This window comes from Sulfolobus tengchongensis, from assembly GCF_036967215.1.
GTDB lineage: Archaea > Thermoproteota > Thermoprotei_A > Sulfolobales > Sulfolobaceae > Saccharolobus > Saccharolobus tengchongensis_A.
Map to the genome: position 1 here is coordinate 1,766,467 of NZ_CP146016.1, position 115,343 is coordinate 1,881,809.

97 protein-coding genes and 3 pseudogenes (2 of these 100 only partly in view) are annotated in these 115,343 nt (G+C 34.5%); 41 read left to right on the forward strand and 59 right to left on the reverse strand.

Features of this window, described 5'->3' with window-relative positions:
- A protein-coding gene (locus V6M85_RS08435) for an MFS transporter (RefSeq protein ID WP_338598730.1) crosses the window boundary here: on the forward strand, positions 1-824 show its 3' portion. It extends 457 nt beyond the left edge of the window; 824 of the gene's 1,281 nt are visible here — the last part of the coding sequence; its start codon lies beyond the left edge, outside the window; the stop codon is at positions 822-824.
- Between the two features lie 657 nt (positions 825-1,481).
- On the opposite strand, the gene V6M85_RS08440 is transcribed toward V6M85_RS08435, so the two are convergent.
- Together V6M85_RS08440 and V6M85_RS08445 are read right to left on the reverse strand one after the other, a co-directional pair.
- Positions 1,482-1,946, reverse strand: coding sequence for an Lrp/AsnC family transcriptional regulator (locus V6M85_RS08440; protein WP_338598732.1), 465 nt, complete (start codon positions 1,944-1,946; stop codon positions 1,482-1,484).
- A 212-nt stretch (positions 1,947-2,158) separates the two neighbouring features.
- Positions 2,159-2,479, reverse strand: a complete 321-nt coding sequence (locus tag V6M85_RS08445) for a hypothetical protein (RefSeq protein ID WP_338598733.1) — start codon at positions 2,477-2,479, stop codon at positions 2,159-2,161.
- 67 nt (positions 2,480-2,546) lie between these two features.
- On the opposite strand from V6M85_RS08445, the gene V6M85_RS08450 reads away from it, so the two are divergent.
- Positions 2,547-3,599: an MFS transporter gene (locus V6M85_RS08450; RefSeq protein ID WP_338604692.1), complete on the forward strand. Its 1,053-nt coding sequence runs from the start codon at positions 2,547-2,549 to the stop codon at positions 3,597-3,599.
- A gap of 288 nt (positions 3,600-3,887) precedes the next feature.
- Here the strand turns inward: V6M85_RS08450 and V6M85_RS08455 are convergent, their stop codons facing one another.
- Together V6M85_RS08455 and V6M85_RS08460 are read right to left on the reverse strand one after the other, a co-directional pair.
- Positions 3,888-4,820 carry a mechanosensitive ion channel family protein gene (locus V6M85_RS08455; RefSeq protein ID WP_338598736.1) on the reverse strand — a complete coding sequence of 311 codons (933 nt, stop codon included), beginning with the start codon at positions 4,818-4,820 and terminating at the stop codon, positions 3,888-3,890.
- A 232-nt stretch (positions 4,821-5,052) separates the two neighbouring features.
- A complete protein-coding gene (locus V6M85_RS08460) occupies positions 5,053-7,110 on the reverse strand; it encodes a xanthine dehydrogenase family protein molybdopterin-binding subunit (RefSeq protein WP_338598739.1) in 2,058 nt (685 codons plus the stop codon).
- 101 nt (positions 7,111-7,211) lie between these two features.
- Here V6M85_RS08460 and V6M85_RS08465 point away from each other — a divergent pair, with 101 nt between their 5' ends.
- The 3 genes from V6M85_RS08465 to V6M85_RS08475 are packed head-to-tail and all read left to right on the forward strand — an operon-like array spanning position 7,212 to position 9,647.
- On the forward strand, positions 7,212-8,078 hold the full coding sequence (locus tag V6M85_RS08465; protein WP_338598741.1) for a fumarylacetoacetate hydrolase family protein: 867 nt from the start codon (positions 7,212-7,214) through the stop codon (positions 8,076-8,078).
- Positions 8,079-8,100: 22 nt separating this feature from the next.
- Positions 8,101-9,318, forward strand: a complete 1,218-nt coding sequence (locus V6M85_RS08470) for a hypothetical protein (RefSeq protein WP_338598743.1) — start codon at positions 8,101-8,103, stop codon at positions 9,316-9,318.
- Entirely contained in the window at positions 9,303-9,647 is a 345-nt protein-coding gene (locus V6M85_RS08475; protein ID WP_338598746.1) for a hypothetical protein, read from the forward strand. Before V6M85_RS08470 ends, V6M85_RS08475 begins: the two co-directional genes overlap by 16 nt.
- A gap of 175 nt (positions 9,648-9,822) precedes the next feature.
- Here the strand turns inward: V6M85_RS08475 and V6M85_RS08480 are convergent, their stop codons facing one another.
- Positions 9,823-11,319: a thiamine pyrophosphate-binding protein gene (locus V6M85_RS08480; protein ID WP_338598748.1), complete on the reverse strand. Its 1,497-nt coding sequence runs from the start codon at positions 11,317-11,319 to the stop codon at positions 9,823-9,825.
- 515 nt (positions 11,320-11,834) lie between these two features.
- Between V6M85_RS08480 and V6M85_RS08485 the strand changes: the two genes are divergently transcribed.
- A complete protein-coding gene (locus tag V6M85_RS08485; RefSeq protein WP_338598750.1) occupies positions 11,835-12,314 on the forward strand; it encodes a dCTP deaminase in 480 nt (159 codons plus the stop codon).
- A 124-nt stretch (positions 12,315-12,438) separates the two neighbouring features.
- Here V6M85_RS08485 and V6M85_RS08490 read toward each other — a convergent pair whose 3' ends face one another.
- A complete protein-coding gene (locus V6M85_RS08490) occupies positions 12,439-13,005 on the reverse strand; it encodes a hypothetical protein (RefSeq protein ID WP_338598752.1) in 567 nt (188 codons plus the stop codon).
- Positions 13,006-13,201: 196 nt separating this feature from the next.
- Between V6M85_RS08490 and V6M85_RS08495 the strand changes: the two genes are divergently transcribed.
- Positions 13,202-13,669 carry a PaREP1 family protein gene (locus V6M85_RS08495; protein WP_338598754.1) on the forward strand — a complete coding sequence of 156 codons (468 nt, stop codon included), beginning with the start codon at positions 13,202-13,204 and terminating at the stop codon, positions 13,667-13,669.
- A 216-nt stretch (positions 13,670-13,885) separates the two neighbouring features.
- Here V6M85_RS08495 and V6M85_RS08500 read toward each other — a convergent pair whose 3' ends face one another.
- Positions 13,886-14,473: a class I SAM-dependent methyltransferase gene (locus V6M85_RS08500; protein WP_338598757.1), complete on the reverse strand. Its 588-nt coding sequence runs from the start codon at positions 14,471-14,473 to the stop codon at positions 13,886-13,888.
- Positions 14,474-14,611: 138 nt separating this feature from the next.
- Positions 14,612-15,769, reverse strand: a complete 1,158-nt coding sequence (locus tag V6M85_RS08505; protein WP_338598759.1) for an RNA-guided endonuclease TnpB family protein — start codon at positions 15,767-15,769, stop codon at positions 14,612-14,614.
- Between the two features lie 290 nt (positions 15,770-16,059).
- On the opposite strand from V6M85_RS08505, the gene V6M85_RS08510 reads away from it, so the two are divergent.
- Positions 16,060-16,833 (forward strand): DUF929 domain-containing protein, encoded by a 774-nt coding sequence (locus V6M85_RS08510; RefSeq protein WP_338598762.1) that lies wholly within the window; start codon positions 16,060-16,062, stop codon positions 16,831-16,833.
- Between the two features lie 409 nt (positions 16,834-17,242).
- Here V6M85_RS08510 and V6M85_RS08515 read toward each other — a convergent pair whose 3' ends face one another.
- A complete protein-coding gene (locus V6M85_RS08515; protein ID WP_338598765.1) occupies positions 17,243-17,464 on the reverse strand; it encodes a hypothetical protein in 222 nt (73 codons plus the stop codon).
- A gap of 65 nt (positions 17,465-17,529) precedes the next feature.
- On the opposite strand from V6M85_RS08515, the gene V6M85_RS08520 reads away from it, so the two are divergent.
- Positions 17,530-19,329, forward strand: coding sequence for a cation:proton antiporter (locus V6M85_RS08520; RefSeq protein ID WP_338598767.1), 1,800 nt, complete (start codon positions 17,530-17,532; stop codon positions 19,327-19,329).
- Between the two features lie 654 nt (positions 19,330-19,983).
- On the opposite strand, the gene V6M85_RS08525 is transcribed toward V6M85_RS08520, so the two are convergent.
- The 6 genes from V6M85_RS08525 to V6M85_RS08550 all read right to left on the reverse strand — a co-directional run bounded on the left by V6M85_RS08525 (position 19,984) and on the right by V6M85_RS08550 (position 24,536).
- Positions 19,984-20,712 carry a hypothetical protein gene (locus tag V6M85_RS08525; protein WP_338598769.1) on the reverse strand — a complete coding sequence of 243 codons (729 nt, stop codon included), beginning with the start codon at positions 20,710-20,712 and terminating at the stop codon, positions 19,984-19,986.
- Between the two features lie 30 nt (positions 20,713-20,742).
- Positions 20,743-21,183 carry a hypothetical protein gene (locus tag V6M85_RS08530; protein ID WP_338598771.1) on the reverse strand — a complete coding sequence of 147 codons (441 nt, stop codon included), beginning with the start codon at positions 21,181-21,183 and terminating at the stop codon, positions 20,743-20,745.
- 196 nt (positions 21,184-21,379) lie between these two features.
- Positions 21,380-21,823, reverse strand: a complete 444-nt coding sequence (locus tag V6M85_RS08535) for a quinol oxidase subunit 2 (protein WP_338598774.1) — start codon at positions 21,821-21,823, stop codon at positions 21,380-21,382.
- Positions 21,824-22,264, reverse strand: coding sequence for a cytochrome c oxidase subunit II (locus V6M85_RS08540; RefSeq protein WP_338598777.1), 441 nt, complete (start codon positions 22,262-22,264; stop codon positions 21,824-21,826).
- On the reverse strand, positions 22,251-23,774 hold the full coding sequence (locus tag V6M85_RS08545; protein ID WP_338598778.1) for a cytochrome bc complex cytochrome b subunit: 1,524 nt from the start codon (positions 23,772-23,774) through the stop codon (positions 22,251-22,253). Before V6M85_RS08545 ends, V6M85_RS08540 begins: the two co-directional genes overlap by 14 nt.
- 3 nt (positions 23,775-23,777) lie before the next feature.
- The gene (locus tag V6M85_RS08550) at positions 23,778-24,536 is read right to left on the reverse strand and encodes a Rieske 2Fe-2S domain-containing protein (RefSeq protein WP_338598780.1); all 759 of its coding nucleotides are present in this window, start codon (positions 24,534-24,536) and stop codon (positions 23,778-23,780) included.
- A gap of 140 nt (positions 24,537-24,676) precedes the next feature.
- Here V6M85_RS08550 and V6M85_RS08555 point away from each other — a divergent pair, with 140 nt between their 5' ends.
- The 3 genes from V6M85_RS08555 to V6M85_RS08565 all read left to right on the forward strand — a co-directional run bounded on the left by V6M85_RS08555 (position 24,677) and on the right by V6M85_RS08565 (position 28,379).
- On the forward strand, positions 24,677-25,273 hold the full coding sequence (locus V6M85_RS08555) for a sulfocyanin (RefSeq protein WP_338598781.1): 597 nt from the start codon (positions 24,677-24,679) through the stop codon (positions 25,271-25,273).
- Between the two features lie 114 nt (positions 25,274-25,387).
- The gene (locus V6M85_RS08560; RefSeq protein WP_338598782.1) at positions 25,388-27,757 is read left to right on the forward strand and encodes a cbb3-type cytochrome c oxidase subunit I; all 2,370 of its coding nucleotides are present in this window, start codon (positions 25,388-25,390) and stop codon (positions 27,755-27,757) included.
- A 10-nt stretch (positions 27,758-27,767) separates the two neighbouring features.
- Positions 27,768-28,379, forward strand: coding sequence for a DUF1404 domain-containing protein (locus tag V6M85_RS08565; RefSeq protein WP_338598785.1), 612 nt, complete (start codon positions 27,768-27,770; stop codon positions 28,377-28,379).
- Here the strand turns inward: V6M85_RS08565 and V6M85_RS08570 are convergent.
- Positions 28,305-28,586, reverse strand: coding sequence for a DUF5658 family protein (locus tag V6M85_RS08570; protein ID WP_338598788.1), 282 nt, complete (start codon positions 28,584-28,586; stop codon positions 28,305-28,307). The two genes, V6M85_RS08565 and V6M85_RS08570, sit on opposite strands and share 75 nt — an antisense overlap.
- A gap of 121 nt (positions 28,587-28,707) precedes the next feature.
- Between V6M85_RS08570 and V6M85_RS08575 the strand changes: the two genes are divergently transcribed.
- The gene (locus tag V6M85_RS08575; RefSeq protein WP_338598791.1) at positions 28,708-29,115 is read left to right on the forward strand and encodes a hypothetical protein; all 408 of its coding nucleotides are present in this window, start codon (positions 28,708-28,710) and stop codon (positions 29,113-29,115) included.
- Here V6M85_RS08575 and V6M85_RS08580 read toward each other — a convergent pair.
- Positions 29,112-30,086, reverse strand: coding sequence for a stage II sporulation protein M (locus V6M85_RS08580; protein ID WP_338598794.1), 975 nt, complete (start codon positions 30,084-30,086; stop codon positions 29,112-29,114). The genes V6M85_RS08575 and V6M85_RS08580 overlap by 4 nt on opposite strands.
- 43 nt (positions 30,087-30,129) lie before the next feature.
- Complete coding sequence (locus V6M85_RS08585; protein WP_338598796.1) at positions 30,130-31,227, reverse strand: S-methyl-5-thioribose-1-phosphate isomerase; 1,098 nt, start codon at positions 31,225-31,227, stop codon at positions 30,130-30,132.
- 52 nt (positions 31,228-31,279) lie between these two features.
- Between V6M85_RS08585 and V6M85_RS08590 the strand changes: the two genes are divergently transcribed.
- Together V6M85_RS08590 and V6M85_RS08595 are read left to right on the forward strand one after the other, a co-directional pair.
- Positions 31,280-32,242, forward strand: coding sequence for an alpha/beta hydrolase (locus V6M85_RS08590; protein ID WP_338598798.1), 963 nt, complete (start codon positions 31,280-31,282; stop codon positions 32,240-32,242).
- Between the two features lie 197 nt (positions 32,243-32,439).
- The gene (locus tag V6M85_RS08595; RefSeq protein ID WP_338604694.1) at positions 32,440-33,354 is read left to right on the forward strand and encodes an NAD(P)-dependent oxidoreductase; all 915 of its coding nucleotides are present in this window, start codon (positions 32,440-32,442) and stop codon (positions 33,352-33,354) included.
- A gap of 267 nt (positions 33,355-33,621) precedes the next feature.
- Here V6M85_RS08595 and V6M85_RS08600 read toward each other — a convergent pair whose 3' ends face one another.
- From V6M85_RS08600 to V6M85_RS08610, 3 genes are read right to left on the reverse strand one after another with little or no spacing between them, the layout of a single operon-like run.
- Positions 33,622-33,792: a hypothetical protein gene (locus tag V6M85_RS08600; protein WP_338598801.1), complete on the reverse strand. Its 171-nt coding sequence runs from the start codon at positions 33,790-33,792 to the stop codon at positions 33,622-33,624.
- An 11-nt stretch (positions 33,793-33,803) separates the two neighbouring features.
- Positions 33,804-34,184: a type II toxin-antitoxin system VapC family toxin gene (locus V6M85_RS08605; protein ID WP_338598803.1), complete on the reverse strand. Its 381-nt coding sequence runs from the start codon at positions 34,182-34,184 to the stop codon at positions 33,804-33,806.
- Positions 34,160-34,420, reverse strand: a complete 261-nt coding sequence (locus V6M85_RS08610) for an AbrB/MazE/SpoVT family DNA-binding domain-containing protein (RefSeq protein WP_338598806.1) — start codon at positions 34,418-34,420, stop codon at positions 34,160-34,162. Before V6M85_RS08610 ends, V6M85_RS08605 begins: the two co-directional genes overlap by 25 nt.
- A 195-nt stretch (positions 34,421-34,615) precedes the next feature.
- Between V6M85_RS08610 and V6M85_RS08615 the strand changes: the two genes are divergently transcribed.
- Together V6M85_RS08615 and V6M85_RS08620 are read left to right on the forward strand one after the other, a co-directional pair.
- Positions 34,616-34,834, forward strand: coding sequence for a hypothetical protein (locus V6M85_RS08615; RefSeq protein WP_338598809.1), 219 nt, complete (start codon positions 34,616-34,618; stop codon positions 34,832-34,834).
- A 45-nt stretch (positions 34,835-34,879) separates the two neighbouring features.
- Complete coding sequence (locus V6M85_RS08620; RefSeq protein WP_338598812.1) at positions 34,880-35,839, forward strand: hypothetical protein; 960 nt, start codon at positions 34,880-34,882, stop codon at positions 35,837-35,839.
- Here the strand turns inward: V6M85_RS08620 and V6M85_RS08625 are convergent.
- Both V6M85_RS08625 and V6M85_RS08630 read right to left on the reverse strand, forming a co-directional pair.
- Complete coding sequence (locus V6M85_RS08625) at positions 35,802-37,022, reverse strand: glycosyltransferase (RefSeq protein WP_338598815.1); 1,221 nt, start codon at positions 37,020-37,022, stop codon at positions 35,802-35,804. The genes V6M85_RS08620 and V6M85_RS08625 overlap by 38 nt on opposite strands.
- Positions 36,991-37,599, reverse strand: a complete 609-nt coding sequence (locus tag V6M85_RS08630) for a hypothetical protein (RefSeq protein ID WP_338598818.1) — start codon at positions 37,597-37,599, stop codon at positions 36,991-36,993. Before V6M85_RS08630 ends, V6M85_RS08625 begins: the two co-directional genes overlap by 32 nt.
- Before the next feature lie 92 nt (positions 37,600-37,691).
- On the opposite strand from V6M85_RS08630, the gene V6M85_RS08635 reads away from it, so the two are divergent.
- A complete protein-coding gene (locus V6M85_RS08635; protein ID WP_338598820.1) occupies positions 37,692-38,225 on the forward strand; it encodes a hypothetical protein in 534 nt (177 codons plus the stop codon).
- Here the strand turns inward: V6M85_RS08635 and V6M85_RS08640 are convergent.
- Entirely contained in the window at positions 38,205-38,495 is a 291-nt protein-coding gene (locus V6M85_RS08640) for a winged helix-turn-helix domain-containing protein (protein ID WP_338598823.1), read from the reverse strand. The two genes, V6M85_RS08635 and V6M85_RS08640, sit on opposite strands and share 21 nt — an antisense overlap.
- A gap of 59 nt (positions 38,496-38,554) precedes the next feature.
- Positions 38,555-39,157: a hypothetical protein gene (locus V6M85_RS08645; protein ID WP_338598826.1), complete on the reverse strand. Its 603-nt coding sequence runs from the start codon at positions 39,155-39,157 to the stop codon at positions 38,555-38,557.
- 51 nt (positions 39,158-39,208) lie between these two features.
- Between V6M85_RS08645 and V6M85_RS08650 the strand changes: the two genes are divergently transcribed.
- A complete protein-coding gene (locus V6M85_RS08650) occupies positions 39,209-40,180 on the forward strand; it encodes a phosphomevalonate kinase (RefSeq protein WP_338598829.1) in 972 nt (323 codons plus the stop codon).
- Here the strand turns inward: V6M85_RS08650 and mvaD are convergent.
- Both mvaD and V6M85_RS08660 read right to left on the reverse strand, forming a co-directional pair.
- Positions 40,166-41,143: a diphosphomevalonate decarboxylase gene (mvaD, locus tag V6M85_RS08655; protein ID WP_338598832.1), complete on the reverse strand. Its 978-nt coding sequence runs from the start codon at positions 41,141-41,143 to the stop codon at positions 40,166-40,168. The two genes, V6M85_RS08650 and mvaD, sit on opposite strands and share 15 nt — an antisense overlap.
- Positions 41,144-41,160: 17 nt before the next feature.
- Complete coding sequence (locus V6M85_RS08660) at positions 41,161-41,841, reverse strand: hypothetical protein (protein ID WP_338598834.1); 681 nt, start codon at positions 41,839-41,841, stop codon at positions 41,161-41,163.
- A 166-nt stretch (positions 41,842-42,007) separates the two neighbouring features.
- On the opposite strand from V6M85_RS08660, the gene V6M85_RS08665 reads away from it, so the two are divergent.
- The gene (locus tag V6M85_RS08665) at positions 42,008-42,583 is read left to right on the forward strand and encodes a hypothetical protein (RefSeq protein ID WP_338598836.1); all 576 of its coding nucleotides are present in this window, start codon (positions 42,008-42,010) and stop codon (positions 42,581-42,583) included.
- Positions 42,584-42,630: 47 nt separating this feature from the next.
- Positions 42,631-43,503, forward strand: a complete 873-nt coding sequence (locus V6M85_RS08670) for a hypothetical protein (RefSeq protein WP_338598840.1) — start codon at positions 42,631-42,633, stop codon at positions 43,501-43,503.
- On the opposite strand, the gene V6M85_RS08675 is transcribed toward V6M85_RS08670, so the two are convergent.
- Complete coding sequence (locus V6M85_RS08675) at positions 43,500-44,684, reverse strand: NRAMP family divalent metal transporter (RefSeq protein WP_338598843.1); 1,185 nt, start codon at positions 44,682-44,684, stop codon at positions 43,500-43,502. The genes V6M85_RS08670 and V6M85_RS08675 overlap by 4 nt on opposite strands.
- A gap of 442 nt (positions 44,685-45,126) precedes the next feature.
- Between V6M85_RS08675 and V6M85_RS08680 the strand changes: the two genes are divergently transcribed.
- A complete protein-coding gene (locus V6M85_RS08680) occupies positions 45,127-46,284 on the forward strand; it encodes a 3-hydroxyacyl-CoA dehydrogenase (RefSeq protein WP_338598845.1) in 1,158 nt (385 codons plus the stop codon).
- Here the strand turns inward: V6M85_RS08680 and V6M85_RS08685 are convergent.
- Together V6M85_RS08685 and thsA are read right to left on the reverse strand one after the other, a co-directional pair.
- Positions 46,272-47,531 carry a mandelate racemase/muconate lactonizing enzyme family protein gene (locus tag V6M85_RS08685; protein WP_338598847.1) on the reverse strand — a complete coding sequence of 420 codons (1,260 nt, stop codon included), beginning with the start codon at positions 47,529-47,531 and terminating at the stop codon, positions 46,272-46,274. The genes V6M85_RS08680 and V6M85_RS08685 overlap by 13 nt on opposite strands.
- 46 nt (positions 47,532-47,577) lie before the next feature.
- Entirely contained in the window at positions 47,578-49,188 is a 1,611-nt protein-coding gene (thsA, locus tag V6M85_RS08690) for a thermosome subunit alpha (RefSeq protein WP_338604697.1), read from the reverse strand.
- A 99-nt stretch (positions 49,189-49,287) separates the two neighbouring features.
- Here thsA and V6M85_RS08695 point away from each other — a divergent pair, with 99 nt between their 5' ends.
- Positions 49,288-50,463, forward strand: coding sequence for a cation:proton antiporter (locus V6M85_RS08695; protein ID WP_338598849.1), 1,176 nt, complete (start codon positions 49,288-49,290; stop codon positions 50,461-50,463).
- Between the two features lie 273 nt (positions 50,464-50,736).
- On the opposite strand, the gene V6M85_RS08700 is transcribed toward V6M85_RS08695, so the two are convergent.
- The 4 genes from V6M85_RS08700 to V6M85_RS08715 form a co-directional block, all read right to left on the reverse strand.
- Complete coding sequence (locus tag V6M85_RS08700) at positions 50,737-52,116, reverse strand: glycosyltransferase (RefSeq protein WP_338598852.1); 1,380 nt, start codon at positions 52,114-52,116, stop codon at positions 50,737-50,739.
- A 248-nt stretch (positions 52,117-52,364) separates the two neighbouring features.
- Positions 52,365-53,462 (reverse strand): glucose 1-dehydrogenase, encoded by a 1,098-nt coding sequence (locus V6M85_RS08705; protein ID WP_338598855.1) that lies wholly within the window; start codon positions 53,460-53,462, stop codon positions 52,365-52,367.
- 318 nt (positions 53,463-53,780) lie between these two features.
- Positions 53,781-54,665 (reverse strand): SDR family oxidoreductase, encoded by an 885-nt coding sequence (locus V6M85_RS08710; RefSeq protein WP_338598857.1) that lies wholly within the window; start codon positions 54,663-54,665, stop codon positions 53,781-53,783.
- Positions 54,666-57,644 (reverse strand): alpha-mannosidase, encoded by a 2,979-nt coding sequence (locus V6M85_RS08715; RefSeq protein WP_338604699.1) that lies wholly within the window; start codon positions 57,642-57,644, stop codon positions 54,666-54,668.
- Here V6M85_RS08715 and V6M85_RS08720 point away from each other — a divergent pair.
- From V6M85_RS08720 to V6M85_RS08745, 6 genes are all read left to right on the forward strand, one after another.
- Positions 57,631-59,433 (forward strand): DUF4434 domain-containing protein, encoded by a 1,803-nt coding sequence (locus V6M85_RS08720; protein WP_338598860.1) that lies wholly within the window; start codon positions 57,631-57,633, stop codon positions 59,431-59,433. The genes V6M85_RS08715 and V6M85_RS08720 overlap by 14 nt on opposite strands.
- Before the next feature lie 91 nt (positions 59,434-59,524).
- Positions 59,525-60,754, forward strand: a complete 1,230-nt coding sequence (locus V6M85_RS08725; protein WP_338598862.1) for a Gfo/Idh/MocA family oxidoreductase — start codon at positions 59,525-59,527, stop codon at positions 60,752-60,754.
- A gap of 746 nt (positions 60,755-61,500) precedes the next feature.
- Positions 61,501-62,073, forward strand: a complete 573-nt coding sequence (locus V6M85_RS08730; protein ID WP_338598864.1) for a magnesium transporter CorA family protein — start codon at positions 61,501-61,503, stop codon at positions 62,071-62,073.
- Positions 62,074-62,344: 271 nt separating this feature from the next.
- A complete protein-coding gene (locus tag V6M85_RS08735) occupies positions 62,345-64,519 on the forward strand; it encodes a xanthine dehydrogenase family protein molybdopterin-binding subunit (RefSeq protein WP_338598866.1) in 2,175 nt (724 codons plus the stop codon).
- 105 nt (positions 64,520-64,624) lie between these two features.
- The gene (locus V6M85_RS08740; RefSeq protein ID WP_338598869.1) at positions 64,625-65,758 is read left to right on the forward strand and encodes an MFS transporter; all 1,134 of its coding nucleotides are present in this window, start codon (positions 64,625-64,627) and stop codon (positions 65,756-65,758) included.
- 543 nt (positions 65,759-66,301) lie between these two features.
- Positions 66,302-67,393, forward strand: coding sequence for a Gfo/Idh/MocA family oxidoreductase (locus V6M85_RS08745; protein WP_338604703.1), 1,092 nt, complete (start codon positions 66,302-66,304; stop codon positions 67,391-67,393).
- Here the strand turns inward: V6M85_RS08745 and V6M85_RS08750 are convergent.
- Entirely contained in the window at positions 67,368-69,959 is a 2,592-nt protein-coding gene (locus V6M85_RS08750) for a DUF1854 domain-containing protein (protein ID WP_338598871.1), read from the reverse strand. The two genes, V6M85_RS08745 and V6M85_RS08750, sit on opposite strands and share 26 nt — an antisense overlap.
- Positions 69,960-70,054: 95 nt before the next feature.
- Between V6M85_RS08750 and V6M85_RS08755 the strand changes: the two genes are divergently transcribed.
- On the forward strand, positions 70,055-71,014 hold the full coding sequence (locus V6M85_RS08755) for a Gfo/Idh/MocA family oxidoreductase (RefSeq protein WP_338598874.1): 960 nt from the start codon (positions 70,055-70,057) through the stop codon (positions 71,012-71,014).
- Here V6M85_RS08755 and V6M85_RS08760 read toward each other — a convergent pair.
- On the reverse strand, positions 70,997-72,022 hold the full coding sequence (locus tag V6M85_RS08760; RefSeq protein ID WP_338598876.1) for an aldo/keto reductase: 1,026 nt from the start codon (positions 72,020-72,022) through the stop codon (positions 70,997-70,999). The two genes, V6M85_RS08755 and V6M85_RS08760, sit on opposite strands and share 18 nt — an antisense overlap.
- A 68-nt stretch (positions 72,023-72,090) precedes the next feature.
- Positions 72,091-72,261 (reverse strand): hypothetical protein, encoded by a 171-nt coding sequence (locus tag V6M85_RS08765; protein WP_338598878.1) that lies wholly within the window; start codon positions 72,259-72,261, stop codon positions 72,091-72,093.
- A 458-nt stretch (positions 72,262-72,719) separates the two neighbouring features.
- Between V6M85_RS08765 and V6M85_RS08770 the strand changes: the two genes are divergently transcribed.
- Entirely contained in the window at positions 72,720-73,799 is a 1,080-nt protein-coding gene (locus V6M85_RS08770) for a Gfo/Idh/MocA family oxidoreductase (protein ID WP_338598881.1), read from the forward strand.
- A 215-nt stretch (positions 73,800-74,014) separates the two neighbouring features.
- Here V6M85_RS08770 and V6M85_RS08775 read toward each other — a convergent pair whose 3' ends face one another.
- The 3 genes from V6M85_RS08775 to V6M85_RS08785 all read right to left on the reverse strand — a co-directional run bounded on the left by V6M85_RS08775 (position 74,015) and on the right by V6M85_RS08785 (position 76,486).
- Complete coding sequence (locus tag V6M85_RS08775; RefSeq protein WP_338598883.1) at positions 74,015-74,869, reverse strand: amidohydrolase family protein; 855 nt, start codon at positions 74,867-74,869, stop codon at positions 74,015-74,017.
- Positions 74,870-75,050: 181 nt separating this feature from the next.
- Positions 75,051-76,268 (reverse strand): transposase, encoded by a 1,218-nt coding sequence (locus V6M85_RS08780; RefSeq protein WP_338598886.1) that lies wholly within the window; start codon positions 76,266-76,268, stop codon positions 75,051-75,053.
- Positions 76,269-76,378: 110 nt separating this feature from the next.
- A complete protein-coding gene (locus V6M85_RS08785; RefSeq protein WP_338604706.1) occupies positions 76,379-76,486 on the reverse strand; it encodes a transposase in 108 nt (35 codons plus the stop codon).
- A 372-nt stretch (positions 76,487-76,858) separates the two neighbouring features.
- On the opposite strand from V6M85_RS08785, the gene V6M85_RS08790 reads away from it, so the two are divergent.
- Together V6M85_RS08790 and bgaS are read left to right on the forward strand one after the other, a co-directional pair.
- Positions 76,859-78,016 carry an MFS transporter gene (locus V6M85_RS08790; RefSeq protein WP_338598888.1) on the forward strand — a complete coding sequence of 386 codons (1,158 nt, stop codon included), beginning with the start codon at positions 76,859-76,861 and terminating at the stop codon, positions 78,014-78,016.
- Between the two features lie 304 nt (positions 78,017-78,320).
- Positions 78,321-79,790, forward strand: a complete 1,470-nt coding sequence (bgaS, locus tag V6M85_RS08795; RefSeq protein WP_338598891.1) for a beta-galactosidase BgaS — start codon at positions 78,321-78,323, stop codon at positions 79,788-79,790.
- 289 nt (positions 79,791-80,079) lie between these two features.
- Here the strand turns inward: bgaS and V6M85_RS08800 are convergent, their stop codons facing one another.
- Together V6M85_RS08800 and V6M85_RS08805 are read right to left on the reverse strand one after the other, a co-directional pair.
- Positions 80,080-81,891, reverse strand: a complete 1,812-nt coding sequence (locus V6M85_RS08800; protein ID WP_338598893.1) for a hypothetical protein — start codon at positions 81,889-81,891, stop codon at positions 80,080-80,082.
- 132 nt (positions 81,892-82,023) lie between these two features.
- Entirely contained in the window at positions 82,024-84,216 is a 2,193-nt protein-coding gene (locus V6M85_RS08805; RefSeq protein ID WP_338598896.1) for a glycoside hydrolase family 31 protein, read from the reverse strand.
- Between the two features lie 367 nt (positions 84,217-84,583).
- Between V6M85_RS08805 and V6M85_RS08810 the strand changes: the two genes are divergently transcribed.
- Both V6M85_RS08810 and V6M85_RS08815 read left to right on the forward strand, forming a co-directional pair.
- A complete protein-coding gene (locus tag V6M85_RS08810; RefSeq protein ID WP_338598898.1) occupies positions 84,584-85,789 on the forward strand; it encodes an enolase C-terminal domain-like protein in 1,206 nt (401 codons plus the stop codon).
- A 286-nt stretch (positions 85,790-86,075) separates the two neighbouring features.
- Positions 86,076-86,813: an alpha/beta hydrolase gene (locus V6M85_RS08815; protein WP_338598901.1), complete on the forward strand. Its 738-nt coding sequence runs from the start codon at positions 86,076-86,078 to the stop codon at positions 86,811-86,813.
- 61 nt (positions 86,814-86,874) lie between these two features.
- On the opposite strand, the gene V6M85_RS08820 is transcribed toward V6M85_RS08815, so the two are convergent.
- Positions 86,875-89,031, reverse strand: a complete 2,157-nt coding sequence (locus tag V6M85_RS08820) for an ABC transporter substrate-binding protein (RefSeq protein WP_422398138.1) — start codon at positions 89,029-89,031, stop codon at positions 86,875-86,877.
- 277 nt (positions 89,032-89,308) lie between these two features.
- On the opposite strand from V6M85_RS08820, the gene V6M85_RS08825 reads away from it, so the two are divergent.
- On the forward strand, positions 89,309-90,415 hold the full coding sequence (locus tag V6M85_RS08825) for a glucose 1-dehydrogenase (RefSeq protein ID WP_338598904.1): 1,107 nt from the start codon (positions 89,309-89,311) through the stop codon (positions 90,413-90,415).
- 491 nt (positions 90,416-90,906) lie between these two features.
- On the opposite strand, the gene V6M85_RS14195 is transcribed toward V6M85_RS08825, so the two are convergent.
- From V6M85_RS14195 to V6M85_RS08840, 4 genes and pseudogenes are all read right to left on the reverse strand, one after another.
- Positions 90,907-91,455, reverse strand: coding sequence for a DUF4143 domain-containing protein (locus V6M85_RS14195; RefSeq protein ID WP_422398139.1), 549 nt, complete (start codon positions 91,453-91,455; stop codon positions 90,907-90,909).
- A 114-nt stretch (positions 91,456-91,569) separates the two neighbouring features.
- Positions 91,570-91,917, reverse strand: a pseudogene (locus V6M85_RS14200) (AAA family ATPase); the annotation flags it as partial.
- Positions 91,918-91,929: 12 nt separating this feature from the next.
- Positions 91,930-92,097: a hypothetical protein gene (locus V6M85_RS08835; RefSeq protein WP_338598907.1), complete on the reverse strand. Its 168-nt coding sequence runs from the start codon at positions 92,095-92,097 to the stop codon at positions 91,930-91,932.
- Positions 92,098-92,342: 245 nt separating this feature from the next.
- Positions 92,343-92,579, reverse strand: a pseudogene (locus V6M85_RS08840) (hypothetical protein); the annotation flags it as partial.
- Positions 92,580-92,703: 124 nt separating this feature from the next.
- On the opposite strand from V6M85_RS08840, the gene V6M85_RS08845 reads away from it, so the two are divergent.
- Positions 92,704-93,510, forward strand: coding sequence for a sugar phosphate isomerase/epimerase family protein (locus tag V6M85_RS08845; RefSeq protein WP_338598910.1), 807 nt, complete (start codon positions 92,704-92,706; stop codon positions 93,508-93,510).
- A 70-nt stretch (positions 93,511-93,580) separates the two neighbouring features.
- Here V6M85_RS08845 and V6M85_RS08850 read toward each other — a convergent pair whose 3' ends face one another.
- Positions 93,581-94,339, reverse strand: coding sequence for an alpha/beta hydrolase (locus V6M85_RS08850; RefSeq protein WP_338598913.1), 759 nt, complete (start codon positions 94,337-94,339; stop codon positions 93,581-93,583).
- 432 nt (positions 94,340-94,771) lie between these two features.
- Between V6M85_RS08850 and V6M85_RS08855 the strand changes: the two genes are divergently transcribed.
- Entirely contained in the window at positions 94,772-96,892 is a 2,121-nt protein-coding gene (locus V6M85_RS08855; RefSeq protein WP_338598916.1) for an ABC transporter substrate-binding protein, read from the forward strand.
- A 61-nt stretch (positions 96,893-96,953) separates the two neighbouring features.
- On the opposite strand, the gene V6M85_RS08860 is transcribed toward V6M85_RS08855, so the two are convergent.
- The 3 genes from V6M85_RS08860 to V6M85_RS08870 form a co-directional block, all read right to left on the reverse strand.
- Entirely contained in the window at positions 96,954-99,179 is a 2,226-nt protein-coding gene (locus V6M85_RS08860) for a glycoside hydrolase family 3 N-terminal domain-containing protein (protein WP_422398140.1), read from the reverse strand.
- 134 nt (positions 99,180-99,313) lie between these two features.
- Positions 99,314-99,694, reverse strand: a complete 381-nt coding sequence (locus V6M85_RS08865) for a hypothetical protein (protein WP_338598920.1) — start codon at positions 99,692-99,694, stop codon at positions 99,314-99,316.
- A gap of 42 nt (positions 99,695-99,736) precedes the next feature.
- Positions 99,737-100,522 (reverse strand): sugar phosphate isomerase/epimerase, encoded by a 786-nt coding sequence (locus V6M85_RS08870; RefSeq protein ID WP_338598922.1) that lies wholly within the window; start codon positions 100,520-100,522, stop codon positions 99,737-99,739.
- 51 nt (positions 100,523-100,573) lie between these two features.
- Between V6M85_RS08870 and V6M85_RS08875 the strand changes: the two genes are divergently transcribed.
- Positions 100,574-101,470: a dihydrodipicolinate synthase family protein gene (locus tag V6M85_RS08875; RefSeq protein WP_338598924.1), complete on the forward strand. Its 897-nt coding sequence runs from the start codon at positions 100,574-100,576 to the stop codon at positions 101,468-101,470.
- Between the two features lie 96 nt (positions 101,471-101,566).
- Here V6M85_RS08875 and V6M85_RS08880 read toward each other — a convergent pair whose 3' ends face one another.
- Positions 101,567-102,676 carry a mandelate racemase/muconate lactonizing enzyme family protein gene (locus tag V6M85_RS08880; RefSeq protein WP_338598927.1) on the reverse strand — a complete coding sequence of 370 codons (1,110 nt, stop codon included), beginning with the start codon at positions 102,674-102,676 and terminating at the stop codon, positions 101,567-101,569.
- Between the two features lie 149 nt (positions 102,677-102,825).
- The gene (locus V6M85_RS08885; RefSeq protein WP_338598930.1) at positions 102,826-104,565 is read right to left on the reverse strand and encodes a glycoside hydrolase family 2 TIM barrel-domain containing protein; all 1,740 of its coding nucleotides are present in this window, start codon (positions 104,563-104,565) and stop codon (positions 102,826-102,828) included.
- A gap of 512 nt (positions 104,566-105,077) precedes the next feature.
- Here V6M85_RS08885 and V6M85_RS08890 point away from each other — a divergent pair.
- Positions 105,078-106,547, forward strand: coding sequence for a DUF2139 domain-containing protein (locus V6M85_RS08890; RefSeq protein ID WP_338598932.1), 1,470 nt, complete (start codon positions 105,078-105,080; stop codon positions 106,545-106,547).
- A gap of 23 nt (positions 106,548-106,570) precedes the next feature.
- Here the strand turns inward: V6M85_RS08890 and V6M85_RS08895 are convergent, their stop codons facing one another.
- Positions 106,571-108,991, reverse strand: a complete 2,421-nt coding sequence (locus V6M85_RS08895) for a GH116 family glycosyl hydrolase (RefSeq protein ID WP_338598935.1) — start codon at positions 108,989-108,991, stop codon at positions 106,571-106,573.
- Positions 108,992-109,053: 62 nt separating this feature from the next.
- On the opposite strand from V6M85_RS08895, the gene V6M85_RS08900 reads away from it, so the two are divergent.
- On the forward strand, positions 109,054-109,911 hold the full coding sequence (locus V6M85_RS08900; protein ID WP_338598937.1) for an SMP-30/gluconolactonase/LRE family protein: 858 nt from the start codon (positions 109,054-109,056) through the stop codon (positions 109,909-109,911).
- A gap of 72 nt (positions 109,912-109,983) precedes the next feature.
- Here V6M85_RS08900 and V6M85_RS08905 read toward each other — a convergent pair whose 3' ends face one another.
- The 5 genes and pseudogenes from V6M85_RS08905 to V6M85_RS08925 all read right to left on the reverse strand — a co-directional run.
- Positions 109,984-112,137, reverse strand: coding sequence for an ABC transporter substrate-binding protein (locus V6M85_RS08905; protein WP_338598940.1), 2,154 nt, complete (start codon positions 112,135-112,137; stop codon positions 109,984-109,986).
- 164 nt (positions 112,138-112,301) lie between these two features.
- Positions 112,302-113,105, reverse strand: coding sequence for an ABC transporter ATP-binding protein (locus V6M85_RS08910; protein ID WP_338598943.1), 804 nt, complete (start codon positions 113,103-113,105; stop codon positions 112,302-112,304).
- Positions 113,098-114,093 carry an ABC transporter ATP-binding protein gene (locus V6M85_RS08915; protein WP_338598945.1) on the reverse strand — a complete coding sequence of 332 codons (996 nt, stop codon included), beginning with the start codon at positions 114,091-114,093 and terminating at the stop codon, positions 113,098-113,100. The genes V6M85_RS08910 and V6M85_RS08915 overlap by 8 nt, the downstream gene beginning before the upstream one ends.
- Entirely contained in the window at positions 114,090-115,061 is a 972-nt protein-coding gene (locus tag V6M85_RS08920) for an ABC transporter permease (RefSeq protein WP_338598948.1), read from the reverse strand. Before V6M85_RS08920 ends, V6M85_RS08915 begins: the two co-directional genes overlap by 4 nt.
- Before the next feature lies 1 nt (position 115,062).
- Positions 115,063-115,343 (reverse strand): annotated as a pseudogene (locus V6M85_RS08925) (ABC transporter permease) (its annotated part continues 751 nt past the right edge of the window); the annotation flags it as partial.

Sequence of the window (115,343 nt, forward strand, 5' to 3'; positions counted from 1 at the left end):
AGGGAATTGGTCCATTAATGGCTACTGGGCTAATATTCATCTTTAGTAATATAATGACACCTCACGCATTTTCCTCAATAGGATGGAGGCTTCTCTTCGTTATAGGTGCCTTTATAGCTGTAATTGGAGTAATAATCAGACTTAAGATAACAGAGTCTCCAGTATTTAAGAGAGTTAAAGACAAAGGCGAGATCTCCAGAGTTCCATTAGTTGAGGCATTTAAAACTCATTGGAAGAAAATACTGTTAGGTTTAGGATTTATAGTTGGAGGAACTACACTAACATATGCTACTAGTGTTTTCGCTACTTCATATCTAGAGACAATCATTGGCGTTCCGGCTAAGGAGGTATCCTTAGCGTTAACAATAGGTTATGTAGTTGAGGCAATATCTATATTTATTTTCGCCATGGTTGCTGATAAGGTAGGGAGAAAGCCAATGATGATTGCTACCGCAGTGGGTCTATTAATTCTCGTTTATCCATATTTCTATCTAATATCCACTGGTCAATTCCCGTTAATAGTATTAGCACAGACATTAATTGCTATAGTTGGTTCATTTGGAACTGGAGCATACGCTGCTGCATTAACTGAGCTATTTCCCACAAAGGTGAGGTACACCGCTCTGTCATTTGATTACCATGTAGGCGTTGCAGTATTTGGAGGCACTACGCCGTTTATTGCAACTTACTTAATTTATGCAACTGGTTATAGATTGGCTCCAGTGTTTTGGGGAATTGCAGGAATGATTGTGACTCTGATTGCATATTCACTTTACAAGGAAACTAAAGGAGTAACCTTTGAAGGACAAGAAAGAGTAGCTTAAATATGTAATAGTTTCTATATTTTATTTTTTATCTAAGATATTAATTTTTATTTTTAAAATTAATTTAACGCAACAACTTGATAGAAGAAATTACTAGATGTATTGTCATATCTCTTCCTACTTTGTGTGTTTTCAAACCTTACTTTACTTTTTCATATTCTCCTCATAGTAAAAATAACGTACTAAACCAGATAGTTTACAATACCCCACAAAGCGTCTCTTCCTAAAAATTTTCAATTCTTGAAATTCTGAGGCTAAGCAGTAAAAACTTTAGCAAGTTAGAGGTCAATAGTTACTATGACGATAAGATGAGAATAAAATTGATTTTCAAGTTTCTCCGATAAATTTTTCATTATAAAAGGAACCTGATATTGTGTGTATCATTTGAAAACTAGACGATAATTCTATGAATAATCTTGATATAGAGAATAGCCTCAATTTTCAGAAAATCCACAAACTAGGAACCTGAACTTAATTTTGCTTTTCTCTATATTTGCTCCATTATAATGAAAAATTAGCAATTCTTTTTTTAAAAATGCAATAAATTAGACTATCATATTGTTTTGCGGAATATTTATAAACTATCGTATTTTAACATATTATGCTGTATATAGACAATTTAAAAAGTAATTGAGAATTTGAAAACTTCACAAACTGTTACCATATAACCAAATTTGGAGACTCCTTAATTATCTTTACTACAACTTGAGTGCTAGATCTTTCAATTTCTGGCATGCTCATTAATTTTTCTAGGAAATTTTCCATAAACTCTTCCCTATTCTTATATCTTGCCATAACTATGAAATCAATTTCACCTAAAACGAAGTATACTCCCCAAACACCTGGTAATTCACCTAGCTTTGATCCCAATCTGATATGATAATCTTTCCCGTATTTAGCCTTTATTAGACTAATCACTACATAATCAAGGTTTAACGCCGTGGGATCTATTTGCGTGTAATAACCCTTTATAATCCCTAGATTTTCTAATCTTTTTATTCTATAGGCCAGAGTAGATTTTGGAATTTTTAACTCCTTAGCCATATCGTTTAGAGAATATTTAGCATTTTTCTGTAACAATTTAAGAATTCTTAGATCCACGTTATCTATTATCTCACTCATATATATCGGATATTGTATGATTTACAACAATATAAGGCTGACTTTAGAATGTTGTATAAGATATGGCGATAAAGAAGCGTATTAATGTATAGGAAAGATAGAGAGACAAGTGCTAGCGTTAGATTTAACCCTATCTTCAGCTTCTGAGCAAGTTGTAAAAATAGTTGAATTTCTAGAGGCGATAGTGTGTAGCACCTAACAATTGAACTGATTTACGTTGTAAATTCGTATAACTGAAAATTATGAATTGAGGTTAATCGCCTCATCGCGGTTAACTGATTACAATTAGCAACAGAGGGTTGGTTCTCATTGAATCTCGTATACTTTGTATTCAACTTGAAGTTCATCGAAGTCATATTACCCATCATAACATTAGCGGGAAACCCACTCATGGTGAGGAAACTGAATATTTTTGACTTTCTTTCCACACTACCGTTCAAGAATTTATTATCTACATCTAGGGTGGTACCTAAAAATAAATTGTACTCGGAGTATTCAAATTCCACGCCTTTACGTAAATTATTTTCAACCACTCATAATTAGAAGACTTTATTTAGACCCAAATTACCTTTATCTTATGCGGGAAGATTTTTTCTCGTTATCTCCTCTTCATTGCCCGGTGTAATATGGGGAGCTAATACCATTATAATTCCTTTATATTTCAAATCTCTTGGTTTATCAACACTTCTTATAGGAGAGATTTTGGGTAGTGCTATTGTACTTAATACTCTTCTTTCATTATTTTTCGCCACATTAGGTGACGCATTTGGTAGGAAAAGATATATTATAATATCTCGAAGTGTATCTATTCTCTCATATTTTCTAATTCTATTTACTCCTTTTGCTTATCTTTTTGCTAACCAAGGTTACGGTCTCATTTCTTCTCTCATTGCTGAAAAGACCCAGGACTTGGACAAGATATTTGCATATAGAACGTCATTGAATATCATTTTCTCAATTATGGGTTCTCTACTACCTCTCTTCCTTTCATATATAGAGATTATTGTAATGGATGCTGGGATATTGATAGTATCACTGCTTCTTATCCTTCCAGTTAAAGAAAAATATAAGGGAACGAAGAAACTTTCATTACATCTCTCATCATTTAGGATAATAGGGAAACTTTCCACAGAAGCAATAATAGGTCTAGGTGCAGGATTCCTATTACCTATGTTATCACTATGGTTTAACTTGAAGTTTGGTGTTACTGCATCTTCTCTTTCTCCCATATATGCGATTTCAGAGGCTACTTTAGCATTGGGCACTCTTTTCTCACCTTATTTAGGGAGGAGACTTGGAAGAATAAGAACTATCTTCTTTACTCATTTATTAGCTATAATCATACTTTTCTTCATGCCATTTTCGCCTTCTCTTTTTATTGCGGGTGTTTTGTACGTTAGCAGAAATACTTTAATGAACATTAGTGGTCCTTTGATGAATTCCTTCGTAATGAAAATTGTCAAAGAAGAGGAAAGAGGAAGAGCTAACAGCATGTTACAATTACTTGATGCTATACCTAGATCTATTGGACCAACAATAACAGGATATCTATTCTCTTTCAATAATCTTTCCTTTCCATTTTTCATCACGGCTACACTATATTTGACGGCAACTATTCTCTTTTACTTCTTCTTCAAGGACGTAAATGTATGAATTTAATAATATGTGTTACAAGACACGACTATATTATTCGATCTCCTTTACTATTAGGGTATATTATTTATCAGCTAAAATAAATCTAAACTCAACCGAGAATTCCTCACTAATCTCATAAGCAGATTGATAGAACTTGATTAATGCTTTATCTTCAGCTCTAGAATGTGCTGAATATTAGCAATGCCTAATGAAACTCTTCGAAAACAATTATTTAAATTTCTGTAACTCTTTCCTCACTCTTTTTTAATGAGTCTTTTTTCTGAATCTTTAACCTCCAGGACATGATTAATGATCACTCCTTATTGTTCTCTTAAGACTTTCTTGTAGTTCCTTAATTGTCTTCATAGTCACTTTCAAAATTTCACTTCTCACTGGCTCTTCATATATAGTTTTACAAACGGTGTCTATAGCTAATATGTACGTATTGAATGTGGTTTCTAGCACCTTAATCGAAGGCTCTTCCAGTACGAATTCTAATTCCCTTATCCTCTCCTTTAATGTATTTATAACTATATCCGGATCCATATCCTTAGATACTTCGTATTTAGTCCTTACCTTTCTTCTCTCCTCTCGATTATGTATGAAAATAGCTGCTTGTATCATAATACTATTAGGTATCTTGACTGGAACTTGATCATCAGTATAGATAGTCGTATAAAGTAGTGATATATCAGTTACAACCCCAGTATATCCCGGAATAAGGAAATCGTTAGAGAAAAACTTAGGCGGATAAGTAGGGGCAATAAGACCGTATTGCCATGTGGATACAGTTATTCTGTCGCCAACTTTATAAGGTCTTGAAAAGACTAACATTATCCCACCGAAAATATTAGAAAGAACGTCTTGAGAGGCTAATCCTAGAACTAATCCAGCAAATCCACCTGCTGCTAATGCAGCACCTATACTCACTCTTAGCAGGATGAAGAATCCCACAAATCCTATGATATAACCTAACAATCTGGCTATGAAGGACACACTGGAGGCATTATCATAACCTATAATGTTACTGAGCCTATATTTTATAATGGATGAGACGAAATAGGAAACAATTATTGCTGCTATGAACCATATGGCAGCATAAACGTAAAGTAAGTAATCAGCTGGAAACAATTTAAATACGTTAGAAAGTACGAATACTGCAGCTCCAACTAATATCGCAGCTATTATCGAAGTAAGAACAAGTGCTATTAATCTTCTTTCGCTCATCTTGCCGGTCATAACAAACATATTACATTCATCAGTTATATACGTTTCTATTGAAATTAAGTAAGAAAGTTCTCTATATTTGAATTTATACGAGGAACAACATTCCCTAAGATTTTAATCCCTTTCACGAATTCATTTGATGAGCTCATTATAGACGTTAAAGTAAACACCCCACAGTCGTAATTTAAACAAAATCTCATGATTTTTTATAAGTAGAAAAGAGTAGATTCATAAAAACAGAGATCTACGTATTAGTGATTTCCCATGGGTAGATTGGTGTCTTATTGAATTTCCTTTTAAGTAATTTTTCTAACCCTATAAACACTGCAGGCAAAGCACCAGTAGTGCCAGCCTCACCGACTCCTCTACTCTTAGCTGGTAAAGATGACGGAAATTCAACTTCATTAACGTAAACCTTATAATTAGCCTCTACAGAGGTGGGAACGCCACAATCCGCTATTGAGGAGAATAACGGATTTCCATTGTCATCATAGGGTGCGTGCTCCCATAATACTTGCGAGATTCCTTGAAGGACTCCACCAATTATTTGACCTTCTATCTCTTCCTTAATTAAAGTTCTGCCTACATCGTCTACTGCATAATACTCAAGAACCTTAACGAAACCAGTCTCCTTATCAACATCTACAACTGCCACATGAGCGCCTGGTGAGAATATATCATTAGCCTTATAAAATACTTCTGCCTCTACACCTTCTAATTCCTTTAACGCTTTTTCTATAGGCATATTTACCTTATTGAGCAATTGCCTGCAAGCCTCAATAACTGCTGAGCCTCCAACAGTTGCAGTTCTTGATCCGAAGCTTCCAATTCCTTCCTTTACACCTTCTGTGGTATTAGTAACGACTTCAATTAGATCCGGAGAAATCCCCAGAACTTCAGACGCTAACTTTGAGAACGTATCACTATGAGCTTGTCCATGAGGACCTGCTCCAACATATATTTTTATCTTACCATTTTCTATTCTGGCTCTAGCGCCTTCACCAGGAGATAATCTTACAAAATCAGTAAATATTACTATTGATATTCCTTTGTCTTTGTGGGTTTCTTTCGCTTTTCTGTAGTATTTTTCTGCTTCGTTAAGCACTTCATTGTATCCCGCTGGATCTATTTTCACTCCCAATGGCGTCACATAGCCGTTATCTCCTATTAGGTTCTTCCTCCTTATCTCAACTGGATCCATTCCCAATTCCTCAGCCAAATCCTCTATCAACGTCTCGTGAATTAGGGCTGCCTCGGGCCTACCAGCACCCCTATAAGGACCAGTGGGAGGTAAATTAGTAAATACTCCATACGCTCTTATTGAAGCAAACTTAACCTTGTAAGGACCAGTTATTAACTGGGCTATAAACCCTGGAGTAGTAGGGTTTAGCGTATAATTATACGCTCCAAAGTCCACAATTACATTACCCTCTACTCCTAAAATTTCTCCTTGCTTAGTAGCGTACATTTTTATATCTGAGAGGACTCCTCTACCTATAATTGGATTCTTTAGATGTTCGTATCTAGTTTCTATCCACTTAACGGGTCTGCCTAATTTCATTGAAGCTATTACTGCAAGTACGTATTCTGGATGTGATGGTACCTTATTTCCGAAACCTCCTCCTACATTTGGTGCTGAGTAAACTCTGATTTTCTCTGGTGGTATGTTTAGCGCTTCTCTTAAATCATCCTTGACTCTAAAAGAAGATTGAAATGAGCCATATAGGTTAATATGCTCTCCATCCCAGTAAGCTATTACTCCTTTTGGTTCCATGGGATTCGCTACTACTCTAGTCTGATTAAGTTTCCTTCTTACAACAACATCAGCTTTGCTTTTAGCGGATAATTCACCCCCTTCAAGCAATTTATCAACGGAAATGTTTTTCTTTACCCCCGGATGTATTTCATCATCGCTATTCATGGCTTTTTCTACATCAACTATTGGTTTTAATTCCTCGTAATCTATGGATACCTCCTCAGCTACGTCTTCAGTCTTATACCTATCCTCTACAACAAAGGCTAAAATTGGCTGACCAACAAAGTTAACCCTTCCATCAGCCAAAACCGGCATTTTGACTATCTTTGACTGCTTCATGGTTTCTGGATCTGCTCTAACTGGCATGTAAGCTTTTACGTCATCCCATGTCAAAGAAAGTAATGCGCTTTCTGGCCTACTTATGCTCTTTATTATACCTCTTGCTATCGGAGATCTAACTACGTGAAGGTAAACCACATTTTTAGGAGATATATCATCTATGTAAGTACCCTTTCCCGTAATTTTTGGAAGATCTTCCTTTATCATCGTTATACATTTCTGTTCATAACTTAATAGTTTTTCTTAAAACTAGTGCGATGAAACTAGTTTGAGTGAATATATTTTTACCTTAACTGAAAGTAACAAACATGGTTAAGTATATTTCATTTTACGTAGGAAATGCTAGAAAGCTTGGAGTTGTAGAGGGAAACTACGTATATGAGATAACTGATTTCGGGAAGGAAGAGAAAAGAGGCAATGCGTACAAATTAGATGACATAACAACCTTTGACCTTCCAATACAGCCCTCAGCCATAATATGTACATTAGTTAACACGCCTAGGATGATTGGGGTTAATAGTAAGGAGGAAGCTAAGGAGATGGTGAGAAGCCCAAAGTTCTTTCTAAAGTTGCCGACTATCGCAATAGCTCATAAACAGGCAATTATATCTCCTAGCGATGCCATAAGACCAGAAGTGGAAATTGGAATAATTATCAAATCAAAGATGAAAGATATAAAAAAGAGCGAAGTTAAGAATTACATCTTAGGATATACAGTATTTAATGACATAACCTATCCCCCTGGATTAAAAGAGGATTCTTACTACGCGATGAGAAGGGATCCTGCAGATGGAAAGGTTAAAAAGTTGTTAATGAGAGGAACGCATTTCAGAAATAAAGTTAGAGACACATTTGCACCCATGGGACCTTATTTAGTTACTGAAGACGAAATTGGAGACGTTAACTCGCTGAGAATGAGAAGCTATTATAATGGAGAAATAGTACAGGATGGGTATTCGAGTGAATTCATTTTCTCTATAGAGGAGATCTTAACTGAGTTATCTAGAATAGTAACCATTCCACCATTTAGCGTTGTCACTACGGGAAGTATAGGATATATTAAGGCTGAGGAAGCTTCAGAGTTCTTCTTAAAGCCAATTGATAATGCGTTAATGGTTGCTGAGATTGAGAAAATAGGTAAGCTGGAGAATCCACTATTAGTTAAGAATTTATAACTTGATTATCATTCTAATAGACGTGGTAAGAGTTAAGGAGGAAGTCGTTTTAGGTTCTTTGCTTTTCCTATCATCCTTCTTTCCTTATTTTTACCTATCATTACCTTTAATTTACGCTTTAGGCATTTATTTAAGGCTGAAATACTTCCCAGCATTCGTATCAGCAATATTACTTTTGTTCTCTCCTCTTCACTCTGCCATTATACTTATCGCGTATGTGCTATTCTTTATAGATAGGCGTTTCTCAATATCATTTCTCTTAACTACTTTCTTCTCCATCCTCACAGAGAATTATCTCACACTTCTTTTAGGATTCGCAATAGATAGAAGAGGACTAATAGCTTCTGGGATATTCTTTCTAATCCTTGCTGGGGTAACGTTTAATACTACTTACGGTAATTTAGCGTTTTTCTTATTCGTTGCAGGTGTAATCTCCACGTTAATTGAAAATAAGGTTAAAATTGACGCTAAGACTTCAGCTATAGTTTATCTCTCATCCTTGTTAGTGTATTTCCACTTACCCTATCTAATACCAATTTTAGTTTCCTTCTCTCCATTAACCTCCTTACTATTTTCACCATTTCAGCCATATCTCGCTATAATAGCTCTAAAGAAACTAGGAGACTTTAAAAAGATAAAGTGGGGAGGTAAAGTATTTAACTTACTTCCCTCACTCGTATCATTTCTTTACCCACCTTTAGCCTTATCCTCAATAAGTGACGTATTGAGAAAACGCGAGTTCGTATTCTATCTTATTCCCTTCCTAATATCAATTGTATTTTTTGGCTTAGGGGATTACAGTAACTTTCAGCTTCTCGCTATAATCTCACTAGTTCTCCTTGCATCCAGATATATTAACATTTCCAAAGTAATCAGTAGTATAATGATTTTGAAGAATTTCTACCCCTATATAATTTCAGTGGTATTAGAGTTTCTGGCCTTTTACTTTTTTTATCTAAATATACCCAACTTTATCCTTCTCTCTATAGTTGCGATAGCGATATCATTTCCAATCATTTTCAACCCCTATCCCCTATTCCTTTCCTTTTTATCCCTAGTCAACCCTTATGTTGGTCTCTCTTCCATGAGATGGTTCTCTTCAATATTCCTTATTATTCCTTTAATAGCTTATCTTTACTTCAAATTTCCAATATATCCCTATGTGTTCTATGTTGTAGGAGTTTGTTTAAGTATTGTGGGAATTAGAAAATTAGTCAACTTGAATTGTCCTTTATCTTAAATTCATTAATATACTTTTCGTATTCAATATATCTATTTGTTATTGGCGAAGTTATACAAGTTACACTATTTACTTCAATTTCATTGGCGATAGCGGTACTATATTTGCTTCTGAAACTAGATAAAATCAAGATTGACATTTATGAACTGTTATCGTATATTTTAGTGTCATTTCCCGTACCATTCATTTCATTACCGTTCATAGTAGCAAGAAGAAAGCTAAGTGATAGCGATAGCAATCTGTTAATGTTAATTGAAGCTATTGTCGTCATTCTTCTAGTTAAATATATTACTCTTTTACCATCATTAACGTTACCCATTCATGTATAGAGCTAAGTACAAGATTATTTATTACATTATAGAACTAGTGTGTATCATTTGAAAACTGGACAATAATTCTATGAATAGTCCTGATAGAGAGAATAGCCTCAATTTTCAGAAAATCCACAAACTATTACAGAACAGAGATTAGCAGAAATTAGGAGAAAAATAATTATGAATATTTCTATAAGACTATTTCCAGAAGTTTTCTCTTATCATCCCCCATTAGCCACTCTACGTCTCTTTTAGGATCTTTTAACTCTTTAGCCTCAAATCCGTAACCTAAGGCTATTTTCCATGGAGAAGTATGGGGAGAAAGCCAATCCGCCTCAATACCACGTTTAGCTAAAGACCTATAACCCTTATTGTTAATTACAATTACTTTTACTTTACCTTCATATTTTACAGCGCTCCATAATGCTTGAGGAGAATAATTAAAGCTTCCATCTCCTATGATCGCTATAACGTTATTGCCATATAAACTATATCCCACTCCTGCTGATAATCCCCATCCCAATAGGCCAGATCTCGTATTATAGAAAGAGGACGCCTTTAGCTTAACGTTATTAATTAGCAGATCTCTATGTGTTGGTGCCTCAGAGAATATTACATACTTCTCCATGTAACGATTTAACTCTCTGAATATCTCAGCCAGAAAATTATCTTGGTCCTTTTCTCTCTCGCTAAGAATAGTGCTAGTAAAACTAAACTTCTTATTAACCTTTTCAGTAAGTTTAATGATGAAATCCTTAGGACTACATACTATCGTATCCCATTGACGTCTAGTCGCTTCTTTATAATCATAAGTCACCTCTATCACGTTTAGTTTAGCTAAATCTACATCAGGAAATACGACATAATTTAACCATCCACCTAGAACTAAAATTAACTCGTACTTCTCCAATTCTTTCATCACATCAGAAGCGTGATACCTAGATAAAGACCCTTTAAACAATGGATGAGTTGAATCGAAGGGCGATATGCTCATATAAGGTTCGTTATAGACGGGAACGTTTAACTTTTCAGCTAACTTACGTAATTCCTCATTAGCATCGAATAAGGCGATTTCGTAACCTGCAACTATAGCCAAGGAGTTTACACTATTGATCTCATTTATGACGTAATTAATTGTAGCTTCATCGCATAGATTCCCTACAAAATGTTTAGGGATCGTTATTTGATCGCCAGCATCCTTCTCTGCTACGTCTTGGGGTAAAGATATTAGAACTGGACCATATGGTGGCGTGATACTCTCCTTATAAGCTCTGATGAATACTTTGACTGCCTCACTTTCACTTCTGATTTCAAATGCAGACTTAACTACTCCGGCTGAAATTTTTATAAAATCCCCGTAAAGTATTGGCTCATCCACTAATTTGTTAGAATATTGTTGACCAACCAATACGATTAATGGAATTCTACTAACGTAGGCCTCATTGATAAAAGATAACGCATTGGTTAAGCCTGGAGTGGAGTGCAAATTAACAATCTGTGGCTTTTTAGTGGCAAGATAATAGCCTTCAGCCATTCCTACTGCTACTCCGTCGTGAAGAGCTAAGTAATAGGTAAAATCACCTGGCATTTGTCGAAGAAAAGAAAGCTCCGTAGTTCCAGGATTTCCAAATATTTGTCTTATTCCCAAATTTTTCATAATATAAAATATTGTCTCTCCAACTCTCACTAATATAAATAGTTGGCTAACCTTATTAATTTTTATGTTGTATAAATCTATTCCCACGTTAAGTATATGGAAGTCTTAAACGTAGCTTCCTCTCCAGTTTTAAGTTTTCTTGCTACACTTTGAAACTACAACGATAGTAGGTCTCATGTGAATAATTGTAAACGATGTTACATTTACTATGAAATGCACTATAACGTAAGTTTTGAAAATACAAAAAACATTTGGTGCAGAAATTTTATAAATAGAAAGTTAAACGATTCACTTTATTAAAATAAACCATAGTATATGCATAATTATAATCATTCTTTCCTATTTCAATTCTGACTCATTAAACAAATTTTTACCTAGGAAATCCAACTTAATTTAGGTCTAAGTAGACTTGTCCGATTGAGAACCATTTTTCGATTAACCTTTCAAAACTGAACAGCCGTCTACAGATTGTTATTATTTGCATTTTTCAAAGAAGTTCCAATAAGACAAATCTCTTTTAAGGTTCTTTCTGTTAGTCTAATTTTATGATACTCTCTCATCAATCGATAAGACAATTACTAGGAAAAGTAATTTTTAATTACGTTGAAGATAACGTGAGAGAAAACGGATATGACCTAAGAATCTGCGGTGAGAGATATTTCGTGGTAGAAGAGGGAGCAAGTCTACCCAACAAGAAAGCTAGGTTAAGGGAAATAGTCTTTAAAGACTTAGCTGAACTAGAACCGCTCAAAACTTATCTTTTCGAATCTTGTGAAGAGTTTAACACTCCAGACGATTTAGCGATACTAATAACCTTAAAGAGTACCATGGCTAGGAACGGATTCTTGGCCCCTCCCACTGTTATAGATGCTGGATATAAGGGTAAGGTATTTGTCGCAATAACTCCAGTTTATCGCTCATCATTAGCCAAAGGTGTTGGCACACATCATCTCATATTTCTCAAACTAGATCAGAAAACCGAAAGACCTTATAGTGGAAGATACCAAGGAGGAATAGTAATCTAGAGCGAAAGAACTTCAAATCTAATACCTTGTGAGGCTATCTAGTTTGGAACGTTCTTTTACTATGAAGAGAATGTAAAAATTGATGTAAGTTTTGAAAACTCTCACAAAATACAAATCTAAAAAGTTATGGACTTATTTTCACTATTTTAGAATATAATACATATCTTTGCTGAAATATTGGGGAGTATCTTTCTGAAACGTTTATAGGATTAGGGGAAAATATGCAAAACTCACTTAATGGACCCATTGCAAGTTGCTTTCTCCATAGGTTTTGCGAAAAAGGTTCTATTTCCTTATAAAAGTCATCATATTTCATCCCTATGGGCTTTGATATCCAATATGCATATTTATATGAAGGGGATAAGGGATCCCCTTTAATTAGCTTATACAGACCTCCTTTACCGTTTCTTGCCATCTTCGCAACCTCATCATGAAGGGATTTAACATCACTTAGTTCTAGTACAGCGTTGTTAAGTAAATCTAGAGTTTTAGAACTCTCCATGAGATACCAATCCTCATACACATCACCCTCCGTCCAAGGGACATAGCTGACCTTTATGACTAAGGACCCTAAATATCCCTCAATTTTAGCCATTTCATTAAAATATTTATGAAAATTAATTAAAGATTTCTCATATTCTTCTTTAACAAACTCCTTAGCCCTTTGGTGCCAAAACACATATGCTAACATACAATATTTAGTATATAACAGAAGTATTTAAATTAACTTTATATAGATAGTATTGTTACGAAATCCTCTTCGGTTGCCTGGTAACCTTAACTTATCGGAATTGGAAGCTAAGGTATTCGATAAATGAAACGTAAGGCTATCTTATTATTTATTGTTTAAACTCTTATATTTGCAAAAACAGATAGTAAAATGTGGCATGGAGGAACTTATTAAGAAAGCAGAGGAAAAAGGAATTAATGTGGAAGATTTGATACTGCGTGAGATAAATAAGATTGATCCTAAAGAGTCAATTAAAATTAGGATAACCTTAGCAGAAAAATTCTTTGAAGAAGCGGAAAGGTTCATTGAGAAAAACGACCCTATTCAATCATCAGAGAAATTGTATAAAGTTGCTGAAGAGATCGTTAAAGGTTTAGCGGAAAAGTTTAACACAAAAGAATATCAAGAAGCTGAAAGAGATGGAAGATGGTATGCGTTCTTATTACAAAAAGCTTCAATTTCATTAGCTAACATTATAGGAGAATGGATAGAGAACGGATGGAAAACAGCTTACTTATTACATGTGTGGGGGTTTCATGAGCGTAGGTTAGACATCAATGAAGTTAAACAAGATATAAAATATATCAAGGAAATGTTAGATAAGGCTAAACAATATATAAATTGAGAGGAATTGAGTGATTTTCTCTCCTTTCCTTTATATATTATTTATGAGTTGAACTCCATGAAATATCCTTGAACCTTATATCAAGACGCTGAAATTCTTCCATCATCTAAAGCGCTAATTTCCATCATAAAAAATTAGTAACTGATGACTTCTTAGTCAGACTGACATCATTAGCAATGCAATTGGCTTAAAGTTTCCAGACCATTAACGTATTTTTCACTTTACCCTTTTATAAAGGAAAAACGAAAAACCATTTTCTTCTCCGTACCATTCTAAATTAAATAGTGAGGCAAGTTCTTTCTTTATCTTACCTCTAAATACTAGAGTATCAACTATCACAAACCTGCCATCATTCCTTAAGACTCTCTTAACTTCATTACCTATCTTAGTTCTGCCTTCCTTTCCTATATTAGATAAAAACATTACACTATATACTACGTCAAAATATTCATCCCGGTATGGTAATTCGTACCCGTTCCTAAAATCGCTCAAGTTAATTTTAGCGTTATCAATTTCTATATTTCTCATTACTTCATGTTTTGCTACTTTCTCCCAGTCATCGATCGCGTGAAATTCACTACCCTGCATTAGCTTAGATAAAATTACAGTAATTAGTCCATTTCCGCAAGCTAAATCTAGAACATTTCGACCATCTTTTATCAAAGGATATAACCTTCTAGCGATGTAAATCATTTCGTCAATAGATATTCCCATTCTCCATACTGGCTTATATCTGGAATCTACGTTATCTAATTTAATTCCTAACCTAGTGAGTTCTGGATGTGTATCGTTAAAGATACTCATGATGTATAATAAGTTCTTTTGAAAATATAAAAAATAATATACTGATAGATTAGGGTTAGGATCTTAATTGAGCTAATTCACTCCGCAAATTCCTATAAGCTGACTTCCTCCACGCCCTTAAAAGGGCGAGGGTTCCCCCTATCGATTCGGAGTTACATCTCTCATATAGGGGGCAGTCGCGAGGCTCAGAGAACCCCGCCCATACAAATTACACACAGCTACATAATCACGATGATCCTCAAAACCACACTTCTCACACCTAAGCATCCTATATCCATTCCCTTTCAGCTCATATCCACATCTTGGGCAAGTAGTTGAACTATACGCTGGCTTAACGTATATCACGTTCAACCCATGCTTCTTTGCTTCCCACTCAACCCACTCTTGAACGCGTCTGTATTGCATTAAATATAACCTATCTCTGTAGTCTTTCCTCAACCCTTTCACGTGAGAAATCATCTTGTTCAAGTCTTCCAACACGATGTAGTTAGCGTTTAGCCTCTTTGCTTCCTCAACAACCCATTTTCCAACTTTCCTAGCGAAGTCTTGCATGACGTTTCTTGCCTTTATGTGAAAGCTCCTAATCCTATTGAGAATCCTCTTATTCTCTCTCCACCTTCTTTGATACCTCTTCTGCAGTTGCTCTCCTAATCTCTTAAAATGAACAGCATCATCTAGACGTGTTGGAATTTCTATAACTTGTTTATCATTACCTAACGTGATGAAGTCCATGTTTATGTCAACAGCTATAAGCCCCTTAACTTGCTTCTCTACTTGTACTTTCTTTTTCATTGTCACGTTAAGATACCAATTATCTCCTCTCTTAACTAGTCTTGCTTCTTTCACTTTGAAGTCCTTGTACTGTGAAAGATTGTGAGGATAACCCACTATTTTCACTTCTTCCCCCAGTATCTTAGCTGTCATCGTGTTGAAATCAAGAGTATAACTAGCTTTTGGAGTTAACCATAAGGAAACGTTTCTTAGGACTGGAAATCTCCCTTTTTTGGGATTCTTTGACCAACTTTTATACACGGCAATGGCATCACGATAGCAGTCTTGAGCAAGTTTTGATTTTAAACCAAATTTCTCCCTGAGGAGTTCATATAATGCTTTGTGGACTTCTTTTAGAGAAGTGGTTTTGTGTTCATATAACCACTGAAGAACGAACCTCTTGGCACGCATATACTTTTCAGCTAAGGGCTCCAGAGCCGAGGAGTAGATCTTCATTTTAATTGTCACGATCTCCTCCTCGATGGAACTGTCCTCGCGGACAGCTCGCTCTGGAGCTTGTAGCATGAGTGTTTTTCTGTTTTTGTTTTTATTTTAACTTTTCGCGGGCATTCATCTCCGCCTTAAAAAGGCGAAGCTTTCTGCCCGCAATTTTTGTAAAAACATAGGCATACTTATATAACAATCCTTCACATAACTAGACCTGTTTATACATTCTAGCCTTTAATTAGCCATGTTATTATGCTTGTAGCTCGCAAATGTTAAGTTAAATAATTTTTTTATATATTTACTCAAAATTACTTAATCCGCTGAATTAAGGAAAAAGTTTATATTGTGAGGTAATTGGAATAAAGATAATGGATAGAAGAAGTGTAATTATAGCCATTGTTGGAATAATCATCATCATAATCGGTGTAGTAGTATATGTAACACATTTCGTTGCATCGGCTCAATCAATTCCCGCTGGAAAATTCATAAAGATAAGTAATGAAGATTTGGCTCCGAAAGGCAAAGTAATAGTGGTTGTACAATCCTGGTATGGCTGTCCAGTAGGTGCAGCAGCGTCATGGGCAATATATGACGTTTTACAACATTACGGTAATTTAAGCTATGAGTTGCACTACTCTGATCCAGATCACAGCCCTGCTAACATTCCAGGGTTAATATTCACGAATTTCACCAGTAATTCAGTTGTAGAATTCTACGTAGCTTATGTTTATAATGAATACCTAAATGGTTCTTATAACAATACGCCAATTCCACAAGATCAACTAATCCCCGTAGGTGAGCAAATATTGAAAGAAGAATACGCTCAAATGGGATTGCCACCACAAGTTGCGCAGTTAATAATACAATATGAGACGCAAGTGCCAATCTCACAGTATGGAAAACCTGCTGCTATATATGTTAAACCGCCTCATTTAAACTTTGCAATATTAATCTCTGGACCAAACGGTACCTATATAGTAACTACACCAATAGTCAATCCTACAATCCTAGAAGGCTACACACCGCAGTATGTTTTATCTAATATAGGCCAATTCCCCCAAATTATACAGGCTGCACAAATGATACAAAACACCATACTAGAGGCTGCAGGTCCTCTAGCAGGGGAATGTCCAACAATATAAACTAATTATAAGGCATTTTTAATTTTTAGTATTTTTCAAAATTACTTATAATTTTTAGGTTAGATCACTTTTTCCAAATTGATGTTGTTTTTACACAAACTCTTACGAGCACCTATTTCATGTGTTCTCCTTCAAATCTTAGGATTGAAAATCCTATCTACTGTTTTGCCTATTTTTCTTGATATGTTAAGACCATTTTTTGAATGGAGTATTTTTATCGTGAAATTGCCTAAGATCTTATCCACACTTATGTTTTTCTCTTAATTTCAAACTTGACCAGCAATATATGAATTTTGTAAAATGTTAATAATCCACCCACACTACATAATGCTTTTATAACTAGAAGAAAGTTAAAAAATAAAATAAATAAAAAATGTTTAATGAGCATATTCACTTTTTATATTTTCCTCTATTTTAATAATTCTTTACGAATCAGAAAGATATTGTTCAATATCTCCCTAAATTCTTCTCTTTCCTTAATATCATTAAACGAAACGTTATCTATATTTTCAACTAGAATATCTAGAAGTTCCTCCGCCTTATCACAAGCTTCACAATCCACACATTTTTTACACTCTCGACTGAGAAATAATGCCTCAGAATATATTTTCTTCACATCGAGTAGATTCATCAAATATATATTATTATCTAGGAAGCAAATAAACTTTTAATTTCACTATAAGGAATGAGAGTTTGATGAACTATGCTATATTGAGCTTATTGTTACTTTTAACCTTATTGATTTCCTTTATCCTAACTAGGTTTAAAATCTCTCCAGTAATTGCTTACCTTTTAGGCGGTTTGATCGCATATACGTATTTTAATTTTGATTTCAATTCCTCGTATTTCAGCATACTTAATTTCTTAGCCTTGAACTTGTTAGCATTCGAAATAGGAACTTCGTTTGATATCTCTAGGGCTAAGGAATTGTTCAGAAGAGCATTAGGAGTAGCGTTAGTGGAATTAGTCCTAATCTTGTTAATTTCATATTATATAGGTTTATATTTGCTTCATTTAGATCCTCTCGCCTCACTATTTTTAGTAATGGCTTCGATAGACACTAGTACATCTGTTTTATATAAAATAGCCGGAGATAAGTTACAAAAGAGTGATAAGGATCTATTGGTAGCTGTAGCTTCAATTGAAGATGTTGAGGTATTTTTCCTATACTCAATTGCAACAGCGTTAAATGGTTATTTTAATTTTATTAGAGTCTCTTTCGTAGTTATAGAGGTTGTCATAGCATCACTTATAATCTATATTTTCGCTAGGTACTTCCTAACTGGATTATCCATATTCACATCAACTAGGTTAGAAGACGAAAGTATATTGATCCTAATACCCATTGTATTAGTGTTTGTATTCGAATATATATCTGAAGTTACTCAAGTCCCTGTTACCTTAAGTATGATTTTAGCCGGACTAGCATTCTCTTCCATAGGTGGTAATGAAAAGGTAATTAAATATACCGCACCTATTAGGGAGTTTGCGCTTATCTTCTTCTTCTTGTCTGTGGGAAGTTATTTGAGGATAACTCCAGCCATAACTACTTTCGTCATGATATCTTTAATAATACTTGTCATAAAGTACTTCTCATTTAGCATAGCCTCTTGGTTGACCGGTACTACTTTCGTTAAGGCATTTACGAATGGATTGTACATGTTACCAATAAGTGAGTTCGGAATAATAGTTTCATTAGAAGCTATACAACAAGGTATTAACGTTAACGTAATTTATTACATATCAGTTGTTGTCGTGTTAATCTCATCCATAATAGCTTCAATTTTGGCTACAAGAGTAAACGTGTTTCAGAGAGTCATAAATTTCACATATTCTAATTCATATTTTTTAAGACAATTAGACTCTGCAATAATATGGCTCAATAAGACTTTTAGTTCTAGCATTTCCCCAATTTCAAAATCAACTATCTTCAGGGGGTTCATAAAAATGATATTTTACTTAATAATACCTTACGTATTATTTCCACTACTGAACAGCCTAATTAAGAGTATTATTGACCCATTAAATAATAGCGTATTGGATAATTCCCTATACGCTGGAGAAACATTGGTAGCGTTATTTCTTTTATATTTATTCTTAACTGAGGGATCTAAGTTATATTCAACCATCAATAATGAAATAATGATCCGTATTGTAAAGGTGAAAAGTAAATTGTTTAAACAATTTTGGCTAGATTTGACCGCATTTTCTTCTACATTTTACATCGTTGCCATCACCGGAATATACATAATTTTTGAAATAATCCCTTTATTATACAACTTCCCAGTACAACTGGTTTTAATTCTCCTTTTGATAAGTTTATATTTTATCTATAGAAATAGAATTCCTCTAATAACCTTCACAAAGATAGGTGACGAAATTAGTAAAGACATAATAGTAAAATTAACTATAAAGTCTATAAGAAAAATGAAAAAGAGAGAAAGAAATAACGGAAAGAGATTAAGAATTGTAAGAGGAGAAAGAGTTATATCATAATAACTGATTGACTAAGTTTTTACTTAATCATAAATTAAGTAGAGACTATCATCATATTATCTAGAAGGATAAATAGATTTGTTATTAACTTTATTTTATTTAAGAATTAAATACTAAACTTAAAGAAATTCAGCAAGATATCACACATCTTCTACCATTAGCAATTTGTGATAAATACCTACTTTTGGTTTAATAGTATCTACACCTCCTGCAATTTTTCACACGATCAGATCATGAAGGACAAGAGAGAGGGGTAAGTGCTGATGAAGATTCGATCTTGTCTTCAGCCTTAGACAGGTTATGAAAAATAGTCGGATTATAAGAGGCAAAGTATGTAACGCCTAGACGCGGAAAAATTTTCACATAAGATATCTATAAATAAAATGATATTTGATATGAATCATTAATATGGTCTCGTAAAATAAAGAAAAACTATTTATTATAATTAGCCTTTAAGCTAAATTATACTTAGATATTTCCTTTTATTAGTTTCCATAAATTGGGGCTCTTCTTCTCTAAATAATCTTATCTCTATATCTAGATTCTAATCTTAATGTGATTAATAAGAAGTGTAAGAAAGACATATATTGCATAAAAAGTTTCGCTTCAGTCACATAAGACCGATTTAATAAAAAAGTTCTTCAGAGTCACCTTCTATCTTACTAGTTTAGATCTCACTTTCAGAAGCGAGCTCGAGAGATGTTTTAAAAATGCAACAGTTAGGATGGGAAGGGAAACGTATGCTATAAATATAGCTTGCCATGCTGTTGTGGATAAAAATACGATGTTACTCAGCTCCAAAGACTCTGCTAAAAGAACTGGTATTGATACGCAACAACTAGCCCCAGCTATTATCCCTATTAAAGGTATAAATGCAAAATATTTAAATTTCTTATTTATAGATATTATCGTAATTAAACTTGAAGTAACTAAGATGGCTATGTAAAGTCCCATCGCAATACTATAAAGTGATAACTCAATTACTATATTAGGTGGAATGAAAGCAGTTACAGTTGGATTAAACAGTAAAGATAAACCAAAATTAGGTAAGCTAGGAGTGCTTCCAAAAGGTGTACTGAAAACTGAGATGAATGGTGTTTGTGAGTTGACCGTTATTGGTTTGTATATATAAGTTAGTAGTTCAATTATTGCTACACTATAAACTAAATAGTGAACCAATAGGTATGAAGAGAATATACCCCACTTACTTCCCTTTTTATAATCCATCATCACTTGAATTTCCCCTTTAAATACGGTTCTCAAGAACAAATACGATAAGAAGAACCAAAATATGATAATGGGTAATAGGTTATCCAATGGAAATAAATATATTAATAGTAGACTCATGACTATCGGAACTATGGAAAGAAAGTATAACTTCATAAATAAAAATAAGTGGGAAGAGATTTTAAATTATTTTATAAGATTTACCAGCTGACTTATAGATGGAAGGGACAGTGATGTGGTTGCAACATAGCTGACATAATACACCTTACTCCCACTAAGAATATACACTGACTCTGAAAGACCATGAGCGTAATATGATATCATGTAGTTGCCATATTGTTCAGGTGAACTAAGTTGATTTGAATAGAAGAAGCTTTGAGCTTGGCTAGCTGAAGAGAAAGAGTATTGAGTTACAACTAATACATCTCCTTGAGAATCCGATAAAATTTCAGTAATGCTATTATTTCCGGTATAGTAGTTCTGGATATTCCACTTTCCTCCAAGTTGAGCATTTACCGAGCTAGTTGAAATAAAGGGATTTTTGACTGTTAGTACTCCAGACGTTAATCCTACCAATACTATTACCGCTATTATAACTAATGGTAAAATTACTTTCTCTTCTTTCATTACTCTCACTTAATAATATACTATCTAAAAGGTATTTAATAAGCTTTTCTCTCTAATCATTAAATTTAGTATAATTTTCATAATTATTTATGTTTAACAACTTTGATAGAGCTTAAATGGAGTGGGTCATACTTGATAACCCATATTTATTAAAATAATTATATTAAATAGAAATAAAAAAGTGATTATCTTAAGTTTATTCAGTATAGTACAATTTATATACAAGGTAAATAATTGACGCAAATAATAATATCTCCGCAGATGCTAACAAACCAGTGACGAATTGAGAAATAGAAATGTTGAATATCTCATACGTTACCGCAATGGCAGCTATTAGGTCTATTATGAGAGCAGTATAGTAATAAGTAGTTACATTTATTCTCCTAACTTGTGTAACCTCTGATGGGGCTCTAAATTTAACTGATAGAAATACTATACTACCCATGAAAACACCAAAAACTCCTCCAGCTGCTATGTAAGTGACACTCCACAGCCTTTCCACATAACTCGTTATGGGGCTCTGCGTTAAATATCCTAAGTTTCCGAAATTCCCTACCCATAAGAAAAAGAAGAAAAAGGCCAATACACTAATTACCCACCATGCGTAATCCTTACCGGTTAGCCTTTTGCTAGTGCTCATTTAACTCACCACTATGAGAGTACCTTTCATCAAATAATGTCCAGGTCCACAAAATTCAGCACACCATATATCATATACTCCAGGTTTATTAACAACTATATAGAAGTCGTATACATAACCAGGAATTGCCTCAAATTTGAAGCCTAATTGTGGTATGTAGAATGCGTGAATTACATCCTTGGAGGTTATCTCTAAGAGATATGTCTGATTAGCCTTTAACACTAACTTATCAATAGATACAGTTCCATTAGGGTATACGAATTCCCACGCATATTGCATGCCTATAACCTTAATTGGAATAGCATCTTGTTTAGCCGTTGTAGATAAATAAGCGCCAGTGTTTATTGAATTTAGGTAGATATCAGAAAAAACACCTAAAACAGTTAAGATTACTATTGCAAATACTATTGTTGATAATTCGAAAATCCTAGCTTTTTCCATTTCCAATCACCACATTTAAGAAAATTGAAGCAGAAAATAAAAGTAATGAAATACCTAAAAATTGACCAATTATAAATTGGTTAATTATCGCATTGCTAGAAAGTATAAATACTTCATAAAGAGAATATATTAGACCAGCTAATATACCACTGTTTATGAATAATACCGTTAACCCGCTTAGTATCCTTCTCTCCTTATATTCTATTACCACACCACCATCAGTCAATGGTGAGGTTTGCCATCTTGCCAAGACCCTAGGCTGAGCCACATATCTTAATAAGGGCCATATTATCGCAAAACATATTACAAAAATTAGAGCGTCAACTTCTACACCTATCGGTCCTATATCTCTCCCCGGTGTTAGACCAGCCCATACACTATTAACTATAAAGCTCACTATAAAGCCCGTACCTATTGCAATAGAAGCTGGCCTTAATGCAGGATGTGGAGCTTTATGTCTAAATATCCATTCTTCTATAAATGGGAAAAGAACAGTAACTGTTATCCAACCTAAGAATATTAGCGAAGCATTATAGGGACTTACCGACTTATAGAAGAAGTAAATGAATAGGAAATACCAGTCGGGAACTGGTGGAGTTTGTGCTGCTTCTACTGGATTGAATGCGGGCATTGAGTATTTAGGAACTCCACCGCTTATGGTTATATTAAATGGTATAGCTGACGCGATTAGAAATATTGCACCAAACGTTAACAGCATTATCATTACTACCATTCCAATAGATCTCATTAATGGCTGAATTTCCCATTTTGGATCAGATTTTATCTTATCCTGGTATTCATCTATCAACTCAGGATCTCCAGGTTTTACTTGAGATATTGGAGGAGTTATACCATGCTTTTCAAATATATATAAATGTAAACCTATGAAGACTAGAATTAGGCCTCCTACTATCCAATGAAATACGAAAAACCTCTGGACTAAAGGATCTACACCAGACATTATACCGGGCTGGTTAGGATTTACTACTGTCATTAATGAGATCAAATAACCTAGGTTCGCAGGCATATATGAGAATAGATTTAATCCAGTCGTAGTAGCGACCCATGAGATTAAGTTATATGGCAAAGAGTATCCTAAATAAGCCTCAGTTAAAGTTAGTCCAGCTAAGGCACATCCTACTATCCACATAATCTCTCTTGGAGGTCTATAAGCACCTACAAGGAAGTTTCTGGTCATGTGAATCAATAACAGAAAGACCATCGCATAAGCACCCCAACTATGAAGACTAAAGAGCAATGCACCATAGGGAACTTTACTTATCAAATATGTCGTAGCAGTATATGGATCGCTAGGAGTGTAATAAAGTGCTATTAACGCACCAGTAATAACTTCAAAAATAAATGCTGAGAGAACTAGCCCTCCAAGCCAATAATCTATGGAGTAAGCGTATCTCGGTGCAGGTCTTAATGTATGTCCATAAATTCCTAATCTTTCATCTAACCATCTCATAAACCTATCAAATAATCCACTCCTCTCCTCATTTACCATTTCCTAACCACCTTTACTACATGATGGATTAGAAGGCACACTATAATCGTATCTAGGATCATAAAGCAGGTTATCTGATGGAGTAGTTCTAGGTATTGATGCACTGAAATAGGGAGCATTAGTTCCAACGGCATATATGTCTCCGGTATTTTGGTCATATTCTAAAAATACTATAGGTAAGGGTCTAGGAGCAGGTCCTCCGACCACTATACCTCCCTTGGCTAATAAATACATAGATCCGTGGCAAGGACAATGAAGAACTGAATTTTGAATGTCTAATCCTGGGTTATTATCAGAAGTTACTAGAACTTGTGCGGGCAATTGGCAACCTAGATGGACACAGACATCAGAGAAAGCATAAATGGAATTATTAGGACCTACACCATTTATAGTCTTTATTTGGCCTAATGGTCCAGCGTATTGGCCGTAGTATGGATTAGGTATTTGCGGTACAGGTTTACCCAATAATGCTTCTAAATCCACTAAGAAACACGGCTCATTAGTAAGTGGATATGAAAAGAAGTAAACTGGACATCCTGAACTTTTTACTTGTTGCTGGAAATCACTAACGTTCACTATTTTATATTTTGGAAACCCGCCTATACCATCATTATTGTTAGCAACTAGATACTGTTTTGAAATAGAACCTAACTCGTTGTAGAAATATCCCACATAATCAGCTAAGGGTTTTATCATTGGGGCTATAGCTATTGCGGCTCCTACTACTAAATATAGTCTTAAAAATGTCCTTCTGTTCATCATTTTAATATGACTTTATAAGATATTTAAGTTTTGTCGTATAACATTATTAACTTATATTTACATCCTTTAATATAGAACATGATTATGATACTCTATATAAGGTAATAAATTTATAAATTTAAGTTATGGTATTTTAGCATATGAAAGCACAATCCTCCATTCTACCCGTTATTGTGGGAATATTAGTAGCTATAATAGCAGTGGGAGTATCAGTATATGCATATTATGAATATCAGATACTTTCAGCTCCAACTACCACTTCAACTAGTACCTCCACTTCTACATCTAGCCAGATACCATTAAAATACGACTCAACAAATAAGACAGTATTTTTAACCATAGCTGTTCTGACTACTGGTCCATCTTTCAACTTTAATGGGACTAGTAATGGACAGCTTGTAATTTACATTCCTGCTGGATGGTCAATATATGTTACCTATATAAATGAACAATCCCTTCCCCACAATTTAATATTACTTGAGAACGATACTGCAACTCCTAATAATGCAGATGTGGGACAGTTCGGTAAGATATTATATATCGTTGGGGCTACTACTAGTAATTACCAGACTACTGGCATCTCAAGTGGTCAGTCAGTTAGTGGATTATGGGGACCTATAAATGCGGGTACCTATATGCTAGTTTGTGGCATTTTAGGTCATGCTGAAAGTGGAATGTGGGCAGTAGTTGTAGCCTCTCCCAACGTAACTACTCCTTATGCTACTACTGCGGGTTAAGTAGATAAGAAATATATGTTTTTTTATTTAATAATCTAAGTAACTCTAATTTGCTTAGGTTTATTGGCTTTTAATAGAAAGATTTAAAAAATAAAATTTAAACAACTATATGTGATGAACATAAAAAGAATATTAAAGGTCGCATTATACACAACTAACGCAAGCGATATTGGACAAATGTATATAACTATAGGTATAATTTCATTAATAGCAGGAGCGATAAACGCAGCTCTAATAAGATATCAATTAACATATCAATCATTAAGTGCTGTCGAATACTATAATGCAGTATCATTACATGGAATCTTCATGATATTTTTCATGGTAATGCCAATATCAGTAGGTTTTGCAAACTACCTAATTCCCAGAATGATAGGCGCGCATGATCTATATTGGCCTAGGATCAATGCACTTTCATTCTGGATTCTTGTACCAGCAGTTTTCTTAACCATAATCGCTCCTTGGTTTGGACCTATAAATACAGGCTGGTACATGTACGCGCCTCTTTCAGTTGAGCTTTCCGTAAATGGAGGACTAGGAGTCACACTGGTTGAGACTGCACTCATCTTATCTGGAATTTCATCAACTTTAACTGGTGTTAATTTTCTAATGACTATAATAAAGCTAAAGAAAGTACCTTATTTCAAAATGTCCTTATTTACTTGGTCCTTCTTTGCAACTGCAATTCTATTAGTAGTAGCAATGCCCCCACTAACTGCGGGTTTAGTGTTTGCTTATTTAGAAAGGATGTGGAATCTCCCATTTTTCGATGCAACGTTAGGAGGTAGTCCAGTGTTATGGCAAAACCTATTCTGGTTCTTCGGACATCCAGAGGTTTATATACTAATGTTACCTGCTATGGGATTAGTCGGAGAAATATTACCTAGAATGGTGGGGAGACAAATCTACGGTTATAAGGCATTAGCACTATCTTCCATGGCTATAGCGTTTTTAAGTGTTTTAGGAGTATGGATGCATCACATGTTCACTGCAATAGATAACACAATAGCTCAAATGGTAGCTTCAGCTACTACTATGGCAATAGCAGTACCATCTGGTGTAAAAGTATTTAATTGGACTGCAACATTGTATGGAGGAGAAATAAGATTTAAAGCACCGGCGGTATTAGTAATCTCGTTTATTGCCCTATTTCTAGTTGGAGGAATTACCGGAGTATTTTTCCCCTTAGTACCTCTAGATTACGCATTCAATGGTACGTACTTAGTAGTTGGACATTTCCATTATATGGTGTTTGCTATATTAGTAGCATTACTAGCTGGTTTAATTTATTACTTCCCATATTTCAGTGGAAAGTGGTATCATGAAGATATAGTGAAAAGTGGAACCATACTAATAGTAGCTGGTACATTTCTGATAGCGACCGGAATGACAATTGATGGAGTTTTAGGCATGCCAAGGAGATATGCTGAAGTACCTTCTCCAATATACGTACCCTTCCAACAAATGATAGATGTAGGAGGAATATTAATGGGAATAGGATTAGTTATGGCATTTGTAGATTTAGTCTACTGCTGGATAAGAGGAAAAACTGTTGAGACCATAGATCCATGGAATGCGATATCAATTGGCCTAGCTGATTTCTATATCAAACCAGTAAAATTGCCTCTAAGTTTTGGAAAATCACTGGATGGTGCTTTTGATGAAGAATACCACGGAATAAGTTTTCCATATTATAGCATATTGGGAATAATGCTCTCATTTATACCACTGGGCTTCATATTCATGTTCATAAATCTAATACCAATAGGTATACTGCTTCTGGCTATATTCATGGCTACTGGAATATATTGGGCTTACGATCAATGGTTTAAGTCAATTCCGCCACCTATGCAATTAGATGGTGGTTCTCCTTCCACACATGGAAGCATGGCCAATGGGGCTGGTGTCACACCTGCATTAGGAACTATAATAATGAGAGATGCTAGAAGTGCGGTATTGTGGTTTATATTAGCGGAGATATGTCTGTTCGGTTCCTTTATTGGGGGATATATGTTTGTAGCAAGTCCAATAACTAATCCAATAGCTTACGCTAATGTGCCTCCATTACGAGTAGAATACTTCCCATTGCCCACAGTAATGACTATAATACTACTTTCAAGTTCTATACCAGCACACTTAGCATATGAGGAGTTTAAGAAGGGAAATATAAAGATGTTCAAAACTCTAGGAATACTTACGGCTGTAATGGGCTTTACATTCTTAATGGGGCAAGTATACGAATTCACACATGTAATTCACTTCACTCCTCAGCAGTCAGCCTTTACTGCGTTCTTCTTCAGCACAGTGAGCTTACACGGATTTCACGTTATTATGGGACTAGTAGTATGGACATTTGTTCTATTGAGAACGTTTAAAGGAGTAACACCTTATGGTGGTGCAGTAGCAGCAACCTATTACTGGCACTTCGTAGATGCCATATGGGTTGTGGTATTTAGTACATTCTATCTGCATTTGTTCGTATAAAGGTGAAAAAGTGAAATATTATTATTTTTTTATTCTAACTTTATCTCTTTTTCTTATCGCAATTACTGTGAACCCTTTCACTGAGGAGTATATGTTTGTCAATCCAATTCCTTACATGTTAGCCCACTATTCCCTTTTCGGAGCAGGAATACTAATATCATATTATACTCTTAGTAAGAAAAATTTTCCCCTTAACAAGAACATATCCCTAACAATAGGTGTTCTAATTGCTTTTATCTGGCATTACCCTCTCTTCTTTAATCTGGGAGCAGAGAGTTTATTTATACGAATTATTGAGGAAATTACTTTATTTATTGGAGGGATTCTAATAGGTTTCTCCCTTAAAGAAATCACTAGAAATATGAAAGTTCTTCTTCTCGCATTGTGGATGATAGGAGATTCAATTTTATCTCTAATATTGATGGTAAGTCCAAATCTTTACACCACTGTGTATAGTGTTAAGGAGTTAGAATACTTGGGAATTATAATGTTTCTTATGATGAATTTAATAGCCGTTTATATTCTGCTAAACTATATAAATAAAATGTTAAGCGAGGAGAAGGATATTGTTAATGAAGACTATCAGAGAAATCCCTATTCCAAGAATAAGAACTATGTCTAGCTTGGTGTATTTATAAAGGAAGTATATAACGCCTAGTACACCAACCTTTATGAGAAGGAAAGACAGGATAAATAGGGGAAATGGTAAAGAGGAGTACAAGGCATTTATTATTGGGTTACTTTCTGTAAGTCCTTTAGATAATCCCAAAGCAGTTGTTATAACGTCAAGCGTCATGAAAGTAGTTAACGGAACTAATAGGGTTTTCATAAGATAATATTTTAATTTTTACTTAAAAAGATGATATGTAATCTTTCCCACATCTATGTACAAGTGTATGCAACTGTGTTTTTGAAATTATTTTTAATAAGGAGAGTATCAATAATATATTATGAGTCTTGAAGATCAAGTATTAAAATTTCTCACTGACATGTCAAGAAAGGAAGAAGAGATTGAATACTTAATAATAAATATGTTTAAACAACAATTAGAAAATAAGGGAGTTAAGTTAGGTAAAATAAGGAGAGAATATTTAGTGGATGATTTGGGAATCTTGCGAGTAGGATATGCTATTCCGATAATGTATTATGAAGATAATAACGAAATTTATTTGTTTTTAGCAAAAAATTATGCTGACTATTCAAGTATAGAACAGCTACTGATAAGAGAAAAAATTTTGAAGAACAAGTTCTCAAAAGATGTAAGATCTTTTTTAGTGGCGTACACAATACCTAAAAAGTATTATGAGATTGCTGTGAAAATGGGTATAGAGGTAATAAGTCAGAATGTAATAAGCTAGATCATGTTTAGATATCTAGCTAATTCAAACAAGTAGCTCTTAAATATAGCGAAATCGCTTAACCTATTTTCAACTCTAATTTTAAATGCTTCATTATATATATCATACAATTGGGGATTTCCCACTCTATTAGCTACTGCTCTAATTATGTTATCATAATCCTCCTTAGAATATGTAGGCATATTTAGTTTAACTCCGACTGCAGCTATTAGATAAAATATCGCCTCCCAGTAATATCTCATTGCTTCAACTAAATTTCCTTGACTTTCGAAGTAACTTGCAGTGTTCCAATTTTGGTTATACTTAGAGATATAATCCGCATATGAGGGTTGTAGTTGGATAGGTTGTTGTTGAGTAGATTGCATCGCTATCTGCTGACTAGGCACTTTAATGTAACCGTCTGCCTTTTTCTGCAAAAATTCATAAAGAAAGTATAAGAATACAAATGCAGGTAATGAGTATAACCAGAACAGATAGGGATTACTAACGTAAAATTCTCCAGATTCCACTAAAGCTGCTAGAAAGAGTTCTATGGGTACAATTATGAGAGTTAAGAGCCCCCTAATCCATTCTCTAGGCTTAATTATTATGTACAACCCACTTGAAGCAGCTACTGCATAAGAAGGTAATTCTAGCCAAGAATGAGGTAATGTCATTAAACTTAAGGCTGCTAATATACCAGGGACGTTAACACTAGCCGAAAATGCACTTAGTACCATTCCAGTAGAATAGATACTTATCGCTAAAACTGCTAATCCAGCTGCTGGAATGAAGTCCAACATTGCTACTCCTAAATTATGAGTGAATATCTGAAATACTTTACCTAAATACGACTCGTTTAAGACCTGACTCTCAGTGTTATTAAATTCTGAAACCAATGAAGGATTGTTCTGCGGTATGGCTGACGCTATTAGGAACAATACTACCTCGACCACAAATACGATTAAAATAATTTTTGTTAGCTCTCTCATTAAGGTTAATTCGGATTCGGCATTTAAATTCCTTTTCCTAACTTTACCTTTCAACAATTTTTTTGACATTTTCATTAAATGGCGGATAAATTATTCCCTTCTCAGTTATTATTGCAGTAATGTATTTTGGAGGTGTAACATCGAATACAGGATTATAAACGTTAACGTTTTCTGGAGCTATTGGGATTCCCTTAATTGTTCTAACCTCATTGGGGTCTCTTTCTTCAATTTTTATATCAGTAACGTCACTCTTAAGATCGAAACTTGAAGTTGGTGCTAGTACGTAAAATGGTACTCCTAGCTCATGAGCTATTACTGCTTCCTTAAAAGTACCTATTTTATTGAATACATGCCCATCCCTCAATATTCTATCAGCTCCTACCATAACCCCATTTACCATGCCCTTATACATTACTAATCCTACAGCGGTATCAGTTATCAAAGTAACCTTTATTCCCTCTGCCATTAACTCGTAAACTGTAAGCCTACTACCTTGTAGCCAAGGTCTAGTTTCAGGTGCTATTACTGACACATCAATTCCTAAGGCCTTTGCTAACTTAACTGGAGCCAATGCAGTACCTAAACCAGTTCCCGTAGCTAAACCTCCAGCGTTGCATTGAGTTAATATTGTATCACCGTTATTGATTTTCTCCAAGCCATAAAGCCCCATTAGTATTTCAGCTTCATATTCCTCATCGAAGATTCTCTTAGCCTCGATCTTCATTAGGTGAATTAATTCATTTAGACTTTTTGCCTCGCCATTTTCTATTGCGTTTTTAGCAAAGTTTAACATTCTAGAAGTAGCCCATGCTAAGTTAATTGCTGTGGGTCTAGCTGAATCTAAAATGCTCTTAGCCCTAGTTAACTCTTTTAACGCGTCATTTAAATTCTGTATTCTGTCATTTCTCAGTGCTAGCACCATTCCATAGCCCGCAGTTATACCTATTGCTGGAGCGCCTCTAACTTGCATGTTTTTTATAGCTGATGCAGTAGTTTCAACGTCTTTTAAATCAACGTAAACTGTCTGAAATGGTAATAAGGATTGATCTAAAATTGTTAGAGTATTAGTTTCATCCCTCCAAATTATTGGTAATAATTTAGGTTTGAAAATTTCCTTTACTTCCTTTACTGTTAATTTCATATGATATAATGAAGGAAAGAAGATTTAAAGCTTAAGTAAGGTAAAGAATATCGTGAAATTATCAGTTATCGAATTTGAAAGTGATCTGCTAAGGGATAATCCATTAAGGGATCCTTACAAGAGAAAAGTAGGAATAATTTCTCCCGATAATCCTGAAGGAAGACCAATCTTAATACACCTCAGTGGCTATCTCTCATCTTCTCTTACACAACTAAATTATAACCCATTTGGAGAGGATATGAAAAGTAGGCTTGAGAGATTAGAACGTGAGGGAAAAATTAAAGGTTCAATAATAGTTCTTCCTGACATGTTCACTAAAGTTGGTGGAAATCAATACATAAATTCCACAGCAGTAGGTATGTATGAGGATTTCCTTATAAAGGAACTAATACCGTATTTAGTGGACGAGTTTAAGAGTGATAATATAGGAATCTTTGGTCACTCTTCTGGAGGATATGGTGCATTATATCTAGGCATGAAATATCCCAATTTGATTAAAGCCATAGCTGATCACGCAGGGGATGCCTATTTCGAGTATGTATACTTGCCTACATTTCCTAAAGCTATTGAACAACTTAGGAAATTCAAAAATCACAGAGAGTGGTTAGAGAATTATTGGAAAAAGGAGAATAAGCATCACAGAGAGGATCTAATAACGCTAAACGTAATTGGCATGTCCGCTTTTTATTCTCCCAATGGAGAGGACTTTGAATTGCCCTTTGACGTAGAAACGGGGGAAATTAATGAAAGCGTGTGGAAGAAGTGGATAGAGAAAGATCCGGTAAGAATGATTGATAATTACGTAGATAATTTGAGAAAACTAAAACTAATTTTTATTGATGTTGGAAAGAAAGATGAGTTCAATATACAATACGGTAGTAGAATTTTACATAAGAAAATGGAAAAATATGGTATACCCCATTATTATGAGGAATTTAACGATGGTCACCTTAATACATCGTATAGATACGATATATCGGTAAGTTTGTTAGAAAAGACTTTTCAGTATCAATAACTCACATGAAAAAGATATACTCTTAACCTCGTAATCTGTACAACTGCGACGCATTAAGCATTAACACTAATATAATTTATGATGAATTGTGGAGAGAAAGAGAGTCAAAATTCTTTGTAAAGAGGTCTCTTTAATTTAACCTCTCGTTAAAAATCTAAGATTAATTACTTTTAACCTATAAAAAGGATAGATATATGATGAGAATTTTAACCTTAGGTGGTACAGGATTTGTAGGAAGCAACTTTGTAAGATATGCGATAAATAAGGGACACGAAGTTTTAGTCTATGCTAGAAGTATGAATCAATACGCAAAAGCTTTACAAGAAATTGGAGCAAACATAATTTTATCGTATGAAAATTATTTGAAGGATGTCGATTGCTTAGTTTACTTTATAGGCGCAATGTGGGCGAAAGATCCTAAGGAATTTGATTATTTACAGGTTAGATTGCCATATGAAATTGGTCAGAAATTTTTCAGAGTAAATTCTGGAAAGTTCATTTATATTAGTAGTATTGGAGTTTCTGAAAACATAGATGCAAAAGAGAGACCTATTGTTGAGGAATCCTCACATTGCCTAGGATTAAATCCAAACACTCTTCATGGCATTACCAAATGTGAAGGAGAGAAAAGAATTGCTACTTTTCCCAATTACGCAATACTTCGTTTCCCCATAATTTACGGTCCTTATAGTAGGATTATGATGTGGAGGATTTTCATGTGGTTAGTATCACATGGCGTGGGTATAAAAAATGATAATCTTTTCAGCGTTGTATCTACAATAAATACCTCAAAGGCTATAGAATTGAGTTGCAAATACAAGAGAAATGATTACTTTTATATAACTGATAGAGAGCCAAGTAGTCTAACAAGCCTCTTTTTAGATGCTTCTAAAGCCATAAATAGGGAGATAAAAGGCTGGATTCCATTCAACGTAAAAATCTTAGAACCTTTTAGATCTGCTCATGAAATCCTAAAGATGGCTTATGATGTTCTTTCAAGGCAGTTAATATACTCATATGCAAAGGCTGAAAGAGAATTAGGTTATACGCCAGAAGATGTTAGAATAGAGACTTTTAAAGAGATGGCTAAGTATTATGGGATAATTACATAGCATATTTTCATCTAAATATGATATAATCTTAATAATGTAGATAATGCCCAAATGGAAGCAGAAATTGGTTTGTAATAACTTCAATGAACTCCATGGATTAGGGCTTGCTGATTTGATATAAAATTTATAGGTAACAGTTTCTTGAATAAACTATAACACCAAATGTATTACCACTACTTTTTGACCAATATGAATCAATCTCAAGATATTTTCCTTGAGTTTACACTATTCCAAATTCAAAAGTTTGCTCTCTTACGACATTAGTCTTTAATTCATCAAATATGTAAACTTCTCCTCCTTTTTTAATGCTCCTATATTAGGAATAGGTTCTAAAGGTTCATAATCCACTTGAACCAATCCTGCTGGATCCATAGCCTCATAAGGATCAAGTTGAGTATGATGTATAAAAATTGCCTTAAAGGGATAATGAACGAACAATTCGGGAATAACTAGAACTTAGCTCCTAGTCTCATTAGTTTTTTATCATTACTAATTAATTCGCCAACCTTAGTAGAAAGATAATAATGAATAGAATCTTCAAAATCAAGTTTATTTTTCTCTGATATTTCAATAACCTTAGGAAGATCTTCAGCCTCTAGATGAATAAACTTAACCCTCAAATTATACAAAAAGTTTACGAGTTCTTTAAAGATCTCATCTTCTCTCTTTCCAGTTAATTTACTTAGAATAATTACAAGTTGAAAGATTGTAAGCTCACTTATATAAATTTCATCAGTTTCCATTAACCACCTTTTAGCTCGTTCAAAAAATTGAGGATGTGAAGTTAAGAAATATACAAAAACATTTACGTCAAAATATCTCTTATCCATTTTTTACTCCTCTCATCAACAGCCTCTTTATATACTTTTTCAAGATCAATATTATTCCAATTAATTTTAAACTTACCAGCAAATTCTTCAAGTATTTTTTCCTTATCAACCTTCTTTATGATAATCTTATCATCTTCGACAATTAACTTGACTTTTGAAGATAAATTCAGCTTATCTCTTACCTCCTTAGGAATTAATATTCTCCCTTTCTCATCAACTCTCACTTCATATTCCATAAGTGAACTTTATTTCCCACAGTTAAATACTTTACGTTAAATCATATCCTGTACTTTCAGCATTTTTATATAACACATTTTTACATCTATATAACAATATTATGAAAAGATTCAACATTTTTTCCTATAAGCTCAATTGGCTCAACTACCATTGCAAAAATCCTTAAAAATGTTTTGAATAACAGATAATTATTTATGAACTATGCTAAATTTTGGATAAGATTTAAAGAGTGGGCTTTAACCACAGACGAAGATAGTAATTTACCCTATAGGTTAAGAAATATTGTCAAAGTAATTAAACAAAATCCCGATATAACGTTAGTTAAGCTTGCAGGCTACTTAGATACAGATGCAATATACTTGGCTAAATATTTACGTGCCAATTATAAAAGTATTGCCGAAAACAACACCTAATCTATAAGCCTTACTCTTTTTAGTTATGGAATGAAATAAATACATATGAAGAAAAAAGATATAAAGGAAATAGAACCGTGGGGAGTTAACATACCTTTTATATTTCTAGCAGTTATATACTGGGCTTTAGGTGCTTTATCGATAATTCTCAATTTACCTTACCATCCGTACTTTATGCTAATTGGAGCCTATGCTCTATACTTCGGCATGATACAGAGACTTTTCTTCCCAGCTAAGAATTACTTGCCCTTACATATAGCGTCATTAATCTTCCTAGCAATTCCAATACATTATTCTCAGATAATCGCTTCGGTATGTTTGTCGGTAACTGAAATATGGGCTTTAAGAGATATGAAAAAATACGGTAGTAAATTTCCGGTTAATGCGTTAGTATTATCATCACCTTTCGCATCGATAATTGCGTGGATATTTTACCCTAACTTTTGGACCTTAATTGTACCTTTACTTCTTTACATTTTAGGAGTAAACGTTGGTGTTTTTTCAGCCAATCTGAGAACGAGACCTATATTCGGAGTTTATCAAATCCCAATCTTCCTTATAGTGCTACTATCATATTTCTTTCCCTTAATATTTCCCTTTATTGGGATAATTTATTTCCTAGTAATATATAGAAAAATAATGACAGTTAGAAATTTAAGTGCGTTTTCAACTCTCTTATCAATAATAATTGTCCCTCTACTTTCACTTTACTTTAAGGATTACATTCACGCTTTTACTTTAGGAATAATGTCCCCGCTATTCTTCTCATGTATTATTTACTCTACTAGTAGGTATAACTACAATAGAGTTGTAGCTCTAACTACCCTTTCTGCACTTTCATATATCTTACGTACTATAAATCTGGAAATGTCTGGAATCTTATGGATTATCGCTGTTCTCTATTTCCTCTATCTATTAAAGGACAACTTCTATTTAACTTCAATAAAATTGGGACTTTCAATGAAATTCATAAGAATTCAGAAAGAAAGTCGTGGGTCTCCTTAGCAACGTTAGCCCATGAAGAGTGTAGTTCTAAAAACTTCCTTACGTTATCTTCACTATGTTCACTTTCATACTCCTCATCTTTCATTTTTAGAATGGAGTTAGCCGTGTGCGCCATACTCTTTACATCGTATTCTTTCACTATTTTTACTGGTTTTAAATTAGAGAAGACAAACCTCATTGCGGGAATATCATAAGCGACTATTGAAGTACCTAAAGCTAACGTATCCAGTGCAACTAATGAAAAACCGTCTTGATGAGAAGGATAAATTAGTACTTTTGCTCTACCTACTGTATCGTAAACCTCCTCTATTGGCCTATATCCTCTATATTCGATTTTAGGATTTGAGGTTAAAAGACGCTTATCTCTTTCATTAAAAAATTTACCAAATACAATTATCTTCTCATCTAAGAGCCCTGCAATCTTTGGTAGTTCTCTAATACCTTTTTGTGGTACTAGTCTAGCGTAGAATACGGCGTAATTTTCTTTACCTTTAGTTCTTCTATATTTATATATAATCTCTTTATTAAATGCATTACCAACTTCATATACTCTTAACCTTAAACCTTTAGCTATCTCATCAATTCGCGAGAGATAAAATGGAGCCTTAGAAACGCCTGCAATTCCTTTCAATATACCATCGTTTATTGAGCGTATAAACGCCATTTTGTCAAATTTATAGAATACCCACATTAACGTATCGTAAGCTAAACCTTTAACACCTAGGAATTTCCTATAGCCTCTTCCAAAGGAATTCCTGAAAGGCTCATCATGTAGAAGCTTCACTAGGGGTCTTTCAATTTTTCTAGCTATATGATAAGATAATCTGAGTGTTATGGAATCTTCATGCATATCGTAAATAACGTCTGGTTTTATCTCTTTTAATCCATCAATATACTTTATATCCTCTCCTAAATCGTTCCATCGTAGATAAACAGTATGAGATTTAATAAAATACGATAAAGTACTTGTCTTCTCTCCTTCCTTAACCTCGTAGACTGAGTGATAAACATTAACGTGAGCTTTCTCCAAATCCTTTAATATTTCGTCATTATTTCTCACTAGAAATGAGGGAACGTAAAGCGTTACCTCATCTCCCATCTTTACTAATTCCTTTAACACGTTAATTATATGTACTGATACTCCAGATGGATTAAACACGTTGCCAATCGCTAATATCTTCATACTCTCCCCACTTTAATGAAAATTGCCTATTACCTACTAGGTATTTAATTAGTTCATGAGATATTAAAGGCATTCCGTTAACTATAGGATATGCGAAAGGTAGGACTATTTCCTCCTTTATACCTTTAAGTTCGGTAATTATTTTCAACCCAAATATGACTGGAATATCTTGAATTCTTTTACCTTTCATTACTTGAATCGCTACATATAACGCTCCATCTATGGTGAATTGCATCTTGCCAATATTTCTTTTTTTAGCCTCAGGAAATCTATCTGATAAAAGCGTTTTAGTTCTGCCTTTGGGCGGATGATCTCCTAAAATTCCTCCGATCACTATCACGTCTGTGTAATTAAAGTCCTCTGGAACAAGTTGCTCCTCTGCTTTTGGATCTAATATTATACTTTTTTTAACATCAACAATCTCATGAAATCTCTTCTCGCTTGAGGGTAATCCATCGATATTAACTCCAGTTATTAATAAATCAACACCCTCTCTTTTAGCTATTTCATAACAATGTTTGTACTCAGTTATTATCCACTTACTTAAATTGTCTAAATGTTCTATTATGAATTTCATCTTCTAAACCCTCATTTTTCTTCCACAAAAAAATTAATTTTACCACTGTTATAGAGCGTTGGTGTCAACAAGATATATAGTTAATCCTTCACATGAAATTGAATGTGGACGCATTACTGTTGTCACTATTACTGGGACTTTCACACGGAATTGAACCAGATCATGTAGCAACTGCTAGGCTCTTAAAGAGTAAACGGAAGATCGTTGAATTTGCGTTATCTCATTCTGCAGGATTTCTCATAATTGCGATACCTATAGTGATATTTATAGGTAGCAACAGAATTTTTGAATTTATAGCAGATATTATTGGTATAATATTCTCAATCCTACTACTCATTGAAGTGATTCTAGACAAAGAATTTGATATAGGTGCAAATAAGGCTGGTTTACTACAAGGAGCGTTTGTAATAACTCCAACTAAAGTTTTAGTTATAGTCTTAGCTTCAACGGATTACAATTTGATATACTCTGCGGAGATAATTTTAGCTTTCATATTAGCATCAATATTTTCAATATCAGCCTTAGCCATACTTAATCTCATACCTAAGAGAATATATAAGTTCGTTGACGGAATTATTGCCATAGTTACTATAACTTACTTGATTTCACTTCTCGTTATTAACTAATTCTTTTCTTATTTCATATATAACAGTAGCTAATTCTAATTGTAATTTTCTCAAATTTCTCATTTGTTGAAGAATTTTTCTTCCTTTATCCGTCAGCTTATATTCCCCATTTACATCTTGAATAAGCCCTTCACTCTCTAGCATTGATAAATATTTCTTTGCGAGAGAAGCACCAAGATTGACATTCTTCATAATACTTGATATTCTATTGATATTATTATCTATCGCTTCTAATATGTCCCCTATTATCTCGTCTCTACTTCTTCTCATTGCATCTATCATATACGTTTCATCATTTATATTTTTTATCGTAGTAATACACTTTGCTTTTATTGCTTGTTTTTCTCACTTAATTTCTGCAACGTAGTCTTGATTTCTTCGGCCTCTTTCTCTCCTCTATACTTACTTACTAATGATATAAAGGTATTAATCTCGTCCTCACTCATGGATTCTTGTATTAATGGAGTAAGCTTAGATAAAAATTCTTTATTTAAACCTTCCAGCACATCTAAATACTCTGGCAACGTTAAGGCTGGAAATTCGTCCATTAATGATAATATTGAAAATGAAATAGAGGAAAATAGATCCTTTAAAACGCCTTTAAACGCAACAGCTTGTTGTTGTTTTTCCATTTTACTTATCTCTTCGACTTTTTTCTTTAACTCATTAAGATTTTTAATTAGCTTATATTTATGAAATTCTAAATTAATAATTGAGTTCCTCACATTTTTTGTAGCTATGTATCTTACCTCGTCTCCATCTCTCAAAACGTTAATGTAACCTTTCAAATAAAGATCCTCAATAGTTTTCTGTATAGATTCTTTAGATAAAACGTAATTTAGCGTTGACATTTGCGAATAAGTTACTCCACTAGGACCCGCTTGAGCTATTGCCAGTAATACTAATCTCTCTCTCTTACTTAGAAAGTCCATTAACAACACTTTATAGTTAAAGATTAAAAAGCTAATAAGACAATATGGAATGTGATAAGGGTTAGTGCTCCAGGTAAGATACTTTGGATAGGGAGTTACAGTGTAGTCTTTGGCGGGATTTCCCACGTGATAGCGGTTAACAAGAGAGTAAATTGTTCTATTAAGGAAATAAATGATAAGAGAAGTCTAATATTTCATACTAGTTATGGTGATTTTAAAAATACTGGAAATGCGTTGATTAATTCCGTTCTTGATACTTTTAGGGAGAGATTGGAATTACCTCAAGGCTATGAAATTGAATTATATAATGATAAGGAATTCATTATAGATGGTAAAAAAACGGGCTTAGGCAGTTCTTCTGCTTCTACAGTTGCGTTAACTGCTTGCTTATATTATGTTCTCAAAGGTAAGTTAGACTTGTTCGAGATTCATAAATTAGCTCAAATAGCTAATTATAAAAGACAGAGAGGAATAGGTAGTGGGTTTGACATCGCGTCAGCGGTGTTTGGTAGTATAGTTTACAAAAGATTTACTGATATCGAGAAAATGGACTTCTATCATGAGAAATTGAATCTGGGTAACTATGATATGATACTGGGATTCACGGGAAGAAGTTCTGAGACTGTAGGTTTGGTTAGAAAATTCGTAGAAAAAAGTTATCTAGAAGATTTTAAAGAGATGATGAGGTTAATTGATGACGAAAATAACATGGCTATTAAGCTCATAAAGCTGAGCAAAATGGATGAGGCTGTTGAACATGTCAGATTAGGCAGGAAGTATCTGAACTACTTAGCTGAACGTATCATTGGAGTCAAATTAGTTAGTAAGGATGAAGAAGAGCTCATAAAGATAGCAGAAAATGAAGGAGCATTAATAGCGTTATCGCCTGGAGCTGGTGGAGGAGACTCTATTTTCGCGTTAGGAGAGAATTTAGATAAGGTCAGAGAAGCGTGGAGAAAAAAAGGGATTTACATAATAGACGTAAAAGAAGACGATGGTTTGAAATTACTATTCTCTACTTAATACTCTTGGACCTTCCCCAACTTTTGATACAATTATCCTTCTGATATTTAACGATTCTAAAAATTTTACAATATCATTAACGTATCTCTCAGTAGTTAAAATATGGGGGTTAGGCCCAGCATCAAACGTATATCCAGCGTTACCGTAATCTTGTATCCATTCCATTATCCTTATTGAAACCTCGCTAAGATAGAAATACGATGGCCAACTATCCAATATTATTGCGTGCATGCTATTGCTATGTCTCATTGTATAGTAGAAGAGCTTCTTCTCATCCTTACTTCTAATTGCATCTATCACTTCATTTAATGTTTTCTCTATGAATCTAAGTCTGCATTCCATTAATGTCGAAGTCTCTGCAGACCTTATCATACCTCTTCTTGAAGAAACTTTCTTTTCCTTTTCGCTCACTATGGCTATGATATCAACCAATTCTCTCCAGTGATTACTTGGAAATATTTGATAGCAATACGAATCGCTACCGTCATCCTTTTCGCCCTTATTCCACATTACAAACCCACCAAACATACTTCTGCAAGCACTTCCTGATCCTAATCTTGCTATTTTAGAGAGTTCCTCTGATGAGAGATTCAACTCTAATAGTTCATTTAGGCCAAACGTCAATGCTGCTATACCTGCTGCGGAAGACGCTAATCCTGCGTTAACTGGAAATTTTGCTTTCGATTCAACCTTAACATGAAAGTCCTTTCCTATAAGTTTTCTAAAGGTATCTATGACCCTTCCTCCATATTCTCTGACCTCTTCATCTGATAGAACCTTATCGTTCACAATTATAATGTCCTTATCATTTGGACTTATCTTAGTGATTACCGATAATTGATCATCAAGAGTTATGGATAATGAACTATTAAGGGGCAGATTTAGATTCTCGTCTCCTCTCTTTCCCCAATACTTTATTATGGCTATGTTAGATGGTGCGGAAACTGTTACCGAATTTAACACGATTTTAAACTATACTATTACTTATTAACTTTAACTAGATCGTATAAATCCCTTTTAGAACCTTTTCCTTCACCCTTAAATATACCTCTCTCGTCTACGATAACGTCTCCGACTATAATTTTATTATCTTGAACCTTACATCCCTTTTCAATTAACTTTTCTATAAGTTCTAAATCTCTTATACCATAATATTTAAGTAGCAATAAAGCGTGCATGTTATTGACTTTTCTTATTCTACCTATATTGAATGGCTTCAAATTTATCTTATCTAAAATTAGACTTAAATAGTAAGTAGCTTCCAGAGTGTGATCGTCTTCAAAGATAAAACCAGTTTCTGTCTTTATCTTGACCTTATCCTTAAATACGTGAACTTCTGAATAAGGAAGTTGTGTAATTTCTAATCTATCTAAAATATCTCTTCTGGATGGTAAATTATGAAACTCAATTTTAAACCTACTTGTATATAAATCCTCCGAATACTTTAGTATATTCTCTAATTCGTCTATACTTAAATTAGCTAGATTCAATATTGCATTTCCCTTCATAACTCTAATATTTATTTTATTTCGTATAAATTCAACTTTATAATTGTAAGCTTTGACGTCGTATTTTTTAAGTACTTGAACTAAGGCACTAAGGTCATTTTGGTTTTCTTTATCAGTTAATATAATATACTTATCAATGAATTCCTTTTTCACAAGTAATGATAGGTATTTGAAAATATAAAGTGGATTGTTTGTAATACATTAAAATTAGTTTTATATGCAATATAAGGATGCATAGAAAGTACATATTTATTTACTTGTCTTTCATATAAAATATAAGCAGTTAATAACATTGCAGAGACGTGATAAGTGAAGGAACATGATAGATGACAAAATAATATTTATGGAGGTAATTCTGACGTCGTCTTTTCTGTTAATTATCGCTACCATATTGCATTTTTACGTTCAATCTAAGTTGCCCAATCTTTTTAAAGATCTAGAAAAAGTTCTTTTTATAGCTAAGCTTGAAGCACTACTTTCACTAATTCAACTTTTATCTTCTGATAAAGTTTCCACACTTATCGAAGGTACGGTGATATCTAAGCCTCTTAATATAAAAGTAGAGGATATAGCAAATTACATTTCAACTAATTGGGATGGGTTGAAAGATCTTATAGATATGCTGAATAACAAAATTAGGAATGTAGATAGAATAATTTTCTTATCTCAAGAATTAAAGAATGCGACTATACAATCAAGTAATGAAAATAAATTATCTGTAATTCTTCTCTTTCTTTCTGCATTATTTTTATTACTGAACTTTATTAATATAGCGTTCATATTTTCGGGGTTGGCATTGGGGACACTAATAATATCAATAGTAACTAGCTTGAACAATATAAAGCATGCTAAAGAATTAGCATTAGTTTCGTTTAAATATTTAGAAAAGCCGTAAACATTTTTATATAACGTTTTAATACTTGATTTAGCTCTATTCTAAATGTGGTATATAGACAGTGTATAAAGTGGAAAAAGGGACTAGTAAATTCACAATGTGAAATTGAAGTTCAGATAAGTGATGATAATGAAGTTTACATCATAAAAAACGGTATCGTGAAGAGAGTGAAAAGAGAAAACGATATCATACCATATATAAATGCAATAACTCCATCTTTTAGGGCTTTAGTATTAAGTAAACTAGATTCAATGATGTCCGAAAATCTATACAAATTGGTTTATAAGGCACAACCATTTAAAGAAATTAGAAAAGTATCGGAAAAGACTTATTCCATCTGGACTGGTTCTTATCCAAGCTTCGTAACATTTCTCAATTTGCCTTCAGATGTTATAAAATATTTACCTCCATCTAGGGTGATTGAAATAGATCCTCAATATTATGTACATATAGAGCCATTATATAGATCGATAGAGAAGCATTCAGAATGGGCTAATGATACAGCATACTTTTACGGTCAACAAATATGCATAGCGCTTAGAGGTTGTACTTCTTTTGGAGATGAGGCTTATAGTGTGAAAAGCATAGATCAAACATTGAGTATAATAAAACTGTGGCTATTCTATATCGTATTGGGTTCAGGTAATATAGTAATTGATGGTAATGTTAAAACACTTGACAAGTTCTTAATGATAAGATATGACAAAGGATTTGAATTCTTAGAGAGCAAAGAAGAGGCGGGAAAATTAGAGATTGAGGTTGACAGTAAAAAGATTAGAATAGCGTTAAACGATGAAGAGATGCTCAGCTTAGACTACACCTCGTCTCAATACATTAAGTTTGTTTATCCATTAAGTTGGAAAAGCAGATACGCAATAAATGACTTCGTCTCCTCCTTGAAAATGTGGAAAGGTAGTTAGATTATAGCGATTACTCCTCCCATTATTATTAATACTAAGGTAATCCAATAGACTACCATTCTACCTTTTCCATATGCATAATCCATCATAATATTCCTATCTCTAACCAGTATCCCAACTAATATTGCGGGAATCGCAAGAACAAATGGCGATATGGACATCAAAGTAAGAGCAAAATTAACTACATTATCGTAATTATTGGTAAACAATAGAACAATTATCAATGCTGGAATTGACTCTGCAAGGTAAAGTGATAGGAAGCTTCTGAAATCCTTCTTGCCCAAGGATTCTAAAGTTCCCCATACACTTCCCAATGATTCCACTATTAACGCTAGGAAAGCTGAGCTTATGAGACCTATTCCGAAAATATAAGGGGAATATGGACCAGAAATTAAGGATAACGCATAGGACATCTCTTTATAATTCAGTGGATCAACAGAAGGAGATAACCCAGTTGTTGCCATTTCTATGGCTACCATTAAGAGCTCTGAAACTAAAGCTCCAATCAAGGTCTCTGCAGAGGACCATTTCACTTTATTCTCCAGTGACGAGTAAGAGTCTTGATATTTATAAGAAGTTGCTGAAGCTTGATAGAATATCATAAAGGGCATTATTACTGCTCCAATGTTGGCCGCAACGAGAAATGTGAAAGACTTTGATGTGGAAATGTAGAAGATGCTTTGGTTAGTTACTATTCCCCTCAAAATAGCTTGCACTATGAACGCAAAAATCATTACCAGTGATACCGATATAAGAAATTTTTCAATTTTTTCATATCTTTTTGTAGATATTACGGTTACGTGGAGTATAAAGAAAATTGGAAGGCTAATATATGGTGGTATTCCCAACACTAATCCACCTACTGCAATCCCAACATATTCAACAACATAAGTAAATAGATCTACGACAAACATTGAAAGTGAAGCTAATAACGCAGTTTTACCGGAAAATTTTTCTCTGATTATCTCCCCTAGTCCTTTGCCGTTATTTACTGCACCTAATCTTCCGGCCGCCTCTTGAATAACGTAAAGTGGAATTATTAAAAGTAATAGTAACCATATTAACTTGTATCCGTATTCTTGCCCATTAGCCACACCAGTTAAAACGCTTGCGGCATCAACGTCAGCCATCATTACTATCCATGCAGGGCCGAATAATTTTACAATCTCTTTTATACTCACATGGTATTATCGATTTTTTCATTATATATACTTTACGCCTAATCGTAAATGCATATATTTTATTTATTGCGTTTTTACGATAGTATTATGCAAATTTAGTCGTTCACGTAAATATTGCATTTTAGGATCATCATCTTACTAATTAGATGCGCATGGTTAAACAATCAATATGTTAAGGATAAGCTCATACTAACTTCCTCACCGCTGAAGAGTAAATCCCCATCATCGATTCCGAATTACAAATAGAACATCACTTGAATGTAAGCCAATAACAATTATCAAGCTTGTCTTGAAGGTAACTTCACTCTATTTGCGTTTTTGATTACTGAATTTTCTAATGGAATTTCGAGAACCTTTATGATAGGATACGAACTAAACATGCCTTTAGTTGATCCTAAAAAGATATAGGTATTTCTTTAATTTCTTGATGAGTGTATATACTATGATGATAAAAAAGATAGGCGTAGTTGGAGCAGGAACTATGGGTCATGGTATAGCTGAAGTTTCGGCTATTGCTGGATTCAGAGTAAGTATAGTAGACATTTCGTGGGATTTTTTAAATCGAGCAAAGGATAAGATAATCGATTCTTTAAATAAACTATATGAAAAGAAGCAAATAAGTGAGAAACCGGAAGAAATTATGAACAGAATTGAATTCTCAGTATCCTATGAAACAATGAAGGATGCTGATTTTGTTATAGAAGCTGTACCAGAAATAATAGAGCTTAAGAAAAAGGTATTCGAGGAGTTAGATAATATAACTCCTAGTCACGCAATATTAGCATCTAATACTTCGTCTATTCCTATTTCAACGATAGCTGAAGCTACAAAGAGAAAGGACAAGGTAATTGGAATGCATTTCTTCAATCCTCCACCAATCATGAAACTGGTGGAGATAGTTCCGAGTAAATATACATCAGATGAAACCATTAGTATGACACTAGACCTAGCGAAAAAGATGAACAAAATCCCAGTAAGGCTAAAAGTCGAAGTGCCAGGTTTTGTGAGTAATAGAATATTCTTAAGGCTTATGCAAGAGGCTTGCAGAGAAGTGGAGAGCAAAGAGGCTACCATAGAGGAAGTGGACAGTTGCGCAAGATATAAACTGAAGTTGCCTATGGGTATTTTCGAGTTATCTGATTATGTTGGTTTAGACGTTGCTGTGGACTTATGGAAAGTAATAATTAGTAGTGGTACTGCAGAAGATGTGAAATGTACCTTGTATCAAAAGAAAGTTGAAATGAAAGAGTTGGGAGTTAAGAGTGGAAAGGGGTTCTACACTTATCCCTCTCCAGGAAAATATAAGAAAGTAGAATTACCAACTGATAGTAAAGTTGATCCAGCTAGGCTTATATCATTAGCAGTAAATGAGGGAGCTTGGTTAATACAGAACGGAATAGTAAATGCCAAGGATATAGATACAGTAATGATTTATGGGTTTAACTTTCCTAAAGGATTGATGGAAATGGCAGATGAATTGGGTATTAAGAATATTTATGAGCATTTAGTAGACATATACTCTAAGGGATATAAGGCATATAAACCAAATAATTTAATAGAGGAACTAGTAAAAAATAATGGTAAGTTTTATAAATCATAATCAGACCAATACTTTTTCATTACCTCGTCATCTAAGTCTACTCCCAATCCCGGATCGTCAGTTAGCTTAATCACACCATCTTCTATAATTTTTCTCTTAGGTTTGACTATCTCATTCCAGAACGGCACATCATGACCATGAAATTCAACAAAACCGAAAGTATTTGCAATGGAACCAACATGAGCATGAGCCATTGTACCTATAGGAGATGCAATATTGTGGGGAGAAAACTCTATGTCATACATTGATGCCAATTCAGCAATTTTTCTTCCCTCAGTTATTCCTCCGGTTTTAGCTATATCTGGAGCCCAAACTCTAACTCCAGTATTTAATAAATCCTTAAACTGATATACAGTGTAGAGATTTTCTCCAGTCTCTATCGGTACTGAACACTGTGAGGTCAATAGTTTTAGCTCATCGTAATTTGAAACTGCCATAATTGCTGGTGTAGGATCTTCTAACCATCTTAACCTATATGGCTCTAGGGATTTGCAAATCCTAATGGCTGTATTTAAATTATATCTCCAGTGTAAATCAAACATGATGTCAACCTCATCACCTACTGCTTCCCTAACAGCCTTGACGATATCAGCCATGTAATTAATATCTTTAAGTGATAAGTCACCACTCCTAATCCTCCTTAAATCTATATAAGGAGTAGGAACATCTAAATCAAATTTCATAGCTCTATAACCTTCATTCTTCATTTTCATAGCTCTTTTAGCGTATGATTCTGGAGAGTAATCTTCATTCCACTTCTCCATTGATAGCCTACCGTGTATAGGATTATTAACCGTAATTAGCCTATTTCTTTCCATTTCCGCATCCTTAATCCAAGGTAAGTTGACTGGCAGATGCAAAGCGTTCATAGCTTCTAATCCTTTTCCACCATGGGCATCAACATAAACCGGTATTTCTGTTCTGTCTCCACCTAGTAATTTATAAATTGGAAGATTCAGATATTTTCCTATCAAGTCATATAGTGCTATGTTAATGGCTGAAATTAGATGGTAAACTGTGGTTCCAGAATACAATGTAGCATATCTGAGTTTCTCCATTATTCTATTTATTTTGAACGCATCTTCACCAATAAGCAACTGTCTGAATTCGCTTTCCATACCTTTTAATCCTGGTGCAGGACCACCTTCGCCAGTACCATACAAATCCTTAGAGTATATTCTAACGAAAACCCATTCAAAATTTGCTTGTGCAACGAAAACTTTGAAATCCGTAATTTTTAACTCCATAAATGAATATAGGAGATCGAAAATAAAATAGTCATATCTTAACCTTTTAACCTAAATACGGATTAGGTGGTTGTTGTTCTTGAGGCTGTTGCTTAGCAGGAGCAGCTGCAATCATATCATCAATTTTCAAAATTGCCGTGGCAGCCTCTGTGGCGCTCTTTAATACTTGCTCCTTGACCTTTAATGAGTCAATAACTTTAAGGTCTAACATGTTATCAAATACCCTAGCATTTATAATATCTATACCAGCGTTCTTTAACCCATTAGCGTGTTTATGCTTTATCTCTGTTAGAGTGCTTATGGGGTCCATTCCAGCAGTCTCAGATAATATTGAAACATATTCCTCTAGAGCGTCCGCAAATGCGTTAAAAGCTAATTGCTCTTTCCCCGTAATCTTCCCAGCGTTTTCTCTTAATCTCTTAGCTAACTCTTCCTCTACTGCTCCACCACCTGCTACAACATATGGTTCCAATAATACGTTTCTAACGGAATTAAAGGCGTCATTTAAGCTCCTCTCTGCTTCATCAGTTACCATATTATTAGAACCCTTTATTATCACAGTTACTGCTTTAGCTTTATCCGACTGGATGAACAAGTACTTATTCTTGCCCATGTTTCTGACCTCAACTAATTTAGCCTCTCCTAGATCTCCCTCATTTACGTCTTTCATACTGCTCTCAATTTTGGCTCCCGTTGCTCTACTTAGTAGCTCTATATCACTCCTCTTCACGTTCTTTAGCGCAATTATTCCACTTTTTGCTAATAAATATGAAGCTATCTCATCAATGTCCTTTTGACTAACAAATAGTTTAACACCTAGTGCCTTTATTTTATCCACCATTTGTTTGACATATGCTGTTTGCTCGTCTAGATACCCCTTTATTTGTGTGGGGTCAGTTATTCCCAATTTCATGCTAATTTCAGTCTTTTCTAGCTTTAACGGAAAGTCGGCTAGCATTACCTTTATGTTCTCTAATCTTTTCGGCATGTTGTCATTAGTGGGCTCTTTATCGAGCACGATACCATTAACTAACTCACTGTCATCGAATTCTCCTCCATTAACTTTCACTATTTTTATATTCTTGATATCTAAATCATAATTTCCATTTCTCTTATCTAATACAGCCAATGATGCATCTATTACTAACGATATTATCTTTTCTAGTGTTTTCTCAGTAGAGAAGAACTTACTTGAAAGTGTGGTATATACCAAGTCGTGAATTATTTTCTTATCTTCTGGGCTAATTTTGTCAGAGATATCCTTCAATAATTCTAAGGATTTGTTCAACGCTTTTCTATACCCTTCAATTATTATCGTTGGGTGAATCTTTTGATTTAGTAAGTCCTCTGCTTTTTCAAGTAATAATCCGGCTAGCACTACTACGGATGTAGTTCCGTCTCCTACTTCAGTGTCAACAGTCTTTGCGGTTTCTATGAGCAATTTAGCAGTTGGATGCTGTACTTCCATGTTTTTAACTATTGTTGCGCCGTCATTAGTTATTGTTATATCCTGCCCTTCTACTAGCATTTTATCTAAGCCCTTAGGACCAAGACTTGATTTTAACATTTCTAGCAATATTTTAGCTACTGCTATATTGTTTAGTATTACCTCATTTCCAGTAGATCTTTGAGTTCCTTCTCTTAGTAAATACGCCATATTTTCTTTCACTCCAACTCTACTACATTCAGAACAGTATAAAGTTTTTGTTTATCCAAAAGGCAATTTTTATTAAGGAAAGCTATATTTTATTACACCGTGGAGGAAGCCCTCATAGCACTATTTGATATATCCCTTTTTATATTGGTAGCTGAGACCATTAGGTCATTACTTAGCAAATATAATCTGCCTGGACTTGTAGGTGAAATATTAACTGGAATTGCAATAGGTCCTTATGCTCTAGGCTATGTGATTAATGAATTAGTTGGATTTCCCTTAATAAGCATAGATGTTTACGTTCAATTTCTTGCTGAATTTTCTGTAATATTACTTATATTTGCTTCGGGTTTAGAGCATGGTCTTGCACCGATAAAGTCTGCAGGCATATTGGGATTTTTAGGCGCAACTTTTGGAGCTTTATTACCTTTCCTTGTTTCGTTCTATATTTACTCTCCAAAATTCGGCGATGATTCCGCATTAATGTTAGGTGCCTCAATGGGAGCCACAAGTTTGGCAGCGGTAGTGGCAATAATAGAGGAAGAGCAACTTAAGGGAAAGGATATCAATTTTCTTGTTTCCGCGTCAGCAGTTGACGATGTAGTAGATTTAATACTGTTGTCAATAGTACTTGTCCTTCTACAAGGCAATTCAGTGAGCTTTGAATCACTAGGCTTGAAAGTAATCAGTTTAATTGTAATTTGGGCTGTGATTTTGATAATATCGGTTATTGTTATACCTAAAGTAGCTAACCGATTAAGTGACAAATATATAGAAGAATTTCCATTTGTGGTTCTTTTTGGTCTAACCCTAATTATGGTCTCATTGGGGTATTCTCCAATAATTTCTGCATTTATTGCGGGAGTCTCCTTGGCTAATAGTTCAAAGAGTCCTAAAATAATACAGATTAGCAACACATTATTAAGTATCTTTGGATCGTTATTTTTCGTTACAGTAGGTGCTCAAGTTAATGTATTAGAGTTAAATATTAATACGCTGATATTATCTTTAGAACTTACTGGAATTGCATCATTACTAAAATGGATAGGTGTGTTTCCATTCGCTTTAATTTATCTCAGAGACATAAGGTCTGCGAATGCTATAGCTATAGGAATGATACCTAGGGGTGAGACGGGATTAGTTATAGCGTCTTTAGGTATGTCGATAGGTGTACTAAACCAAATTGAATTCCAAGGTATAGTATTTATGTCATTACTCACAACGTTAATGGGTAGTATATTGTTTAAAGTTTTGGCAAAAAGGACTAACCATCCATAATTTATTTTCAGTTAAAATTGATCTTGGTCTCATTGAATTTCATATGCGTCATTTATGAATTAATTATATATAATAATACTTTCGAAATTTAAAAAGGAACGACATTCTTTAAAGGGAAGTAATAAGGTTTCTAAATGGGATTAAAACAAAATGTGGGGTTTTCTCAAAGGGTGAGTGGGATTATCCTACTAATGGGATTGGAAAGGATAAGCGGAAAAATCCGCGTCTTCGGTGAGGTCCACGAGTCGAGAGTTGGATGCAAAGCAATTATTCTTAACTACGTCCACTCCATTTCTTCTGTCTCCACAGCGTCATTACCGCAAATATATCCGCCATGAACATCAGCGGAAACGCTAATAAACCTAAAGCAAATCCTCTTACTTTTCTGGTATATACCAAGATGGTTAATATCATTATAGCACTGGCTATTGTTGAAACCTCGCCCACTAGTGTGTGAAAGACGTAAAAGTAATGGAATACTATAATATCGACACTCAATTTATTACTTTTAAATAACATGATTCCGATAGGATCTATACTATGAAGAATGTAATGATGGAAGTGATGCGCCATACTATTGACTGGTGAAGATTGAATGTCAAACGTACTATCGATTTTAGATATTATCATATATTGAAAGAATCTTATTGGATTCGTAGTTATGGCTTTAACGAAAAATCTCCAGTGCATCATTATGTGCCTCATTGTTATTTCAGTATATAGACCATAGTTAGCTAGTGTAATTAATGGTAAAGTATACCAATACAAGACCGTAAACATATAGAAGACACCTTTTCTGAATAAGGTACCATCGCTTATTTCCTTTATTAAGAAGAAGTTATTGGATCTATACCATCTCACCATTTGCTTTAATAAGCCCGAAATACTATCTGGAGCTTTAGTTTTAACTACCACATCTTTAGTTACTGTTGCCTTGTAACCCCTTGAGTAGATGTAATTAGTTATTTGCCTATCATCTCCTAAGATAGTGGAAAATCTCCAAAGCTTGACACTATTAAATTCCTCAGACTCAATTAAAGGTCTAATGACATCAGTTTTAACCAATATGCACTGTCCATTTAAGGATACTATACTTTTGAATTTACCTAATGCTCTATAGCTTATTTCCCTCAGTCTCTGCATCATTTCTGAAACGTGATAAGCTATTTTACTCTTACCCGGTAATACAGATATTTCAGGGCTTACCGCAACCACATCGTCAGATAGTTTAGAAGCCAATTTTTCAACAGAATTCTCAGGAAGTATTGTATCACTATCAAGCAACAAAACATAAGGTGTCTTAACGTATTTGAACCCTTCTCTTATTGCATTTCTTTTTCCACCATTCTTAGGTAATTTAATGAATAACCCTCCAGCTGATTCAACTATTTTCCTATAAGGATCATCACAACCATCACCAACTACAACAAATTTCAAATCTTCTCTCTTTACGGAATTTATGACTTCTTTAAAGACGCTCACGTCTTCATTATAAACCGGGATTAAAACGGTAATGTCACTTCTTTTTATATCAGATTGAGAACTCTTAGGTTTATACGTAAAGGCTAAAGGTAATGTGAACAAGATATACATAATAGTTGAAATCGATATAATAGTTGAAAGCAATAAATAAAGAGCGATATCAAGCATCATATTAATTCGGTTATTAACTATTTAGGCCTCGATATAAAAGATTTCTTATTATGACTACCATTTTTAGACTATGTAGAATTTTATAATAGCGTAGATTTTTCCAATTTTACCACTGAATTATTCTCGAGCTAAATTAGCTCAGTATGACAAATATATATCACATATAATTAGTGATATGGATTACGTGGAATAGTATAATATACTCGCTAGATTAGTACAATAAAAAATTTGAGATTTAATTTGAATTATTACCAAATTATCCTTATTTTAATTTCTCCGTGTTCTTTTTCCTTAAGTACCTTAAGTACTTCTCTCTCATTCTCAATGCTTATAGTTCTCGTAATTAAGTTCTTAGCAGTTTTTGGATATAGAGTTTTCCAAGAAGCCAAATGAATTACTGCTTGCTGAAAGTGTGGTTTTTGACCATTTACCAATCCTATCAAAACCTTATTCGCATGTACTATTTCTTGTAACGCTTTGAAATCCATTGATGCGGAACCAGATACTGAGAAGCCGAAAAGTCCTAAGATACCATTTCTAGCTAACAACGGAAGAACGTTAGTAAGTAACCCAGCATCTGCACCAGTAGCATCTATGATCACGTCAAATTTACCAGCACTATCCTTCAATTTCTCATATCCATTTGCAGAATTAAAATAATTAGTGTGAGTCTCCTCTAATACTGTTTGCTCTACTTCAGTGGGTTCTCTTCTATTAGCCATCCATACTTCTAATCCATAAGTTCTGAAGAGTAACGTGAATAATATGCCAATGGGCCCAGTTCCTACAATTAACGCCTTTCTACAATTAAGTGTTCCATCTTCACAAGTCCAGACTGGTATCCTCTTCTGAACCTCAAATATCTCCTCTATCGATTTTTCAATATCTGCTAATGGTTGTGCTAAAATACCTATATCCTCTAACGCTTTTGGGATTCTGACCAAGTATTTCGGATCATCGTACCACTCTTCTCTCATGAATCCATCCATATTATGTATCCCAGCTTCACCAAAACCTCCTGTTTCACAGAAATCTGGCCTTCCAACTAGACAGTTTCTACAAACGCCACATCCTCTCCTATTTACTGGCATTACTAATTCACCTTGAGAGAAGCCACAACAAGGTTCTTCAACTACACCTATGGCTTCATGACCTAGAACCAGAAAGTTCTTTCCTTTTGGTAACGTTGACAACGTAAGTTTACCATTTACTATCTCTCTGTCTGTACCACAAATACCGTTGTATAGGGTTCTTATTTTCACTTTTCCATAGTTATCTACTTCCTTTTCATTGACGTCAGTTATTTGAACTCCTGCATTAGGTGGCTTCACTATTATGGCTTTCATTATAGGGTATGTTGATGTAAGAAAAATATAAGCCTTATGCTCTATACAACTTAAAAAATTTTAAGTTTTGACATGATTTCTAGACATTATAAAATAACATGTTTTTTAAGTTCAGTTATAAACCATTAATTAATATAAAAACAGAGGTAATAGATAATTCTTAGGAATACTCAGCTAAAGTTTACTTTGCGAGTTATTTGTATTGAAAACTATGTACCTTAGCACGTTATCGTTACTATGGCGTTCAGCTATTGAGGAGAATGTAAAAAAGTAACGTAAGTTTTAAAAACATCACACAAATTATAGCATTTGATACTTCTATAAAATCTCTTCCAATTTCTTCTTTATATCCTCTTTATTTTCTTTCGCTTTATCTATTAACTTTCTTATTAGAGTAGAGAGATAACTATCATTAAACAGAAGAGTTAGGGAATCTTGTATTACGTTCTCATCAATATATATCATTTTCACTGTCATACCCCCATCAACAGTGAAATTAACACCGCTTATCCACGAGGCATCTTCAGAGACTAAGAAGGATACTAAAGACGCTATATCTTCTGGTTTACCTACTCTTTTAGTTAAATGTTGACCATGATCTAAACCAGATAGATAGGACTCTTTAGGAGGAACTTGCCATTTACTAGTATCAATCCATCCTGGGCTTATTGATATTACCCTAATATTATATTTACTTAAACTAACTGCTAGTGAGTGAGTGAGAGCGATTACACCTCCCTTAGATGCAGAATATGGCTCAGTATTGGGTTCAGACTGGAATGCCCTAGTAGAAGCTATATTAATTATAACACCCCCACTATTTTTCATGTACTTAACAACATATTTAGAGCAAAGCCAGACGCCAGTTAGATTAGTATCAATAATTCTCTTCCATTCTTCTAATGTTTGCTCTTCGATACTTTTACCACTAAATCCTATTCCAGCGTTATTTATAAGAACGTCAATTCTGCCATATTTCTCATAAACTCTCTCAACTAGATTAGATACGTCATTTTCTGAAGATACGTCAGTCCTTATAAAAATACTATCTATACCCTCATTTCTGAACTGATTTTCCCTATACTTACCCGCATTCTCATCTATATCTGCAATGGCTATAGAATAACCTTGCTTTCCTAATTTATAACCTATAGCAGCTCCTATCCCTTTAGCCCCACCAGTAATAATACTTACCTTCTTCATCTAAACTCTCACACTTAATGTAATGATATCCCTATTCTTATACCTTAATTTTATCTTATTCCCCTCAACTTCAATCTCCTTGGGAATTTCATTTAATTCTAATAAATCTAAACTTTTTGCTTGTTTAACCTCAAATGGTAACTCTATAACAGCCTCTCCTCTAACGTTCTCGTAATCGTAAAACCGTAATATTACAGTGTTATTATCATCTTCACTTAATTTGACTGTTTCCAATATCAAGTTAGTAACCTTTATGAAGCTCTTACTTTTCAATTCACTGGAACCCTTAACTATCCTTAATGGAACATTCAACTCGTAAGCTCTCTTAATCACTTCACTCTTCCTCCAATCGCCCACATGAGGGAAAAGGGAATAGGTAAAGGTTATTTCCTCTAAATCAGTTGTAGGGTCTGGATATATGGGAGTTTTAGTCAAACTTAAACCAATTGAACTTCCACGTAATGTAGCACCATATTTTCCGTTATTAAGTATCGCAACTCCATATTCACTTTCGGATAAGTCTACGAATTTTTGAATCGGAACCTCAAATCTAGCCTTATCCCAACTGGTGTTATTCCAGGTAAATCGTTCCACAATTCCAAAAGGCACATCAGATACTGCCCTCTCAACGTTCAAGTCTAAATTAAACCAAGCTTTAATTAGCAATTCTCTATCCCTCATTTTTAACGTAGTTATGAAATCTATTCTCCTTGAATCAGCGTAAACTCTCATTACTTGAATAATCTCTGATCTTCTGAATTTATAGTAAAATCTAATAGCTACCGTATTCTGATTATTGTCTATAATTTCAGATGAGGAAGAGGAAAGTTCGAAACTAGTTTCGTCTATACCCTTTTCTATATCCCAAGCATCAGCCCAACCGGGAATATTCTCATAGGCAACTATTAAGTTACCTTTACCCCTTAAGACTTCCCTGTTTGCCTCCTTATCGAATAATGAAACTATATTCCCACTCTTGTTTACTCTTATCTTGAAGTACTTATTCTCAATAAGATACTCATCACCATTCTCTGTGACCATCACTTTATCACTAACTTCTATGGGCTCCAATAGTGAAAAACCTACTGAAGGGACCTTAACCTTAACGAATTTACCGTTAACATTTACATATTCTTCTCTGTCCCAAGATAACGAGTTAAACACGAACGTTTTTTCGCCATTACTGCCCAATATCTTCTGCATCGCATTATAGGCTATATCATTTGCCTTAGCTATAACTTCTTCTAACTCTTCATATGCCACCTTATACACATCTTTTATTGCGGAACCAGGTAAAACGTCGTGAAACTGATTCTTTAGTACGACTTTCCATAAACTCTTAAATAATTCTCTATCATAAGAATTAGCTAATGTAGACCATAGTTCAGCCTCTCTCAATGATAACTCAGCCATTCTATTAAGTAATTTCATCTTAGAATGTGATGTCAAAACTCCCCTATGCGTTTCTAAATACAATTCACCCCTCCACTCTTCTATAGGAGTTATCTTTCGCAATACGTCACTTACTCCAGTTAATTTAACTCTTGGTAAGATGGGAAGCATGTTAACCGCTTCAGCTCTGATTAGCATTTCCTCATTTGGCCCTCCTCCACCGTCACCATAACCAAAAGAATATAATATTGGTTGGTCTTTCTGTACCCAATTGTTATATTGTTCTAAAACACTGGACGCTGAGAAATCCGAATTATATCCCCCCTTACCATTTCCAAAAGCTACTGCAGGCAAATAGTCACTGTTTGGAGCTATCCATTTAAATACGTTATAAGGAAACTTATTAGTATCGTTCCAAAAGACCTTGTGAGTAGCAAATGCCTTAACTCCGCCTAATTTAGCTATCTGAGGTAAAGAAGCTGTAAATCCGAAAGTATCTGGTAACCATAAAATCTCTGCCATTTTTCCAAAATTTTCCAAGTAAAATCTCTGAGAGTATAAAAACTGTCTGGCTAATGATTCTCCGGACACCATGTTGGTATCAGATTCTACAAATAACGCACCTAATTCCCATTTCCCTTCTCTAACCTTTTCTTTAATTCTCTCAAATAATTCCGGTGAATCACTTTTAATCCATTCGTAATATATGGATGCACTTTGAATGAAATGAAAATCGTATTTATCGAGAAGGGTTAACACAGTAGCGAAGGTCCTTAAAACTTTCCTTCTAGTCTCATCAAATGGCCATAACCACGCAGTGTCTATATGAGCGTGTCCCGTACCTATCAGCTCACCTCTCTTACCATATTTTTCAACGAGTCTCGTTAACTCCTCTTTTAATACATTTAATGCTTTCTCGTATTTGCCTCTATTTTGATCCTCAGCGAATATATTTACAGAAGAATCGTCTATTTCTTGAACCATTCTACTTACGTCTATGGTACTTCTCACTAGCTTAGATAAGATGAAGAGCTGATCTTTAGAAATAGTTTCAAAATAAGCTTCACGTAATGCCTTGGCTAAAGCGTTAATCAAATCGTTTTTGACATCTTCATCCTTTATATTCCTTATTAGATCTATAATTTGAGAACCATAAATGTATAATTTGAAAGCGTTGAAGTCTATTTCAGTATAAAATGGAACTCCTGGTACTGCATCAACTCTGTCCCCAAAATCCATGTAATTAGAGAGCTCAACGCTAATATTGTGTCGACCGAAGGGTATGGGTATTAAAGTGTGAAATCGATCTAACTCAAAATACGGTTTCCCATCAACTCTAATTAGCCCACTTCCCTTATGGTCCACAATTAACAAGTAAGAGTTTCCATTACCCTCAATTTCAAGAAAGGCCCTATTTTGATTATCGAAATTCCATCTTAACTGTTTTAGATTTCTGAAAGAATTACCTAAGACGAATATTATTCTGGCTTCAAGCTCATTGATACCTCTCATTATGTGTGTATTGTTACTACAAATATATAAGTAATTATGAAAAAGTAAGTAAGAAGAAATTATGAAAAAGTTTATCATAGGCGTAAACTACTGGCCTAGAATTTCAAATATAAAGATGTGGAGTAGATTTAATCTCAACGAAATCGCTGAAGATTTTAAGGTAATGAGCGAGATAGGCATAAATACTATAAGAGCGTTCTTACTTGATCAAGATTGCTCTGATTTCCAAGGAAATTTAAGCCAAGATTGTAAAGGTAAAATTACTGAGTTTTTAGATGAGGCTGAAAGGCATTCGATAAAGGTTTTGCTAACACTAATTGTAGGGCATATGAGTGGGAAGAATTGGAAGATTCCTTGGGATGAGGAAAATGTGATTTATAATAAAATTGAGCTAACAAAGAGATTTGTAGGAGACGTTGTAAATAGCTTTAAACATCATAAGGCTATACTGGGATGGATACTTACTAATGAAATATCACTAGTTAGAGTACCTCAAAATGACGAGGACTTTTATAAGTGGCTTAGGGAACTATATAATTACATTAAAAGAATTGACAATCAACATTTGGTCTCAGTTGGAGATAATGTATCGCCATTCTCTCATACGTTCCTTAGACCAGAAAACGTTAAAGGAATTGTTGATTATGCATCTCCGCACATATATCTGTATGACCAAGATCCGGTTAGACACTCTTTTCAATACTTAATGGTACTGGAGTACGATAGGAGTGCTGGACTCCCCACAATTTTAGAGGAATTCGGATTTCCTACAGCAGTGTACTCTGAGGAATCTCATGCTAAATTTATAGGGTTAATATTGAGAGGTGCACTAGTTTACGGTAGCGAAGGTGCATTAGTTTGGTGCTATTCAGACTTCCCCAAAGAGGAAGATGAGCCATATCTATGGGAGCCTCATGAATTGACTTTTGGCATTGTAAGACAAGATGGTAGCAAGAAAATTGCTTCAGAAATAATTAATGATTTTAGTAAAAAAATAAGGGAAATCGATATTTCCTCTTATAAGGTTAGTAATAGAGACTCTGCAATATTAGTTCCAACGTGGTTCTACAGAGAGTTTCAATTCGTACCAGAGCAGAGTAGAAGGTGGGATTTCGCTAGAGTGTTAAATCAGGCATTTACGTTAGCCAGATTATCTAATATTCAAGTCACATTTGCCAGAGAAGAAGATAGTTTATCCAATTATAAGCTGATATTAGTACCATCCACCACCAGATTACTTACTACTACTTGGAGAAAGTTATTAGATGTAATTGAAAATTATGGAGTTACATTGTACTTTTCAACATATACCCTAACGCATATGTCTGCAACTCATTTATGGGAGGAACTCTTTGGAGTTATACCGAATAATTACGCTGGGAGCAAGGGAGTTAAAGTACCAGATAGCATTACGTTTAATGGATCTCGAATTGAAATTGGACAGAACAACCTGTACACTTATTCATTTAGAGAGAAAGACGCTAAGGTTATAGGTGAAGATAGTAGAGGTAATGGAGTTATTTTCTTAGCTAAAAGAGGTAAAGGTAACGTAATCCTATCAACGATACCCTTTGAATTAATTTCAGCAAGTTCTGATACTATGAATACCTCTTATCTATCATTTTACCAGTATTTGACTAGTCTATCCAACGCTAATCAGAAATTTATCTCATCAGAATTTGGTGTTGAAGTGCAATATCTAGAAGGTGAAAAAGACTACTTAATCGGTATCATTAACCATACTTTACAAGATAAGGAAGTGAGATTAAACGCTAAAGTGAAGGATTACATAGATGAGTGCGGAGGAGAAGTAGGAATAAGAGTAAAATCTAAATCTGCTTGCTTACTAAGGGTAGCCAAATAGTCTGTACTAAGGAGAATGTATGACTCTAACCCTAATCTTTTTCGTAATAAATAATTGTATCTTTATTAACTAGCAGTACAAAATTATTTTCATGAGTTTAGGTATTGCCTTTATTGGTAGCGGGTTTTCAGCTAGGTTTCATTTAAGAGGACTTGTTGGAGTTAGAAACGCAGAAGTAAAAGCGGTATATTCCAGAAATTTAAGTTCGGCTAAGGAGTTTTCAGCGCTTGCTGAGCAATTAGGATTGGGGAAACCTAAAGTCTATGATGATGTTACCAAGATGCTTTCTGACAAGGAAGTTAACGCAGTTTGGCTAACTGTTCCGAATGACGTTCATTTAGAATATACGAGACTAGTTAGTGAAGAAGTATTACAAGGAAAAACGAACATAGTAGGGATAGCAATAGAGAAGCCATTAGCAAGAAACGTAAAGGAAGCTAAGGAAATGATAAGACTTGTTGAGAAGGCTGGTTTACTTCATGGATATATGGAAAATCAAATCTTTATGCCATCTGTAGTAAGGGCAAAAGAAACGATCTGGAATTTTGGAGCTAAGAGTTCTGGAAGACCTTACTTAGCAAGAGCATCTGAGGAACATTCTGGTCCTCATAATAGTTGGTTCTGGAGACCAACTATATCTGGAGGAGGAGCTTTATTGGATATGACTTGCCATAGTTTAGAAGCTACCAGATTTTTATTATCTGATCCTTCCAAGGATAAGTCTTCACTAAAACCTAAGTATGTTTATAGTGAAATTGCTACTTTAAAATGGAATAAAAGAGAATATGCGAGTTATTTAAAGGAGAGGTACAATGTGGATTTCCTAAAGGAACCTGCTGAAGATTACGCATTAACTATAGTGACCTATGAGGATGACTTAGGAAATTCTGTAATAGCTGAAACTAGAACGTCGTGGAATTTTGTGGGAGCTGGGCTTAGATTATCTGTAGAGGTATTGGGACCAGAGTATAGCATTAACATTAACACATTACAACCAGAATTGTTCACATTCTTTAGCAGAAACGTTAAGATACCTCCATCTGAGGCTTTTGTGGAAAAACAGAATGCAGATCAAGGACTAATGCCTATTATCCCAGACGAGGCTGTGACATATGGATATCAAGGAGAAGATAGACATCTAGTGGAATCTTTCCTTTCGCGTAAAATGCCTAATGAAAACTGGTATGATGGATTGTTAATAGTCCAAATTATGATGCACGCTTATCTCTCCGCAGAGATTGGAAAGAAGATAAGCTTCAATCCAGAGCAGGTGGAAGATTTCATTCCTAAAGTAGCTAAGGGTTTATACTCTGCTAGCTGAAAAATATTTTAGGATGGTAAAAAGTGATAAGTTTAGACATTATATACTATAATTATAGAATATAGTCTTTTTGCTTAGCATACCGAAAGTAAAATTTTTAAGCATAATTTTCTAACATATACTTAAGGGAAAGAGCCAGGGCAAGTGGGGTATTAAAGGGGTTTAATGGGGAGTTAATGGGGAATTGCCCTGGCTTTCCCATTACCTAAAAAATTATTTTAATTAAATCGTGAAAAATCAATATAACTAGTTTACAAATCTTCCTTATTTCTTATAATATTAATAAGATAAAAAGAAGTACAAAGATAGGGACATCACGAGGTAACTTGATTATTAGGATATACAAAACCGAAAAGCCTAAATCTGAAAAATGAGATTCAATGAAAAGCTGAAGGAGCGGCTAGGGAAAGATTATAATTTACGTACTTTGTAGGGTTCTTGAAACTTACGTTACAATTCTCCTTATAGTAAAAATAACGTGCAAAATAAGAGAGTTTACAAGTGTTTCACAAAACACAATTTACGCCAAAATATTAGCCTTTGCTGAATAATAAAACAATTTTAAGAGGAAAATTCGAAAGCAGTTCTCAACGGCTTCTAGATACTTACTATTTACTAAGTATATTATTTTTAAAGATTTATAAGACAAATAAATTAAATATAGACTCTATCGGATATTCTAGACATAAAGTTTTAATTATAAGACAAATGAATATAATGTAGGTATGAAATGTCAAATACCTTAAGTGGATTTACCTCCAGATTTTCCTAAATCTGAAGTGGACGTCTACAGAGTAATTGAAGATTCTGGAACATACTATGTTAGGTTAGACTTAGATAGAAAGCCACATTATTTTACCTTAACAGAGAAGGAGATAATTTTACATTCTAAGGAGTTGCATGATTTAGTTTTAAGAGACGAAATTACAGATTGTTCTCCTTTAAGTATTTTAGATGAGATCTTTTATTTAATCTTATACGAATTAGGTGTAAAAAGGACTCAGCTATTTATAGAATTTGATAACTTTTTTGATCTCATAACATCTGGAGAAGTAAAGGATTCAAAAAAGATAATAGAGCTAAGGAAAAAGGTACTTGTAAATTATTCTGATTCGATAGTATTGTATTATGTCTCTAGAAGACTGAATAAACTCATTCCAAATGAGACCATAGAAGACATAAGATTCAACTATGAAAGAGCAGAGCTATTAGTAACTAGATCAAGTGATTTATGCAATATATACCTTACTGAAGTTCAAAACAATTTAAATGAGATAATAAAGAAATTAACTTCAATTAATACACAAAATGAAAGGTGAAAAATTATCAGTAAAAAGTGTTTTGTGGGATATTCATAAACTACATACTTCAGAGAATTATTGTCAACATAGCGGAACATAACTATATAAGGGAAATATTATATTAATTTCGATTTAATTTCAAAGAAACATTAAAAGTCTCTTTCAAAAGTTAAGGTGTGTACTCTTTAAGTTAATATAGTTATCCTTAACTTGTTAATCAAACTACGATTTGTATTACGGAAACACTATCCTAATAAAGTTTTTATAAACAAAAAACACACATAATTTGATGCCAAGAGTTATAGGCAAACCATTGAAGAGGATAATTGAAGATCCACCATTAATTACCGGAAAAGGAAGATTTGTGTACGATATTGATTTCAGAGGAACACTTTATGCTGTATTCGTAAGAAGCCAATATCCGCATGCAAGGATAAAGAGTGTTAAATGTCCAGAAAAAGCCTTGTGCTACACTGCAAAAGACTTACCTGATATTATAGGATTGGCTAAAGAGGAAGTTATATATCAAGGACAACCGATAGCTGTAATTCTAGCAGAAGACGAATATAAAGCAAGGGATTTAGCTGAACAAGTAGAGGTAGAATATGAACCATTACCTGCAGTTATAAATGTCGAAGATGCTTTGAAAGGAAATTATAAAGCTAAAAGTGATCTAAATTCAAATATAGTATTGGAGGATAATGTAGAGGTAGGAGATATAAATTCAGCCTTTAAAAGAGCATATAAAATAATTGAAGCTGAGGTAGTTAATCAAAGAGTTATACCATCAGCGATGGAACCTAGGGGTGCAGTTGCCTACTTTGATGGAAGAAGATTAACCGTTTGGAGCAGTACACAGACGCCCTTTGATTTGAAGAAATCCTTATCGGAGCTTTTAGGAAAATATGGTGTATATGACATTAGGGTAATTCAGCCATTCGTCGGTGGAGCCTTCGGAAGTAAAATAATTAACTATCCAGAGGAATTTATTGTAGCCTACTTAGCAGTCGTAACTGGAAGACCAGTAAAGTGGTTTAATACGAGATCTGAGGACATGATGACTACAAATCACGGAAGGGATATGAGGCTAAGGTTTAAAGCAGCCTTTGACTCTGAAGGTAAGTTATTGGGAATAGAAGGTACATTAATAATGGACCTTGGAGCTCCAATCATGGAAATAGTTAGGGATTCCTTTGGAATGGCTACAACAGCAGCTCGTTTACTAATTGGAAGATATAAGGTTGAGGCTCTAAAGGTTAAGGTTCTTGGTGTTGCTACTAATAAAACGTTTATAGGTGCTTACAGAGGAGCTGGGAGGCCAGAGGCTACGTACTTCATAGAGAGAATATTAAACTTAGGTGCAAGAGCTTTAGGCATTGACCAATTTGAAATAAGGGAAAGGAATATAATGGATGATGTAAACTACTATAAATTACCTACTGGAATAGTTTACGATAGCGGAAGATATAGGGAGATGTTAAGAATAGCTAAACCCTACTACCAAGAGTTAATAAAGAAACGCGATGAGTTAAGAGCTAAGGGAAAATTAGCAGGCGTTGGAGTGGCAATAGTAAGTGAAATAGCCTCATTTGGTCCATGGTCCACATCTAAAGTTAAAGTCTTACCTAATGGTAGGATTCAGGTAATTACTGGAACTACTCCGCATGGTCAAGGAGATGCGACTGCTTTCGCTCAAATAGCAGCTGAAGTTTTTGAAGTCGATGTTGATAAAGTTGACGTCTTGTGGGGAGATACCGATTTGATAGCAGATGGAGATTTGACTGCAGGAAGTAGAAGTATAACTGTAGGAGGTTCAGCTGTATATGAAGCTTCGAGAAGGCTAAAGGAGAAGTTATTAAGAGTTGTGTCAGAGAAATTGGGTGTTAAACCAGAAGAAATAGAGTATAGAGATGGAAAGTTTACACATAAGCAAAGCCAAATGAGTTTGGCAGATGTAGCTAAGGAAGCAATTAATATGGGAATGTTACCAGAAGAAGAATATTCCTACGTAATGAACTTATATACTTCACCTTATGGCATTCACATGGCATTAGTCGAAGTCGATAGAGAAACTGGATTTGTGAAAATATTAGATTATAAGGGATTTGATGACGTAGGAGTTGTGGTTAATCCAATTTTAGCTGAGGGGCAAGTTCACGGTGGTGCTCTTCAAGGAATTTCACAAGCGTTATATGAGGAAACCGTATATTCTCCAGAGGGTAATTTAATAACTTCTAACTTCTCAGATTATGTAATTCCCACTGCTGTGGAAGGAGTTAAGGTAGAATGGAAATCTTTAGCACTAGCAAAATCTGACACGCCAATAGGATCTAAGGGAATAGGAGAATTACCCACTATTGCTGCTACTCCTACAATTCTTCATGCTGTTGAAGATGCCATAGGTAAAAATATTTACACTATGCCTATTAAGCCAGAAATTGTTTTAAAACTTTTAACAGAATGAATGCTTTTTATTCGAAAACTCTTTAAGTTACAAGAAGTTAATGTATTTATTTTTAAAGCAGATAACTTTAAAACACTAACCTAATAACTAGTTCTATGACCGTGATTGCCACCGTTAAGACTCTACTCTTTACTGAATAATTTGGCAAATAGTATCGTAAATCCCTTTGTATCTTTCTTCACAGCCTCGAATGGGATAACTGGAGTGTTACTAGCTATTGCATCTTCCGCAAATACTGCCTTTCCTGGAATAATACAATATGTATTAGCAAACATTTATGTTAGGGCTAGAGTCTTAATCAGTATTGGAACACTATTTGGTGGTATTTTATGGATCTTTATAGGAATATTTGCTATATATAATTACTACTTCGTCCTTATCTATACAATCATAACAGTTTGTCTAGGTGCAGCAAATTTTGGCTGGCTATTAATCTTAGATAAGATAAGCTCGACACAAAGAGGAAGAACATTAGCTATATATAATTTTTACGCTTCTATAGGTGGTCTAGTTGCGACACTAATAACTGGTTTTCTTGTGGGTAATAATCTAGAATTGATGAGATATTTCTTTATAATAGCTGGAATAATATATTGTTTTAACTCATATGTCATTTACAAGTCTGATGTGGATGTGAGTTTCATTAATGAAAATGGTAAAAGGCTATTCTCATCTAATCCAGAAATTAGGAAATTCATTCTAATTAGCTTCTTTTTCACTTTGGTATGGTCAATGGCATGGCCGATTTTCCCATTAGCACAAGTTTATAAATTCCATATGGATGAATTTGAGGTAGGAATTGTTAATGTCACTGGTGGAATATCGACTCTTGCACTGCAGAGATATGTGGGAAAACTTGTTGATAGGCACAGAAAGTATGTGATGTTTTTTGGTAGGTTTGCATTAGCGACATTCCCTTTAGCGTATGCCCTCTCAACTTCTGTATATGAGATTTACATTGCAAATTTAGTTTCAGGTTTCACAAATTCTGCCTCAATATCATACACTGCATATCTGTTTGACACCTCAAAATACTATGAGAAGAGAGTTAATATTGCCTTATATAATATGTTTAATGGGTTCGCTGCATTAGTAGGTTCTACTATTTCTAGTCTAATATTCGATTTTATTTCTAATATTTTTAATATTGTACTTTCCATAGATATCATGCTATTCACAATAGGAATACTGAGAATATTAATGTCACTACTATATTTAAAAGTCAAAATGACCTTCTAGCTATTTCTTGATGATTAGCGTCAATATCCAGAATTTTACAAAAATGCGGGCAGAAAGCTTCGCCTTTTTAAGACGGAGATGAATGCCCACACAAAAATTTAAATCATTAAGTAGTTTGTGGATTTTCTGAAAATTGAGGCTATTCTCTCTATCAGGACTATTCATAGAATTATCGTCTAGTTTTCAAATGATACACACACTATGATAAACCAAGCTAATTTGGAAAAGAAAAATTCATGAAGTATTTAGCTAGTATTTATAAATAATTAAAAATATTAAGGGTATGATTATAAATTTAATCTAGATAGCTAAAATTCTCAAATATACGACAAAAATAGCTTCATGAGTCCTAAAATTAATCAGTCCACAATTAAATCTCATCTTATAAATTTACATTTCTTCTCTCATAATCTAGTCCATAAAGCAAACAATAATCTTGAAATTTAATAAAAAATAGAATTATAGCATAAAATATAAAATTCTGTTAATTCTCCATTATTTTTCCTTAGCAAATCAAAGTTTATAATGATGTATGATAGGAGAATACATGATATGAAATTTGGAATAATAGGATTAGGTGGATGGGTAGTTGGTGGTCATCTGCCAGCACTAACTGAGCTGGGAATAAAGGTAGACTATTGCGTGGATATAGACGAGAAACGAGTAAAGGATTTCTCACAAAAAACCGGTTGTAAAGGTTATACTGATTATAAGGAAATGCTAAGGAACGAAAATCCAGATTTAGTCCTAATAGCGGTACCTCACAGTCTTCACGCAAGCATAGCGCTCGACGCCATAAATAATGATGCTAATGTATATGTAGAAAAACCAATGGCGACATCTTTTTCAGAAGCACTAAACCTAGCAGAGGCTTCAAGGAAGAGAAATAAATTATTGATAGTAGGGCATGAATACAGATTTGACCAACCTGTATTAATTGCTAAAAAATTAATAATGAGTGGGGAAGTAGGTAAAATTTACCACATGAGAGGATTTTATATAAGACAAAGGGGAATCCCAACTTCACCAACTTTTCTCAAAAAGGACTTAGCTAAGGGTGGAGTAGTATTCGATATAGGATCTCACATAGTTGATTTATTGTTATTCCTTTCAGGATTTCCAATTCCAAGGAGCGTTACAGCTAAAACGCATAACATTTTCTCTGAAGATAAAACTAAGTTCTCAGTGTATCCTTCTCCCACTTTACCCAATTTCAAAATTGAGGTTGAGGATTTCGGTTCTGCATATCTAAATTTTGACGATATTTCAGCTTACATAGAAGTGAGTTGGGCTTCATATATAAAGGAGAATAGGAGGGAAATGGTAATTTTAGGAAATAAAGGAGGCATTCATATAGAAAATGCGACATTAAATTTTATAAAGAATATTACAGATGAACTGTTTATTTCAAGTCCATTAATCTCTCAGCAGAGAGGAAGTTTATATAGGGAAGTTTGGAAGACCGTGATGGATTCGCTCTCTAAGGGAACAGTTACATATCCGCTATGTACAGTAGAGCAAGGAGCAATAGATATAGCAATCTTAGAAGGTATATACAAATCGGCTTCAGAAAATAGGGAAGTTAAGTTGGATATACCGGAATGGCTTATCAGACAGTCTCAACAAGCAACTTAAAGCTCTTTTTATCTAATTTATCCAAATCAATTTCATATAAGTTATCATTTTTATCTATTAGAACTACTTTTGTATCCAAGACTACAACATTTCTCCTTCCAATAGTGTAAGCCTTTATTTTACCCTTGTTAGTTTCAATATCCCATTCTAATTGATCCCCTTTGATATTAATTTCATTTATCTTCTTTACTTGAAATATTAAATTATTATAGGCCAATCCAGCTTCTAAAACCTTTTTGGATTCCTCATCAAGCTTAGTGTAATCCTCTAGAAGCAGTACCTCATTACCATTTTCATCATAAAATCCTATGAATGTAGGTTTCGTAATAGGAAATAGCATTTTTGGAACTAAATTTCTATATGTAAAACCATTATATGTGACGTCTACGACACTTCTTCTAGTAGAGGGTTTGATTCTAACGCTCTCAATATTATCTACTATTATATTTAATTTGGCCTCTGTTTCATGATTCATCTTTCTAGAGAATACATTCTCCTCATTAATCTGTTCCTCAAACATCTTATAAAATGCGCCTTTTTTATTCAGTAACTCCTCTGGTTTTCCCTCTTCCACTACCTTACCATTACTTAATACTATTACCTTATCTGAGTTCATAACTTCATGTACATTATGGGTTATCATTATCACAGTCTTACCCTTAGAAACACTCATCATAGCCTCATATACCTCCCTTTCGCTCATCACATCTAAGTTTGAGGTAGCTTCATCAAATATTAAAACATCAGGATTCTTTATAATAGCTCTAGCGATACTTAACCTTTGCCTCTGGCCTCCAGATAAATAAGTACCTCTTTCCCCCAAAATAGTATCATAAGCGAAGGGCAATTTAATTATCTCATCGTGAATTTTAGCAATCTTACACGCCCTTATTATATCTTTTTCATTGACATTATCTGCACCATATGCCACATTATAACCCACTGTGGTATCAAATAACACTACGTCTTGAGGAACGTAAGCTATTTTTCTTCTCAAGTAATTCAAATCTATCTCTCTAATATCTATACCATCAATTAGAATTCTTCCTTCATTTACATCGTAAAATCTCAATAACAGTTTAGCTATAGTACTTTTACCAGAACCGCTCTTCCCGACAATGGCAACTTTCTCCCCCGGCTTTATAGTTATATTTACATCCTTTATAACGGGGAAATGTGGATCATACCCAAAATATACATGATCAAAGCGTATCTCTGCTGGCATTTTAGGCCTTTTAGGATTAGGGGGATTTGCAATCTGGGGTTTTACTTCTAATACTTCCCTAATTCTCTCTGCAGAGGTTAGAGATTGTTGTATAAAGGGTAGGACGTTGCTGAGATTATTTATTGGGCCGTAAAACTGAGAGACGTAAGCTATGAAAGCTGTTATTACGCCTATTTCAATAACTCCAGAAATTACCTCATGTCCTCCTATCCACCATATTAGTATCGTGGAAAGGTTTACTATAAAGCCCATTAAAGGCCAATATGTGGCATTCATTCTATTTATGGTAACACTTGACTCATATAGTCTGTTCAACATTTCCCTTAACCTCTTAGACTCATATTCCTCTCTAGAAAACGACCTAACAACGAGAAAATTGGGTATCGTATCGTTTATCCTTGAGGTTATGTCTGCGCTTCTCCTCCAATTTCTGTGATAAAGCCTATGTGATCTCCTCCTATAGGAAATAATCAAATAGACTATCGCGGGAACTGGAATTAGTATAAATATTGCTAATGTGGGATTTAACGTAAATAGAATTACACCAATACCGATTATAGTGAACAAGTTAGTTACAAGTGTTGGTAAACCCCAAACCAATAGCCAGTTAGTGTTTCCTGCGTCAGTGGTTAGCCTAGATAATATTCTACTTGGAGATATCCTCTCAATAAACGAATAGTCGTGATTAATCGCATGAGTGTATAGTATCTCTCTTAAATCATTTATTATTCTTGAGCCTAAATTATTTAATATCCTATTCTGAATTGAGGATAATAGCGCAAGAGCTGAATAAGATGCAAATAAATACGTTATTATACTTACAAATAGCGAATTGGAATGAGATGGAGATAATAGTACACTATCTATTAATATCTTGAGTAAATAGGGTGGAACCAAATTAAGGCCAGTGGTTATCAGTGAGAGAATAGCCCCTATTACTAGTGTCTTTCTATACTTAGAAGCAATGTTCCAAAGCCATCTTAAAGTGCTCATGGTAACCCTTACGTTTTCCTCCTTCTCTTCGTCTTTTACTTCTATTTGTTCATTTTTATTAAATGCATCAATTATTTTCTTGAATACCTCTTCCTTTTTCTTAGTAAAGTACGCTATTTCAATACTCTTACCATCTGAGGTGAATCCTATCAGCTTATCTATGGTTATTCCGGTTTCCAATGAGAGTCTTACTACATTATCTACATTAAGTACCTCCTTATCACCATCGTAAACTCTTATTTTGTTACCCTCAATTTTAACTAATTCTTCCCTCAAATTTAGATCTCTATCTAGATCAGTTCTCACTTCAGCCTTAAACTTAGCCGTTACTATTGACGCTCTCTTCACGAATATCTTTCTTTTTTGAATATAGTTAAAAACATTTCTATTTCCAAGCGGTAAAAAGTAATGCTTAAATATTTTGAAAACGTAAATAAATGGCTATGAAAATAGCTGTAGTCGGATGTGATGGATTCGGTAAGGTCCACTTAAGGGCAATGAAAAATATACCAGATATAGAATATTACGTTTTTAGTAGAAATGAGGAAAAGGCAAAAGAATGCATGAAGGAATTTAACGCAAAAGGGTATTTCACCAATTACGATGACATATTAAATTCAGATGTTGATATAGTGGACCTTTTAGTGAGTCATGATCAACACTATCCCATGGGAATTAGAGCATTGAAATCGGGGAAGCATTTAATGTTAGAAAAACCAATAGCGAGAACGATAGAGGAAGCAGAAGGATTAATAAAAACTGCGAAGGAGACCAATCGAAAATTCATGGTTTTAGAGCAATTTTACTTCGACTCGTCTGTTAGAAAAGCTAAGGAACTACTATCAAAACTTGGAAGCTTGTCTCTGATAATTGTGAGGTCTACGCACTTATACCAACCTAAGGGATGGAGAAGAGAAAAGGAAAAAATGGGAGGAGGTGCGTTAATTGATGGTGGTGTTCACTTCATCGATACGTTACTTAATCTCGGAGGAGAATATGAATACGTTAAGGCGAGCTGTGGGAGATATTTTTCTGGAATAGAAGGAGAAGATACCACACTAGCTACCTTTAAGTTCAAAAATGGAGCATTGGGACTACTCATGTACAGTTGGTCAATCATAAATCCACCTAAAGTACCTGCCTTTGAGATATATGGAGAAAGAGGAAGTTTGGTAGAGGATCCAAATAGTAGAGTTATGGGAAAACCTTATGGTGACTTGATACTAAGCATAGGTGAGAAAGGGGAAAGAATAGAAGTCGAAAAGGTAAGCCCTATAGAAACTGAGATAAGAGAGTTTGTTAATGCTGTAAAAAATGATTCTAATGTTCCAATGCCTCCAGAAATTGCATTGAGAGATTTAAGAGCTGTTTTAGATATTTATCACTCATGTGGTTATTCCTAATATCTCCTCTATTCTCTTTAAATCATCATTTTTCAAATTTACATTTAAGGCGTTTAAGTTATCCTCAAGATGGCTCATTTTACTTACTCCAATAAGTGGAATAATTGTGACTCCTAATTGTTCACCTCTTTTTATAAGCCAAGCAATAGCAAGCTGGGAAAGAGTTATTCCTAACTGTGAGGCAAGCTCTTTAAGTTCCATGAGAATTTTGAGATTGTTCTCAGAAAAGTACCTTCCCTTTAAATCATTATACATAGAAACTCTACTAAGTTCCTCTATCTTCCAACCTTTATCACTTATATATTTTCCCGTTAAAAATCCATGAGCTAATGGAGCATATGCCATTATGCTTAATCCATATCTCTTAGCTATGTTTATCTTATCCTTCTCTACATATCTTTCTAGCATGTTATATAGATCTTGCATGACTACAAATTTTTCAAGGCAATATCTCTCACTTAACTGAAGGAATTCGATAACATCTGTTGCTGGATGATTACTAATACCTAGATAGTGGACTATCCCGTTACTCACTAAACTGTTTAGGACTTTCAAGGTTTCTAATTTAGGAGTATCAGGATCTGGCCAATGAATAAAATACACATCAACGTAATCGGTATTTAATCTCTTTAAACTCTCCTTAATTTGCCACATTATGTGTTTTCTGGATAATCCCTCTCCGTTAACGAAATTACTAACCTTACCTCTTACCTTAGTTGATATCACCACAGATTCTCTATCAATCAACCTTAGGAACTCTCCAACGATTCTTTCCGAATTTCCAATATGCGGGGGATCAGTTACCCATAGTGCACCATGATAAACGTTTGCAGTATCGATAAAGTTAACTCCTTCATCATACGCTTTTTTGAGTATTTTCAATGTGGTCTCTTTGTCTACTTTGAAGACTCCTAGGTCATCTTTTTCTGGCAAAAGAGGAAGAAACCATGTACCTAAGGCTATTTGAGAAACCTTAATTCCAGTATCTCCTAACTTAACATATCTCATGCGTATAAAATAGAATCACGAAGTATATATTTTTATGACGAGAACAAGAAAGATGTTTCTCTATTTACTCAAAAAACAGTAGTTCTTACTCTTACTTTTTGTAGATACTTCCAGTCGTTTGGATACTCTAGCTTTAAATATTCTTCTGGTAACTGATCAATTGATACTATTTCTTCTCTTCTCTCTTCCTCTACTTTGTTTGGTTGTTCTTGTTTCTTCCTCAATTGTAGCAAGACCATTTTTCACTCACTAATATATAATCATCTATAGTAATTTTTAAATCTTTCTGCCCTTAGATTTAGATAGAGATAGTAAACTTTAAACTCCATTTCAAATGACTGGAATCTCCCATAATGTAAACTATTTTTTAACTAAATTAACACAAATGATAACTCGACTAGTCTTTAAATAATCTCAATATATTATACTAAACTTTTGCACATGTTTTCTTAATCCCCATCTATTACTGAAAAGTTTACAAGAGTAACTTCCATCTTATATTGTTTTCAGAATATACCCTTATTTATCTAAAAGATCATATATGATGACATCACTAAAATTAGAACTTCCTATCGACTTCCATTGTATCTATAGATACTTTCTAAGTATTATAAATATTAAGAGAATTACCACTTGTTTATTTTAATATTTTCAGCTTAAGATGTGTATTTATAGGTAAAAATTACAAATATTATATATGAGAATCAGATACGGTATAATAGGTGTAGGTGGCCATGGAAGAAATAGGCACCTCCTTCCATTAACTAAATTACGAGATAAAGTCGAAATTATAGCCGTGGCTGACATAAATAAGGAAAGATGCGAGGAAGTAGCATATCAATTCAAGATTAAATGTTATACCGATTACATGGACATGATAGAAAAGGAATCTCTAGATGCAGTGAGCATAGTTACTCCTACTGGATTACATTCTAAAATTGCAATGGATGTGTTAAATAAAAAAGTAAACGTATTGGTAGACAAACCATTAGGCTCTAATTTAGATGAAGTATTGAATGTAGTAAGAACAGCTAAACACAAAGGTCTAAAATTAATGGTAGGATACTGGAGCAGATTCTCTTCAGCATTGCAATTTGGCAAAGAGATCGTTGACAAGGATTTATTGGGAGAGCCCTATATGGCTTATGGTTATCTTGTAAGAAGACGAGGTATCCCAGGTATACCCACGTTTATTGATAAAAGGCTATCTGGTGGAAGGGGTGCACTATTAGATATAGGATGTTACATAATAGACAACTTACTTACATTACTTAAATTCAGGAAACCTATAAGTGTAATAGGTAAGACTTATACTAAATTCGGAAATAAAAAAGACGAAATAAAGTTCAACTGGGGAAATTGGGATATAGAGAATTTTAGCCTTGAGGATTACGCTACTGGATTCGTAAAACTTGAAAAAGACATAAGTATGATTTTAGAAGTGGGATGGGCAGCTAACGTATCTCATGCAGAAGAGAGAAGTTACATCAGAGTGCTAGGTGATAAAGGTGGAATTGAAGGAAATGGAAATGAGGCAATTTTAGATATTTCATTTCATGGGAGAACAGACAATTTCCTTGTAGATATGAAACCGGTTATAAAGAAAAAAGAGGATATGTCATATGAAATGGTTAAGTCGTTTGTGGAAAGCGTATTGGAAAATAAAGAACCACCTATTACAGGATATGAAAGCGTTATACTGCATTCGATTATTGATGGCATATATAAATCCTCAGAGGAAGATAGGGAGATCAGAATAGTAATACCAGAGATTTAATTTGTATTTGTAATATTAAATTCCACTCTAAGGAATCTGTCTTGCTATATCATTTTAAGTTTAACTTAGAGTGGTTTAGTAGACTTTAATTACTCTCTTTATCAAGATATTCTAGAAAAATACCTCTAGTTCCCGAACAATATACAAAGCAATTATCTTACCTTAACATATTCTCCCACTTTTATTATTATTTAATTTACCCATTATCTACTCATTTATCGTAATTCACTTAATGGTTTATATAATGATTTTGGATTGTTACTGGCTATATCGACTTTAGCTTTTTCACTAATATTAATCGAGAGAAACTCCTTCAAGTTTTGTGAAATACCCTTGACTCCGGGACCACCGTAATCACTACCATAAATTGTCTTATAACTTATTTCCTCAAGTCTTGGTAGATATTCTAGCAATTTCTTAGGTGGAATAGAAGAGATTTCAGCGTATATATTTCTCCTTATTCTGACTAATTGGAAAGCCGTAGGAACGTAGTTTGGTCTACCCATATGAGCCATAACTATCTTTAATTTTGGAAAGTCCACCGAAACGTCGTCGACAAAAATTGGATCAGCATATTTATTCCTAGCTTTTAAGAATACGCTAGTCCCCGTATGGATAATAACTGGTAATTCGTGATCTTGTGCAAATTGGTAAAGTAATTCCAGTTGCTTTAGACCTCCTTCCTCTTCTCTATACGCATTCGGCTTAACGTGAGAATGTACTGGATGGAGCTTAAATCCTGAAACACCTGCCTCATATTGCTTTTCTAACCAGTATTTTGTTTCTTGCAAACTTAATTTATTTGGCTCTATACCTCCTACTATTGAAAATCTGTTTGCGTAATCCTTAACAACGTTTATCATATTAATAGGAAAATCTTCTTTAATATGCCAAATTTCCCTACTAGGATATGCAATTATTACAATATAATCTATATTTACACTATCCATTTCCTTTATAATATCATTTATACTAGGTGGGGTATATTCGTAACCAGAATCATTATTGAAGAAATCTTTAGGTAAAGCCTCTTTAAACCAGACGTGAGTATGAGCGTCTACATACCCCATGTAAGATAATTAGATATAAGGACTTTTAAACTGATTTGTTACCCCCTTCAAATGTTTATTGTTCTTACTCCCTACTGTGCATCGTATTTTTTATTGTTATATTATCTTTTATTTTATGAATATTTTTATAATTAGCAAATGCCAACGTCAATTCTCGTTCTTCTTGTGAACTACTCCGCCCTTACGACGGAGCATCCCCACCTCGCGATGAGGATTTCCTGCTTCTCTGGGGAAACTTGCTGTACACCACCTCATAAAAGGTGACGTACAGTAGAGGTTTCCCCTCCACAGGCAGAGGGGCAGTCCCAACCCCATTCCTCAAAATATTTAGAGAAGCATTATAATCACGGTCTATTACAAGACCGCAATTAGGACAACGAAATATTCTGTCAGACAAACTAAGTTTTACCCTGTACCCACACCTTGAACATGTTTGTGATGTATATGCTGGGTTTACCTCCACCACCTTCCTACCAGCTCTTTCAGCCTTGTAGAAAAGGTGGTGGAGAAAAGTTGAAAACTTTGAATAAAGAATATGCTTCCTCAACTTGCTATTCGAGTCATGTATCATTTTTAGCATGTTTAATTTCTCAACTACTATCACATCATAATTTTTCACTAACCACGTTGTTATCTTGTGTATGTAATCGTTCAACGTGTTTTCAAGTTTCTCATAAGCCTTAGCTAGCTTAACTCTAGCTTTCTCATAATTTCTTGAACCCTTCTTCTTTCTTGATAATCTCCTTTGCAGTAATTTGATTCTTTTCTCTATCTTATCGAAAAGTTTAGGATTTTCAATCGCAATACCGTCACTTGTAGTAGCAAATTTCTCTATGCCAAGGTCAACACTAGCTACTTTGCCAATCTTCTCTAGTTGTTGCTTTTCTTGTTCTACTTGGAATATCGCGTACCATTTGTTTGTTTTGCTTCTCTTTATGATTACACCTTTTATCCTCCCTTGTATTGGTCTGTGTAAGAGGACTTTTATTTCGCCTATTTTCGAGAGATAGAGTTTGTTTCCTTGTAGTTTGAATCCGGATTGGTTGTACCAGATTATTCTGAATATCTTTTTGTGTCTTAGTTTTCCTACTTTCTTTCCATTCTTTTTTAGTTCTGATAAAGCGTGAATGTTGTACCAGAGTATATTATTTATCATTTGTAGGGTTTTTGAGTATACCTCATGTTTTTCTTTCATGTTTTTGAGTAGTTTTTGTGTGTCTAGTTGTGTTACTTTTATTCCTTGTTTTTTCTTTTCTGTTATGTAATCTAACAAGGTGTTGTATACTTTAGCTTCACTTTGCATTGTTTTAATGAGTTTTTGTTCTATTTCTAGTGTTGGGTATATTCTGTATTTATAAGATAAACGTATGATATCTTTTTTATTCTTTTCCTTCAACATGTTGTTTTAGCACCTTGAGTGTTACTTGTTTAGTTGTTATAAGAGGGTGTGGTGTCCGTAAGTGATCTTTTCATCTTTTACTTCTGGTGGGAAGTTTCTTCCTTTCCTTGTTATATTTCTCTTGATGTTATTGTTTTTACGTACCTTCGTATGTTTAGTGTTGGTTTTGTTTTGAATAGGGTGTGGAAGTGGTCTTTATCTACACTGATTTCAACAATGTGAACTTAAAATGTTTCACTAATTTCGTAAATTAGTTTCTTTAGGAGGTCTATTATTTTTATTCTCGTTGTGAAATATTTTTCTCCTATACTTGTTCATAGTGATAGTAAAGTGAATGGATTGAATGTGAACTTCTATGGAGTTTATAACGCATAGTTCACTAAGTTTTTTGATAACTATAATAAGTAAAAACTTTTCTATAAGGGAGCTAATCCATCCCCAACCTTACGGATGGGGACTTTAATCCCTTAACCCCCATTAATGTTAAAATGGACTCTTAGTGTTAGGAATTGGTATTTTCAACGTTTATCTCCTATAAGATTCGTAAGTTAACTTTTAATTTTCTAGTCCTAAATTATTCATGAACATGCTTGAAATATCTTAAATTTTTTGCAATTTTGTCAAATCTTTCCAATAACCTAGTTAATCCCTTTATATCCTTTGTCTCAGCCTATTTTGGAATGAATTCAGAAGAGTTGGCACTAGTTACTTCTGCGACAAATGCAATCCCTAATATATCTCAGTATTTCTTAAATTTCATCAAATCTAGAGCTAGACTCCTCTTGTTTTTAGGTACTTTTATAAACGGTATACTGTGGATAGTAAGTGCCTTTATCCCATTTAACTGGATATTCCTATTAATCTATTTCATCATAACAACAAGCATAGGAGTAGCGAATTTTGGATGGAATTTAATAATGGATAAAGTAAGTAGAAACAACAGAGGATCAACTCTTTCTCTTTATATGGTTTACGCCACAATCGGATCCTTAATAGCCACGTTAATAACTGGTTTAATAACTGGAAACAACATAGAACTTATTCGACGTTTCTTTATTATTTCTGGAATTATGCTTATTAGCTCAGCGTATTTGTCAAGAAAAGTAGAGACTGATGCAGATTATGATAAACATAAAATAATGGGAAGTAGTAACGTTATGAGAACTACTTCTTCAACAACAATAAATAGATTCCTAGGAATTACATTTCTCTTTAATTTGGTGTTAGCAATAGCATGGCCAATCTTTCCTTTAGCACAAGTATATAAATTTCATATGAATGATGAAAATATAGCTATATTAAGTATAGAAACTAGTATAATAACAATATTATTTAGAAAAATTGTAGCAAAATTAACAGATACAAGAAGGAAACTTACTATGTTCATAGGAAGTGCAATTTATTCCATATTTCCCCTATCCTATGCCTTATCTGATTCCATTAATGATATTTATATAGCGAATCTGGCTAGCGGGTTTACCAACGCTGTAGGTTCAGTCACTTATATAGCGTATTTATTTGACAATTCTGACGAAACTACGGTAAAAAGAAATCTAGCAATTTACAACTTAACTGTAGGATGTGGAGTAATGACCGGCTCTATTATAGGTGGTGTGTTATATAACTACGTCTCCCAGTTTTGCAATCCAATTTACGCTATTAACTTACTTCTCCTTATCACATCTATTTTGAGACTCTCGGTATCTTCCTTGTTCTTAACAATTAAGGATGCAGTAAAACGAAACTAATCTCAATTAAAAATACATGAATCTATTTTTTTTTAAAAATTGTTTTTATAAGATGGAGAAGATGGAGACATGAAAGTAGAAGTTAATATTCAGTGACCTTTTTGCAGAGCGGAAAACGCGTTAGTTAGGACTCTTTATTACAATCTTTAGAAAGATACTCATAAAAATAATATCGTATATTTCATGTTTAGCAATATAATCTGTTTCTAAGTATAATTTTTGTTTTCAGAGTACAACTGAAAATACAAGTAAACTTAAACTTTCATACCATAATGCTTAAAAATGTATTAAGAAGAAGAGTAGTATGCATATATTCCCAAAGAGCTTTAGGTTTGGTTGGTCTCAAGCAGGATTTCAATCGGAAATGGGAACACCAGGGTCAGAAGATCCAAACACTGACTGGTATGTATGGGTCCATGATAAAGAAAATATAGCTTCTGGATTAGTTAGTGGAGACTTGCCAGAGAACGGTCCAGGGTACTGGGGGAACTATAAGACATTTCACGATAATGCACAAAAAATGGGACTTAAAATAGCTAGATTAAATGTAGAATGGTCCCGAATATTCCCAAAACCATTACCAAAACCACAAAACTTTGATGAGAGCAAAACAGATGTAACAGAAGTTGAAATTAATGAAAATGAATTAAGAAAAATGGACGAATATGCAAACAAAGACGCACTAAATCACTATAGGGAAATTTTCAAAGACCTCAAAAGCAGAGGAATTTACTTTATATTAAACATGTATCATTGGCCTTTACCTTTGTGGATACACGATCCTATAAGGGTAAGAAAAGGAGACCTTAGTGGTCCAATAGGCTGGCTAAGTACCAGAACAGTTTACGAATTTGCAAGATTCTCAGCATATATTGCGTGGAAATTCGATGATCTTGCAGATGAATATTCTACCATGAATGAGCCTAATGTAGTTTGGGGATTAGGATATGTAGGTGTTAAATCCGGATTTCCACCAGGACATCTTAGCTTTGAATTGTCAGGTAGGGCAATGTATAATATAATTCAAGCTCATGCAAGAGCATATGATGCAATAAAGAGTGTCTCTAAGAAACCAGTAGGAATAATCTACGCCAATTCGTCTTTCCAACCATTAACTGAAAATGATAAGGAAGCTGTAGAAATGGCAGAATATGATAATAGGTGGGTATTCTTCGATGCTATAATTAGGGGTGAAGTCAATAAGGGAAAAGAAAAGGTTGTAAGAGAGGATCTAAGAAATAGACTAGATTGGATAGGAGTTAATTATTACACTAGAACGGTAGTTAAAAAAACTGAAAGAGGATATACCAGCTTAGGCGGATATGGACATGGATGCGAGAGAAACTCAGTTAGTTTAGCTGGCTTACCAACAAGTGATTTTGGTTGGGAATTCTACCCTGAAGGATTATATGATGTTTTGACTAAGTACTGGAATAGATATCATTTATATATGTATGTTACTGAAAATGGTATAGCTGATGATGCTGATTATCAAAGACCATATTATCTCGTATCTCACATTTATCAAGTACACAGAGCTATAAACAGTGGAGCAGATGTGAGAGGTTACTTACACTGGTCTTTAGCAGATAATTATGAATGGGCATCCGGATTTTCAATGAGATTTGGTTTGCTAAAAGTTGATTATGCAACAAAGAAGTTATACTGGAGACCATCAGCACTGGTTTACAGAGAGATAGCAACTAACGGAGGAATAATTGATGAAATAGAGCATCTAAACAGTGTCCCACCCATAAAACCACTTAGACATTAGACTTTCAACACAGATGACCTTGAGATTTATGAACTATTTTTCATACTTTGATCCTACTGCATAGAGCCTAATAATAAGGGACTTTTCCTATAACTCAGAAAGTATTCGTCTCTTTTCTTTTCTTTAAATAAACTTTTCCTATTAGGATAATTAATCGCTCATAACCGCATTTCTTTTAATTCTTTATTTAGATAATAAGCCCCCAACTCAAAACTATGCCTGCAGTATTGTATGATTTAATTTTAAAAATTATCCTTACAAAAAATTTAGATCTTATAATTCATTATTTCTATGTGTTGCTAATTCTATCTAACCTTAGTCCGTCAAAGGAATTTTCCTTAAGCCTTATCTTTATTTCATTCTCAGTAACTTCTAGGACTTTCATATCATTAGTTAATGGTTCATTTGAAGATATTCTAAACTTATTGTTATCTATTGCTAGTCTCAGTCTAATTGGGAAATCATTTAAATTAACTAATGTTATTAACCCTTCTTTAACTATAAGGGAAACATTTAACAACAAAGAGGATTCTGGCTTGACTCTTACTCCTACATGATCCCCAATTATGTCTCGTAATACCTGCCTAGAAATCTCTGGATAAAATTCAGAAAGTAAATAAGGCATATAAGTAGTAAGCGAACTTACATAAACGGTAGCTTTATTATTATACGTATTTTTAAATACAATTGGATAATACTGAGTTCCATCATATGCGTAAAGAATTGGCGTAGCACTAGTCAGATTAAATATTGGACCTACTGGAAATATGGCTTGTCTCTTATAATGCGAACCGTAAAACGATTTACCATCTTTAGTCATTGCAATTACGTTAATGGAATCATAAATAACGTCGCTTATGCCAAAAATTTCCAAGGCTAAACTTCCCAGCACCTGGATAGCCTTCTTAACAGCTGAAGCGGTGAACAGTAAGTCTACTTCTTTATTGTTAAGCAAATCCACTATATCTATATGGTAGAGGTCTGATTCAGTTATAAGAACTAAATCACCCTTCTTTATCTCTTTAGAAACTTCTAAAGGAATGCCTATTATTCCTAAATGATCCTCTATGTATTTATCACTGTTTTGAGGAGAAAAGTGCTGTATAGGTATTCTCTTCAAACCTATCGTACGATATTTTTTATTAACAATATTTCTCCAGTTTCCCACTTTTTCTCTATTCATCTTTACACTATCAAATAGCGGAGCCCTTTCAAAATCTAACATGTCACCAGCGTGAAATAGCGTTATTTCCTCTGTGAGTCCAAAAGCGCTTAAGAGGAACTGTTGTAAATACGTTTTAACACTTCCATAGTCTCCACCTTCTCCTCCTATAAACGTATCAAACCAGACACCCTTCAATTTATCTCCGACAAGACTTCTGACGAAATCCACGATATAGAGAGAACCATATCTGGCGTTAAATTCCCTAGCTTCAGTTCCTACGTAAATATTATCAAATATTTCCGCTAATCTCTCCAATTTAAGCCCTCTATGGTAGAAGTTCTCTCTCCATTCTGCAACCTTTAATGTTATTTTAACTTTATTATTTATCATTTTTGCGGGTTTTACAACATATTCTTTAGATGTATCGTAGACTAGTGAGGACGAGTATTCACACCATAAGCGAGAGATTACAGGGTCATTTAGCATTTTAACTAACGTATCCCTAGTAAAATTTAATCCGTACATAGAATTGAATAATTGAATATCTTTCTCTGAATGACACCAATTAGCCCAAAAGTCATCAATAATTATTTCATCAAACACTTTAGCCTGTTCCTCTACAACTGTTTTTACTAATTCTCTATTTTTCTCATCAGCAATACAGGCAACATTAAAGCCAAAACTTTCTTTCTCACCCCACCCTATACCCCATGTCCCTATTGCCATTCCTCCCGCTACTTCAAAATCTTTTTCGAAAATTTCCTTAAATTTTAACATAAGGTCACTACTCAGAAAAAGCCCATCCCTATAATTTTCCAGATAGACTTTTGATATTTTAAGTTCCTTAAATTTTTCTTTTAATTTATTAATTTTCTCGTCGTTAGCATTCTTTAAAGTATGTGCAATCACATAAACTGCTAACTTTAGATCCGACATTTAGTACCCTAAATATTTACCCAATTAAAAACTTTTAACAACAAATAGATAATGATGTATCGAAGAATGATTTTATAATATAACAAAAACGTTAATTTGAAATACCAAGAGAGGAGATAGAGAAAATAGGAACTATTTCCTTTTTATCACAATGCTCTCGTTACCGTCATATTCCAATTCCTCGTCTACTTTTGAAATGTCAATACCCACTCCCTTATCCTTTTCCACCCAAACTACCTTAATTATCTTCTTTTTCATATCCAAGTTACCTACCTTTTTGCCTATTACTAACTCCTCTTTATCCTCATTCCACTTAACTGGAATTATATAATATCTACCGTTTTCGTAGTCATATGTAATGCCATCATCATCATAAATCTCAAACTTTCCATCTCTACCTGGGTAAACTCTTAATTCAATTTCATCCCATTCTTCTTCTGTGCTTTCAACGGGCTTTGCTAATAGTGGTAAAATTGCCCCAGCCCTTACATGAAGAGGAATCATGTCTAAACTAACCTTACCCTTAATCCATTTTCCGCCTATTAATTTCTCGCCAGACCAGAAATCATACCAGCTTCCTAAGGGTAAGTAAACATCTCTTTCCTCTATACTTGGCAATGTAACTGGACTAACCATGATGTAAGGACCAAACATGTATTGATCATCAATTTGATAAACATTATAGTCCTCTTTAAAATCCATGAAAAGTGGTCTCATAATCGTATACCCACCATTATAAACATTCCATGCCAAAGAATATATGTAGGGTAATAGTCTATATCTAAATCTTATGAATTTTACAATCACATCTTGATACTCTTTAGGAAATCTCCATGGCTCTTTAGGAAATATTGTACCATGAACTCTGAATATTGGACAAAAAGATCCCCATTGGAACCATCTAACAAAAATCTCAGCATAAGATTTAGATTCCGGATTTCCAGAGAAAAATCCGCCAATATCAGTTGTCCAGTAGGGGATTCCAGAGACTGAGAAATTTAGACCAGCAGGTATTTGAGCCCTAAGAGTTGCCCAATCACCTAATATATCGCCAGACCAACTAATCGCTGAATGTCTCTGTTGACCTGCGAAAGCCGATCTAGTTAAAATGACAACTCTCTTATTAGTAATCTTCCTTTGCCCTTCATAAACTGCTTTAGTCTCCATTAACGGATAAGTATTCAAATACTCATACCCTTTCCCTATACCTAAATCCGCGTCGTGAATTGGCGAGAAGAAAACCAAACCAAAACCAGTCTCTGGCTCTGAAGCGTCCAACCAATACCCATCTACACCAATTTCAAAGAATCTCTTTACGTAGCTCCAAAATAACTCCCTGCATTCATCCTTATAGGGATTAAAGGCAATAGTACCTGGAATTATACATCCCCTATTTTCCATATCCTTATAAACTTCAGTCTCCTTACCAAACGTTGGCCAAATGGAAATTGCCAATTTTGTCTTCATTTCATGAATTTGTTTTACCATTTCTTTAGGATTTGGAAAATCAGTTTCATCGAATTTAAACGCATTCCACCCATATTTCCCCCAATATCTCCAATCTTGTACTATTACATCTATCGGTATTTTTCTCTCCCTAAACTCCTTGACTGTTGATAACAATTCCTCTTGAGATTTATATCGTTCCTTAGATTGCCAATAACCGTATGCCCATTTGGGTAATAGTGGAGCATCACCAGTTAACTTCCTATATCCCCTTATGACCTCATCTATTGATTGTCCATAGATTACGTAATAATCCAATTTCTTCCCAGCCTCAAACCAAACCCTTAACCTATTTCCCTTAAGGCTTATGGAACCAAGAGAATAGAGATCCCACAGGATACCATATCCTTTACTAGATACGATAAAAGGTATGTTAATATCTGTATTTCTTTGAGACAAAGTTATTGTGGAACCTCTATAACCTAATCTATATGAAGAAGATTCGCCAAGTCCATTCCCACCTGCATGCTGTCCCAATCCATAAAGGTTTTCATTATCCTCTAACGTAAACTCTTGTTCAACAGTGTACGTCATCAGTGAAGTGTTATACCTTAGCCTTCTGTCAACCTCTTTAATAATTACCTTTCCTTTTTCATTATCACTGATTACCAGTTCCCCTCTAAGTAAATCAACATTAACTTTCAAGATATCAGTATAAAAGGAAACCGTTGATACATCATTTTCACTTCTAGCGTTAATCTTCTTTAAATTAGGTAATATTACTAAACTACTGTCTTGATAGTTTTCCTTATAATACACTATTCTTACTATATTATCTGCATAAAATTCTACACGTAGGTTAAGATCTTTAATTTGCATCCTAATTCATATGTTAACTTCCTAAAATAAAGGGTTTGATGTAATATCAAATTAAGACAAGCGAAAGCAATTGATTAAGGAAACACACTACAAAAAGACCGTAAAAGGTATATTCGGAATTAAGTGGTACAACTAGTAAGTTATGCTATTTACCTTCCTAACAACAAAAATTAATTCATGGTATGAGCCAAGGAGTTTTTAATGGATCCTAATGTTGACCTTCGTATAAAGACATTCCTCGTATAAGATGTTACTAAACTTCCTTTATCGATATAAAGAAAAGGGAAGGTTTATCGTTATTCATAATCCAAATGTAAAAATGTAAGCGTATACGTTTTAATACCATATGACCTAAAAGTAAAGTAAGGTGAGTGCAATTAAAATCAAAGATATTATTGCAAGAAGCATAGCTATCCCAATAAGAGGAAAACTCCTAAGAGTAGCAGGGGAACACCCTGGAAGAAACGTGTTCACATTAGTTGAAATAATTACAGATGAGGGAATAGTGGGATATGGAGAGACTGGAGGTGGAGGGTTTTCTCTCGCTCCATTTATCGAGAAGTTGAAAAGGCAATTAATAGGCGAAGATCCGTTCAACATTAGAAGACTTAAGTGGAAAATAGCATCACCAATAACGGCTACATACTATAATCAACTTTTACCTCAGATTTGGTTCCCCATAGAAAGTGCTCTTCTAGATATAAAGGGAAAAGCATTAGGAATTTCTGTCTCTAATCTGATAGGTGGTCAAATAAGGGATAGTATAGAAGTATCAGCTTACATTTTCCCTACAGAAGATACAGAAACAGTTGATGACTTAGTGAAGAGCGCGGAGGCAATAGTAAGAAAATACGGTTTCAAATCAATTAAACTAAAGGCAGGCGTTTTCAACCCAGAACATGAAGTTGATGTTATCAAGGCCTTAGCTGATAAATTTCCTCATGCTAGATTTAGAATTGACCCGAATGGAGGATGGAACTTATCCCAAGCGGTTAATGTGGCTAAAAGTCTCAAGGGAATAAAAATAGAGTATTTTGAAGATCCGGTCTGGACGATGGAAGGTTTAAGAGCATTTAAACAAGCTACAGGTTATACGGTAGCTACGAATACAGTTGCGACCAGATTTGAGGACATTCCTAACGTCTTCCTTCGAAATGCTGTAGATGTAATTTTAGGAGATCCGCATTGGTGGTATGGCATATATGGTTATCTTGAATTATCCGCAACACTTTGGAGTTTAGGCTTAGAATTAGGCATGCATAGTCCAAGCGAAACTGGAATAGCCTTATCCGCCATGATCCACGCTGCATCAACATCTCAAAACTTAGGTTATGCCATAGATACTCATTACATATATTTAGAAGATGACATTATTAAAAGACAATTTTATATAGAAAATGGAAAAATTCAAGTACCAAAAGAGGCTGGATTAGGTATAGAAATTGATGAATCTAAAGTTCAGAAATATGAGGAAATGTACAACGATACCGGAGATTACATATACCATGGGGATAAAGATATAACAACGATACCAAAACTGAAGTTCAGAAGTTGCAAATGCCATATCGATTAACATTCTTTTTATTATATTGATTGTTTGAGATATATGGTAATCCCAAAGAAAACCACTTCACATAAAAACATACATAGAAATACCTTAATAAATAGCTATAAGCATCCATAATTAGACTCAAAGATTTTTATAATCACTTAAAAGGAAAACTATCCAAAAATCATTTTAAGAACCTAACCCCTAAAATACTAAACTGTCACTACCCTCGGCACTAGTGGTTAATTAAAAAATAAAGCTAATTAGTTACGCTATAACGTTTTATAACTAAATAATTATTACAAACGTAATGATGAGTTGCAATAGTCAAGATGAAGAAATAAACGAGCTCAACGTTACCCTTAATTTGTCCTTAAAAGGTGATAAATTTTTCATTTTCTTTCACGGATTTACTGGGAGTAGATTTCAGTCACCTTTCAACGAACTTGCAAAAGCCTTATGCGAAATGGGAATAAATGTAGTACGATTAGAGTTTAGAGGTCATGATAAAAGTAGATTTCCTTTTGAAAATTTTACGATTAATCATGCGTATGAAGATGCAGAAACCATTATCAGATATGTTATGAGAAAATACGCTCCAAAGCGGCTTGGTTTGGTTGGAGTAAGTATGGGAGGACATGTAGCAATCTATTCAGCCGGGAAATTCAGCGAAATAGACACCTTAGTATTATTAGCTCCTGCGATTGATTTCAGTGAAGTCTTTAAAAACCCACCAAAAAGAGTAGATAATTATTATTTAGTTGGAAGATATGGAAACTTGAAATTAAAAGAACAAGGTTATATGAGTGTAGCTAAAGCAAACGTTATGAATTTAGCAGAAAAAGTTACATCTCCCACTTTGATTATACATTGCAAAGACGATACTGTCGTTCCTTATACACAATCACTAAAATTCTTTGAAAAATTAAAGGCTAATAAAAAGAGAATCGTACTATTAGATAAAGGAGATCATTTCTTTGAATCAGAAGAAGTAAAGAAAAAAGTACTTGAAGAGACAGCTAATTGGTTACGTTCTATCGAATTCTGACCCGACTAATTTTTATTTATATTTTATTTATAAATTTTTAAAAAAAAAATAAACTTATTTTTTATCTTCTTCTTAGTGCTAGTACTACTCCTATGATTACTATGATTATGACTACTACGGCTATTGCTATGTATAATCCCATGTTTGATGATGAGCTAGTTACTGTTTGGGTTACGGTTGTTGTACTAGTTGAAACTGTTGTAGTAGTTGAAACTTGTGTTGTTGTGCTCGTTAGTGTTGTGCTCGTTGTGGAAACACTGGTCACTGTTGATGTAGTTGTGGTAGTTGAAGTAGTGGTACTTGTGCTAGTTGTTGTTGGTTGATAGACGAATGGATCATTTGATGTGTACCAACTCTGAGGAACTTGTGAAGTATAATACCACCACGGCTCTGGAACAGACTGATTAACCAAATGTAAAGCCAAAACAACAGGCAAAGGCGTTGTGGGAAGATTTTCCCATGGTGCACCCAGCCAATAAGGATTCTGTGGAGTTGGCCATCCGGTAACAGTATTATTTACATATTCATACCATTCAGCATTCCAGACTACAGCCATTGCTGGCATGTACTTAATCCATAAAACAGCTAGCTGGTTTATTATATTATTGTACACAGCGTCATTTACGCTAAAGTTACCCCACGCCCATTGAATTAATTGTTCAAATGTTGGATGTATTATCGATAAATTAAACCTCTCTAGGTCATAGTATGTTGTATTTCCTATTGGTGTAACATTACCAGGGGAATTCCAATAGTTATAGAGATATCCTTGGAAGTAGAAAATTGGTGAAGGCCCAGTAATTAAATCCCATATCATTGCCATCCAATAATTCCCGGATTCCACATCACTGTACCAAGTAGAGAATGGTGGTGTTTCTACTTGGACATTTAATCCAATCTGTTTCAATTGTTGTGCTATTAATGCTAAGTCTGCATCCCAATCTGTCCATCCTGCAGGAGCCATTATTGTCATCGTAGGAACTGGAGTACCATTTGGCGCAATCAACTGACCATTAACTAATTTGTAACCATGTGATTCAAGTAATTGTAAAGCAGCAGTAACATTACCTTGTGGAGGAGCATATTTCTCAGCAAGTTGCAAAACTGAAGAGTTTAATACACTTAACATCGGTGATGCTAAAGGTAGAGGAGTCGGAGTTGGAGGTTCAAGTCCATATTCACCTAAATAACAAATTGCAGTCCTATTAATTGCAAGACTTATAGCTTGTCTTAATACTGGATCAGATAAAGGCCATCTTAAATCATTAAATACTACCATCTGCGGTCTTATGCCAGGAGAGAAAAAGTGATAGTATTGTGGATTCTTAGCCACAAAGTTTTGCTGTATTCCAGGTTCAAATAGTCCAGCCCAGGTTACTTGACCATTATTTAGTGCAGTATCCGCTTGTACATTACTTGCATATGCGGGGAACAATATGTACTTTATTCTTGGTTCTCCTGGCATCCAGTAGTGTGGATTAGCTACTAGTACTATCTCTTGTGGACTATAACTGTACAACATGTATGGTCCAGTGCCTATTGGATCTGGATCTTGCCAAGTATATGGATTCCCAGTCTTGTTTAGGCCTACGTATGTGCCATTAGGTAATTGTTCAACTGGGAAGTACTTACCCCATTGAGCAGGATCAACAATAAACTGTTCTAGTACCGTATACAGAATCATGTGGGTTGTCCCTGGTTTGAATACTATTTCTATTTCGTATGGGTTTATTATTGTCATGTTGGCGACGTAGTTAGCCAAGTATCCTAGTTGTGGGTATGCTTGTTCTAGTGCTATTGTGTACCATACTGCTGTTGCGTTAAATGGTGTACCATCAGTGAAGTACACGTCATGCCTCAAATACAGTATTAGTGCTAGTGTTTGTATTTTAGTACCATTAGCAGTTGTGACGTAACCAGTGGTCCAAGTCCAATTAGTAGCTAGCCAAGGAATAATCTGACCAGTACCATAGTTTACTTGCGCTAAGAGCTCATATATGAGCCATTCTCCATCATCTGCCGGTGTGGGTGCATTCCATGGATTAAAATTATCTTGCCATGTGCCTACAGGAGAAGCCAAAACTACAATACTACCTTCAGGTTGAACTGTTGATGATGATTGTGATGTTACTATGAAGAAACTTCCTATACTTAGTAAGATTAACACACTAATCAAACTAGATATTACTAACCTTTTCCACATTGTATTACTCGCCATCATTTATTTTCGGTTTATAAATTGAATATTAAACTTTATGCGTTACAAGTTAGATTAAAAATCTTAAAAAAGAATTCTAGATATTTTATATGGAGTATCTAGTAACATGCTAAATTATAAAAATGATATATTAAGTTTTATATTATGTAATCATTATTTATCATTTGTAATACACATAAGATATATATTATCTAATCCCTATATGCAACTATGTGCTATTGTATAAAACTCTTTTACCCATAAAGGTTTTATATCCGCCGCTAGAGGCAAATATGAAATGAAGGCTATAGTAGTAAAACCCCCAAAACCAGGTGTTGAGATTAAGGATGTTGAGTTTAAAGAAGATAAGTTAAGTACAGTTGGGCTAGTTAAAATTAGAATCCTAGAGAATGGAATTTGTGGCACTGACAGGGAAATAGTTAATGGTAAGAGAACTAGTGTTAAACCTCCGGCTGGTAAGGATGAATTAATTTTAGGTCATGAGGCAATTGGTGTAGTAGAATCCGGAGGTTATGGTTTAAAGGAAGGAGAATTGGTTATGCCTATAAATAAAAGGGGATGTGGAAAATGCCTCAACTGTTTAATAGGACGTCCGGATTTCTGTGAGACTGGTGAAGGATTAGTAGCAGGAACAAGAGGACTTGATGGATTTATGAGGGAGTATTTATATGATGATCCTCGGTACTTGGTCAAGATACCGCCTTCAATTAGAGATATAGCAATCTTAGCTCAGCCTCTGGCAGATTTGGAAAAGTCTATTGAATCAATACTCATAACTCAAAGGAGAATACCAATATGGACTTGTGAGGATGGAACCTATAATTGTAGGAATGCATTAGTTATAGGGACTGGACCTACTGGTATATTATTCTCATTGCTTTTGAGGTCATATGGTTTTCAAGTGTGGATTTCAAATCGAAGAGAGCTATTAGATAATGAAAAAGCGATCTTAGACGAGCCTGGGATTAACTTCTATAATTCAGCTAATGGATATGAAAAATTAGTTACCGCTGAAGGTAAATTTGATTTAATAATAGATACTAGCGGATCTTCAGCGTCGATAATACAACAATTAGTGCCACTATTAAAGAATAATGGAATACTAGGATTATTTGGATTCCCAAGATATGATAGTTTTTCGTTGGACTATAAAACTATACAAGATTTTGTAATAAATAATAGAGTTATTCTAGGTTTGGATAACGGCCAAAAACCTCATTTTCAACAGGCGCTTATCCATCTGGCATCATGGAAATCGTTATGGCCTAAAACTGCAAGTATGTTAATAACGAAGACTGTAAGTATAAATAATGCAGAAGAGGTAATAAGAAGTCTAAAGGAGAAAGCGCCAGGGGAGATAAAAGTGAAGATTGTATGGGATTAATTAACTTCTTAACACGAGAAGATTTAGAGAGCTTTCATCGCATAAGGATTCCTTATTGTTTTTACGCTTATGTACATTCACCAGATGACTCTTGCATATTTCAAATAAGCTGACTGATAGTCTCAGCCAAAGCATTACTTATCAAAATTACCTCTTAAAAATAAATGAAAATTAAGGAAAGAATTGTTACATAATTTTAATGAATAGTGATAAAACTTAATTTTTAAAAGCAGAGAAGGAAGTTGTCATATATCCTTTTCGTTTTATGTTGTAATAGGGTAGGATTTGACAAGTGCTAATATTGACTCTATTATTGTTTGCTTCCTCACAAACGCTTTTCTCCTCGTAGAATTCAATTTATTTCTAAATTTCAATTCATTTTTAACGTTGATTTAAAATAAAGTTTTAGTAACTTTTCATAAATTGATTTTAGGGACTACTGTGAGGTGGGAGAAAGTCAGTAGATGAACTTGGTAACTTTTTTCTAAGGTTTACTTTTCAATCATTAACAAGAAGCTAGGTATATCTTCCTCGTTTAGAATTCTCACGCCTTTAGAATATCCTCTTCTGCTTCTACTTTTCTTTATTTCTATCTTGTATTCACCAGCTACAACGTCAATTTCAGTATTATTCTTAAAGTAGTAAACTTCTCCAAAATTTCTAAATATATGTTCTTGCACTATATTTTCTAGTAAAGCACTTTCATTAACCTTTTTGTTTACCCATGATGAAAGAGAGTGGGAAATAAAAGGATCTCTAAAGAACACTTTCTTCTCTTTTTTCTTATCTACCTTTCCTTCACTTCTCCAATAAGCTATTCCAATAAGAAGTAAATCTGAAAGAAAATCTAAGTATTCGGCCACAGTATTGTGAGAAATTCCAATATCGTTAGCTATGGAATTAAAAGATAAAGCTGAAGGAATTTTTTCAACAAGGGATGAGATAATATCTTGTACAATTCTAGGATTTTTTGAATGTTTATGTGTTTCTGAAATAACTCCATCAACTAGTGCAGTTATAGCATCTGGATTATCATTAATGGATTTTGGGAATCCTCCTTTCTCCTTATATTCATCAAAAAGTCTCTGAGCTAGAGTTAGATCATATGAAACTTCCTCTTTGCTGTAACCCTTTACTTTAACGAAATCAGGAAAAGAAAGAGGAAGGGCTAAAACTTCTTTGCCATAACCTTTCCTACCCGGGAATTTCTCTGGTGATTTGCTAATCCCTATAGTTGATGATCCAGAAACTGTTATTACATCGTTTTTAAACTCACCGTGGTCAATGTAAAACTTTAGAACCCTCCACCAATCTTCTATTGAACTTACTTCATCAAGGAAAATGTAGTAGGTTTCATTCCTATTTTCCTTTTTCGAGATTATTCCCACTACAATTCTCCTAAATTCTTGAAGTGAAACAATGTAATCTAAGTCTAGGTAGATTACATTTTCTGGCTTAATACCTTTCTCAAGGAGAGATTTTATTAACAATTTTAATCCGGTTGTCTTTCCGACTTATCTTGGACCATAGACAAAATTTAAGCTGTAAGGAGTTATGGAAATTAAAGATAACCATGAAGGATACCATTTATATTTTTGTGAATTCCATTGAATTAAATTATTATCTTTGGACTCCCAATTGCTAAAAAACCACCACGGATTCATTTTATTTAAACTTTCCATCTTGATATTGTACTGACAATCCTTTTATAAGCTTTTGTCTCTTCACTATCAACATAGTATTGAAAAATTATTCCTTTAACTCTATATTTAAGAAAAATTATATGTAATTAGTTACTAGCATGATCTTTTTCTCAAAGCTTTAATGATTTTCTTATTTCTTCGCTCTTATAAGGATACTATATGAATAAATAAAGAATAGCAGTTGCAGATTCTCTGGGTAATTCAGGGCTCCATTGCGAATTGTATTAATCTCGTTCAGTTATCATAATACAATAAAGGAATAAGTGAAAAAGTATATTAAAAATGAAAATAATACCGGTGGCTATAATAAAAATGGAAAATAGAGAAAAATTTATCAAACCCCTAAACCAAAAACCAATAGCCCACAAAATTTGAAACAATCTGTGAGGAGAATGAAAACGACCAAACAAACGCCTCTCTAGAAGAGAATTAAAACACTCAACCAAATTATTACTCCTTAACAACCATTAAAGTGAAATTAAGAACACCTTGGGAAACCTATTGTAGACCCCTACTAAGTACTCTCTAACTTAATTAGTTAGTTAGAAAGAAAAATTTTAATATTACAATCAACGCTATCTACTAATGGAGTGGAAACTAAGTATAATATCTGATGAAATTTCTCAAGATTTTGAACACTCTGTTAAAGTTATAAAGGAGTTAGGTGCGAATTACGTGGAAGTGAGAAACTTATGGAACAAAAACGTAACTCAGTTAAGTGATTCGGAATTTGTAGAAATGAAGAAGATAGTTGAAAAGTATGGAATGATGATATCAAATCTTGACTCACCTACGTTCAAGATATATATAAATGACGAAAAGGGATATAGAGAACATTTACAGATTTTAAGAAAAGTAGTAGAACTAAGCAAAAAACTGGATATTGATTACACTAGAATTTTTACTTTCTGGTATGAAGGTGAACTAAAGTATTATATAGATAAACTAGCTGAGAAATTTGGAAATGCTATTGATATAGCTAGTAGTGAGGGAATAACATTAGTAATTGAAAATGAGTATAGTTGTCTGGTAGGTACTGGAAAAGATCTTAGAGCGTTCCTAGATAAAATCAAATCTAAATGGGTTAAGGTATTGTGGGATCCGGGAAATGCGTTCTTTGCTAGGGAAACACCATATCCTGATGGTTATGAACTAATTAAGAATGACATATTGCATGTGCATGTGAAGGACGCAATTGTAAGAGATGGGCATTTTGTTTGGATGCCAGTAGGAAAGGGTATGATCAATTATAGGGAACAGTTTAAAGCAATGAAAGGGAGACCATATGTAATATCCTTGGAAACGCATTATAGAAATTCAGCAAACGATCCAGAAGCCAGTACTAAAGAATCTTTTGAAGGAATACTAAAGATATTGAATCAGATAGATTGAAATTTATTAGAAAATGAAAATACACTTAAAGATATTCCAATACTAAAATAATATTATTCTAAATTATTAGTTAAGTTAGTCTTTTTCTTAACCACTCTGTTACCTCTTTATACAATTTCTGCCTTATCCCATACTCATTGAATGTATGACCACCCTTTTCTAATAGGATTAATTGCTTATCTTCAAACTTCATCCTATTAAAAAATTCCACTGAGATAGAGTAATTAATTGCTTCATCATCTTTGGAGTGAACAATGAGTGTCGGTACGTTTATTTTTTCTGCAATACCCATTACGTTATGAGTCATTTCTTTAACAACTTCTGATTTGATTCTAAATGGTCCAAATGTGAGCGGAGTGTATGCGTATTTATCAAAATGAGTTTCCCATTTAGGCTCAGAGACTAAAATCGCTGGTGCGAATAATACTAAAGCCTTTATGGCCTCATTGAATTTTTCAAACATTTTTAAAGCTATATAACCCCCTAAACTGAAGCCAAGAAATGCAATCTCTTTATAACCCATCTTAAGTGCGTGATTAACAATGGTTTCCGCATCATCTAAAGCGTTTTTTGGTGAAAAAGCATCCTCAAAAAACCCAGAACTATCACCATGACCTCTATAGTCAAATCTGAGAGTTGAAATTCCCTCATTGCATAAGTGCATAGCCAAATCAGTATATAGTCTTCCAGCCTCAATGTGATTCCCTGTAAAACCATGAAACATAATCAACAGTGAACTCTTACCCTTTAGACGTGGTTTATATATTATATGAAAAAGCCAATCTGTTTCTGAAATATAAATGAAACCGGAAAATGGTATACAAGACATTATATGCGCCCTATTATTTATCGCCAAATTAGGTTATAAACAACAATTAAAACATTTTCGTTTTTAAGCGTTACATTTGTTTAAAGCCTAGTCCTATCAGGAACTAACTTCTCACATACTATAGAAAGAGAAAACTACTTACTTTCGGAAATTTTCATAACTGCATTCCGCATTATATGCGAATATATCTAACATTTTAGGGTTTATTATTTTCTAACTAATAAAATTGCATTGTTTTCAAAATAAATGGAAACAACTAGTTTTGATACAAGGTAAAATTAACGTATCATCCAAATTATACTTAACGTCTAAAAAACTTATACCATATAAATTGTGTGATATTTTATATAGAAGTTTATTAGAATATAATAAACTAACATGTAACATATTAAGGATAAATATTCTTAAAAAGATACCTAATTTGTGAGCTAAATGTGGAAAAAGGATATTCCATTATTAGTTGCCATATTAATTATATTAAGTATAGGACTACCCTTTAAGTTAGCAGTATCACAGTCTTCATCAGTACAACCAGAAGGTAGTATTGTTGTAGTAGCAAATCCTGTTGGTACATGGCAAGATGTATTTAATCCATGGAATTCTCCTACTGCTAGTTATGATGGTGAGTGGTTTATTTATGAGCCATTAGCATTAGTTAATTATGGTACTGGTCAGATTATTCCTTGGCTAGCTACTAATTGGACTTGGACCACTGGTTACGTCACAACTGCTAATGGTACTAAAATACAAACACTAGCACTAATACTGTATTTGAGGCATGACGTGTACTTCACTGATGGTACACCATTTAACGCAACAGCAGTATGGTACACAATAGCACTAGAACAAGCATACCCACAACTAGGATACTTGGCTAACTACGTCGCCAACATGACAATAATAAACCCATACGAAATAGAAATAGTATTCAAACCAGGGACAACCCACATGATTCTGTATACGGTACTAGAACAGTTTATTGTTGATCCTGCTCAATGGGGTAAGTACTTCCCAGTTGAACAATTACCTAATGGCACATACGTAGGCCTAAACAAGACTGGGAATCCATATACTTGGCAAGATCCAGATCCAATAGGCACTGGACCATACATGTTATACAGCTTCTCACCACAAGAGATAGTACTAGTAGCTAATCCACACTACTGGATGCCGGGAGAACCAAGAATAAAGTACTTGCTATTCCCAGCGTATGCTAGTAGTACTCAAGCAGCAACTGATTTATCACTAGATAAGATACAATGGGCAGGTCTTTCAATTCAAGATATTCAGCAAGTTTTCGTCTCTAAAAACCCAGAATACAATCATTACTTTTTCCAACATGTTACATCACCAGGCGTACTATATCTTAATGATTTAAGATGGCCTCTTTCTGACCCAATATTAAGACAAGCAATAAGTTTAGCTATAAATAGAACTGCAATAACTTACTTAGTTTACTATAACTATACTACTCCAGCTATAGCTTTACCAGTAGCAACAGGTCAACTAAGCTACTTTAATTCTACTGTACTACAATTAGCTCAAGAATTAGCTCCTCCACAAGGTAATGCTACTGCTGCTTTACAATTGCTTGAATCGAATGGTTATAAATTAGTTAATGGTCAGTTAATTGCGCCAAATGGTACTCCAGTTCCTACGATGACGATAGAAGCACCCGCTGGATCAACTGCTTGGGACGCTGAAATAAATCTCATAGCGCAAGATTTAAAGCAAATAGGTATAAATGTACAAGTGATAACGCCTCCATTTACTACGGCATTGAATGATCTACTAACTGGTAACTTTTGGATGGAACGAATATATCTATTATCAACTGGACCAACCCCAATAATGTTCTTCCAGGCCTTTCTATATAATACTGTAAATACACCGGGTAATATTACTCCAATAGGTAATAGTACTACAAACGATGTAGTAAGGTTAAATTTATCATTAAGGTTAACTCCTAATTCTCCACCTATAATTAAGCTATATCAATATGCAATGGGGAACTATACCAATTTAACTGCATATGAAAATCTGCTGAACGAGATTGGAATGTTCTGGCTAAAGTACATGCCAGCAATTGTTCTGATTAATGGTTGGGTGAATTATGAATACGTTAATAGCAGTGTTGCGGGCTGGGTTACGCCACAGCACAACTATTGGATAGGTGCCCCGTGGTACAATCCACCTTTGCCTGTTGTTTTGGCTTTACATTTGGTTAATCAGTCTGTTCCAGAGCCGTGGTGGTATTATACTTCACAAGTTCCTCAGAGTTGGTACACATCAAATGATCCATTCGTCTATCAACCAACAACAACTAGCACAAGTACCACTACTTCAACTACCACAACTACATCAACAGTGACCAGTGTTTCCACAACAAGCACAACACTAACGAGCACAACAACACAAGTTTCAACTAGTACAACAACCGTAACCCAAACAGTAACTAGCTCATCATCAAACATGGGATTATACATAGCAATAGCCGTAGTAGTCATAATCATAGTAATCATAGGAGTAGTACTAGCACTAAGAAGAAGATAAGAACATTAGACTATAAATAAAAATCAAATCCTTCAAAAAGTAAAAAGCTTTTTTATTTTATTCATTCTATTTTTACTTCTGATAAGAACATCCGTCTATCGCTTAGCGGTCTTGTGTCTTTAACCTTAAAACTATCCTTTAGAACTATATCTTCAGATGATCTTCCTATTAACACATCGTAGTCTCCCTTTTCTACTACTAATCTCATATAGCGATCATAAAATGAAAGAGTCTCTACTGGTAAGTTAAACACTACTCTCCTCTTTTCACCTGGTTTTAGGTATACTTTAGCGAATCCCTTTAATTCTTTAACTGGTCTAGCTACGTTAGAATAAGGCTTGGATATATATAGCTGTACAGTTTCTTCTCCTTCCATTTTCCCTACATTTTCAACAGTTACCGAAATCTTAACATAACCTTGAGGGCCTACCTCTTTAGGCATTACCTCTAGATTAGAGTAGGCGAATTCGGTATAACTTAGACCGTATCCGAAGGGGAATAATGGCGCTGAACGCATCATGACATATGGTCTAAATGATGAAGGTTTCCTATTATAGTAAAGGGGGAGTTGTCCAGTATCCATAGGAAATGATATAGGCAATCTACCACTAGGATTATAATCCCCGAAAAGAACATCGGCTATGGCATTACCTCCTTCCTCACCTGGGAACCATGCTTCTATCACAGCTTTAACATAATCAATTATTGGTGTTAGCACTAAAGGTCTTCCATTTGTTAGAACTAATATTATAGGTTTTCCGGTTTTATACAGTTCTTTAATTAGTTCTTCTTGTACTCCGGGTAATCTTAAACTGGTTCTATCATTACCTTCTCCGGTTACTGCTTGATATTTTTCAAATTGTTCTTTACTTGGAACATCTGTCCATGATAGAGGTAAACCGGATTTTTCTCCCATTACAGCAACTATCACATCAGATTTATTGGCTATTTCAATTGCCTCTGCAAATCCATCTCTGGACTCAGTTGCGATATCACAACCTTTAGCGTAAAGTACTTTTCCATTTACTTTTCTCATTATTCCCTGCAATACTGTAACTACCTCTATACCTCCTTCAAGATTTAAATGCCCCATATATGTGTAATCTCCCAATAGATTTCTAGCCTCATTAGCATTGGGACCTATTACGGCTATATTTACATTTTTACTTAATGGTAGTATACCATCATTTTTAAGGAGAACTATTGATTTTCTAGCTGCCTCTAAGGCTAATTCCCTAGATTTTTGGTCGTCTAGTTTTTCAGGAACGTTATTCTCATTGACAAAGGGATTATTAAATAAGCCAAGTCTTTCCTTTATCCTCAATACCCTTTCTACCGCCCTATCTATCATTGCCTCTGAAATAAGGCCTTCTTTAACTGCATTCATTAATGGCTCCCCATAACAATCTACGTTGGGAAATTCCATATCGACACCTGCCTCTAAAGCCAGTATTCCAGCCTCCATTTTGTTTGATGCCACTCTGTGTATTGTTTCTAGCTGTCTTATACCATCATAGTCAGATACTACTATTCCATCAAATCCCCACTCTTGTCTCAGAGTTTTAGTTAGTAACTCCATATTGCTGTGAGATGGAATTCCATCAATTTCATGATAAGCTGGCATTATAGACATTACTTTTCCTAATTTGACTGCAACTTCAAAGGGGAAGAGAAATACTTCTCTCAATTCTCTATTACCCACATGAACTGGAGCAATGTTTCTTCCACCTTCGGGAAAACCATGGCCTGCGAAGTGTTTAGCTGTGGCTACGAGTTCATTCTCACCTTGTAAGCCATTAATATATGATAAACCGATTGACGCTACGAGATAGGGATCCTCTCCAAACGTCTCTTCACATCTTCCCCATCTGGGATCTCTACACACATCTAAAACTGGAGAAAGACATTGATGGATTCCAACTAATCTTCCTTGATATCTTATTGTGGAAGCTACGCTTTTAACTAATTCCATATCCCATGTACTAGCTAAGTTAATTGCTTGAGGAAAAGAAGTACCAGTATATCCCATTAAACCAGAAAGACATTCTTCATGTATTATTGCGGGTATTTTTAATCTAGTATTTTCCATAAGGAACTTCTGAACCTTATTTATAATACTTGCGACTTCTTTAGGTTTTAAACCCAATCTGCTTCCAGCTACCCTAGTAATTTGCCCTATTCCAAAACGTAATATTTTTCTAGCCTTCTCTTCTGAGAATTCCTTGCCTTCGAGTAAATTATCTATTGGAGTAGCTTGTAGTTGTGCAATCTTTTCCTCTAAACTCATGTGGCTTAATATTTTCCTTACACTTGTCACGTTAATAGAACAACCTATAGAATATTTAAGAGTTTGGGCTTACATGTTACAATACCCCTTTAGTTACCTAAGTAGTTATGATATTCATTATAATAAATAATAATTTATTTCCCTCTTTTCTTATTTAACTTAAAATCCAGTTGTTCCCTCTCAATTGAGGATATGTAGTTTAAAATAGCCTTCCGACTTCCCTTCTCTATTCTCTTCATTGTTTTCTCGAAATTAATTAGTTCTTCTCTAGCGTAATCTACTCCTAATGAGCTTAAAATTTCTAGATCCTCTTTTGAAATTGCAAATCTTAACACTAGGCCGTGTAAAGCCCTTTTTTGACTTAAATATGTTGCTGACCCTAAGGGAGTGTGTATTTCCCACTTCGCTTCACCGTAACCGAAGCGTAAATGTACCTCAACATTGCCTCTTCGTAATGTCCTAGGAGCTACCTTTTCAAATCCTATCATCATCAACGCTTTATAAAGGCTTACCATATTAATTACCTATTTTCCTTCATACGTATTTTGCCTATAATTTCACAACTCATTTATAATCTTTCTCAAGTATGAAAGGTACTTCGGCAATATTACATCACTATCTTCTATTTCAGGGTGCCACAATTTCTCCCACTCAACTGATACGTAATACTTATAGTTATCGACTTTAAGATCTTTTATAATCTTCGATAAGGGAACTACACCTTTACCGGGTTCAACGAATATTCTCTTGTTATCTCTTATTACGAAATCCTTAATGTGGACTTGAAATATCCTTTTAGCTATGAGTGGATAAACTTCATCATGTGAATCTCCAGCGAAAATTACATTTGCAGGATCATATACAAAACCGATTTCATAATCTAAATTTTCTATCAACTTAACCAAGTTATCCTTTCTCGCTAAACTATCATGAGTTTCTACCAATATTTTGACGGAATAGTCACGTGCTATTTTACTCATTCTATTTAACGAATCCGCTATTTTATGTATAACATTTTCTTCAGAGAACTCTCCACCATATATTCTCACACCTAATGCGTTTAGGATATTAGCTATCTTAATTAAAGTTTCCAATATTCTCTCATTTCTCCTTCTTTCGTTCTCATCTTCTGAGGAAAATCTAGCGTATCCTGCTAAATCCGATATTTTAATAGAAGAGAGAATTTCTAAGATCTCTCTACTTATTGGAAATTCTGGTTTTAAGTGCCTCCCATCATCTGCAACCCTTAACTCTAATCCGTCAAATCCAAACCTATTTACTCTCTCCACGACCTCTTTTAGACCTAACTCGGGATAAGCTAAGCTTGAAAATACAATTTTCATTAAATGACATGTTAGCAGTATTCTTAAAAATCTTTATACGAGTGTATAGTTATGGAAGGAGTATTCTTAACTAACGTAACACCATTTACTAAATCATTGGACTTAGATTTGGAGGGTTTAAGGAAGATGATTGAATTTGCGGAAAATGTTGGCTATAAGTATATAGTACCTTTAGGTACTGCAGGTGAGTTCTCGTCTCTGACATTTGAGGAGAAAGTAATAGTAGTGGATACGGTAAGGAAAGCATTAAATAAGGGAGAGATCATAGCTGGAGCATCATCAACTTCGTTCTTAGAGACCAGTGAACTTTGTAGAAGGTATAAGGAAATAGGTGTGGATAAGATAATGATTACACCGCCATATTACTTGAAGGGTAATGACAAAGGTCTTTTAGACTATTTCACAAAGGTAAGTCAGTCATGCGATTCCACTATTGTAATATATAACAATCCATCTACAGTTGGAGTAGATCTTTCACCTCAGCTTTTAAAGAAGTTAAGCGATTCTATACCGAATTTTAAAGCATTAAAGGAAGCTAGATATAACGTAGTGGAATTTAAGGAGGTGGAGAGATTAATAGGGAATAAGGTAGACGTTATAGATGGACTAGAGGAGAGGGCACTATTAGGACTTGTATTAGGTGCTAAAGGGTTTACAACGTCAATGGGATCGTTTTCTGCATTACCACTTAAGATTTTTGAAAGCTATAGGGCACGTAATTTAGAGAATTCTATACGGCTATATAATACACTTTTAGAGTATAGGGCCTTTATCAAAACTCCATTAACGATGTCGCATTTAGCCAAGTTAGGTGCTTGGTTAAGAGGATTAATATCAAGTTATGTTGTTAGACCACCATTGCCAAATCTGGATGATGTGGTAAGTGATGATATTAAGAAGAAAATGATAGAAAAAATAAACGACATAATTTCTGTTGAAAAATTATAGACTTACTGTTTTTTATTCGATTCTCTAGTCTAAATTAACTGTTTGCCTACACGATTTGCTTTTCTTTTTTAGAATGCGATAAGTGCCTAACCCACTTTAACCTATCTTACTATACAATACTTGATATTTTGATAATTTTTCCCAGTCAAATTCTATTCCATGTCCAGCCTTATCTGGAGGAATCGCGTAGCCATCTTCAAATTTTAACGAAGACTTCAGAACTCCACTATCATTTAAATTACTTCCCGGTAAGTGTTCTAGGAACAAAGCATTCTTTATTGCGGATAAAACTTGTACTGAAATCTCCTCACCGAAATGTGGTGCCATTGGTAAACCTAAGGATTCTGCAAGCTTAGCGTATTTCATCCACTCTGTTATACCTCCACTTCGCAATACATCTAATTGAACAATATCTACGCATTTCTCAATTATTAGTCTAGTTTGCTCAAAACCGTTGTATAAGCTTTCTCCAGCAGCTATGGGAATGTCAAGCTTCTCCCTTAGCATCTTATATTGATCTAATAAATCGGCTTCTATGGGCTCTTCTAACCAGTAAACGCCTAAGTCATACAATACCTTACCTCTTCTTATGGTATCTTGGAAATTCCATCCCCTATTAACGTCAACCATCAAGGGATAACTACCTATTACCTCCTTCACAGCTTTTATCCTCTCTATATCCTCCTCAAAATTTGGCTTTCCAACCTTTATTTTAAACGCCTTAAACCCCATATTCTTAAACTTCTTTACATCATCAACTAATTCTTCAATAGAGAAATTAAGATCTATTGCACTTCTATAAGCTTTTACCTTTGGAGACTTTGGACCTCCTAACATCTCGTATAATGGCAAATCATGAGATTTAGCTAAACCATCCCATAACGCAATATCTATAGCGGAGTAAGCTAGCCTACTTAAGCCTTCTAAGCCATAGGAATAAGTTAATGACCACACTTTCTTGTTAAGCGTTAAAGGGTCCAAATCCCCTTCAGAAAGAAGTTCCTTTGCCCAATAATCAGTTATTAAGTGGAAAATTGAACTACCCCCTCTACCTTGAGTGTAAGTCCAACCAATACCCTCTATATTATTAGAGAATTTTAGCCTGACTATAGTCCATTCATAAGCAGTAAATCTAGCTATGGAATTCTCTTGAATATGTCTTGATGGAATTTTATACAATCCCACTTCTACGCTTGTTATCCGCATATTAATATCAAAAGATCTTAAAAATAAAAACTTTATTTCGAAAATTGAACATTAATCAATATATTAGGCATTACATGCTTTGCCTCTAACCATTCAACTAATTCACGTTACGAATTCGTAGGACTGTCATTCTAGACCTTAAAAGCAAGTTAGGACAAAAAAGTTTTGATCTTACTATATAACTCCTTAACTGTTTTAGCTGATAACTTGGGTTGTCTATCTCTAGTAAATATACCCTTTCTATTGAGTATTGACCTCATGGGACTTTGTGTACTTCTAAAATCTGCAAAATTCCATATGTGTAATCCTACAATGTAGTCTCTTCTCATTAAAGTCTCGACGTAGCTTCTTATCATTTCTTCTTGATATTCTTCAGACCACATCTGCGGTGGATCACTGTGAAGACCTAGAATTGCATCAGCACCGAACTCAGTTATCATTATGGGCTTATCTGGAAACCTTTTATGTATTTCCTCAATTTCTCTTAACATTATGCTAACTCCTTTAGATATCTCACCCCATTCCGTGTACCAACCATGATAATAATTAAGGGAAATGACGTCAACACAACCTAAAGCTAAATCGTTTATAGACCTATGAGATGCAAATGTCGTTCCTCGCGTAGGATCAAGAACCTTAAAGTATTCAGCTATCTTTCTAATGAACTCCGCCACTTCTGGGATATCACTTGGTGGTTCATTAGTTACACTATACATTATAACCGAAGGTCTGTTTTTATGTTGCTTTATCATCTCGTTTATTACACTCTTAGCTTTCTCTAAATACCTCTCATCACTAAATAATTTAGCGATTTCCTCCTTGTTTAATATCCTATTAATATTTGAGTAACATAATGGTGGTTCCAGTATAACTAAAAAGCCTAGTTCATCCGCAAGATCTAAATGTTCATCAGAATAGGGATAATGAGAGGTCCTAAAGGAATTTGCCCCTATTTTCTTCATAAGGTAAAAGTCTCTGATTAGCACAGCACCATACATATACTTTCCTAACACTGGAAAGTCTTCATGCCTTCCGAACCCTTTAAGGAATATGGGTCTATTATTTAAATATATTCTACCGTTTCTGATTTCAACATCTCTAAAACCTATTCTCTCATACACCGAGTCTCTTAATTTATGATTTACGTAAACGTCTAGTATGAGTATATAAAGATTAGGACTTTCTGGATCCCATGGTTTAACGTTATTAACGCTTCTCTCGTATTCTACTATTCTAGATTTAGCTCCCTTAATTTCGTCCTCCAATATTAAATTATTCATTTCCTTATCCATTAGTCTAATTTTCAAATCATATTCGTTACAGTTAACTTCTGCCTTTAATCTTAATTTCCCATTAGCTTTAGTGTGTATAGTTAAATCCTCTACATGACATTCATCGGCTAACTCGATATATACAGGCCTATGAATTCCACCATAGTTGAAGAAATCAAAGGCAGTTACGTTTAATTCTTTAGCCGGAGGGAGGTTATGTACATCTGGCTTATTGTCTATTCTCACAATAATATTGTTAAAATCTCCAAACGTTAACTTGTCTTTGATTGAAAATTTAAATTTGGTAAAAGATCCCTCATGTGACCCAATATAAGACCCATTAATCCAAACTTTAGTAAAATAACCAGCTCCATCAAATATAATCCAGGCTTCCTTATTGTTATGCTCTTCATTTATGAAGACTTTCTTCTCATACCATGCAATACTGGAAAATTGGTCCCAATCCGGATTTTGCTCGTTCCAAGAAGCAGGTACATAAATGACGTCATCTGACTCAAAGCCTCCATACCAATTTTCTTTCTCTCCGAGATCTCTCTCATCTAATCTGAACTTCCAGAAACCTTCAAGGGATATTCTTTGCCTATACCAAGACCGCATAAGAGGATTAAAAATAGAGTTACGTTTTAAAGATTTTCTTTAATGCAAAAATGTAGTTACTAGTTATAAATGCCGTGGAAGACAGTTCCCATAAAAGCGTGAAATTTTGAATACTACAATTACAATTTGCTTTTCAGATCTCACCCTAGATGTGGATGATAAATTCCCGAGTAGTGATAGGGTTAAATCAAGATGTGGGGGTTTTCTCAAAGGGTTAGTGGGGTTCCCCGCGAAGGGAATTGAGAAGGATGAACAAGTTATCCACGACTTCTGTGAAATCCAGGGATCGAGAGTTGAATACAGGAGACCCAAACCAAAAAACCTCAATTATTGTTTTATATAATTTCTTTTTTTAAAGATATATTATCTTTAACAATTCTCACATTGCTGACTTCCTTTTATAATGCAAAGAAACAAAGTTAATAGATAAATGTTAATCCTCTTGAGTCTATAAAAACAGTAACGCTAAATGCTTAAATAGTGAAGCGAACCATTACGATTGTGGATAGAAGTTGGAAAAACCTAAACTAGTTTTAAAAGAATTCGTTCAACATAATGAAGTAGCGTTAGGTCACCATCAATTTAGGTCGTTATATATTGGTTTTCACCCCATGTCAAAGAATATGATAGTCCATGATGGTCATGCAGCGAAAGTTTACTCTAATGGCGAGGTCATATATAGATATGAAAAATTAGGAAGAGCACCAAGAGTTGCAGGTGACACACACGCTGCATTAACATGGTCTAAAGATTTATTGTTTATAGGAGGTTGGTTAAAAGCCCCACCAGGGATGATAGAGGTCGCTCAATACGAAAGAATTCTAAAGTATCAGGATATGAGAAATAAATACAGTCACATACATGCGATTTACGATAATGATAAGGTAGAGGTATTATGGAGTAGAAAATGGGACGATAAAATACCTCCAAACAACTGGTATGGAGAGGTCACCGATTTATTATATGATGAGCATGAGGATTCAGTATATTTCAGTAGAGCTGATGGACATGCAGAATTGGGCTTATGGAAAGTTGGTGTATCTACTAGGGATGCAGAGTTCATAGTAAAAAATCGAACTGTTTATAAAATGGAAATGAAAGATGATAAAATATTTGCTACAATATTTAATCCAATTCACACAGATATTTCATCAATACTCGTTTATAATACACTTAACGGTGAACACAAATTTGTGGAGTCTTTTGATTTCCCTCTAGATAACAACAAGAAAATACAGATAAGACGAGTAGGAGGGCAAATAGTACAAATACAGAATAAGTTAATAGCGTTCTATGGTGGAGCCCTCATTCATATTGACCCTCAAAAAGATATATACAAGCTATATCCTTTCCTAGAAATACGTAATCCAGAGTCGGAAAGACCATCATACATCCCCGGTTTCAGAGCTCAAAAAGTCTACATAATGGGAATACCAATCATACCTGCTAATCCAGCTGAGGATCTAAGAGATATGTCAGCTAGAACTACATTTGGATTACTACTCAGAATTGACCCTGTAGTACCTCAGATAATTTCAGAGAGTGGCGCTGTTTTTGGAATGGCACATGATGGAGAAAATCTTTATGTTGGTGCCTCATATGCAAACCATACTGGGGTATATACTTATAGATCAGGTGATGGAGGAATATTTGCTATTCCAGTAAAAGAGCTATTCAAGAAACCGTGGAATCCAATAAGAATGTGGATTCACGACGGCGCTTATTCGCCTACTGCGGGAATAGACGGATGGTTTGGTGGTATACCTCTAAAAGGATTTTCAGAAAAGAAACTGAGAGTTTATTCACCAAAGTCTACTAAAATAAGAGTAGCTGAATATTCATTATTCTCTAAGGTGAGAGAGGATAGTCTAACGCTAAATACTGGATGGAACATGATAAACCTAAATGATTATTATGACATGGTAGCATTCAAGCTAGATGAAAACCTGGATCTGCTTCAAGCTGAAATAATACTAGAGTGAAGTAATTCATTACCTGAATTTTTCTAGGTCTCTATTTCATTACCTTCTTTTACATTAACTTCAATACCGTTTATTTTGCATTTAAGCTCACCGTGATACACTTTAATCTTAATTTTACCTTCATTTATCTCTATTGAACCCCACGCTGTTGGAAGGAGGAGGATCCAACTTATATTTCTTTTCTTATCAATACTCACATCCCTATCTAACCAATTTACTCTTAAGCCTTCAATTGAATGTATCATTGACAACGCAACTAATGGCCTCATATATCTAGCTCCCCACTCAATATGATTCCAAAAGTTGCCAGCTAATTCATACCTTTCATAAACGTTCCTAAGAATCTTCTTGGCATACTCATCGAAACCATTATATAACATATGTGATGCTAGATAGAACTCTACTCCACTCCACGGAGTCTTAGACTGTATAGATAGAGGGACTCCTAATGGTGTTATCTCTTCACTTGAAGATCCGTTTATTAATCCCTCCTCTTCTCTGTAATTATACTTCATTATTGAAGAGAACACAGACTTCCTTGTCTCGTAATCTAAAAATTCCGATAATCCTAACAGCTGAACATACCAGTCTCCTATTATTTGCGAAGCGTTAGAAGAACTATCTCTTAATCGTGACACTGGATCATACCAGTTTATGAGATACTCACCATTCCACAGATATTTTACTATCTTATCAAATAGTTCCTTTACCTCAAAATTCCCCTCCCTACCAAGCCTTTTTGAGGCATCGTTTAAAGCCTCTAGTGAGGCTAACCATAGGAAGGAGACAAATGAGGAGTAACCTAGCCAAGACCAATCATCTAAAGTTTGCATTGATAAAGAGAGAGAGTGATAGCCAAGAATCTTATGAGCGTCATTAACATTTAACATATTGTTAACGTGGCGAATCCATTCTATTCCAGACGGTAGAGTGAGGTAAGGTAAACCCTCAAGAGTCTGAGTCCTCATTATACTTTCTATTGCTCCCTTTGCAATATCATAAACTTCTTTTAATAATTTCTCATCGCCAGTATATTTTGATACTAAATAATATAATAATACAAATTCTGGATTAATATCTATTCTCTCATAAGTATCTACGTTCAAAGAGTGGCGAATGTAATGAGGCATTCTACCTTTAGGATCTTTACCCGTTTCTTTTACAATCCTCTTTATTGTCTCGTATAGTTTATTAACATCAGTACTTATAGTTGGATCTTTTCTCACTTCTTCCTTATATTTAATTAAATTCTCTGGAAATGAGAGTGCTAATATCACATATTCTGGAGTATTCTCCTTAAGACTTCTACTTGAAAGATCTCTAACAACGTTTTTAGCTAATTCTGGAAATAATAACATTACACCCGGCAGTGCGTACAGTAAAACGTCTATTGTGTTCAAGGCAGTATTTTCCGGGCCATCAGTATAGGGATACTTACCTATCTTCCTCTGATCTGATGTGTCAAAATAACCTTCCCATAATCCGAAGAATCCGTCCTTAGATAACCAACTGCTTTTCACTAAAGTAGCTATCTGGGCACCAATGAGATCAGCTATCCATTCTTCTACTCCCTTAGGTTTATATAGCAAATCATGAAATTGCGTAGTCTTATCCTCAAGATAATTGAGATTCTTAACAACATAGTCCACTATCTCATTACAATTATTGAAGAAGTTCTCATAATAATGGCCAATCCTTCTACCATCCTTTAGGACGAAATTTGGAAAATACCAAGATAATATAAACGTTACTTCTCTTCCCTTACCACTTACTATTCCTAGTCTATCTCCCTTCTTTTCCTTTAACCTTTTACCCCTATAATCATCCCAGAAATCGAAAATTTGATTATAACCAACAACACTAGTTTCTTTTCCTATCACTTTAATACAGATATTACCTCGATATCTAGGATCTTCAGACTCGGTCTCACCTCTAAAGGTGATAACATCGCCGCCTATCAGATCTATTTGACCCTTTTCAAATGGATTATTTACTCCAAAGAAAAATCTAGCATTATCATCGCCATCACTATTGAATTTAAAAATAGCGACCGGTAAAGCTGAATTTTTAACGTCTAATGGTATCAATGGTGAAAACGATTTTAATGAAACTGGTATATCATATCTTAAATACGCTATGGGAGGTTCTCCGACAAACTCCACTTCCTTAACTGGTCTTATCCAAGGCCTTGTATAAGGATTTGCACCAAAATAGTAATCATATGATTGCAATATTCTAACTTTCCCTTTATAATCTACAGCGAAAAAAGAGTCAAATTCATTTAAAAAATATTTATATCTATCCTCGTTTCTCTCAGCAATCCCACCGTTATTAAATATTGTCCATGAGTATAATCTGCCATCAGCTCTTATCTCCACTGACCCAGTACCAATACCACCTAATGGTACCCCAGAATCTAGTGTATAAGCGTATTTATATTTCATGAGTTTCCCCTATACAGAAGGTAATAAATAAGCTTTAAGCTCTCTATTCTTCTACATGTCACATGGAATTAAAACCATTTGGAAGTTACAAGGCAATTTTAGGAGAAAGTCCGGTGTACGATAAAGCCCTGAATACTTTATTCTGGGTAGATATAGAAGGGAAAAAGATAATTCTATATAATCTGGAGACAAATGAAGAAAAGTATCTTAGTACACCAGATTTGGTTACTTCTCTTTGTGTCATTGATAATGAGAGAATCATAGTTACATTAAGGCATGGCTTCTATACTGTCAGTTTAAATGATAACGAGATAGCCCCGATTTATGAGTTAAAAAATGATAAAGAAAATAGATTTAACGATGGCAAGTGCGATACAAATGGTAGATATTGGGCAGGCACCATGAACTTAGACATTGAAAATCCTAAACCCACAGCAAGTTTATATAAATTAAGCGGAAAGAACTTATTTAAAGTACTAGATGGCCTTTATAGATCTAATGGTTTAGGTTGGGATCCAGAAAACGAAATTTTTTACCTTATAGATACCCCATTACGAAAAGTATTTGCGTTTGACTTCGATAAGAATAGTGGAGATATTCATAATAGGAGAACAGTTATAGATTTTGGAGAAGAACCAGGTAGGCCAGATGGAATGACTGTTGATGAGGAAGGGTATTTATGGATAGCTCATTCCGGAGGCAGTAAGGTTAGTAGATGGAATCCAAAGAATGGAGAGAAAATATATGAAATAAAATTACCAGTCAAATACGTTTCCTCAGTAACTTTTGGAGGCCCAGAAATGAACCAATTGTTTATAACTACCATGAGTCGAGGAGGAGAGCCCTTAGCCGGAAAATTATTTACAATAAAATTAAATATTAAAGGTTTGCCAGCTTACAGATTTCTCCCTTATCACTAAAGATTAGCAAAAAACTAGTTTTGCTTTAAAAAAGAAAAAGAAAAAATATTTCATTTTATTAATAGTTATTTTTTACCTTCTTCTTAGTGCTAGCACTACTCCTACGATTACTATCACGATTACTACTACTGCTATTGCAATGTATAATCCAGTATTAGATGATGAAGAAGTAACAGTCTGAGTAACAGTACTTGTAGTTGTCGATACTTGAGTAGTAGTTGAAGTAACTGTACTCGTGGAAACTTGAGTAGTAGTACTTGTAGTTGTCGTCGTAGTAGTACTCGTGCTTGTAGTGGTTGAAGTTGAAGTAGTTGTCGTACTTGTTGGTTGATAGACGAATGGATCATTTGAAGTGTACCAGCTTTGAGGAACTTGTGAAGTGTAATACCACCACGGCTCTGGAACAGACTGATTAACCAAATGCAAGGCTAAAACAACTGGTAAAGGCGTAATTCCAGTAGATTCCCATGGTGGGGCTGGCCAATAATAGTTCTGTGGTGTAGGCCAACCAGTAACAGTATTATTGACATATTCATACCAATTTGCACCATAAACTACACCAAATGCTGGCATATACTTTAACCAAGCTAATGCTAGCTCATTTATCAATTGATTCTCGACAGTGGGATTAGTAATATTTCCCCAAGCGTAGTAGACTAATTGATTAACTAGAGGAGAGTTTGGGGATAACCTCGCAGATAAGTTGAACCTCTCCATGTTATAATACGTTGTGTTTCCTATTGGTGTAACATTACCAGGAGAATTCCACCAGTTCCACATATATCCTTGGAAGTAGAAAATGGGCGCTGGACCAGTAATTAAATCCCATATCATTCCCATCCAGAAGTTTCCTGTTTGCATGTAGTTGTACCAAGTGGAGAATGGGGGTGTTTGTACTTGTACGTTTATTCCTATTTGTTTCAAGTCTTGTGCTATTAGTGCTAGGTCTGCATCCCAGTCTGTCCATCCTGCTGGAGCCATTATTGTCATTGTAGGAACTGGAGTACCATTTGGAGCTATTAATTGTCCGTTAACCAACTTGTAACCGTGGGATTCTAGTAGTTGCAAAGCTCCAGTCACATTACCTTGTGGAGGAGCTATTTGCTCAGCCATTTGTAAGACAGAAGAGTTTAACACGTTTAACATTTGTAGTGGTAAGGGTAAGGGAGTAGTCGTAGGTGGCTCATACCCATACTCACCTAGGTAGTAAATTGCAGTTCTATTGATGGCCATGTAAATTGCTTCCCTCAACACTGGGTCAGTCAAGGGCCATCTCATATCATTAAACAAAACCATCTGTGGTGAACTTGGGGCAAAATAATAGTGATAGTACGCTGGATTCTTAGCTACGAAATTCTGTTGAATATCAGGTTCAAATAGTCCAGCCCAAGTTATTTGACCGTTATTTAATGCTGTATCTGCTGGTACGTTACTTGCTTCCGCAGGGAACAATATGTATTTTATTCTAGGCTCTCCGGGCATCCAGTAGTGTGGATTAGCTACTAATACTATCTGTTGTGGGCTGTAACTGTACAGCATGTATGGTCCAGTTCCTATTGGGTTTGGGTTGGCGTATGTAAATGGATTGCCGGTCTTGTTTAGTGCGACAAAAGTACCATTGGGCAATTGTTCCACTGGGAATAATTTACCCCATTGAGCGGGGTCAACGATCCATTGTTCCAATACAGTATATAAGATGATTGGAGTTTGTCCGGGTTTGAATACTATCTCTAACTCGTATGGGTTTATTATTGTCATGTTTGCAACATCTCCTGCCAATTGCCCTAGTTGTGGGTATGCTTGTTCTAGTGCTATTGTGTACCATACTGCTGTTGCGTTAAATGGTGTACCATCAGTGAAGTACACGTCATGCCTCAAATACAGTATTAGTGCTAGTGTTTGTATTTTAGTACCATTAGAAGTGGTAACGTAACCAGTGGTCCAAGTCCAATTAGTAGCCAACCAAGGAATAATCTCACCATTTAAGGGGTTTGCTAAAGCTAATGGTTCGTAAATAAGCCATAATCCCATGTATGCTGGATTATTAGGATCATTCCATGGGTTGAAATTATCTTGCCACGTACCTACTGGTGAAGCTACAACAACCATACTTCCTTCTGGCTGTACTGAGGATGATGTTTGTGAGAGTATTGGTATTGCAAAAACTCCTATACTGATTAACATTAGAGCTGTAACTATTGTGGATACAATTTTGTATTTATTCATTACATTTCGCCTATTTATACGTGCTCTTAATACTATTTAAACTTTTTCATAGAATTTTAGATATTAGAATCCTTTCAATAGACGTAGTGATATAATCCCTATCTCTAAACTAAGCTTATTCACAACATTTTAGAAAGAAAAGATTAAAAACAGTTACGTAAAAATTATTCTACTCGTTTATAAGGATCAGGGACAGCTTCTATCAATAATCTAGTGTATTCATGTTTTGGATGTGAAATTATAGTTTCCACGTCTCCTTCTTCCACTATTTTGCCATTTTTGACTACATAAACTCTATCAGCGACATAACCAATAGTTGCGATATCATGGGTAATGTACATGATGGATATTCCTTTTTCGTCTCTTAATCTCTTAAACAAATCCAATAATGAAGCTCGTATTGATGCGTCAACATTTGATACTGGCTCATCAGCTATTAATACCTTAGGATTTAACGCCAATACTCTAGCTAAGTAAACTCTCTGTCTTTGTCCCCCGGATAACTGGAAAGGATATTTATTTAGGAAGTCTTCTGGTGGAGTTAATGCAACGTCTCTTAATAATTCCTTTACTCTTTCCTCTATATCTCCCTTATATTTATGTACTTTTAGAGGTCTCTCTAAATGCCATTTAACAGTATGAGCAGGATCTAGCGACGAATAAGGATCTTGGAAAACCAATTGCACATCAGCCCTATATTCCTTTAATTGTTTTTTATTTGCCTTAGTAACATCTAAGTTCATGGGGTAATACATAATTGATCCTTTTGTAGGTTTTAATAGTCCAACTATCATCCAAGCAATTACTGTCTTACCTCCACCACTTCCACCTACCATTCCGACTATTTCATTTTTCCTTATATCCATATTAACGTCCCATATCCCTGGTCTGTGTTCTTTTCCAAATACCCCTTTTCTTACTATAAAATCTTTATATACATGTATTAATTCAATTAGCTTGCTACTCATAAGCTTTTTTCACCTCATTTCTCCACTCTGGATATCTACTACATTTATAAAATCCAAATTTATCATATACTACAGTTTCAGGCGGAGTTTCCTTACATGTACTAGTTGCAAAAGGACACCTTGATGAGAAGACACACCCTTTTGGATATCTTATAAAGCCTTCGAAATCACCAGGTATTCTGGGTAGTTTTTTACCTCTAGATCTAACAGTAGGTACACTACTTAGTAGAAGATATGTGTAAGGATGATATGCAGCTTCCAATAATGTATGATACTTACCATATTCTACAACTTGCCCACCATACATTACAGCAACGTAGTCTGATATCTGGAATAACATGGCTATATCATGGCTAATGATGACTAATGTTAGATCCTTCTCTTTTTGTATCTTCTTTAACAATTTCAAGATTTCATATTGAACTACTACATCCAATCCCGTAGTAGGCTCGTCCATTATTATTATCTTAGGACTTAAGAGAAGGGATATTGCAATTACAACTCTTTGTTTCATACCACCGGAAAGTTGAAATGGGTACATATCCAATACTTGCCTATCAGTTAATCCTACATCCTCCAATGCTCTATGAACAACGTCAATATTAGTATAGTAGTCCATTCCTTTTGCCTTTAAAATATCCATGAAGGTCTCTTTTACCTTTCTGATTGGATTTAAGGAATTTTGCGCAGCTTGTGGAACATAAGATATTATCTTACCTCTAATCTTATTTAATTCTTCTTTGGACATCGAGAGAATATCATACCTACCATCTACAATTATACTTCCACCTTGTACAAACATAGGTGGATTTACAAATCCCATTATAGTTGTAGCAAGAGTTGATTTCCCAGAACCAGATTCACCAGCGATACCAGTTATTTTCCCCTCTGGTATATCTATGCTAACATCTCTCAATACTTTTATTAGTCCATAATCTGATAGATAACCTACATTTAGGTTTTTAACAGATATGGAAACTTCACTCATTTCACAACTACCTCATTCTTTTCCTTTGCTTTTTCTAATTGCTTCATGTACTTCTTAACATCCCACACTCTGAGTCTTGGATTTGCTACTCTATCGATTCCTATGTTTATTAAGGCAAAGGAGAATGCTACTAAACCTATCATAAGTCCCGGTGGAATATACCACCACCACAGTCCTCTTAAATACGCTTCTCCACCTAAAGACCAATACAGCATGGTTCCCCAGTTAACTTGTGTTAGACTACCTAATCCAAAGTAGTAAATGAATGTGAATCCAGTTATACCATAAATGGCAGTGAAGAAGAAGTTAGATGCAATAAATGGTAAATTATTTGGTATTATTTGACGGAATATGGTGCTTAATTTAGATTCTCCAATTAGTTCAGATGATAGTATATATTCTCTTCGCCTTAATGCTAATACTAGAGATCTTAACACCCTAGATCCCCATGCCCACCCTGTTGATGAGAGTGCAAAGAGAATAGTTAGATAACCTAGTTTAAATTGAACTGCCCCCAAATATGCTCCTATTAGCTCTATAATTAAAATTCCAGGTATTATAAGAAATATTTGAGTTATTGCGCTTAATACACGATCAATCATCGTTTCGGCATATAAACCGGCTGTAATACCTACTAGAATGGATATAAAAGTGCCTATTAGACCTACTGCAAAACCAACACCTATTACTGGAAATCCACCTACTAACAATTGGGAGAAAACATCGTGTCCATAATCATCAGTACCTAGTAAATGTTGAGGTGAAGGAGGCAAATCTCTTGGGAATCCTGTATAATTAGGATTATATGGAGTATAGAAGACCCCAATTAGAGAGAATATTATTATCGCTAAGAGTATGTAGAAACCTACCCTAGCTACTCTCTGTTCCCATACGCCCCTTATAAGGTTATAGACGGGGCTGTACTTGTCTATTTTGAAGTTAAATATACCAAATCTACTTTGGGCCATTTCATACGCCCTCCGTTTCCTCCTGGCTTGTTCTAGGATCTATTATACTGTATATTATATCAGCTACGAAATTACTAAGAACCATTGCTGTAACTAACATGAAGAATATTCCGCTTAACAAGGGATAATCTAAACCGGTGATAGCTTGATTGAAATAATAACCTAATCCTGCGTAATTGAATAAATATTCTATCACCACAGCTCCTAATACGGAATAACCTATAGATATGGAAAAGCTAGTAAAATTCGGAAGTAAAGCTAACCTATAAGCTTTGCTAGCGA

Excerpts from the sequence above, each read along its gene's own strand:
- V6M85_RS08440 (WP_338598732.1), bottom strand. The coding sequence starts at position 1,946 with ATGAGTGAGATAATAGATAACGTGGATCTAAGAATTCTTAAATTGTTA.
- V6M85_RS08455 (WP_338598736.1), bottom strand. The coding sequence starts at position 4,820 with ATGACCGGCAAGATGAGCGAAAGAAGATTAATAGCACTTGTTCTTACT.
- V6M85_RS08460 (WP_338598739.1), bottom strand. The coding sequence starts at position 7,110 with ATGATAAAGGAAGATCTTCCAAAAATTACGGGAAAGGGTACTTACATA.
- V6M85_RS08465 (WP_338598741.1), top strand. The coding sequence starts at position 7,212 with ATGGTTAAGTATATTTCATTTTACGTAGGAAATGCTAGAAAGCTTGGA.
- V6M85_RS08485 (WP_338598750.1), top strand. The coding sequence starts at position 11,835 with ATGATACTCTCTCATCAATCGATAAGACAATTACTAGGAAAAGTAATT.
- V6M85_RS08490 (WP_338598752.1), bottom strand. The coding sequence starts at position 13,005 with ATGTTAGCATATGTGTTTTGGCACCAAAGGGCTAAGGAGTTTGTTAAA.
- V6M85_RS08495 (WP_338598754.1), top strand. The coding sequence starts at position 13,202 with ATGGAGGAACTTATTAAGAAAGCAGAGGAAAAAGGAATTAATGTGGAA.
- V6M85_RS08500 (WP_338598757.1), bottom strand. The coding sequence starts at position 14,473 with ATGAGTATCTTTAACGATACACATCCAGAACTCACTAGGTTAGGAATT.
- V6M85_RS08505 (WP_338598759.1), bottom strand. The coding sequence starts at position 15,769 with ATGCTACAAGCTCCAGAGCGAGCTGTCCGCGAGGACAGTTCCATCGAG.
- V6M85_RS08510 (WP_338598762.1), top strand. The coding sequence starts at position 16,060 with ATGGATAGAAGAAGTGTAATTATAGCCATTGTTGGAATAATCATCATC.
- V6M85_RS08515 (WP_338598765.1), bottom strand. The coding sequence starts at position 17,464 with ATGAATCTACTCGATGTGAAGAAAATATATTCTGAGGCATTATTTCTC.
- V6M85_RS08520 (WP_338598767.1), top strand. The coding sequence starts at position 17,530 with ATGAACTATGCTATATTGAGCTTATTGTTACTTTTAACCTTATTGATT.
- V6M85_RS08525 (WP_338598769.1), bottom strand. The coding sequence starts at position 20,712 with ATGAAGTTATACTTTCTTTCCATAGTTCCGATAGTCATGAGTCTACTA.
- V6M85_RS08530 (WP_338598771.1), bottom strand. The coding sequence starts at position 21,183 with ATGAAAGAAGAGAAAGTAATTTTACCATTAGTTATAATAGCGGTAATA.
- V6M85_RS08535 (WP_338598774.1), bottom strand. The coding sequence starts at position 21,823 with ATGAGCACTAGCAAAAGGCTAACCGGTAAGGATTACGCATGGTGGGTA.
- V6M85_RS08540 (WP_338598777.1), bottom strand. The coding sequence starts at position 22,264 with ATGGAAAAAGCTAGGATTTTCGAATTATCAACAATAGTATTTGCAATA.
- V6M85_RS08545 (WP_338598778.1), bottom strand. The coding sequence starts at position 23,774 with ATGGTAAATGAGGAGAGGAGTGGATTATTTGATAGGTTTATGAGATGG.
- V6M85_RS08550 (WP_338598780.1), bottom strand. The coding sequence starts at position 24,536 with ATGATGAACAGAAGGACATTTTTAAGACTATATTTAGTAGTAGGAGCC.
- V6M85_RS08555 (WP_338598781.1), top strand. The coding sequence starts at position 24,677 with ATGAAAGCACAATCCTCCATTCTACCCGTTATTGTGGGAATATTAGTA.
- V6M85_RS08560 (WP_338598782.1), top strand. The coding sequence starts at position 25,388 with ATGAACATAAAAAGAATATTAAAGGTCGCATTATACACAACTAACGCA.
- V6M85_RS08570 (WP_338598788.1), bottom strand. The coding sequence starts at position 28,586 with ATGAAAACCCTATTAGTTCCGTTAACTACTTTCATGACGCTTGACGTT.
- V6M85_RS08575 (WP_338598791.1), top strand. The coding sequence starts at position 28,708 with ATGAGTCTTGAAGATCAAGTATTAAAATTTCTCACTGACATGTCAAGA.
- V6M85_RS08580 (WP_338598794.1), bottom strand. The coding sequence starts at position 30,086 with ATGAGAGAGCTAACAAAAATTATTTTAATCGTATTTGTGGTCGAGGTA.
- V6M85_RS08585 (WP_338598796.1), bottom strand. The coding sequence starts at position 31,227 with ATGAAATTAACAGTAAAGGAAGTAAAGGAAATTTTCAAACCTAAATTA.
- V6M85_RS08595 (WP_338604694.1), top strand. The coding sequence starts at position 32,440 with ATGAGAATTTTAACCTTAGGTGGTACAGGATTTGTAGGAAGCAACTTT.
- V6M85_RS08605 (WP_338598803.1), bottom strand. The coding sequence starts at position 34,184 with ATGGATAAGAGATATTTTGACGTAAATGTTTTTGTATATTTCTTAACT.
- V6M85_RS08610 (WP_338598806.1), bottom strand. The coding sequence starts at position 34,420 with ATGGAATATGAAGTGAGAGTTGATGAGAAAGGGAGAATATTAATTCCT.
- V6M85_RS08615 (WP_338598809.1), top strand. The coding sequence starts at position 34,616 with ATGAACTATGCTAAATTTTGGATAAGATTTAAAGAGTGGGCTTTAACC.
- V6M85_RS08620 (WP_338598812.1), top strand. The coding sequence starts at position 34,880 with ATGAAGAAAAAAGATATAAAGGAAATAGAACCGTGGGGAGTTAACATA.
- V6M85_RS08625 (WP_338598815.1), bottom strand. The coding sequence starts at position 37,022 with ATGAAGATATTAGCGATTGGCAACGTGTTTAATCCATCTGGAGTATCA.
- V6M85_RS08630 (WP_338598818.1), bottom strand. The coding sequence starts at position 37,599 with ATGAAATTCATAATAGAACATTTAGACAATTTAAGTAAGTGGATAATA.
- V6M85_RS08635 (WP_338598820.1), top strand. The coding sequence starts at position 37,692 with ATGAAATTGAATGTGGACGCATTACTGTTGTCACTATTACTGGGACTT.
- V6M85_RS08640 (WP_338598823.1), bottom strand. The coding sequence starts at position 38,495 with ATGAGAAGAAGTAGAGACGAGATAATAGGGGACATATTAGAAGCGATA.
- V6M85_RS08645 (WP_338598826.1), bottom strand. The coding sequence starts at position 39,157 with ATGGACTTTCTAAGTAAGAGAGAGAGATTAGTATTACTGGCAATAGCT.
- V6M85_RS08665 (WP_338598836.1), top strand. The coding sequence starts at position 42,008 with ATGATAGATGACAAAATAATATTTATGGAGGTAATTCTGACGTCGTCT.
- V6M85_RS08680 (WP_338598845.1), top strand. The coding sequence starts at position 45,127 with ATGATGATAAAAAAGATAGGCGTAGTTGGAGCAGGAACTATGGGTCAT.
- V6M85_RS08685 (WP_338598847.1), bottom strand. The coding sequence starts at position 47,531 with ATGGAGTTAAAAATTACGGATTTCAAAGTTTTCGTTGCACAAGCAAAT.
- thsA (WP_338604697.1), bottom strand. The coding sequence starts at position 49,188 with ATGGCGTATTTACTAAGAGAAGGAACTCAAAGATCTACTGGAAATGAG.
- V6M85_RS08700 (WP_338598852.1), bottom strand. The coding sequence starts at position 52,116 with ATGATGCTTGATATCGCTCTTTATTTATTGCTTTCAACTATTATATCG.
- V6M85_RS08705 (WP_338598855.1), bottom strand. The coding sequence starts at position 53,462 with ATGAAAGCCATAATAGTGAAGCCACCTAATGCAGGAGTTCAAATAACT.
- V6M85_RS08710 (WP_338598857.1), bottom strand. The coding sequence starts at position 54,665 with ATGAAGAAGGTAAGTATTATTACTGGTGGGGCTAAAGGGATAGGAGCT.
- V6M85_RS08720 (WP_338598860.1), top strand. The coding sequence starts at position 57,631 with ATGAAAAAGTTTATCATAGGCGTAAACTACTGGCCTAGAATTTCAAAT.
- V6M85_RS08725 (WP_338598862.1), top strand. The coding sequence starts at position 59,525 with ATGAGTTTAGGTATTGCCTTTATTGGTAGCGGGTTTTCAGCTAGGTTT.
- V6M85_RS08735 (WP_338598866.1), top strand. The coding sequence starts at position 62,345 with ATGCCAAGAGTTATAGGCAAACCATTGAAGAGGATAATTGAAGATCCA.
- V6M85_RS08755 (WP_338598874.1), top strand. The coding sequence starts at position 70,055 with ATGAAAATAGCTGTAGTCGGATGTGATGGATTCGGTAAGGTCCACTTA.
- V6M85_RS08760 (WP_338598876.1), bottom strand. The coding sequence starts at position 72,022 with ATGAGATATGTTAAGTTAGGAGATACTGGAATTAAGGTTTCTCAAATA.
- V6M85_RS08765 (WP_338598878.1), bottom strand. The coding sequence starts at position 72,261 with ATGGTCTTGCTACAATTGAGGAAGAAACAAGAACAACCAAACAAAGTA.
- V6M85_RS08770 (WP_338598881.1), top strand. The coding sequence starts at position 72,720 with ATGAGAATCAGATACGGTATAATAGGTGTAGGTGGCCATGGAAGAAAT.
- V6M85_RS08775 (WP_338598883.1), bottom strand. The coding sequence starts at position 74,869 with ATGGGGTATGTAGACGCTCATACTCACGTCTGGTTTAAAGAGGCTTTA.
- V6M85_RS08780 (WP_338598886.1), bottom strand. The coding sequence starts at position 76,268 with ATGTTGAAGGAAAAGAATAAAAAAGATATCATACGTTTATCTTATAAA.
- bgaS (WP_338598891.1), top strand. The coding sequence starts at position 78,321 with ATGCATATATTCCCAAAGAGCTTTAGGTTTGGTTGGTCTCAAGCAGGA.
- V6M85_RS08800 (WP_338598893.1), bottom strand. The coding sequence starts at position 81,891 with ATGTCGGATCTAAAGTTAGCAGTTTATGTGATTGCACATACTTTAAAG.
- V6M85_RS08805 (WP_338598896.1), bottom strand. The coding sequence starts at position 84,216 with ATGCAAATTAAAGATCTTAACCTACGTGTAGAATTTTATGCAGATAAT.
- V6M85_RS08815 (WP_338598901.1), top strand. The coding sequence starts at position 86,076 with ATGATGAGTTGCAATAGTCAAGATGAAGAAATAAACGAGCTCAACGTT.
- V6M85_RS08820 (WP_422398138.1), bottom strand. The coding sequence starts at position 89,031 with ATGGCGAGTAATACAATGTGGAAAAGGTTAGTAATATCTAGTTTGATT.
- V6M85_RS08825 (WP_338598904.1), top strand. The coding sequence starts at position 89,309 with ATGAAGGCTATAGTAGTAAAACCCCCAAAACCAGGTGTTGAGATTAAG.
- V6M85_RS08835 (WP_338598907.1), bottom strand. The coding sequence starts at position 92,097 with ATGGAAAGTTTAAATAAAATGAATCCGTGGTGGTTTTTTAGCAATTGG.
- V6M85_RS08845 (WP_338598910.1), top strand. The coding sequence starts at position 92,704 with ATGGAGTGGAAACTAAGTATAATATCTGATGAAATTTCTCAAGATTTT.
- V6M85_RS08850 (WP_338598913.1), bottom strand. The coding sequence starts at position 94,339 with ATGTCTTGTATACCATTTTCCGGTTTCATTTATATTTCAGAAACAGAT.
- V6M85_RS08855 (WP_338598916.1), top strand. The coding sequence starts at position 94,772 with ATGTGGAAAAAGGATATTCCATTATTAGTTGCCATATTAATTATATTA.
- V6M85_RS08860 (WP_422398140.1), bottom strand. The coding sequence starts at position 99,179 with ATGAGTTTAGAGGAAAAGATTGCACAACTACAAGCTACTCCAATAGAT.
- V6M85_RS08865 (WP_338598920.1), bottom strand. The coding sequence starts at position 99,694 with ATGGTAAGCCTTTATAAAGCGTTGATGATGATAGGATTTGAAAAGGTA.
- V6M85_RS08870 (WP_338598922.1), bottom strand. The coding sequence starts at position 100,522 with ATGAAAATTGTATTTTCAAGCTTAGCTTATCCCGAGTTAGGTCTAAAA.
- V6M85_RS08875 (WP_338598924.1), top strand. The coding sequence starts at position 100,574 with ATGGAAGGAGTATTCTTAACTAACGTAACACCATTTACTAAATCATTG.
- V6M85_RS08880 (WP_338598927.1), bottom strand. The coding sequence starts at position 102,676 with ATGCGGATAACAAGCGTAGAAGTGGGATTGTATAAAATTCCATCAAGA.
- V6M85_RS08885 (WP_338598930.1), bottom strand. The coding sequence starts at position 104,565 with ATGCGGTCTTGGTATAGGCAAAGAATATCCCTTGAAGGTTTCTGGAAG.
- V6M85_RS08895 (WP_338598935.1), bottom strand. The coding sequence starts at position 108,991 with ATGAAATATAAATACGCTTATACACTAGATTCTGGGGTACCATTAGGT.
- V6M85_RS08900 (WP_338598937.1), top strand. The coding sequence starts at position 109,054 with ATGGAATTAAAACCATTTGGAAGTTACAAGGCAATTTTAGGAGAAAGT.
- V6M85_RS08905 (WP_338598940.1), bottom strand. The coding sequence starts at position 112,137 with ATGAATAAATACAAAATTGTATCCACAATAGTTACAGCTCTAATGTTA.
- V6M85_RS08910 (WP_338598943.1), bottom strand. The coding sequence starts at position 113,105 with ATGAGTAGCAAGCTAATTGAATTAATACATGTATATAAAGATTTTATA.
- V6M85_RS08915 (WP_338598945.1), bottom strand. The coding sequence starts at position 114,093 with ATGAGTGAAGTTTCCATATCTGTTAAAAACCTAAATGTAGGTTATCTA.
- V6M85_RS08920 (WP_338598948.1), bottom strand. The coding sequence starts at position 115,061 with ATGGCCCAAAGTAGATTTGGTATATTTAACTTCAAAATAGACAAGTAC.